The organism is Sphingobacterium sp. GVS05A (assembly GCF_019969845.1).
In the GTDB taxonomy this organism is placed as follows: Bacteria; Bacteroidota; Bacteroidia; order Sphingobacteriales; family Sphingobacteriaceae; genus Sphingobacterium.
This window is the reverse complement of record NZ_JAHXYR010000013.1, coordinates 57,672-166,923: the sequence shown is the minus strand read 5'-3', so window position 1 is coordinate 166,923 and position 109,252 is coordinate 57,672. Positions and strand designations below refer to the sequence as shown.

The 109,252-nt window shown below is 37.5% G+C and carries 107 protein-coding genes and 2 pseudogenes (1 of these 109 running past the window's edge); 45 read left to right on the top strand and 64 right to left on the bottom strand.

The window, feature by feature from the left end; all coding sequences use genetic code 11:
• Positions 1-452: 452 nt before the first annotated feature.
• Together LC454_RS26170 and LC454_RS26165 are read right to left on the bottom strand one after the other, a co-directional pair.
• Positions 453-866 (bottom strand): immunity 70 family protein, encoded by a 414-nt coding sequence (locus LC454_RS26170; protein WP_223585372.1) that lies wholly within the window; start codon positions 864-866, stop codon positions 453-455.
• 262 nt (positions 867-1,128) lie between these two features.
• Positions 1,129-1,731, bottom strand: a complete 603-nt coding sequence (locus tag LC454_RS26165) for a DNA alkylation repair protein (protein ID WP_223585371.1) — start codon at positions 1,729-1,731, stop codon at positions 1,129-1,131.
• Between the two features lie 429 nt (positions 1,732-2,160).
• Between LC454_RS26165 and LC454_RS26160 the strand changes: the two genes are divergently transcribed.
• Both LC454_RS26160 and LC454_RS26155 read left to right on the top strand, forming a co-directional pair.
• Positions 2,161-3,132 (top strand): aldo/keto reductase, encoded by a 972-nt coding sequence (locus tag LC454_RS26160; RefSeq protein ID WP_223585370.1) that lies wholly within the window; start codon positions 2,161-2,163, stop codon positions 3,130-3,132.
• A complete protein-coding gene (locus LC454_RS26155) occupies positions 3,133-3,942 on the top strand; it encodes a helix-turn-helix domain-containing protein (protein WP_223585369.1) in 810 nt (269 codons plus the stop codon).
• Positions 3,943-3,996: 54 nt separating this feature from the next.
• Here the strand turns inward: LC454_RS26155 and LC454_RS26150 are convergent, their stop codons facing one another.
• The 3 genes from LC454_RS26150 to LC454_RS26140 form a co-directional block, all read right to left on the bottom strand.
• Entirely contained in the window at positions 3,997-4,347 is a 351-nt protein-coding gene (locus LC454_RS26150; protein ID WP_223585368.1) for a YtxH domain-containing protein, read from the bottom strand.
• A 248-nt stretch (positions 4,348-4,595) separates the two neighbouring features.
• Positions 4,596-4,913 (bottom strand): DUF6766 family protein, encoded by a 318-nt coding sequence (locus LC454_RS26145; RefSeq protein ID WP_223585367.1) that lies wholly within the window; start codon positions 4,911-4,913, stop codon positions 4,596-4,598.
• The gene (locus LC454_RS26140; protein ID WP_223585366.1) at positions 4,903-5,400 is read right to left on the bottom strand and encodes a CinA family protein; all 498 of its coding nucleotides are present in this window, start codon (positions 5,398-5,400) and stop codon (positions 4,903-4,905) included. The genes LC454_RS26145 and LC454_RS26140 overlap by 11 nt, the downstream gene beginning before the upstream one ends.
• A gap of 224 nt (positions 5,401-5,624) precedes the next feature.
• Between LC454_RS26140 and LC454_RS26135 the strand changes: the two are divergent.
• Positions 5,625-5,789: pseudogene (locus LC454_RS26135) on the top strand (DUF892 family protein); the annotation flags it as partial.
• Between the two features lie 347 nt (positions 5,790-6,136).
• On the opposite strand, the gene LC454_RS26130 reads toward LC454_RS26135, so the two are convergent.
• Positions 6,137-6,883: an SDR family oxidoreductase gene (locus LC454_RS26130; protein ID WP_223585365.1), complete on the bottom strand. Its 747-nt coding sequence runs from the start codon at positions 6,881-6,883 to the stop codon at positions 6,137-6,139.
• Between the two features lie 104 nt (positions 6,884-6,987).
• On the opposite strand from LC454_RS26130, the gene LC454_RS26125 reads away from it, so the two are divergent.
• Positions 6,988-7,332: a winged helix-turn-helix transcriptional regulator gene (locus LC454_RS26125; protein ID WP_223585364.1), complete on the top strand. Its 345-nt coding sequence runs from the start codon at positions 6,988-6,990 to the stop codon at positions 7,330-7,332.
• Here LC454_RS26125 and LC454_RS26120 read toward each other — a convergent pair.
• A complete protein-coding gene (locus LC454_RS26120) occupies positions 7,277-7,483 on the bottom strand; it encodes a winged helix-turn-helix transcriptional regulator (RefSeq protein WP_223585363.1) in 207 nt (68 codons plus the stop codon). The two genes, LC454_RS26125 and LC454_RS26120, sit on opposite strands and share 56 nt — an antisense overlap.
• A 127-nt stretch (positions 7,484-7,610) precedes the next feature.
• Between LC454_RS26120 and LC454_RS26115 the strand changes: the two genes are divergently transcribed.
• Both LC454_RS26115 and LC454_RS26110 read left to right on the top strand, forming a co-directional pair.
• Positions 7,611-8,402 carry an SDR family oxidoreductase gene (locus LC454_RS26115; RefSeq protein WP_223585362.1) on the top strand — a complete coding sequence of 264 codons (792 nt, stop codon included), beginning with the start codon at positions 7,611-7,613 and terminating at the stop codon, positions 8,400-8,402.
• A 24-nt stretch (positions 8,403-8,426) separates the two neighbouring features.
• Complete coding sequence (locus tag LC454_RS26110) at positions 8,427-8,747, top strand: nuclear transport factor 2 family protein (protein ID WP_223585361.1); 321 nt, start codon at positions 8,427-8,429, stop codon at positions 8,745-8,747.
• A 54-nt stretch (positions 8,748-8,801) separates the two neighbouring features.
• Here the strand turns inward: LC454_RS26110 and LC454_RS26105 are convergent, their stop codons facing one another.
• From LC454_RS26105 to LC454_RS26095, 3 genes are all read right to left on the bottom strand, one after another.
• Positions 8,802-10,271 (bottom strand): WG repeat-containing protein, encoded by a 1,470-nt coding sequence (locus LC454_RS26105; protein ID WP_223585360.1) that lies wholly within the window; start codon positions 10,269-10,271, stop codon positions 8,802-8,804.
• A gap of 293 nt (positions 10,272-10,564) precedes the next feature.
• The gene (locus tag LC454_RS26100; RefSeq protein WP_223585359.1) at positions 10,565-11,179 is read right to left on the bottom strand and encodes a hypothetical protein; all 615 of its coding nucleotides are present in this window, start codon (positions 11,177-11,179) and stop codon (positions 10,565-10,567) included.
• Between the two features lie 107 nt (positions 11,180-11,286).
• The gene (locus tag LC454_RS26095; RefSeq protein ID WP_223585358.1) at positions 11,287-11,706 is read right to left on the bottom strand and encodes a hypothetical protein; all 420 of its coding nucleotides are present in this window, start codon (positions 11,704-11,706) and stop codon (positions 11,287-11,289) included.
• Positions 11,707-12,430: 724 nt separating this feature from the next.
• On the opposite strand from LC454_RS26095, the gene rsgA reads away from it, so the two are divergent.
• Positions 12,431-13,483 carry a ribosome small subunit-dependent GTPase A gene (gene rsgA / locus LC454_RS26090; protein WP_223585357.1) on the top strand — a complete coding sequence of 351 codons (1,053 nt, stop codon included), beginning with the start codon at positions 12,431-12,433 and terminating at the stop codon, positions 13,481-13,483.
• A gap of 331 nt (positions 13,484-13,814) precedes the next feature.
• Here the strand turns inward: rsgA and LC454_RS26085 are convergent, their stop codons facing one another.
• Positions 13,815-14,186 carry a winged helix-turn-helix transcriptional regulator gene (locus LC454_RS26085; protein ID WP_223585356.1) on the bottom strand — a complete coding sequence of 124 codons (372 nt, stop codon included), beginning with the start codon at positions 14,184-14,186 and terminating at the stop codon, positions 13,815-13,817.
• Positions 14,187-14,281: 95 nt separating this feature from the next.
• On the opposite strand from LC454_RS26085, the gene LC454_RS26080 reads away from it, so the two are divergent.
• A complete protein-coding gene (locus tag LC454_RS26080; protein ID WP_223585355.1) occupies positions 14,282-15,106 on the top strand; it encodes an alpha/beta hydrolase in 825 nt (274 codons plus the stop codon).
• Between the two features lie 246 nt (positions 15,107-15,352).
• On the opposite strand, the gene LC454_RS26075 is transcribed toward LC454_RS26080, so the two are convergent.
• The 8 genes and pseudogenes from LC454_RS26075 to LC454_RS26040 all read right to left on the bottom strand — a co-directional run bounded on the left by LC454_RS26075 (position 15,353) and on the right by LC454_RS26040 (position 21,910).
• The gene (locus LC454_RS26075; RefSeq protein ID WP_223585354.1) at positions 15,353-15,793 is read right to left on the bottom strand and encodes a putative quinol monooxygenase; all 441 of its coding nucleotides are present in this window, start codon (positions 15,791-15,793) and stop codon (positions 15,353-15,355) included.
• Positions 15,794-15,811: 18 nt separating this feature from the next.
• A complete protein-coding gene (locus tag LC454_RS26070; RefSeq protein WP_223585353.1) occupies positions 15,812-16,378 on the bottom strand; it encodes a sugar O-acetyltransferase in 567 nt (188 codons plus the stop codon).
• Between the two features lie 94 nt (positions 16,379-16,472).
• Positions 16,473-17,474 (bottom strand): NADP-dependent oxidoreductase, encoded by a 1,002-nt coding sequence (locus tag LC454_RS26065; RefSeq protein ID WP_223585352.1) that lies wholly within the window; start codon positions 17,472-17,474, stop codon positions 16,473-16,475.
• 112 nt (positions 17,475-17,586) lie between these two features.
• Positions 17,587-18,315, bottom strand: a complete 729-nt coding sequence (locus LC454_RS26060; protein ID WP_223585351.1) for an SDR family NAD(P)-dependent oxidoreductase — start codon at positions 18,313-18,315, stop codon at positions 17,587-17,589.
• A gap of 46 nt (positions 18,316-18,361) precedes the next feature.
• Positions 18,362-18,586 (bottom strand): annotated as a pseudogene (locus LC454_RS26055) (alkene reductase); the annotation flags it as partial.
• Positions 18,587-18,683: 97 nt separating this feature from the next.
• Complete coding sequence (locus LC454_RS26050) at positions 18,684-19,274, bottom strand: TetR/AcrR family transcriptional regulator (protein WP_223585350.1); 591 nt, start codon at positions 19,272-19,274, stop codon at positions 18,684-18,686.
• A 235-nt stretch (positions 19,275-19,509) separates the two neighbouring features.
• Positions 19,510-20,712 (bottom strand): FAD-dependent monooxygenase, encoded by a 1,203-nt coding sequence (locus LC454_RS26045; RefSeq protein ID WP_223585349.1) that lies wholly within the window; start codon positions 20,710-20,712, stop codon positions 19,510-19,512.
• A gap of 394 nt (positions 20,713-21,106) precedes the next feature.
• Positions 21,107-21,910 (bottom strand): hypothetical protein, encoded by an 804-nt coding sequence (locus tag LC454_RS26040; protein WP_223585348.1) that lies wholly within the window; start codon positions 21,908-21,910, stop codon positions 21,107-21,109.
• A 665-nt stretch (positions 21,911-22,575) separates the two neighbouring features.
• Between LC454_RS26040 and LC454_RS26035 the strand changes: the two genes are divergently transcribed.
• The 5 genes from LC454_RS26035 to LC454_RS26015 are packed head-to-tail and all read left to right on the top strand — an operon-like array spanning position 22,576 to position 27,026.
• On the top strand, positions 22,576-22,827 hold the full coding sequence (locus tag LC454_RS26035; protein ID WP_223585347.1) for a hypothetical protein: 252 nt from the start codon (positions 22,576-22,578) through the stop codon (positions 22,825-22,827).
• 60 nt (positions 22,828-22,887) lie between these two features.
• Positions 22,888-23,664, top strand: coding sequence for a sulfatase-like hydrolase/transferase (locus tag LC454_RS26030; RefSeq protein ID WP_223585346.1), 777 nt, complete (start codon positions 22,888-22,890; stop codon positions 23,662-23,664).
• Positions 23,665-23,673: 9 nt separating this feature from the next.
• The gene (locus LC454_RS26025; protein WP_223585345.1) at positions 23,674-25,266 is read left to right on the top strand and encodes a LamG-like jellyroll fold domain-containing protein; all 1,593 of its coding nucleotides are present in this window, start codon (positions 23,674-23,676) and stop codon (positions 25,264-25,266) included.
• Positions 25,267-25,269: 3 nt separating this feature from the next.
• Positions 25,270-26,241 (top strand): metallophosphoesterase family protein, encoded by a 972-nt coding sequence (locus LC454_RS26020; protein WP_223585344.1) that lies wholly within the window; start codon positions 25,270-25,272, stop codon positions 26,239-26,241.
• A gap of 32 nt (positions 26,242-26,273) precedes the next feature.
• Positions 26,274-27,026 (top strand): DUF2490 domain-containing protein, encoded by a 753-nt coding sequence (locus LC454_RS26015; protein WP_223585343.1) that lies wholly within the window; start codon positions 26,274-26,276, stop codon positions 27,024-27,026.
• Positions 27,027-27,256: 230 nt separating this feature from the next.
• Here the strand turns inward: LC454_RS26015 and LC454_RS26010 are convergent, their stop codons facing one another.
• Positions 27,257-27,628: a response regulator gene (locus LC454_RS26010; protein ID WP_223585342.1), complete on the bottom strand. Its 372-nt coding sequence runs from the start codon at positions 27,626-27,628 to the stop codon at positions 27,257-27,259.
• Positions 27,629-27,783: 155 nt separating this feature from the next.
• Positions 27,784-28,368 carry a ferritin-like domain-containing protein gene (locus LC454_RS26005; RefSeq protein WP_223585341.1) on the bottom strand — a complete coding sequence of 195 codons (585 nt, stop codon included), beginning with the start codon at positions 28,366-28,368 and terminating at the stop codon, positions 27,784-27,786.
• A gap of 388 nt (positions 28,369-28,756) precedes the next feature.
• On the opposite strand from LC454_RS26005, the gene LC454_RS26000 reads away from it, so the two are divergent.
• Entirely contained in the window at positions 28,757-29,932 is a 1,176-nt protein-coding gene (locus tag LC454_RS26000) for a GAF domain-containing sensor histidine kinase (protein ID WP_223585340.1), read from the top strand.
• A 255-nt stretch (positions 29,933-30,187) separates the two neighbouring features.
• Here the strand turns inward: LC454_RS26000 and LC454_RS25995 are convergent, their stop codons facing one another.
• The 3 genes from LC454_RS25995 to LC454_RS25985 form a co-directional block, all read right to left on the bottom strand.
• Positions 30,188-31,054, bottom strand: a complete 867-nt coding sequence (locus tag LC454_RS25995; RefSeq protein WP_223585339.1) for a hypothetical protein — start codon at positions 31,052-31,054, stop codon at positions 30,188-30,190.
• 548 nt (positions 31,055-31,602) lie between these two features.
• Complete coding sequence (locus tag LC454_RS25990; RefSeq protein WP_223585338.1) at positions 31,603-33,000, bottom strand: L,D-transpeptidase family protein; 1,398 nt, start codon at positions 32,998-33,000, stop codon at positions 31,603-31,605.
• Between the two features lie 225 nt (positions 33,001-33,225).
• Entirely contained in the window at positions 33,226-34,443 is a 1,218-nt protein-coding gene (locus LC454_RS25985; protein WP_223585337.1) for an enolase C-terminal domain-like protein, read from the bottom strand.
• 654 nt (positions 34,444-35,097) lie between these two features.
• Here LC454_RS25985 and LC454_RS25980 point away from each other — a divergent pair.
• Both LC454_RS25980 and LC454_RS25975 read left to right on the top strand, forming a co-directional pair.
• Positions 35,098-36,279, top strand: a complete 1,182-nt coding sequence (locus tag LC454_RS25980; RefSeq protein ID WP_223585336.1) for a glycosyltransferase — start codon at positions 35,098-35,100, stop codon at positions 36,277-36,279.
• A 162-nt stretch (positions 36,280-36,441) separates the two neighbouring features.
• Positions 36,442-36,594, top strand: coding sequence for a lmo0937 family membrane protein (locus tag LC454_RS25975; RefSeq protein WP_223585335.1), 153 nt, complete (start codon positions 36,442-36,444; stop codon positions 36,592-36,594).
• A gap of 303 nt (positions 36,595-36,897) precedes the next feature.
• Here LC454_RS25975 and LC454_RS25970 read toward each other — a convergent pair whose 3' ends face one another.
• The 4 genes from LC454_RS25970 to LC454_RS25955 form a co-directional block, all read right to left on the bottom strand.
• Complete coding sequence (locus tag LC454_RS25970) at positions 36,898-37,536, bottom strand: pentapeptide repeat-containing protein (protein WP_223585334.1); 639 nt, start codon at positions 37,534-37,536, stop codon at positions 36,898-36,900.
• Between the two features lie 550 nt (positions 37,537-38,086).
• Complete coding sequence (locus LC454_RS25965; protein WP_223585333.1) at positions 38,087-38,632, bottom strand: hypothetical protein; 546 nt, start codon at positions 38,630-38,632, stop codon at positions 38,087-38,089.
• Positions 38,633-38,728: 96 nt separating this feature from the next.
• Entirely contained in the window at positions 38,729-39,358 is a 630-nt protein-coding gene (locus tag LC454_RS25960; RefSeq protein WP_223585332.1) for an FMN-dependent NADH-azoreductase, read from the bottom strand.
• Positions 39,359-39,517: 159 nt separating this feature from the next.
• The gene (locus tag LC454_RS25955; RefSeq protein WP_223585331.1) at positions 39,518-41,884 is read right to left on the bottom strand and encodes an outer membrane beta-barrel protein; all 2,367 of its coding nucleotides are present in this window, start codon (positions 41,882-41,884) and stop codon (positions 39,518-39,520) included.
• A 203-nt stretch (positions 41,885-42,087) separates the two neighbouring features.
• Between LC454_RS25955 and LC454_RS25950 the strand changes: the two genes are divergently transcribed.
• From LC454_RS25950 to LC454_RS25925, 6 genes are all read left to right on the top strand, one after another.
• Positions 42,088-43,191: a sensor histidine kinase gene (locus LC454_RS25950; protein WP_223585330.1), complete on the top strand. Its 1,104-nt coding sequence runs from the start codon at positions 42,088-42,090 to the stop codon at positions 43,189-43,191.
• A 46-nt stretch (positions 43,192-43,237) separates the two neighbouring features.
• Positions 43,238-43,876 carry a LytR/AlgR family response regulator transcription factor gene (locus LC454_RS25945; protein WP_262903148.1) on the top strand — a complete coding sequence of 213 codons (639 nt, stop codon included), beginning with the start codon at positions 43,238-43,240 and terminating at the stop codon, positions 43,874-43,876.
• A 182-nt stretch (positions 43,877-44,058) separates the two neighbouring features.
• Positions 44,059-44,655 carry a Crp/Fnr family transcriptional regulator gene (locus tag LC454_RS25940; protein WP_223585329.1) on the top strand — a complete coding sequence of 199 codons (597 nt, stop codon included), beginning with the start codon at positions 44,059-44,061 and terminating at the stop codon, positions 44,653-44,655.
• A 346-nt stretch (positions 44,656-45,001) separates the two neighbouring features.
• Positions 45,002-45,598, top strand: a complete 597-nt coding sequence (locus LC454_RS25935; protein ID WP_223585328.1) for a hypothetical protein — start codon at positions 45,002-45,004, stop codon at positions 45,596-45,598.
• Positions 45,586-46,044 carry an antibiotic biosynthesis monooxygenase family protein gene (locus tag LC454_RS25930; RefSeq protein ID WP_223585327.1) on the top strand — a complete coding sequence of 153 codons (459 nt, stop codon included), beginning with the start codon at positions 45,586-45,588 and terminating at the stop codon, positions 46,042-46,044. Before LC454_RS25935 ends, LC454_RS25930 begins: the two co-directional genes overlap by 13 nt.
• Positions 46,045-46,116: 72 nt before the next feature.
• Positions 46,117-46,905, top strand: a complete 789-nt coding sequence (locus tag LC454_RS25925; protein WP_223585326.1) for a PhzF family phenazine biosynthesis protein — start codon at positions 46,117-46,119, stop codon at positions 46,903-46,905.
• Between the two features lie 430 nt (positions 46,906-47,335).
• Here the strand turns inward: LC454_RS25925 and LC454_RS25920 are convergent, their stop codons facing one another.
• Entirely contained in the window at positions 47,336-48,199 is an 864-nt protein-coding gene (locus LC454_RS25920) for an SDR family oxidoreductase (protein WP_223585325.1), read from the bottom strand.
• 93 nt (positions 48,200-48,292) lie between these two features.
• Positions 48,293-50,407 carry a catalase gene (locus LC454_RS25915; protein WP_223585324.1) on the bottom strand — a complete coding sequence of 705 codons (2,115 nt, stop codon included), beginning with the start codon at positions 50,405-50,407 and terminating at the stop codon, positions 48,293-48,295.
• A gap of 354 nt (positions 50,408-50,761) precedes the next feature.
• Here LC454_RS25915 and LC454_RS25910 point away from each other — a divergent pair, with 354 nt between their 5' ends.
• Positions 50,762-51,118 (top strand): response regulator, encoded by a 357-nt coding sequence (locus LC454_RS25910; RefSeq protein ID WP_223585323.1) that lies wholly within the window; start codon positions 50,762-50,764, stop codon positions 51,116-51,118.
• Positions 51,119-51,289: 171 nt separating this feature from the next.
• On the opposite strand, the gene ligD is transcribed toward LC454_RS25910, so the two are convergent.
• The 3 genes from ligD to LC454_RS25895 form a co-directional block, all read right to left on the bottom strand.
• The gene (gene ligD / locus LC454_RS25905; protein WP_223585322.1) at positions 51,290-53,164 is read right to left on the bottom strand and encodes a DNA ligase D; all 1,875 of its coding nucleotides are present in this window, start codon (positions 53,162-53,164) and stop codon (positions 51,290-51,292) included.
• A gap of 65 nt (positions 53,165-53,229) precedes the next feature.
• On the bottom strand, positions 53,230-53,844 hold the full coding sequence (locus LC454_RS25900; protein ID WP_223585321.1) for a DNA polymerase ligase N-terminal domain-containing protein: 615 nt from the start codon (positions 53,842-53,844) through the stop codon (positions 53,230-53,232).
• Between the two features lie 45 nt (positions 53,845-53,889).
• Complete coding sequence (locus tag LC454_RS25895) at positions 53,890-54,669, bottom strand: Ku protein (protein WP_223585320.1); 780 nt, start codon at positions 54,667-54,669, stop codon at positions 53,890-53,892.
• A gap of 504 nt (positions 54,670-55,173) precedes the next feature.
• Here LC454_RS25895 and LC454_RS25890 point away from each other — a divergent pair.
• Both LC454_RS25890 and LC454_RS25885 read left to right on the top strand, forming a co-directional pair.
• Positions 55,174-55,710 carry a hypothetical protein gene (locus LC454_RS25890; RefSeq protein ID WP_223585319.1) on the top strand — a complete coding sequence of 179 codons (537 nt, stop codon included), beginning with the start codon at positions 55,174-55,176 and terminating at the stop codon, positions 55,708-55,710.
• Between the two features lie 202 nt (positions 55,711-55,912).
• The gene (locus LC454_RS25885; protein WP_410528673.1) at positions 55,913-56,119 is read left to right on the top strand and encodes an NIF family HAD-type phosphatase; all 207 of its coding nucleotides are present in this window, start codon (positions 55,913-55,915) and stop codon (positions 56,117-56,119) included.
• Between the two features lie 35 nt (positions 56,120-56,154).
• Here the strand turns inward: LC454_RS25885 and LC454_RS25880 are convergent, their stop codons facing one another.
• From LC454_RS25880 to LC454_RS25870, 3 genes are all read right to left on the bottom strand, one after another.
• Positions 56,155-57,093, bottom strand: a complete 939-nt coding sequence (locus LC454_RS25880) for an SPFH domain-containing protein (RefSeq protein WP_223585317.1) — start codon at positions 57,091-57,093, stop codon at positions 56,155-56,157.
• Positions 57,094-57,245: 152 nt separating this feature from the next.
• Positions 57,246-57,887 (bottom strand): hypothetical protein, encoded by a 642-nt coding sequence (locus LC454_RS25875; protein WP_223585316.1) that lies wholly within the window; start codon positions 57,885-57,887, stop codon positions 57,246-57,248.
• A 97-nt stretch (positions 57,888-57,984) separates the two neighbouring features.
• Positions 57,985-58,623 (bottom strand): tetratricopeptide repeat protein, encoded by a 639-nt coding sequence (locus tag LC454_RS25870; RefSeq protein WP_223585315.1) that lies wholly within the window; start codon positions 58,621-58,623, stop codon positions 57,985-57,987.
• A gap of 307 nt (positions 58,624-58,930) precedes the next feature.
• Between LC454_RS25870 and LC454_RS25865 the strand changes: the two genes are divergently transcribed.
• The 3 genes from LC454_RS25865 (at position 58,931) to LC454_RS25855 (ending at position 61,043) form a co-directional block, all read left to right on the top strand.
• A complete protein-coding gene (locus LC454_RS25865; RefSeq protein ID WP_223585314.1) occupies positions 58,931-59,389 on the top strand; it encodes a transposase in 459 nt (152 codons plus the stop codon).
• Between the two features lie 153 nt (positions 59,390-59,542).
• Entirely contained in the window at positions 59,543-60,367 is an 825-nt protein-coding gene (locus LC454_RS25860) for a helix-turn-helix domain-containing protein (protein ID WP_223585313.1), read from the top strand.
• Between the two features lie 76 nt (positions 60,368-60,443).
• Entirely contained in the window at positions 60,444-61,043 is a 600-nt protein-coding gene (locus tag LC454_RS25855; RefSeq protein ID WP_223585312.1) for an NAD(P)H-dependent oxidoreductase, read from the top strand.
• A 500-nt stretch (positions 61,044-61,543) separates the two neighbouring features.
• On the opposite strand, the gene LC454_RS25850 is transcribed toward LC454_RS25855, so the two are convergent.
• From LC454_RS25850 to LC454_RS26675, 6 genes are all read right to left on the bottom strand, one after another.
• Complete coding sequence (locus LC454_RS25850; protein WP_223585311.1) at positions 61,544-62,035, bottom strand: GNAT family N-acetyltransferase; 492 nt, start codon at positions 62,033-62,035, stop codon at positions 61,544-61,546.
• Between the two features lie 98 nt (positions 62,036-62,133).
• A complete protein-coding gene (locus LC454_RS25845) occupies positions 62,134-63,123 on the bottom strand; it encodes a hypothetical protein (protein ID WP_223585310.1) in 990 nt (329 codons plus the stop codon).
• 282 nt (positions 63,124-63,405) lie between these two features.
• The gene (locus LC454_RS25840) at positions 63,406-64,077 is read right to left on the bottom strand and encodes a hypothetical protein (RefSeq protein ID WP_223585309.1); all 672 of its coding nucleotides are present in this window, start codon (positions 64,075-64,077) and stop codon (positions 63,406-63,408) included.
• A gap of 383 nt (positions 64,078-64,460) precedes the next feature.
• Complete coding sequence (locus LC454_RS25835) at positions 64,461-64,730, bottom strand: serine hydrolase (protein ID WP_223585308.1); 270 nt, start codon at positions 64,728-64,730, stop codon at positions 64,461-64,463.
• A 175-nt stretch (positions 64,731-64,905) separates the two neighbouring features.
• Positions 64,906-65,355, bottom strand: coding sequence for a hypothetical protein (locus LC454_RS25830; RefSeq protein ID WP_223585307.1), 450 nt, complete (start codon positions 65,353-65,355; stop codon positions 64,906-64,908).
• 301 nt (positions 65,356-65,656) lie between these two features.
• Positions 65,657-66,283, bottom strand: coding sequence for a Pr6Pr family membrane protein (locus LC454_RS26675; RefSeq protein WP_223585375.1), 627 nt, complete (start codon positions 66,281-66,283; stop codon positions 65,657-65,659).
• Positions 66,284-66,651: 368 nt separating this feature from the next.
• Here LC454_RS26675 and LC454_RS25820 point away from each other — a divergent pair, with 368 nt between their 5' ends.
• The 3 genes from LC454_RS25820 to LC454_RS25810 are packed head-to-tail and all read left to right on the top strand — an operon-like array spanning position 66,652 to position 68,134.
• Positions 66,652-67,185: an RNA polymerase sigma factor gene (locus LC454_RS25820; protein ID WP_223585306.1), complete on the top strand. Its 534-nt coding sequence runs from the start codon at positions 66,652-66,654 to the stop codon at positions 67,183-67,185.
• The gene (locus tag LC454_RS25815) at positions 67,166-67,438 is read left to right on the top strand and encodes a hypothetical protein (RefSeq protein ID WP_223585305.1); all 273 of its coding nucleotides are present in this window, start codon (positions 67,166-67,168) and stop codon (positions 67,436-67,438) included. The genes LC454_RS25820 and LC454_RS25815 overlap by 20 nt, the downstream gene beginning before the upstream one ends.
• A gap of 12 nt (positions 67,439-67,450) precedes the next feature.
• Complete coding sequence (locus LC454_RS25810; protein WP_262903147.1) at positions 67,451-68,134, top strand: ATP-dependent Clp protease proteolytic subunit; 684 nt, start codon at positions 67,451-67,453, stop codon at positions 68,132-68,134.
• A 993-nt stretch (positions 68,135-69,127) separates the two neighbouring features.
• Here the strand turns inward: LC454_RS25810 and LC454_RS25805 are convergent.
• Together LC454_RS25805 and LC454_RS25800 are read right to left on the bottom strand one after the other, a co-directional pair.
• On the bottom strand, positions 69,128-69,499 hold the full coding sequence (locus LC454_RS25805) for a DUF4240 domain-containing protein (protein WP_223585304.1): 372 nt from the start codon (positions 69,497-69,499) through the stop codon (positions 69,128-69,130).
• 96 nt (positions 69,500-69,595) lie between these two features.
• Positions 69,596-70,447, bottom strand: coding sequence for an AraC family transcriptional regulator (locus tag LC454_RS25800; RefSeq protein ID WP_223585303.1), 852 nt, complete (start codon positions 70,445-70,447; stop codon positions 69,596-69,598).
• An 85-nt stretch (positions 70,448-70,532) separates the two neighbouring features.
• On the opposite strand from LC454_RS25800, the gene LC454_RS25795 reads away from it, so the two are divergent.
• From LC454_RS25795 to LC454_RS25785, 3 genes are all read left to right on the top strand, one after another.
• The gene (locus tag LC454_RS25795; RefSeq protein ID WP_223585302.1) at positions 70,533-71,714 is read left to right on the top strand and encodes an MFS transporter; all 1,182 of its coding nucleotides are present in this window, start codon (positions 70,533-70,535) and stop codon (positions 71,712-71,714) included.
• Between the two features lie 207 nt (positions 71,715-71,921).
• Positions 71,922-72,509, top strand: a complete 588-nt coding sequence (locus LC454_RS25790) for a Crp/Fnr family transcriptional regulator (RefSeq protein WP_223585301.1) — start codon at positions 71,922-71,924, stop codon at positions 72,507-72,509.
• Between the two features lie 157 nt (positions 72,510-72,666).
• Positions 72,667-73,116, top strand: a complete 450-nt coding sequence (locus tag LC454_RS25785; RefSeq protein ID WP_223585300.1) for a GNAT family N-acetyltransferase — start codon at positions 72,667-72,669, stop codon at positions 73,114-73,116.
• A 90-nt stretch (positions 73,117-73,206) separates the two neighbouring features.
• Here the strand turns inward: LC454_RS25785 and LC454_RS25780 are convergent, their stop codons facing one another.
• Positions 73,207-73,392, bottom strand: coding sequence for a hypothetical protein (locus LC454_RS25780; protein WP_223585299.1), 186 nt, complete (start codon positions 73,390-73,392; stop codon positions 73,207-73,209).
• Positions 73,393-73,792: 400 nt separating this feature from the next.
• Here LC454_RS25780 and LC454_RS25775 point away from each other — a divergent pair, with 400 nt between their 5' ends.
• Positions 73,793-74,590, top strand: a complete 798-nt coding sequence (locus LC454_RS25775) for a hypothetical protein (RefSeq protein ID WP_223585298.1) — start codon at positions 73,793-73,795, stop codon at positions 74,588-74,590.
• A gap of 44 nt (positions 74,591-74,634) precedes the next feature.
• On the opposite strand, the gene LC454_RS25770 is transcribed toward LC454_RS25775, so the two are convergent.
• From LC454_RS25770 to LC454_RS25760, 3 genes are all read right to left on the bottom strand, one after another.
• Positions 74,635-74,868 (bottom strand): hypothetical protein, encoded by a 234-nt coding sequence (locus LC454_RS25770; protein WP_223585297.1) that lies wholly within the window; start codon positions 74,866-74,868, stop codon positions 74,635-74,637.
• A gap of 282 nt (positions 74,869-75,150) precedes the next feature.
• Positions 75,151-75,381: a hypothetical protein gene (locus LC454_RS25765; protein ID WP_223585296.1), complete on the bottom strand. Its 231-nt coding sequence runs from the start codon at positions 75,379-75,381 to the stop codon at positions 75,151-75,153.
• A gap of 287 nt (positions 75,382-75,668) precedes the next feature.
• A complete protein-coding gene (locus LC454_RS25760) occupies positions 75,669-77,387 on the bottom strand; it encodes a hypothetical protein (RefSeq protein WP_223585295.1) in 1,719 nt (572 codons plus the stop codon).
• A 640-nt stretch (positions 77,388-78,027) separates the two neighbouring features.
• Here LC454_RS25760 and LC454_RS25755 point away from each other — a divergent pair.
• The 4 genes from LC454_RS25755 to LC454_RS25740 all read left to right on the top strand — a co-directional run bounded on the left by LC454_RS25755 (position 78,028) and on the right by LC454_RS25740 (position 80,829).
• Positions 78,028-78,240, top strand: a complete 213-nt coding sequence (locus tag LC454_RS25755; RefSeq protein WP_223585294.1) for a hypothetical protein — start codon at positions 78,028-78,030, stop codon at positions 78,238-78,240.
• A gap of 2 nt (positions 78,241-78,242) precedes the next feature.
• Positions 78,243-78,788, top strand: a complete 546-nt coding sequence (locus LC454_RS25750; protein WP_223585293.1) for a hypothetical protein — start codon at positions 78,243-78,245, stop codon at positions 78,786-78,788.
• A gap of 72 nt (positions 78,789-78,860) precedes the next feature.
• Positions 78,861-79,520 (top strand): FadR/GntR family transcriptional regulator, encoded by a 660-nt coding sequence (locus LC454_RS25745; RefSeq protein ID WP_223585292.1) that lies wholly within the window; start codon positions 78,861-78,863, stop codon positions 79,518-79,520.
• Positions 79,521-79,608: 88 nt separating this feature from the next.
• The gene (locus tag LC454_RS25740) at positions 79,609-80,829 is read left to right on the top strand and encodes an MFS transporter (protein WP_223585291.1); all 1,221 of its coding nucleotides are present in this window, start codon (positions 79,609-79,611) and stop codon (positions 80,827-80,829) included.
• 49 nt (positions 80,830-80,878) lie between these two features.
• On the opposite strand, the gene LC454_RS25735 is transcribed toward LC454_RS25740, so the two are convergent.
• Together LC454_RS25735 and LC454_RS25730 are read right to left on the bottom strand one after the other, a co-directional pair.
• A complete protein-coding gene (locus LC454_RS25735) occupies positions 80,879-82,756 on the bottom strand; it encodes a RagB/SusD family nutrient uptake outer membrane protein (RefSeq protein ID WP_223585290.1) in 1,878 nt (625 codons plus the stop codon).
• Positions 82,757-82,876: 120 nt separating this feature from the next.
• The gene (locus LC454_RS25730) at positions 82,877-86,092 is read right to left on the bottom strand and encodes a SusC/RagA family TonB-linked outer membrane protein (RefSeq protein ID WP_223585289.1); all 3,216 of its coding nucleotides are present in this window, start codon (positions 86,090-86,092) and stop codon (positions 82,877-82,879) included.
• A gap of 525 nt (positions 86,093-86,617) precedes the next feature.
• On the opposite strand from LC454_RS25730, the gene LC454_RS25725 reads away from it, so the two are divergent.
• On the top strand, positions 86,618-87,157 hold the full coding sequence (locus tag LC454_RS25725; RefSeq protein ID WP_223585288.1) for a GNAT family N-acetyltransferase: 540 nt from the start codon (positions 86,618-86,620) through the stop codon (positions 87,155-87,157).
• A 40-nt stretch (positions 87,158-87,197) separates the two neighbouring features.
• Here LC454_RS25725 and LC454_RS25720 read toward each other — a convergent pair whose 3' ends face one another.
• The 6 genes from LC454_RS25720 to LC454_RS25695 all read right to left on the bottom strand — a co-directional run bounded on the left by LC454_RS25720 (position 87,198) and on the right by LC454_RS25695 (position 94,316).
• Positions 87,198-88,145 carry a polysaccharide deacetylase family protein gene (locus tag LC454_RS25720; protein WP_223585287.1) on the bottom strand — a complete coding sequence of 316 codons (948 nt, stop codon included), beginning with the start codon at positions 88,143-88,145 and terminating at the stop codon, positions 87,198-87,200.
• Positions 88,146-88,342: 197 nt separating this feature from the next.
• Complete coding sequence (locus LC454_RS25715; protein ID WP_223585286.1) at positions 88,343-89,092, bottom strand: succinate dehydrogenase/fumarate reductase iron-sulfur subunit; 750 nt, start codon at positions 89,090-89,092, stop codon at positions 88,343-88,345.
• 11 nt (positions 89,093-89,103) lie between these two features.
• Entirely contained in the window at positions 89,104-91,020 is a 1,917-nt protein-coding gene (locus LC454_RS25710) for a fumarate reductase/succinate dehydrogenase flavoprotein subunit (protein ID WP_223585285.1), read from the bottom strand.
• Between the two features lie 10 nt (positions 91,021-91,030).
• Complete coding sequence (locus LC454_RS25705) at positions 91,031-91,687, bottom strand: succinate dehydrogenase cytochrome b subunit (protein WP_077435783.1); 657 nt, start codon at positions 91,685-91,687, stop codon at positions 91,031-91,033.
• Positions 91,688-91,698: 11 nt separating this feature from the next.
• Positions 91,699-93,129: an anion permease gene (locus LC454_RS25700; protein WP_077433988.1), complete on the bottom strand. Its 1,431-nt coding sequence runs from the start codon at positions 93,127-93,129 to the stop codon at positions 91,699-91,701.
• A 20-nt stretch (positions 93,130-93,149) separates the two neighbouring features.
• Positions 93,150-94,316, bottom strand: coding sequence for a porin (locus LC454_RS25695; RefSeq protein ID WP_223585284.1), 1,167 nt, complete (start codon positions 94,314-94,316; stop codon positions 93,150-93,152).
• A gap of 317 nt (positions 94,317-94,633) precedes the next feature.
• Between LC454_RS25695 and LC454_RS25690 the strand changes: the two genes are divergently transcribed.
• The 5 genes from LC454_RS25690 (at position 94,634) to LC454_RS25670 (ending at position 98,885) form a co-directional block, all read left to right on the top strand.
• Complete coding sequence (locus LC454_RS25690; protein ID WP_223585283.1) at positions 94,634-96,022, top strand: family 10 glycosylhydrolase; 1,389 nt, start codon at positions 94,634-94,636, stop codon at positions 96,020-96,022.
• Between the two features lie 48 nt (positions 96,023-96,070).
• On the top strand, positions 96,071-97,102 hold the full coding sequence (gene glsA / locus LC454_RS25685) for a glutaminase A (RefSeq protein ID WP_223585282.1): 1,032 nt from the start codon (positions 96,071-96,073) through the stop codon (positions 97,100-97,102).
• Positions 97,103-97,224: 122 nt separating this feature from the next.
• Complete coding sequence (locus LC454_RS25680) at positions 97,225-97,590, top strand: VOC family protein (protein WP_223585281.1); 366 nt, start codon at positions 97,225-97,227, stop codon at positions 97,588-97,590.
• 128 nt (positions 97,591-97,718) lie between these two features.
• The gene (locus LC454_RS25675; protein ID WP_223585280.1) at positions 97,719-98,159 is read left to right on the top strand and encodes a carboxymuconolactone decarboxylase family protein; all 441 of its coding nucleotides are present in this window, start codon (positions 97,719-97,721) and stop codon (positions 98,157-98,159) included.
• A gap of 213 nt (positions 98,160-98,372) precedes the next feature.
• Positions 98,373-98,885 (top strand): SRPBCC family protein, encoded by a 513-nt coding sequence (locus LC454_RS25670; protein ID WP_223585279.1) that lies wholly within the window; start codon positions 98,373-98,375, stop codon positions 98,883-98,885.
• A 79-nt stretch (positions 98,886-98,964) separates the two neighbouring features.
• Here LC454_RS25670 and LC454_RS25665 read toward each other — a convergent pair whose 3' ends face one another.
• From LC454_RS25665 to LC454_RS25630, 8 genes are all read right to left on the bottom strand, one after another.
• Positions 98,965-99,651: a Bax inhibitor-1 family protein gene (locus tag LC454_RS25665; RefSeq protein ID WP_223585278.1), complete on the bottom strand. Its 687-nt coding sequence runs from the start codon at positions 99,649-99,651 to the stop codon at positions 98,965-98,967.
• 151 nt (positions 99,652-99,802) lie between these two features.
• Positions 99,803-101,242: a TolC family protein gene (locus LC454_RS25660; RefSeq protein ID WP_223585277.1), complete on the bottom strand. Its 1,440-nt coding sequence runs from the start codon at positions 101,240-101,242 to the stop codon at positions 99,803-99,805.
• Positions 101,235-104,399, bottom strand: coding sequence for an efflux RND transporter permease subunit (locus LC454_RS25655; RefSeq protein ID WP_223585276.1), 3,165 nt, complete (start codon positions 104,397-104,399; stop codon positions 101,235-101,237). The genes LC454_RS25660 and LC454_RS25655 overlap by 8 nt, the downstream gene beginning before the upstream one ends.
• Before the next feature lie 22 nt (positions 104,400-104,421).
• Entirely contained in the window at positions 104,422-105,504 is a 1,083-nt protein-coding gene (locus LC454_RS25650; protein ID WP_120257838.1) for an efflux RND transporter periplasmic adaptor subunit, read from the bottom strand.
• Between the two features lie 174 nt (positions 105,505-105,678).
• Positions 105,679-106,080, bottom strand: a complete 402-nt coding sequence (locus LC454_RS25645) for a hypothetical protein (RefSeq protein WP_223585275.1) — start codon at positions 106,078-106,080, stop codon at positions 105,679-105,681.
• Positions 106,081-106,164: 84 nt separating this feature from the next.
• A complete protein-coding gene (locus LC454_RS25640) occupies positions 106,165-107,379 on the bottom strand; it encodes a DUF763 domain-containing protein (protein WP_223585274.1) in 1,215 nt (404 codons plus the stop codon).
• A 263-nt stretch (positions 107,380-107,642) separates the two neighbouring features.
• A complete protein-coding gene (locus LC454_RS25635; RefSeq protein WP_223585273.1) occupies positions 107,643-108,293 on the bottom strand; it encodes a hypothetical protein in 651 nt (216 codons plus the stop codon).
• 94 nt (positions 108,294-108,387) lie between these two features.
• A protein-coding gene (locus tag LC454_RS25630; protein ID WP_223585272.1) for an FAD-binding and (Fe-S)-binding domain-containing protein crosses the window boundary here: on the bottom strand, positions 108,388-109,252 show its 3' portion. It continues 2,057 nt past the right edge of the window; the window shows 865 of its 2,922 coding nt (coding positions 2,058-2,922); the start codon falls outside the window, past its right edge — the gene reads right to left on this strand; the stop codon is at positions 108,388-108,390.

The window sequence follows — 109,252 nt, the reverse complement described above, 5'->3', positions numbered from 1 at the left end:
ATGGACGATGCCAATGCATAACTGGGGCTTGACCATATCCCAACTTTATATTAGATTTGGGGATAGACTCAAACTCGAAAGAGGTTTTTAAGTTTTAATCCTATGACACAGTTGGTGTTACACTCCCCTTTAAATACATTTTATTATTCTTTTTAAGAATCCTATGAACAGTTGCAGTCGAGATTGAGGACTCCTATAAGTACCTCATTTTTCATCGCTGTTGATTTATATAATAATGTGGTAAAACGGTAGATTTACTATCATTTTAACATAAATTTATTGAAAGGATCTGTATGAATCACACACCTTAGGAACTTGTCCAAATTAGTTTGAAGACATACAAGTTCATTTGGTAATAAGTTTTTTATTCTAACAAGATGTTCAGATAGAATTTCGATTTTATTATCAATACTTCCGTATTCTTCAAAAAATTTTTCAAACATTTTTATACTTTAAATACTTGTAATACAGATACTCTTTTTAATTTGTTTTGCATCATTAAATGCCCTGATAAACAAATTAAAAATATCTTCGCCATCCGAGGTATAAAAATAATTAGATAAACTTGTAATTCTATCTGCAATTTTCTCTCCCCATGGTGGTTGCAATTCTAAATTATCAATATCCCAAATAATACAGTTAGGAGCATATTCTTTTAATGCCTCTTTAATTTCCGCTAATTCTTTTTCTGCATCTAGAATTTTATCCGAGGATAACTCACCGTTATATAATTCTTTCATTATAAACGGATACTTCTTCCCCCAATTATTATCTTCCAAATTGTAAGCAATCGTAGAAAAGAAAGAATGTAAAATGCTTCCTGTTCCTATTTTATAAAACATAGGGCCTGTTTTTAATCCTACCATTTTTATTTTATATTTATTTGTTCAAATTTACGGTTCAGATTTTAATGTTTTAAAGAAACTCTCAGCGACAGCATTGTCCCAGCAATTTCCCTTTATACTCATACTTCTTGTTACGATTTTATAGGAATCTAACGTGTCACTAAATTCCAGTTCGGCAATATCCGAAATTGAAAACTTGTTCAAATAAATATCTTTATACAATGCAAAATAAGCCACATACAGAGTGAAATCTATCAGTGAGTATCAGATATATTGCTAATTTTTAGCCTTTAAGAACATGCTTATAGGTGAATGCAATCAGTTTATCATTTAAATTCCATTGTGCCGTTTCGTTGGAAATCAGTTCATCATGTCGCTTGCGAATATCTCTTAATGCATTACCGACAGATTTACGCAGGTATTCACTTTCGCTGGCCTTATGCAAACTGATAAGTTGTATGGCCACTTTGGGGTGGGTTTTAAAATAAGGGCGGCTGGTCCAAATCCTCAGGCCTTCTGTCACAGCCCTGCAAACATTGGGATGTTTGTCACTAAGCCACTCTTGTATTACCAGTAAGGACTGCTCGTAGCCATTGTCTTTACAGAACTGATCAAATGCTTTCGCTACTATTTCCTGTACCCGCCAGCTTTGGTCGGACCGGGCGACCTCTTTAAGCTCGTTCAATACCTGGATGTCTTTCGCAGCAATAAATCCCAGAATGAATATCGCGCAACACCTTAGCTGGTAATGCTCACTTTTCAGCAGGCGAATCGCTATCGACTTTGCATCCTCCAAACTTTCCTGTCCGATGATCTCCAGCGCTTCCTCTTCAAAAGGTTTGAACCCATGCTCAATCTTCGTAAGTTTCTTTTCAAGTGAATCCATGATAACAATTTACTTCCACAAGTTACAAATAATTAATAAGTACCTGAGCCAACATATGAAGTTTAAACATTGGGAAGTAAAATATCACCCTAATCAACTAGTCACAAATAATTTGATAAGGATAAGTTTCACTTTTAACATCTAATTTTCTGACCATAAGCGTTCAGTACAGAAATACACAGCGACAAGATCGTGATGGCCGGAAGTTGGAGCTCATCATGAACGACTTGCAAAAGTAGGGACTAGAATATGGAATAGCAGAAAATTGACAAGAGCCTCTAATTTATATTAATACGCAAAGGTACAGATTCCATGCTAACCGTTCTATTCATATATAGATGAACCATACAGACAAGTAAATTGAACCGTAGAAGAAAGCAATATGGCTATTAAATAAAGACCTTTGACTTATAACATTAAATCAATCAAATGTCAGAAATTACTAAAATTCAATTGGGTCAAAATGGACCTACAGTTTCAAAGATTGGTCTGGGATGTATGCGGATGTCATCCATATGGGGCGGCCCTACACCTAATGAAACCGAAAGCATTGCAACGATCCATCAGGCTTTGGACAGCGGGATCAACTTCCTGAATACCGGAGATTTTTATGGTGCTGGCCACAACGAAATGCTTATCGGGAAAGCCATTAAAGGAAGACGGGCTGATGCTTTCATCAGTGTCAAATTCGGTGCTATTTTTCATAACGGCCAATGGATCGGTTTGGATCTCCGTCCTGTAGCGATCAAGAACTTTGTCAACTATTCGTTGACCCGTTTGGGCATTGAAACCATCGACCTATATCAGCCCAGCAGAATGGATGGCAGCGTGCCGATAGAAGACATCATCGGAACGATAGCGGGCCTGGTGGAGGAAGGTAAAGTACGTCATATCGGTGTATCGGAAATCACCGCCGATCAGCTCCGTAAAGCCAATAGCGTTTATCCCATCAGTGCACTTGAAATCGGTTATTCTTTGGCTGACCGTCAGATCGAAAAGGAGCTGTTGCCCGCAGCTAACGAATTAGGAATTGGTGTCGTGGCATTTGCCAATACGGCTGAAGGCCTGTTAACCGGTGATCTGCAAGCTCCTATTCCTATGGATGACCATCGAAATCACTTTTCCCGTTTTCAGGGTGATAACCTGATCCATAATCTTGAAAAAGTTGAGGTATTAAAAGAAATTGCCCAGCATAAAAATGTCACGCCTACACAGCTTGCGATTGCATGGGTGAAAGAACAGGGGGATAATATCATGCCTTTGGTGAGTATGAGCCGCAGATCAAGGCTACCTGAAAATATCGCTGCGATGGAAATTGTGTTTACCCCACAGGAGATGAATATTTTAAACACTACCTTTGCAATAGGTGCCATCAAAGGCGGTACTTACTTACAAAGATAAATGGAAAGCCCAGCAGAAATTCTTCCCGGCGTTATATTCTACTCCTATCTTTCTTCGGAACGAAAAGAGAAAGCCTGTGTCTGGAACCACCATACCCTGGTATTGCAGGTCTCGGGTCAGATGGTCCTCGAAACTTCAGCGCAGAATGTAAACATATCTGCCGGAGGAGTGTTGTTAATTCACAAGAATCAGTTGGGGACGTTAACTAAAACTCCCGGACCAAGTGGCCATTATGAGACGATCGTCATATCATTGCAAGAAGATCTGATGCGTCAGATCGCGCTGGAGGAAAGACTGGAAGCTCACGGCAAATACACGGGAGCTCCAAACCTATGCCTCCCCAATAATGCGTTTCTAACTGGATATTTCCAGTCGATCATTCCCTATGCCCGAAGCTCTGGTGATCAAATGACTGATGAAATGGGACTTTTAAAGGTAAAAGAGGGAATCAAGTTGATACTGATAGCGGTTCCAGAGCTGCTTAACTTTTTGTTTGATTTTTCGGAGCCTTATAAAATGGACCTGGAAAAATTTATGTTGAGCAATTTTCATTTCAATGTCCCTATCGAGAAGTTTGCACAACTCACCGGGAGAAGCCTTTCAGGGTATAAAAGAGATTTTCAGAAGACCTTTGGCATGCCGCCACGAAAGTGGTTACAGGATAAAAGGCTAAATGAAGCATGGCATTTAATTGAAAGAAAAAACAAAAAACCATCAGCTATCTATCTTGATCTTGGCTTCGAGAGTCTGTCCCATTTTTCTAATGCTTTTAAGAAGAAATTTGGTAAAGCGCCGACTGTAGGTGGATAACGATGTGTTGTCCATTCCCCTTTTTCTAAGCTATAATAAATTGGAAATTAACTGCTACTTTTTAAGATCATTTAGTTTTGACCCGGCCTCCTCTTTAACATCTTCCGCTTTGAATGTAACCTGACCTTTCAGTTTATCATAACCATCTGAGACCGTATCGGCAAAATGACCTGCCGTCTCTTTAATCCTAGAAGTAAGATTGTCATACTGCTCCTTTACAGCATCAGATAGCTCTCCATAATTATTCTGTGCCTGATCTTTTAAATCGTCTGACTTTTTCTTAATTTTCTTTCTGGTTTCCTTTCCACTGCCCGGAGCAAATAATAGCCCTACAAGCGCTCCAATAGCAGCACCTGCCAACATTCCCAGAACTAAGCCCGTTTTGTTATCTTTTTCGTTGCACATTGTATATTTATTTTAAGTGGTTTGTAATTAATTGTATACAAACAAAAAATACAATTAACATACCAGTTTAACCACTATGCTAAATAAAAACAAAGATCAGGTAATAATCCGAAACGTTAACCGTACTTAGACCTATCAAATCATTTATTCTTTGCGTTCCAAAATAAGATGGATTTAGAATATTCACCTATTTTACTTCCTATCCGAATGGTCTAAATGGGCAGTATTCTTCCATAGCTAAGCTCGGTTTATTTACCTGTCTCAGCATTTGCCGCATCAACGGGTTTTGATTCTGGGGATCCTTTCTGACGAAGGAAGATTGTAAGGATTACAATAGAAGCGACCGAAAGGAATTCACTCTCGAAGTTCTCAAAAGTTGCGGAGAAAAAATGACCACTTCGCAAATAAGCAGAAAATATGATTTGTTGCCCCCCTAGATCTTTCAGCTCTTCATTGTGTTCTTTCCATCCAAAAATAGCTTGTGCTCCCAACGCTAAAATAAACAGGCAGATAAAAACAATAGAGAGGCTATTCCGATAAAAAAAACTTTGCTTTTTATAATTCATGGCTGTCCTTAAAAGATTTGATAATAGTTTTAACAATGTCTTCAATCGTGTGGTACACAATTTCGCGGGCTGATCCGCTAAATACCTCCCTACGTTCAATAGTTCTTTCCCCGATCAATACACAATAAAACATAGTACCGACAGGCTTTCCGGGGCCTTCGCTTCCACCCGAAGTTGTCAGCCCGGTAACAGAGACAACAACATCGGCACCCATCATCTTTTTCAGCCGAATTGCCATCTCTTTAGTGACTTCGGCAGATTCCGGTGTGTATGTCTCGATGAGTGTTGTAGGCACCCCTAAAATTTTTTCTTTTATGTGGGCATCATAACAGACAAGGCCTCCCCGTAAAATCTCTCCCGAATGTTCGCTTTGCGAAAATTCGAACGCTAAGATTCCTGCTGTGGCACTTTCCGCAAAAGCGACCGTTAATTTAGCAGCGGCAATAAGATTGCCGCACTCTTCAATTAATTCTTTTAAATCCGCCATGTTTCCTGTTTATAAATACTGTTTCCTTGTGCACTACATATTAACATAACACTAAACTGAACAACAGCAAAGTCTGAAAGGTTTCACTGATATTGATACAAAGACCAGGGATAGACTTGAAGGAGAATGTCTCTTATTTTTTTTGACAAGTATTAAATTTCTTTTATTGAACCAAAATGGAATTGGCTTGGTTATCTATAAAGTAACTCTTAAAAATTTTTATTATGGCAACTACAAAATCTGTAACGGCAAAAAATGCCGCGAAGAAACCTTCCGGCAATACCGGAAAAATGAAAGACAGTGAATTCCACGAATTTTTTGTCGATGAACTAAAAGACATTTATTGGGCAGAGAAACATCTAGTGAAAGCTTTACCCAAAATGCAGAAAGGCCGATAACGAACATTTTATCATTGCTCGTTTTAAATGCCGCCCCTAATAGCCTACGTGTCGTTAATATAAAAAAGTTTCAGCAAGAAATCCAAATGAATTCTCACTTTTTGATCTTGTATTCCATATTTTATAGTCATGCTTTTTTTGAATCTTAAATGTAAACAATTTGTTCCACAACAATATTATTCCAGAACTTAAGTAAGTTTTTCCTCATGTTCCAGATGACCTTTGCTGAGCTGGATTTCTTAAAAGATCGATACTTTCGATAGTTGGTGTATATCAATAGAAAGTGCTGGAATTTTTTCAAGCTTCCAGCACTCACATTCCAAAAAATAAAGCCCCAATTATAAAACCATTCCACCGTCCATAAGGATTTCCGTTCCGGTCATGAAACTTGCCACATTGTTATCCGACAGGTAAATAACAGCTTTGGCGACATCTTCCGCAGTTCCCATTTTTTGTAAAGGGATTCCGCTGATTAACCATTTATCAAGACCTTCCAATGTTTTTTCATCCAATCCTGCTTTGGTCATAATCTCCGTTTTTGTTGGCCCCGGGCTTACTAAATTTACTCTGATTTTTCTTGGTGCTAATTCTGCAGCAGCGGTCTTCGCAATGGAATTCAATGCTGCTTTGCTTGCCTGGTAAATCGAACTATTTGGTTTAGAGGTGGTCGCAACGTTGGATGAAAGGAACACCACTGAAGCACCATCGTTCAATAGGGGAATAAATTTGCTCAAGGTAAAATAAGCTCCTCTGAAATTAATACCCATTACATTGTCAAAATTTTCGGCACTCATATTTTCGATCGGACCTAAAGTTCCGGTGACTCCTGCATTAATAAACAGGATGTCAACTTTTCCGAATTGCTTTTCAACTTCGGTTTTGAACTGATCAATGTCATCCAATTTTCCCTGATCCGCAACAAAAGAAATAGCTCCTAACTCTTCAGCGGCCTTTTCAATGGCTTCTTTTCGTCTTCCGGTGATAATTACTTGTGCTCCTTCTGCGATTAACTCTTTTGCGGTTGCATATCCTATTCCGCTGTTTCCACCTGTTACGATGGCTAATTTGTTATTGAACTTTTTCATTTCTTTGATTTTTTTCACAAAGTTATAGGGGAAATGGTATACTTTTGTTATCAGTATAACCGAGTATATCAGTATCATCAATTATATCATTTAACTTTGTATCCATGGAAAGAGATCAAACAGAAGAACTTAGAGCGTTGCAGGACACACTCTATTTCATTGGAGGAAAGTGGAGAATTCCTGTTATTAATTCGCTTTGCAATGGCAACCGACGTTTTCGAGAAATTGAAAGAAGTATCCCCGGGATTACTACAAGAATGCTTTCAAAAGAACTGAAAGATATGGAATTAAATAAGTTGGTTAAACGAACTGTTTATCCCGATACTCCTGTTTTAATTGAATATGAACCCACTGAATATTGCAGGACATTCGGGAATATTATTTCGGAAATGATTATTTGGGGTAGAGAACATCGAAGAATGATTGTGGAGGATAAGGTACCCGTCTAGACACATCAGGTATTTTACGCTGCAATTCGCTGGGTCTTTTATATCCCTGGTCAATAAACCAGAGCAAGCGTATTTTCCATTTCCCATAAAGCACTTCACCTATAAAGTCAAGTACACAGTTCAGGTTCGGAATTATTTTTCTCTCATACATGTTTCAAAAGAAAAGGTATGTTCCGATTTGTACAATAGGGGAAAAATTTATCCCTATGTGAATCGTAATTCCGTACTTGTACAGACTGATTTTATACCCCAAATTTGTCCTATAAACAATTCTTAAAATGGAACAATTTAATTTCAACAATGAGTTATCGGGCAAGATTGTATTGGTAACAGGAGGTACAAAAGGTACTGGAAGAGCAATTGCTGAAAGACTACTTCAGGCCGGAGCAAAAGTGATTATTACCGCAAGAAGCGCGCCTGAAAAAGAAAACAGCAATCTGCATTTCATTTCGGCAGATTTAAGTAAGGCAATAGGAACCCAAAAAGTAATCGACGAAGTATTGTCGACTTATGGAAGATTGGATATCCTAGTGAACAACCTGGGTTCTTCATCAACATCTGCCGGTGGGTTTGCCGTATTATCTGATGAAGATTGGGAATCAACGCTACAAGCAAATTTGCTGGCTCCTGTTCGATTGGACAGAGGATTTTTACCACAAATGATAGAGCGAAAAAGCGGGGTTATTATTCACATTGCTTCCATTCAGGGTAAATTGCCATTGTATAATTCTACCTTGCCTTATGCTGCTGCCAAAGCGGCATTGAGAAACTATAGCAAAAGTTTATCAAATGAAGTTACTCCAAAAGGTGTGCGTGTGCTGACTGTTTCACCGGGATGGATCAATACCACAGCATCGGAAGCCTGGCTGGGCGAGATCGCAAGAAACTCGAACAGTACTGTGGAAAAAGCAAAACAAGGTGTAATGGATGCATTGGGAGGAATCCCTTTCGGGAGACCTGCTGAACCTACAGAAGTAGCTGAACTTGTTGGCTTCCTTGTTTCACCAAGAGCCAGCTATCTAACAGGGACAGAATATGTAATTGACGGTGGAACAGTACCGACCATTTAATAATCCATCTAAATAATAGAAAATATGAATTTACCAAACATTATCTCCGAACTAGTAAAAGCGCAAAATGAATTTAACAGTAAGGCTTATGCAGATTGTTTTACTGAAAATGCGGAAGTATTTGACGAAGGAAAAACCCATAACGGGAAAATTGAAATTGAAAACTGGATTGACAAAGCCAACAAAGAATACGGAGCCTCTATGGTGCCATTAGAGTATAATGAAAGCGAAAACATCCTATCTGCGGAAATCTCAGGAACATTTCCTGGCAGCCCCATTGTTTTGAAATATCATTTTCAGTTAGCCGATGGGCAGCACATTAAATCCTTGAAAATAACCGGTTAAAATTCTAATGGACTAAAATTAATTAAAGCTGAAGTATAAACCTCAGCTTTTTGGCTATAATCTATCTGTTGGCTCAAAATTTGATATTTCGTTGTATTTAGGCTTGACCAATACGTTGCCCTTTAGATTGACAAGCCCTATTTTGAAATGAGGTGACTTTTCGTTACTATCACTGAGAGAGCGAAACCGGATTAAACCAAATTGGTACGACAAGTATTTTCGACCTTTGTTTTGGCTAACATTAAAAGGCATTTGTTTGTTTAAACCGAAAAGTTCCAATGGTTCGCCTTCAGCATTCATTAGGGCAAACAAACCATGTCCCAGGTCGGCAAGCCGTTTATCCTCTTTTTCAAGGGATAAAATCTTCTTTCCTTGGGCATTAATAATTAGGGTTTCACTTGGATTTTTAATGCTAATAGCCAGAAGATGTTTACTGTCTAAAAGTGCGAGCTGTTTCCAATTGTAACCCAGCACAAATTCTCCCTTGGTATTAATCAACGCGTGGTCAAGTTCTCCGTCGTCTTTATTGTCAAATCTGGCTACTACCGCCATACCATCATAAAATTCGGTCGCTTTGGCCAGCCCTAGCTTCACCACCTCTTTCCCGGTTGTATTGACATAACCATAATTGGGATAAAACTCCTTAACAATCTTATCTTCCTTATAAACCATAACCCTCGCTAAACCGTTGTTAAAGCTTGAAATCTCGTTATAAATTGGCGGTGTGATCATTTGGCCCTTGGTATTCATTAGTCCTAGGAGCAACTCTCCTTCTGGCAACCAAAAGCTGAACAAGCCATTTGAAAAAGTATCATCTATATCATATTTGGCATCTGTAACTATTTCTCCTTTCAGATTGATGATCCGGCCAATACTATTTTTATTATACTTTTTGGAAGTATATTTATCCCACACCTGCGCAAACCCGTTTTCAAAGGCTTTTGCATTTACGTATTGAAGCTTAATCACTTCCTCGCCTTTTAAATTGATGTAGCCATACAGGTCATTTTTAGCTACTACTGCTAGTCCTTGTGAAAAATACCCTATCTTATCGTACACAGGCTGTACCACTATTTTTCCGCTGGTGTTGATAAAGCCCCATTTACCATTGATTTCTACGCCCGCAACTCCTTCATTAAAAAAAGTGGTATTCGAAAACTGAACAGGAATAACCAATACACCTGATGTATCGCAATAGCCCCATTTGCCCTTATCTTCTTTTTTTATATCAACGGTTTTGTATTGCTCACCACGCTTGACAGAATCTTTTGGGTTTACATTCGAGGGCGCAACTAACACCACTGGATCGGCATCAGGCACATACTTACCTATATTTACGGGCACAAGGTTATTGCCCCAACAACCAGCATCGTCATAAACAAGAGGAATTACCTCACGCCCCATAGCATCAATAAATCCACATTTTCCATCTAGGCGAACCAAGGCCAGGTGCTTTTTGTCTTTTTGTGCAAATGCAACCGAACAAAATCCGATCAATAGCAATAACAACAATGGAAATTTCATATAAGAAGTAGTTTATAGAAATTAAATCTACTTAATTTATCCGTTCCTTCCAACCCTAGTCAAACTAACAGCTGTCACCCCGTAAATTATAATAAGGAAAAATCTCTTGAAAATCGTAATTTTTAGATAATTTAAGTAACAGAGAAGTAGATGAAATAAAATAATATAACAACCGCACATCGTTGGGCTCGATGATTTTATGATTGGATTCAGTAGACCAATCAATTTCAATTGACATAATTGGATTACTCCATATTGATGCCCGTAGCAAATGGGATATGAACACTCAACTACTAGATTTTGATTCTTCTTGATAGAAAAAGCCGATTATTTTTCTTTAGATCTTCATTGTATTCGTTGTTAATAGTTTTATCATTATTAGTTTCGTGGCCTTTTCTTAGATATCGCTGAATTTCCCGCTCTCCTATAGCGGCTAATTGACCAAATGAATTACGAATAAACATTCCGTTTTCTCTTTTTCTGGGGATGATAATATTGGGTAAGGACGCAAGATAAATATGCCATTTTTCTCCCTCTTTTACAGCGTACAAAACCTGAACATAATCCAGCTCGGCTTGCGGTACTTTATCTTGGTTGAGTAGTAACAGAAAACCTTTATTATTACTACTATTAAAGAAAATTTGGTCTCCAATTTTCCATTCACTGCTCCGTAAAAACTGAACACCTTCCACTCCCTGATCAAGCCACGCGCTTAATGTCTGGTAGGCCGCTATTCTTACTTCCATTTGCAGTTCAGTGTTTATCTTAGAAAATTCCTTAGGTTCATTATTTTTAACTTTATTGTTGCAACTCCATGCTGTACCAAATAGGAATAACACAACCGTGCCAGATAAAATAGTCCGTTTAATCATTTTGATGGAATGTATACTTTTTGGTTTTGCTTTCATACTAATCTACAATTACATTCTCATTTTCTGCCAGTCAATCGATCTGGTGATACAGTTCATCGTTCTGCTCTCCTCACATATGATTCTGTGCCTAAAGACATGAATAGTTACTTCTTCCTTAAAAATTCTATATATTTTTTCGGTTCATTTACAAATGCCCTTCCTTCAGATTTGATCATAGCCAATACAAATTTTTCTCTAGAATTTTCCAGATCTCCACTTTCATACAGCATCTTACCCAAAACAAATTCACGCGCACCATCATCTGCTCTTTCCATATCGCAATTCCCCATAATTTCTGCCCATTTGATGGCTTCTTCATGATTACCTATCAACAGGTATCCCTCCGCTAAACCCTCTGCAATGTGATAACTTTCATCATAGATTTCTCTAGGAATTGGCAATACATTCCAAGCCTTTAAGGAGACTTTCACAAATCCTTCGTAATCTGACTCTCCATAATACCTTTCTGACTCTTCTATTAAATCCTCTAATTTTGCAGCTAGCTTCCGATCTTTTACTTCCATATTGTTATTTCCTTTTATACGTGTAGTACCTTACTAGAATGTTTATAACCAGCTTGGCGTGTTGAGATCTGTCTGATCTTTAATGAGCAAGATAGCAATTTTTCAGGTCCGCAATTTTATAGAATCAAGCAGATATTATCTTTACCCATTGGATATTTATAGTACTTACTTGACGCTTATATTTGGATTTACTGATACAGAATATGAATGCCTCTGATAGTAAGGAGACTGTGTGAATCGAAGGGTAAATAAGGAGCAAGAAATTTCTAATTAATATTAACTATATTGAAGATACTAATTTTCTGTAGACAAACCAAAACGCACTTAACCATATTCTTTTAAAAACGATCAGATTTTATAGGTTGAAAATTAGCGGAAATCTTTTATAAATTCTCCCAAAAACTCCTCCGTTTTTTTAATTAGACAAATCAATTTAGATCATCGCAGTAAAGTAAATAGGATCAAAACAAGCTGTATAAAGAAATATTCAGTAAATAAATGATTAAAGTACTGAATTAGAATTTTTATATCTTTGTATCTTATGCAAAGACAGCTATTTACATATTATAGTTTGATAATTGGAATGATTGCCTAATTCCGGGTGTCTTGTTTCTAAATCATTGGTTTGGTAGCTACGTATTACCAAAGAAGATTGGTATGGAACAAACCATTCGGCTGATAGAGAATTTAGCAATTTTATTTCATCATTTTAAATTATTAAGAAGTGAATAACTTATCATTATATGGTTGGAACGACACGCTGTTCCAACTCAAACAAGCTTCGCAATACAAACATCTTTTTCATGGTCGTGTTGCCACCGTAAACAAAACCAATTATGAGGTCATTGCCCAGAGTGGTCGAGTGTTGTGCGAACTGGCAGGTAATATGCTTTATGGACGGTCATCATTTGAACTTCCGTGTACCGGGGACTGGATTATTTTTCAACCTTTTGAGGATAACAAAGGAATAATCCTTGATGTTTTACCACGCAAGCACACGTTATACCGAAGAAAGAGCGGAACGCAGAACGATAGGCAAGCTATAGCATCCCATGTGGACAAGGCTTTTATTGTACAAAGCCTTGATGCTAATTTCAGCGTTCGCCGAACGGAACGATTTATGGTTCAAATAATAGAAGAAAATATTCTTCCGATATTGATCCTCACTAAATCGGATTTGGAGTTCAATCGCCCTAAAGTAGAGGAATCGCTGAAACATATTGGACGTCAAATGCCAATACTTTTCACAAGTATTCTTTCTCCTGAAACAATACTTTCGGTGCGAAAATTTATCAAGCAGGGAGATTCGATTGTATTTGTGGGGTCATCTGGCGTCGGCAAAAGTTCTTTGATCAACGCACTGTGTGAACTGACAATATTTTCCACGTCCGAGATAAGCAAATCATCAGGTAAAGGAAGACACACCTCGACCCGAAGAGATATGATATTAATGAAGGATAGTGGTGTTTTAATAGATACACCTGGTGTTAGAGAATTTGGTTTAGCATCAGACAATTCTGAAACATTATCTGATATATTCGAACTTACTGATTTTGCAAAATCCTGTCGTTTTGAAAATTGTACACATGTTAATGAACCTGGATGTGCTGTTGTGGAAGCTGTAAACCACAGTCTTTTAGAACTGGAGGTATACAATAGTTATCTCAAACTGCGAAAAGAATCCTGGTATTTTTCTAGTTCTGAGCATGAAAAACGTAAAAGGGATAAATCATTCGCTAAAATTTCAGAAGAGGCTAAGAGAATAAAAAAACGTTAACCATTTACTCAATACAGGTGTTCCTCTAATAATTGAACACCTGTATTAACCATTCTTCTTAAAATCGATTTACTAAAGGTCCCTTTCACTATTTTTATAGCCAAATTATCAGAATGTTCCTTAACATTACACGTCGCCTATTTATAGTATTATTTCTTTTTCTACTGGAGTATTAAGGTTAATTAAATTGCCTGATTCATCATAAAAATTATAAGGTTCAAACTGACAATCTTCCAATTTATAGTACGCGACAAAAAGACAAGCTGAAAAAGCATGAGGATTTTGCTGTGGAAGGTACTCTGCTATGGGGAGCGTAGAGGAAACACTATATTCATAACAACGTAGTTATTTCCTTTCCTTCTGCATATACTTTCCCCCAACCACATAAACTTTCCAATATAGGTATGAGATCCAAACCTTTGCTGGTTAAAATATAAGCCACACCCGGTGGAACAGTACCTTGAATATCTGTTTTTAACAAAATAGAGTGTGTTTCTAATTCTTTTAGCTGCCTAGCTAAAACTTGTTCAGAAATATTGGGTAGCTCCTTCTGAAGTAAATGAAATCTATTGTTCCCTTGACTGATTGAATAAACAATCTGGGATTTCCACCGTCCACTGATCATAGCGATCGCAGAGTTTAGCTCACAGACCTGAAATAGGAATTTCTCATTAATGGCGTTGGTCGAATTGTTCTTACGCATAACTGTTGAATTAAAACCTAACAATTTTGTTAGTCATTGACTGCAGTAAAATATCAGCCGATATTTGTAGTACAAAGTTAAGAAATCCAAACACAATGAAATATTTTATCACAGTGATCGTACTTCTTTACTCTTGGGCTCTTAGAGCTCAAGAACAGTTTGTTATTCAATCAAAATATCTTCAAAAACGGGATACGGTCCTCGTTTTTAAGCCAAAGACTTATAATAAGGATACCAAATATCCATTAGTTTATTTACTGCATGGCTATAGCGAAAATTACAGGCAATGGAGCCATACGGCAGATCTTCAGCAGATGGCGGATCAATATGATTTTATTGTTGTCACTCCTGATGGTTATACATCTTTTTACCTTAATAGTCCATTGAAAAATGAAATGCAATATGATGACTTTTTCTTCAAGGAGCTCAGGCCCACAATACATCAGGCTTACAATATTGACAGAAACAATATCTTTATCAGTGGATTGAGTATGGGGGGATATGGCGCATTAAGGCTCTTTACACTGCATGAGGACTATTTTAATACCGCTGGTTGCAGCAGTGGTGCACTCAAAATAGATTTTAACATTTTTCAAAATGTCAGTCAACATTTTTGGAAAAATAACAGATTGGTAGATGACACGAAAACCCTTCTGGGTGGGACAGAAAACAATTATATAAACTGGAATGCCTACAGCATATTGGAGATCATCCGTAAAAGGCCCAACTTTAAACGGAACTTTATCTTTGATTGTGGCACTGAGGATATTTTATACCCTGCCAGCATGGAATTAAAACAGCTAGTGGATAATATAGGTATTCCAGCGACATTCATCAGTCGGCCCGGTGACCATAATACGGCTTATTGGAACAGTGCTATTGCCTATCATTTCGTTTACTTTAAGCAACATATCAAATAAATTAATTTCTTGCCCGCTGATCTAACGAAGTCCTTGGTCATAATCAGTATTGTCTATCCGGTCGATGAACAAGAATAAACTAAATCAAAAACTTATTTATGAAAGTAGTAGCGTTGCCGAATGATTTGCATCAGCCAAAATTTAAAGACAAAATCGGATCCTTATATTTTATGCGGCAACTTTTCCTATAGCATATGGAATGTGTTTGTATTTCTGCTGGAGAAAATTGTTCATTAATTATCTAATCTACTTTATCTGTTTTCTAAATATATGAGCTGCTGTCTCCATATCCAGAGCTTCCATATCCACAAGGTTTAATGATTTGACCATGTGAAGTGTACCTGTTTTATACTTTTGAAAATGTTCGGTTTTCAAATGGGACTGATAGGCTTGCTGGTCTTTGTACATTTCCAGTATCCTTACCTGTGTTGGTTTGTCCTTTTGGAACATAGGGAAAATGGCAATAACTCCCACTTCAAGTCTTACGGACGCTTCGGCCTCGATTTTGAGTATCTCCTTGTACTTTTCCAAATGTTCGGGATGTATTTCAATTTCTGAAATCCGCACCATTATTTCGCGCTGTTGAGAATGTGCATAGTTGCTCATACAAAAAAACATTACTGATGCCAGTACAGTTTGCAACGACCATCTAAGCCAAGTACTGTGTCTAAAGATATTTTTATCCATATCACTATTTCATTTATCTTAAATTGATTTAATAATTTTTGCAGGTACTCCACCTACTATCGCATTATCGGGAACATCTTTTGATACTACCGCTCCTGCAGCCACTATGGCATTTGCACCGATGCTTACTCCTGGCAAAATGGTTGCATTTGCCCCAATCCAAGCATTTTTTTTGATATGAACATGCCCTGGTACAAGGGACTGCCTATGCTCTGCTGCTATGGGATGACCCTCTGAAAGTAAACTGACTTTGGGGGCAATGAGTACATTATCTTCGATTGTGATGCCTCCTAAATCTAAGAAGGTACAATCAAAATTTATAAATACGTTTTTACCTATTTTGATGTTTTTACCGTAGTTAATATAAAGCGGGGTAAAAATGGTAACGCTCTCATCAATGACACTGTCCGTTATTTGGCTTAACAACCTTCTAATTTCTATGGGATCAGTGGAGCTGTTCATCTGTACGAGATGTACTTTTGTAATGTAAGAAGCCTCACGCATCTTATAGGCCTGTGGGTCATCGGAAGATATGGTTTCTCCATTTCGTAACCGCTGAAAAATGTCTATGACGTTTGATTCCATTGATGTAAGATAGTTTAGTAATAAATTCTACCAATCCAATAATTTTGGTTTCTAATTCGTTCAAGGTCTTCAAAAATAGAAATTATGTTTAAAACTATTTTATTTTTACCACCACTTTTCCTTTTGCCCTTCCCCTGGCAACATGATTTAAAGCTTCATTGGTTTGAGAAAAAGGATAAACTTTTTCTACAACAATTTTGATTATTCCATTATCAATAAGCTTTGTGATTTCTTCAAGCTGTTTCCCATCAGCTCTCATAAATAAGAACTGGTAATCAACTCCTTTTTTCTTGGCTTTTCTTCTAATTCCAGAACTTAAAAGTGATGATATTAATTTAATAATCCAAGATGCCCCAATTTCCTTAGCAAAGGTTGGTGTTGGTGGGCCAGAAATAGAAATCACCTTTCCCCCCCTTTTTACAATATTTAAAGATTTTACCAACGTTTTGTTATCTTGACTGTTTAAAACTAAATCATAATCTTTTAATACACTTTCAAAATCCTGTGTTTTATAATCGATCAAAACATCAGCGCCTAATTTTTCCAGCATATGAAAACTTGCTTTCCCTGCGGTAGTAGCCACTGTAGCTCCTAGATATTTCGCAAGCTGTATAGCTATAATTCCAACACCTCCCGAACCAGCCTGTATAAAAACTTTTTGCCCTTTCTTTAATTTGCCAATTTCTACTAAAGCTTGCCAAGCCGTCAACGCAACCAAGGGAACACCTGCTGCCTCTTCCATTGTAAGGCTTTTTGGCTTTAATGCTAGGTCTCCTTCAGGCACGGCTAGAAATTCAGCAAAAGTACCTATTGCATTGTCGGAAGGACGCGCATAAACCTCATCCCCAATTTTAAACTTTATGACATTGGAACCTATCTCTGAAACAACACCCGCCAGATCATGACCTAAAATAAATGGAGTTTTATAAGGCAAAATCAATTTGAATTCCCCGGATAAAATTTTGGTATCAAGTTGATTAATACCTGTTGAATAAATCTCCACTAAAACCTCGTTTTCCGTTATTATAGGTTTAGGCTCTTGGGCAAGGGTAAGGATTTCTTTCTTACCATATTTTTGGACAATAAATGCTTTCATAACAAGTCTTTTATAGGGTGGATTTATAATGTTCTTTTCTATTAACTAATTGATAGGCTTTATGGGGTCGAACCAATCATTTATTTTTCTTAATGATTGGTTCGATTCATATTTATGCCTGAGCTAATTTTGCCATAGCTTCCCCAATTGCATTTGCGTAAACCTTTGTATCACCAACAGGAATATCAAACAAATTGTTTTCCAGTCCAATAAACAGTTCTTCCGCTACTTCACTGGGCGCAATTCCTGCCGCCCCACCTATTTCAGCGGAAAAATCGGTGTTTACCAATGGAGGATAAACCTCATAGACCTGAAGTTTTTGCTGCTCTTCATAAGTTTGTCTCAGAGCTGTCGTATAGCTATGTAGTGCCGCTTTCGTTGCACCATAGGTTGGAAGAAATTTATGACTTCCATATACAGCAATAGACGAAACATTGACCACCGCTGATTCTTCTTTTTCCAACAAATGTGGAATCATTAATTCTGTAAAGTGAATGATCGCAAAATAGTTCGTATTCATCTCGATCATTGCTTTTTCGTGTGCATTGGTCGTCTCACTGAGTAAATATCCAAAAGCTGCTCCCGCATTATTGATGATGATATTTACATCATGATGATTTGTCTTCAAATCTTCTGCAATTCGTATCCTATCTGTTTCTACTGAGAGATCGCCCTGAATGGCAACGGCATCTTTCAACTCGGTCAACGCCCTTTGAAGACGGTCTTCATTACGTCCGTTTATAATAATTTTATTTCCTGCTTCATTTAATTTTTTGGCAATTGCCAATCCTATTCCTGCGCTTCCGCCACTAATGAATATAGTATTTCCTGTTGTTTTCATTTTGACAAATTTTGTTTGATATTATTATATGTATATAACTGTGTTCTTATTTATTTAAAAATGGATAATCTGTATATCCTTTTTCTCCGGGGGTATAAAAAGTTTCCTGATCTGGTATATTGAGTGCCGAATCTGTTTTAAAACGTTCAACCAAATCTGGGTTAGCAATAAATGGAACGCCAAAAGATACCAGATCCGCATCTCCATCCTCCAAGATCTGTGTGGCCGTTTCTTTATTGAAAGCACGGTTAATGATAATCGTTCCCTGATAAAGCTTTCGGAAATGTTTTGCAACTTGTTATTCATATTTCAATTCGTTGATTTATCATTTAAAATATACTTTTTAGTCTATTTTGTTCTAAAAAAAATTACAGCACATACTGCTCTAATTCTTTTTTAAGATCCTTTATAAGTTCGAGCATTAACTTTCTCGTTCCCATTGTCCTACTTAAAACAATCCCACCTTCGACAGCAGACAACATTTTGAATGCAAACACCTCTGAATTTAGTTTTTCTGAAAATTCTCCATTAGTAATACCTTCTTTTAAAACATTCGAAATACCCGTCTGACTAGCATTCAGAACAGCTGCAACTTTCTTTTTTATGGTTGGAAAATTATCATCCGCTTCTACAGCAGAATTAAAAATAGGACAACCTCCGGAAATGTAGGTGTCAAGCGGATTCTTATAAAAATCGAGGTATAAAAAGATCTTTTCTTTTGCCGTTTTACCTTTGGATACAACGGATGCCACTCTTTCAGACATTTTTTTCAAAGAATAATCTATAACCTGTTCAGATAGATCTTCTTTCCCATTGAAATGCCCGTAAAGACAACCTTTAGTTAAGTTGGTAGCTTCCAAAACATCATCAATACTTACACCGGAAATTCCCTTCTCGTTGTAAAGAGGACTGGCGGTCTCAAGGATAAACTGTTTTGTTTTTTCTGATTTTGTTAACATCTATTCTATGATTTACGCTACAAATATACCAAAAAGTATATTTTAAAAACAAATAAAATATACTAAAAAGTATATTTTGACATTTTAAACATATTATGCCAATTCCGCCAAAAAGGTATTTAACCTGTCTGACCTGGTTTGTTAGAAGAAACGATTTCCCGATGAATGACGGTTATATCTGTTTATTCAGTCAATTGTAGATGGATACACTGAACTCGTTCCGGCTAAGTGTTACCTATTCGTAATCTGGTAGTATAATTTCTTTCTTTCTATCCTTCTTATTGTCTTTTTTATCTCCTGAAAAAACGCGCATCAACCATTTTACAGGTTTACTTCCAACAATGGCTATCAATTGATTTAGGAGTGCAACTCCGACTCTCGACTCCGGATATACTATACGAGGAATACCTGGAGGCAGCTTTTGACACTCTTGAACGTAGGGTTTCATTATTTTTTCGTAGTTGCGGAAAGCCTCTTCATAATCCCTTCCCCTATAAAGCTCTCCAGCAAGAATATAGGCTCCTGCCATGGCAAGGTCTGTACCTTTTCCTGCGATTGGTGTAGCACACCAAGCAGCATCACCTGTAATGACAACCCTTCCCTTAGTCCATTTATCAGTCTTGACTTGACTGACCCTCTCAAAATAAAGATCTTCACTCTCTTTTATCTCATTAACTAATCGTTCAGATTCCCAGCCTGCACCTTGTATACGATCAATTAGCGCTCTTTTCTGATCTGCTTCACTTAGGTCTTTATATGCGTTCTCTTTTGCCAGAAAAGTTACCGAAGCCCTTGTCTTTCCATAATTATCAGGCCTCAACATAAATACAATGCCCTTTGGCGCATTATACCAGCGTGCCCACCGACTGTCCGTATTACTTCTAAGGATAGTAAGATAAGCTGTATATAAACCTAAATAGTTAAAACGAGGACGACTGCCAAAGGCAAGATCACGCGTTGCAGAACCGATACCTTCAGCTATAACTACAATGTCAAAGATACCCTTCCTTCCACTTGCAAAATCGACCTTGACCTCATTTTCACTTTCTTTCAAATCAATGATGTGATCACCAAAAAGATATTCTACACACTTCGCGGTGAGATCGTACAGTATCTTAACCAGATCGCCACGTAGGATCTCAAGTTCCTGAGTCATACTCATTGAACTATCAGATGGAAATTCTGCTATTGTATGATTGTCAGAATTAACGAAACGTAGCCCAATCTCGGTGGTATTATGTGAGCGGATCTCTTCTAAAATACCCATCTTAAGTGCAATTTCTTTTGCTGGTCCTTTCACGTCTATATTCTGTCCGCCCAGTCTCAAGCCTGCCGCACGCTCTATCACGGTAACCTCGAAGCCATACCTATCCAGCCAGTAAGCCAATGTAGTACCGGCGATGCTAGCACCCGAAACCAATATTTTTTTGTCTTTCATAATTATAATTTTCAATCTTTTGATTAGACAAACAACCTAAAGATCAAAGTAGTTCAAAAATACACGCAAATTTTTCACACGGGTTCTATAAAAATCCGAAAAAGCAAGTAAAGCTTTTTTTGTGTAAAAACACACTCAAAAGGCCTCGGTACTTTATACAGATATATGAAAGGCTGAACAAAAAAAATGCTGTAATCGAAACTGTAACAAATACTGAAAGAAATATGAGTAAAAGATAATTAAATGTACTAAATTATATGATTTTTTGGTAAAGTAATTTCCAGTCAATACAAAAGATGGTCATAGTGTAACTCCCATTGCAATGTTTGGTAACTGTAGTCACAATATGAACAAGCAAAATTTTAGAAAACTTCGGTAATTTTCAGCAAAAAAATCAAGAGTAAGCAACCTTCTCCTTTCTAAATCGGATATAACATGTAACCACGTTTAGAAAGATAATAACAGCCGCGATAATAGCGGATAAGAAAACAAGGTTATTGTTTTTTGTATTTGCGACTGCAATAGCCATTAATGCCCAAACTGCTACCAGGCCGAATGCTGGCATATTGCGTCTCCAAATCATAAACAAATGGATTAATAACGCTACTGTAAACATAGAAATCGTCCAAACCGTATCCGATAATCCAAAACCATCCCAACGAATCTTGGTTAAATAGGCAGCAACATTGGCAATTAACGCAACAGAAATCCATCCAGCGTAAATATGGAAAGGCACTTGTAGAAAGATACGGACTCCTATGGAAGTGTTGTTTATGGCATTTAATGTATTATGAATTATCTTTAACAATGCTACAAATAGCAAAATCATCAATAAAATAGTGGTAAATGTGTAGTCATAAAGCCAGGAGATCACCCATAGGCTATTTGCTAGACAGGAAATGAGGAACCACCAACCTACCTTTGAAATTATCTTATCTTTTTCAATTGTTTGCTTGCTAAATGGCCCATAATAAACAACAAACCCAAGAAGGCCTAAATAAATAAGCGCCCAGATCGAAAATGCATAACCTGCTGGTGTAAATAGATTTTGGTATTTGGCGGATATCGTTGCCATTGTTTGTCCATTAAATATCCCTGTATTGGAGAGGTAATTAATGATGATAGTTACTACCAATGCGATCCCGTTAATCATTTGAAATATCTTTTTCATATTGCGCTGTGCTAAATTAAGTTTCATAATTACAAATATTCCTTGTGCTGTCCTGCGGATAATTATTTAGAGTAAAATGATATCTAGAACTAAATTTAAAAAGACAAATTTATAGAATTTTTGACACGTGGCTATTTTATATTTTTAAAACTCAGGACAAAATTATAGACTAATCTGCACTACTAAATCAATGTTTTTTGCTGTTGAAAAAAATACGTATATAGCAAAAGTGCATTAGTTACTGATATAACGATCAATATGATATATAGTGGGGCTTTATCAACACAACAATCAGTTCTTTTAGCTACGGCCTTCCCTACTCTTCTTCTCGACTGGGCGTACGGGTGAGCGTGACTGTTTCCTAAAGTGAATCTAGTCGATGTTGTAATAAAAATTTTATATAAAAATAGTTAAACATATTTAAACATTGTTTAGTATTTGTATATATTTACAAGAATTAATGAAAGCCTTAAAATTAAGACTATCAATGTTGCCGTCCACTTTGAATATATAGTGTTAATGCCGGTCTTTAATCTGGGGCTTTAGTAATGAACCAAATTATTTTTATGAACTCAAAACCTAAATGTTAGTATTTAATCCCTGGATTTTGATTAATTGAAATCTGCCGGACATCTAAGCAAGGCTTAACTTAAAATGAATAAATATCCTCATAAAACCTCAATTTTCAACTCATGAAAAAGTTAAATAGCTTATTATTATTGCTGTGCCTCATACAGGGCGCCTTTGCGCAAAGACGAGCTCATGCTGACAATCTGGTTATCATTTCGGTAGATGGTCTACGCTGGCAAGAGTTATTTAAGGGCGCAGAGAAAGATCTGCTGTTAAATGCGAAATTTAATTCGCAGGATTCCCTCGAAAGAATAGCTAAATATTGGTCTGATGACCTAATCCAAAGAAGAACTAAGCTAATGCCTTTCACATGAAGCATTATCGCTAAACAGGGACAGATTTATGGAAACAGAGATCTGGATAATAAAGTTAATGTGAAGAATCCTTATTGGATATCTTACCCCGGCAGAAGCGAGAATCTTACAGGCTATGCCGATCCTAAAGTAAAATCCAATAATCATCCTAATAATGGGAATAAAAATATTCTGGAATTCATCGACCAGAAAAAGGGATATAAAGGTAAAGTTGTCAGTTTTGCTTCCTGGGATGCTGTAGGTCGGGTCATAAACAGAGAACGGAATGGTTTGCTCGTTAATATTCCCGGTGAAAATATTGCTGGTCATAACCTGAGTGAAGGAGAAAAGCTGAGCAACGAAATCCAGCACTACGAACCCAAAATATGGGGAAGCGGCGAACGTTTGGATGCTACTACGTATGCGCTGGCCAAATCGTATATGAGAGCCAGGCATCCCAAAGTAGTTTATCTCGACCTTGCAGATACGGATGAATATGGGCATAGCGATCAATATGATTTCTATCTTGATGCTACCAGAAATATAGACGCCATGATCAGTAGCCTCTGGAGTTATCTGCAGGAAGATCCCTTCTATAAAGATAACACCGTATTAATGGTCATGCCGGATCACGGAAGAGGTGTAGGAGATCAATGGACAAGCCATGGTGCAAGCATTCCCCATGCAGATGAAACCTGGCTGATTGCTATGGGGCCGCACGTAAAGCCTTTGGGCGAAATAAAGAGCGCCGGACAAATCTATCACGATCAGTTTGCCAAAACAATGGTAAAATTACTGGGCTTTGATTTTACATCTGAAAACCAGATCGGAGAAACCATTGATAGCTTATTAAAATAGAAGTATTTTATGAGACTGATCACAATACTAATTTTAATGTTTTTTGTTCGTCAGGCCAGCGCGCAGCAGCCTACCTATTACCTGAACTTTGACGATCTCAATTTTAAGAAAGACATTCCGCTGCGTGACAGTGCCTATTATAATGTTGATCTGCTACAGTCACACTATGCAAAAGGCTTAAGTGGGCAGGCACTAGATCTTTCCGCAGAGGCAAGTTTGAGAAGACCGGTTCGGTTGGCAGAGAACACCATTCCCAGGTTTGACGAAAAGACATCTTTTTCTATACAGATCTGGGCAAAGACGCTGCCGAATGCCAAAATGGGCTCTCCCCTCATGGGGAATAAAATCGCAGACGATCTGTCGACTTTGGGATGGCAGCTCTATACCCGAGAAAATGGTGCCTGGGCATTGCTGTTGAATGATGGAAAAAAGCGTTACGACTATCGTCCCACTGCGGAAAGACAGCGTATAAATGACGGTAAATGGCATCAAATCGTCTTTACTGTAGATAAAAATAAAGAGGAAGTGTGGCTGTACCTGGACGGGGAAAATATGGCGATCTATAACACGCCCGGTCTTCAAGGTCTTGACAGCAAATATGCCACTGTCATCGGTGGTTCAGATGAGAAATGGGAGTACGGATCAAATGGACAGTGGAATGCATTTAACGGATTTATAGATGAGGTAAAAGTTTGGAACACGGTGATTTCAGCGGGGGAAGTAGAAAAAATGTATCAGGAGTTTTTTCCAAACGCAAAGGTGAAAGGAGAAATAGCTGATCCCTCTCATTTGAATGTATTCTCCTGGAACATCTGGCATGGCGGTCATCGCTATGGTCAGGCAGTAGGATTAGAGCGCGTAATTGAAACCATTAAAGCGACAAATCCAGATATTGTTGGTCTGGTGGAGACATACGGATCGGGAGAAGTGATTGCGGATTCTTTAGGTTACTATTTTTATTTAATTAGTTCCAATCTTTCCATTATGAGCCGTTATCCAATGACAGAAACTGTCAAGGCGTTCCGTCCCAGTAATTTCGGTGGGGTACAATTGGACCTGGGCGCCAGTGGAAAGCTTGTTTATTTTAACACCTGGTTAGACTATCTGCCCGACGTGGACGCAAGTATCCGCCAGCTGAATAAAACTCCAGAACAATTGGTAAAGGATGAAGGGGCAACCAGGCATGCGGAAATAAAAGAAATTCTAAAAAAGATAGACCCATACCTAAAAAATTCAGATAATTTACCGCTGATTATGGGGGGAGATTTTAATATGGGATCACATCTGGACTGGACCGAGGCAACCAAAGGCATACATTACAATCGCGCAGTTGGCTGGCCTGAAAGCAAAGAAATGATTAAAGCCGGCTTTTCGGACAGTTATCGTGAACTACATGTCAACCCCCTATTGGATCCTGGCCTAACTTGGGGAATCAGGGCCGCAACCAATACAGATCTTTACGGCCTAAGAGATCGAATAGATTTTATCTATTACAAAGCAAAGAAACTGAATCCTATGGAATCACGGGTTATTGACTACCACCCTATCATGTTTCCCTCGGATCATGCCGCAATAATGACAAGATTTTACATAAATAAATAGAAAATGGACAGAAAAGAGTTTTTAAAAACTACGGGGCTAGCAAGTGGCACTTTACTTTTTTCAAAGTATCAAGGATTGAGCTCAGCAGCAACAAAAATCAGGATCGGAATGATTACTGATCTGCATCACGATATTATGCATGATGGCATTGAGCGTTTGTCTGCTTTTATTAAAGAGATGAATGAATTGAAACCTGATTTTATTATCCAGGGTGGCGATTTTTGTATGCCCAAGAAAAACAACCGCGCATTGATGGATGTCTGGAATCAATTTAGCGGTCCTAAATATCATGTCATCGGTAATCACGATACCGATGGAGGATTTACGCGCGATCAGGTCGTCGAATTTTGGAATGCTAAGGCAAAATATTATTCATTTGACTCAAATGGATTCCATATTGTTGTGCTCGATGGTAATGAACATAATGAAAGCCCGGATCGTCCCAAGGGATATGCACGCTATATTTCTCCTGTACAACTGGACTGGTTAAGAAAAGATCTGGCGGAAACTTCCTTTCCTACGATAGTGTTTTGCCATCAAGGACTGGACAATGATGCCGGCGGATTGGAAAACGGAACATTGTTACGTTATGCACTGGAGAAGGCAAACGAAAAGTCCGGCAAGAGGAAAGTTATTTTGGTCATCAGCGGGCACCATCATCAAGACTATTATAACCATATCAATGGAATACATTATGTGCAGATTAATAGTGCCTCATACCAATGGCTTGGTGACGATTTTAAAGAAATGCGTTATTCGGCAGAGGTCGATAAAACACACCCAAATATCAAATACACTGTTCCATACAAAGATCCGATATGGGCAATGATCGAAATTGACTCCAAAGGCGTTATCAGGATCAAGGGCAAGAAAACCGTATTCGTAGGGTCGTCTCCTGAACAACTGGGCGTGAACATGGATAATTATGTTTATCCAATTGTACCCTATATCTCAGATAGAAAGCTGAATAGTTAAATCCATCCATATTTACCTATGAAATGGACTAAATGATCAGGTTACTATCCCGCTTTCTGTTGCTCAATGTAATTGTAATGCCAACAGCAATATACAGTCAGACGAGTAGTTATAACCAGTTTTGGAATGATTTTCAATTTGTGACACCTATAAAAGGAAAATGGAGTAATGAAATTAATATTGGGCAGGTATGGACTAGTGTACCAATTGGCGAGGATCCTTTTCACACCAATGCGCAGCTCTATGCAAGAGTGTGGCTTCATTACTCCTTTGCAATGTTTAAAGTATCCTTATTTACGGGATATAATCACAATCCTGAAATTAGGACTGTGGGGCAAGAGGGGCTTCCAGAGATCAGATCTGCAATACAGGGAATTTATTATTTTAAGAAGACTCCAATTACATTATCGGCCCGGTTGCGAATAGAGGATCACCTTGATAAAAGAAGACAAAGAGGTTTTGATGAAAACTTCCGGGTAAGGAGCCAGTTGAAATTGATAAAACCATTGAATGCCCAGGAGATCGCTAAGGGAACAATTTATTTAACCGCTTCCGAGGAGGTTTTTACGCAGACAGGCACCGATATTTTGGAACATCCCCGATTTGGAAGTAACAGGATAACAATTGGATGTGGGTACGCCATTACTAACGATTTTTTGATTGAGATGGATTATTCCAATGATTACTATCCCAGCAAGATTCAGCACCTTTCCTACAATGCAGTACAGGTTAACCTAAGCTGCTACAACTGGCTTAGAAATTTAAAACGTAACTTAACCAAATAACCACAGGTTAAGTTACGTATAAATTAATTATTTAGATTGGGATCAACATTGGCATTTCGCTATGCATAATGCCAAGCCAAATATTTCCTATTTAAATAGCTTTGTCTAAATTTTTCATTTGACACTTCAATTTTCTTATTTAAATCTATTATATACCACTTTCGGAATTAACGATTTTGACTGTATTTGTAATTGTCCCAAAATTTTGTTTAGCTTAAAACCACGCGCCTTTACGATTCATTTTCATAAACAAATCTTCGTATATAGTTTTCCACATCAGTAAGATCAAAAGGTTTCGCTAAAAAACCGTCCGCTCCGCATGCTATTGAAATACTTCGTCCATCGATATGACCTGAAATCATGATTACAGGAAGCTTATTATGTTTAGATGAACTCCTGAGATCTCGCAGTATTAGGTCCCCATTCCGTGCAGCCATATGTATGTCCAAAAAAAGTATATCAGCATGTATACTATCCAACACTTCCATCAGGACTAAACTGTTTGCTACAGTTACGACGATCGTATCTTGATCCTCTAGCACCATAGAAAATACATTCAGTATTTCTTTATCATCATCACACACCACAATTTTCTTTTTCATCTTGATTTTTTTCTATTACTATCGATCAGAGATAACATTTCAGAGATCATCATTTATAAAAAATGGATCTTACAGACGTAAGATCCATCCATTTTTTGTCTTTCAGTCGGAGCTGCACAGAACTTTGCTTGCCTCTCCGTCTCTTTTAATCTCTTTTATTTAGCTTGCATATTGAGGTTAGTATCCGCCAAAGCAGTTAAATCTGTATCACATTTTTTTTCTTCTGCAAGAGTTTCAAGCAGCAAGTCCAATGCCTCATTGTATTTCAATACCTTAGCAAATGCGGCGAGTGTGCCATAAGTGGCAATTTCGTAGTGCTCAACTTTTTGGGCAGCAGCGATAATACCTGCATCTCTAACTGTGCCTTCTTCGGTTTCCTCGATAATGTGTTCGCCCTCTTCGATCAGTCCGGCCATCGCTGCGCATCGCTCTGCTTTGGGCTTTAACTCCAAACTCTCAAAACACTGTTCCAAGCGTTTCACATGATTTTCAGTCTCCAAAAGGTGTTTGGAAATTGCCTTTTTTAGCTTATTGGCGGTAGCGTTTTTTTCCATTTTGGGCAATGCTTTTGTCAATGCCTTTTCTGCCCAATAAATGTCTTTGAGGCCATCTTCAAAAAGCTCTGCCAAATCTTTTGCAGCATCCGATGCTACGCGTTTTTTTGTGTTGTCCGTGGATTGCTTGGTCATCGTTCCATTTTCAGACTTTTCACTTGTGCTACTTTTAGTTATTGTTGCCATGTTTAGTAAGTTTACTGCTCTAGAGCTTTTTGAAATTGAACATCCATCGAATAGCTTTAGTTCTACTAACAGGGCTATCGCCGGTACTTCACGTGTATATTCCGACGAAGACGTATAAACACGTCTCTTATATATTGAAACTAGAGGTCTCTTTAAATTGAAATTTAAATTGTCCGCAATTAGGATTCTCACTTTTTCGCATGTGATAAGAATAGAAAAACTGATTAAATATTGCTTATATTTAAACAAAAGATCCGCTAACACAAGATTCGAACAGGAATTCCAACATTTTATTCTCCATACAATTTGTATTTAGCTAGTTAGCCGTTAAAAATTCATATATCTTTAGTCTTGAAGGTTGATTTCTTTTTTACTGAACACAATAGTTATGAAAGAAAATAATGATTCAATTTCCCATCTGCTTATGCGGATCGAAGATATCCCTGCAGTAAAGAATATATTGAACACAATATGTTTGTATACAGGCATGGATCTAGGGTTGGTGACCTCTCACAATGGCCATCAATGGATAGCCTGTGCTGTACGTGATTCGCTGGGGGTCGGGGTCTCTGTGGGCCAGCAGCTGGAATTACATTATACGTTAGGAGATGAAGCACATGGTAAACACGCGCCTATCATTATTCCGGATATTGACTATTGTGAAAATGAAGATTGGAAAAGAAAATTGCATGCAAAAGGTTTTAAAAGTTATATCGCATTCCCGATAGTCGACAAGGACGGATTGTTCTTTGGAACGCTCTGTACGATTGATCATAAAGCAGTAACTATCGATACTGAGCGGATAGCACCACTATTTGAACTTCTATCTGAACTGATAAGTTTCCATTTGGGTTCAATTGCAAAAATCAAAAATACTGAAGCACTGCTGGGTGAGGAATTGCAATACTCTGAACGCAGGGATACCCTATTATCCGTTTTGGGGCACGACCTGAAAAATCCATTGAGTGCTGTCATTACCTTGTCGCAGTATCTCGCCGACAAACTCGAAAATGCGAAACATAAACAGACGGCCAAGCTTATATACGATTCTTCGTACAGAATGAAAGGTTTAATCGATAACATCCTAGACTTTGCACGCAGTAAGCTAGGCACCGGTATTCATCTGAACAAAAATGTAGTCGAATTAGATCAGGTGATCCTTCAGGCTCTACGTGAGATCCAAACGAGTTCACTCGAAAGAAAGGTACTCACACATCTTGGAGCAAAACTTTCGGTCAAATGTGATCATGAACGTATGGCACAGGTGTTTTCGAATCTTATAGGAAATTCATTTCGCCATGGATCTTCAGAAAATGCAATCGTTATAAACTCTTCCATTGAAGGTGGGAAATTTATCTTCCATATAGAAAATGATGGGGATAAGATACCCGATTCTATATTAAATAACCTATTTAAACCTTTTGTTGGAAGAAAAAATCAGAATGAAGGCGGGTTGGGATTGGGCCTTTATATCTCCAAACAGATAATCACCGCACACAAAGGTGAGATCCATGTCAAATGCTTTGATGAAAAAGTGGTATTTAGCCTTTGGATCCCAATATGATAGATGCTTTGATGATAATCGCACAATTATTTCGGCGAATGTATAAGTCACAATTCAATAACCTCTTCTCATTATATACAACGTTTGACATTTTGAAACTTTACCTTCATCAATTTGCTGATTTAATAATAAAAACCTTGTCCCAAATCGATAGAATTTTGTATTCTTCCACCTCAATGTTGATCAATTATTGTAAAAACAAAGTAATCATCGAAACCATTAAAAACAACCCAATCCCCCTTTTTAGTGGTCGTTTTATTCATAATATTCAATTTTTCTTTTTATTAGAAGCCCACCTTCAAATTCATCTTTAGGGTTTCTTTTAATAGTTTGTTTTTGTTCAATCCAATTTCCATAATTATCATATATATAAGAATAATTTGATAATTCAATTGTAGAACGTTTTTCAGACTTGGTTTTTTCTTCTTCTAAATCACCGTGTGAATTGTATTTATAAGTTTTTGTTTCTTTAAAATACGAAGACTCCAGCGCTATGGGCTTATTTAAATTATCATACTTTATATTAACTACCCCTGATATATTGCCATCAAAATTCTCTGTTTTTTCCTGAATTATATTTTTATGAAGGTCATATATTTTAGTGATGATAGAAGTTAACAGAAATTCTTGTTTTGTTTCATCATATTCATATCGTTTTTCTATTTCTTCATTTACATTATAACAATAATCAGTGTATGCACTCAACTGATTCATCACTAACTTATTGTCATCAAATTGGTTTTCAATCTTTTTTATCAATTGTTTTTTTTCATTGTAGGAAAACAAAAACTCTCGGCATTTTTCAGCTGTAGTTGTACCAATTTCTTCTATTTTGTTGAGTTTTCCTTTTTCATAAACATATCTTTCATTTAAATTGTATCTATTTTTACCCTTATTTTTGTCAAATTCTATTATATATATTTTTGAAACGGAACCATCTGCATTGTATTCTCTATATTCATCGAGACCTTTCTTATCCACTCTGTTAATATACCTTCCATCTATTCCGTGGTAGGTTATTTCTTCTGATTTTATCAGCGGTTTATTTTTTGGTACTCCTTGTCCAAAAGCAACAGTCCACAATAAAAACATTGATGTAAATACTATTACTTTTTTTTTCATTTTATGCTATTTAGTAAATGCCTTATTTTTGTCTTGAGATCGAGTCCCCTAGTGTTTTTCTGTTTTAATTAAATTTCCTTTTTCGCCGTAAAATTTCCAATCCCCAGCTTCCTATCCATCCGAATAGATTTCTATTTTTATCAAAGTGCCTTGTTCATTATAGAATTTCCATTCCCCGTTATATCTTTTGTATTTTTTTTCATTTGTCTTTGTATTGGTTTCAATATCATTATTCAAATCTTGCTATTGAAGAGTAAAAGAAATCCACACAATTTAGCTACCTCGTCCAATGGCAGTGCTTTTTCCAGTTCATATCATGAGCTACTACTACATGATAAATGGCCATATAATTTTATATAAATATACTGTCTGTTTTCTCGATATCTAGGGATGATTTATAATTCGTTAAGCTGCATTTACTATCCGCTATGACACTACATTTATCCGTGACTAATCAGCGAACAAAAGACCAAATAAATCAGGGAGACTATCCGCGTGATTTTTTTCTGTCTCATTTAGGGCTTAGGATTGAAAGATTATTTTATCTATCAAGGTGCAATCGTATTTGGTTTATTTTCATTCAATTTATCTTCTGGAGATTTGTCGAGTTGATATATATCGTTGTATATAGTTGGTTTCCCGTCTCTTATCGACATAGTCAGATAAGTGATGATGATGGGCACAGACTCCTTCAAAACAAAATCCATTTTACGATACGTTTTCACTGCGTCTTCCAACACTGGAATTTTATCCTTTGAACTATCGAATGCCAACAATTTAGCTGCCAATAGTTTAGGATTTTGAACCCTTATGCAGCCATGACTAAGCGCCCTATTATCCCTATTGAAAAACTGCTTTTGCGGAGTATCATGGAGATAGACGCCATGTGAATTCTGAAATCTAAAGACGATTGCCCCCAATGCATTGTGATTACCAGAGGATTGTCGAATACGATATTTTTTTGGATTTTTATTGATTTCTTTTAAAGCGGATGAATTCACAATGATTTTGTCCCCTGCTTCATCATAGATCGAGTAATGGTTATTTCGGAGATAAGCTCTGTCTTTCAGAATTTCGGGCAAAATTTCATTCAGAAATATACTGTGTGGAACCCTCCAATCAGGAGCTGTTGAAAAATAATTTATTTCGCTTTCCAAAATCGGTGTTGCCGTTTTGGGTTTCCCAACAACGACTTTAAATTCCGACACATTACCGTTATAATGGAATTCTAAAGTGTAGGATGGGATGTTTATCAATATATAATCTAAGCTTTGCGTATTGATCCACCTTAGCCGTTCCATATTAATTAGAATTTTTTCCATTTCAACCGGTGGGCTCATTGCATTATTGGTTGCATATGATTGATCCAAATAATTTTGAAAGTCCTGATAAGCTTTAAGCTTTGGCTGAGCCTCTTGTACCAGATTTAGAAAACCTACCTGCCGCCCTGCATCAGATAATATCTCGTCGGCACAAAACCCATTAATTCTAACACTATCAATATAAGACGGATGATATAGTGGATTATATTTACCAAAATGAAGATTATTAATAAAAGAAAGGAGGCCATCTGTCATCAATATATCAAACAATGCTTTCTCTTTTTGCTGTTTTTCAGGAGAGGAACTTCTAAACTGTTTCAGTCTCTCAAGCGAGAGGCTCTCTAGGTGATAATCTGATGGTAATAACCCAAAGCGATTAGGATTTGTGAGCAAGGATAAAGCAATGGAAGCTTGGTCTATCTTTTGTTTGTCATTTAGCCAGAGATATTCATAATTGTTTGTGGCGTAGAGCCGGATGACTGATTTTGGGTAATTCAAGTTAGATAAATTGAGACTATCCTTAAGGAATGACGTGATCTCGTTAGTTACCTTTAGATCCTGTCCATAGATTGCTGTAGTGATAATACTGAAAAAGATCGCTGTAAAATTCAGAAACGCTTTCATAACTTTGAATTTTAATATACTAAAATTACAAATTATTTCCGCATCTCTATGAAAATTAATCATTAAAAAAATAATCGCGTACTAACTACATTAGACTTTAGTGATACAACGACCGACTCTTTTCATTGTAGTCTTCCCCTACTCTCCCTTTCGACTGGGGATACTGGGGATTAAAAATCCGCCTCATAAATAATATGGGGCGGATAAGCTAACTGTGATCATTTATCATATTTTTTTTAGAAGAGGCATTCCAAAACCTGCGGTGGATGGCGGGATCAGTTTGCCATCCTGGATCTTGTACCCGGAAAGATCAACGTCGTCCGACGTGCTCGTTACCCCCTCTATAGTGACCGTATTGGCAAGCCCTCCAGCCAGATGTGCCGTGTAGTAGGACTTAAGCAAGGAGCCCCAAGCATGAGGGGAAGCTTGGGCACCTACTTTCTCCAATTCTGGCATTAATCTTCGCCAGTTTGTGAAGCCTAGGCCCTCGATATCTGTAAGGTGTACGTCCAATAGTTTCTTCTCAAAGAGTTCCTTAAGCAGCGCTGGATTGGGATCTGCTTCACCATCTGCCAATAAAGTTCTTATCCCTGCTGCTTTTATGTAATTTCTCAGTTTTTGATAGTCTGCAACGGTTTCATGGAAGGGTTCTTCTATCCAGAATAAGTTGACCGATGGAATACCTTTTAGATATTGGGTGAATTGATCCACTGTAAAACCATTGTTCCCATCCACTAAAATACCACAGTCGGGGAAGGCTTGGGCCACTGCATTGGTTACATCAATATCTCGCTGGAGCCCTTCTTTGAAAGGCATCCATTTATGTCCCCGCCCGATCTTTAGCTTAAACTGTCTATAGCCAACTCCATAATCATATCGGCACTCCTCTAGAATCCGGTCTATACCAGCAGGCTTTTCAGATGGCTCCAGATCATCGAAATAGATCATTCCACTATAATAGTCTGTGGTATACGGCTTATCGCGGCCAAGTAGTTCATAAACTGGTTTCTCCAAGATTACTCCTGCAAGGTCATGAAGTGCAATATCAAAAGCGATGTGCCTATCATTCAAAATTCCAATATTGGGAGCAAAAAGTTCAGATACTTTTTTACCGAGGAGTTCTTTTTCAATCTGCTCAGCATCTTTTCGGGATCCCCGTAGAGAAGCCCAGCCCATAGCACCTTTGTCTGTTTTGATACCACAGATTTCCACATTGGGGCCATAGCCATGGAGGTCTAGTCTGGCATTTTTCCCCACGAGGCGGGGATATTTCATCTGAACAGTTGAATATTTTATTTCCTGTATCCGGTGGTACGAGAGTTCCTTTTCCCGAATATTACTGTCCAAGATAGCTGTTAATGACATGGCATTTCCTGCACCATGATATAATGTTGCGGATGCAATGCTCCAATTTAATGTATGTAAGAATGTTCTTCTTTTCATCTTTGGTTTGTTTTTGATCTTAATTGATAATCAATGATTTTTCCGATGTCTTTATCGCAGGCTAGTCTTTATTGCCTCATCTAGCTTCGCAAAATGTGATGCGCTAGCAATTAAAGATTGAATTGCCTGTTTTAAATCTTTATTGGTTGTTCGATATTTTCTCAAATATTATGAGGTATAATTTAAAGTTTTAAAGTAGTTGTTGAAAAGTACATTAAAAACAAAGATTTCAGTAGCCTTTCTGTTTCAATTTGCTGTCGAATTTTATCATTATAATCCAAAGTATTAGTAAGTAAGTAAAATACTTAATACATTTTCCTATGTGTTGGGATAATCAATTTGATGGGTTGGCGTAAATTTTCTTTTGCGCGGGAAAAATACTTGGTCAAGCAGTGTTTGTCCGGTAGGAGCTGTATCACTTTACGGAATACGCCTTTGTAAACTACGGATCTGCAATAAATCCTCTCCTTTGGGTATAGCTTTTGATGCATAAAACGAAAAAACATACCACCTTAATTATAAAATGTCATATGGAAAATATAGATCAAAAAGCAAAAAAAATCGGCCTAGAAAAAGGATATTATTTACTACTAATGGCTATTTTGGATATTCCAGTAAATAACGAGAACGACAACACGAAAGAGGACTAAGTGTATGAAAAGAATCGTTATTATAAGTACCTATCCACCCCAGGAATGCGGGTTGGCTACTTTCACGAAAGACCTTAGAAAAGGAATGGCATTGGATCAGACAGTCTCCGTTGAGGTGATTGCTGTCTCCAAATCCGGCTCCGAAGAGTTTGACCCTACAGTTCGCTTTGTTATCGACAAAGAGCGACTTGACAGCTATATCCAGGCTGTACGTATCATCAATGAGGAATACGACTATTGTATTATCCAACACGAATATGGGATATTCGGCGGAGCTGATGGAATATTTATCAATCAGCTGGCCAATCATTTAAATATTCCTTTGGTAACGATATTTCATACTATATTGAAATCGCCGTCCTTACGTCAAAAGGAAATCATGGAATTGCTACTTACCAAATCTCAAGCGGTAGTTTCGCTATCGCCGAAAGGCAGTGAACTATTAAAAGATCTCTTTCCAACGGTCGACGGCCATAAAATCCACGTAATAGCCCACGGTGTACCAAATTTTGATTACAACCAAGGATTAGCTAAATACAGATTGGGCTTACAAGATGATTTTGTGATGATGACTTTTGGTCTAATTGGACGAAGCAAAGGGCTAGAATATGCGATCCGCTCATTAGCTGGACTCAATCTACCGAATTTCAAATATTTAATTGTGGGCAGGACTCATCCGAATGTTTTGGCACATGAAGGTGAATCCTATCGTTTTGAATTACAAAATTTAGTAGCTCAGTTGCAATTGCAGGATAAGATTATTTTTATTGATGAATTCATCAGCGATGAACAGCTAAAAGAATACTTAACAGCCTGTGATATTTATTTATCCCCCTATCAACATGAGCAACAGATTAGTAGTGGCACATTATCTTTTGCGGTAGGAGCTGGTGCCGCGGTAATTTCTACTCCTTATTGGCACGCTGTAGACCTATTGACAGATGACCGGGGCATCCTTACACCTTTTGATGATGTCCAAAGCATGAGTGATCATATCAAATTATTATATAGATCTAAACGTTTGCTTGCATGGCATCGTTTCAAGGCACGTAGTTATGGGGAACAGATTACCTGGAAAATGATCGCGAAAATATATCTTGAATTGCTATCTGAACTGATTAGACCTGTACGATCCTTGGTCCATTATAAAAATTATCATAGGTTTGATTTAAAGCAGGAAGCTTAAAGAATATCTAGCCATTTGCAAGCTTTGTATTGTATGGATGTACGTTTGACCAATTCTCCTTGACATGTGAACAGCAGTCAAGTATGGAAAGTTTGATTGATTTATTTATTATAAAACATTATCCCAACAGATATTGTTCTCATTAAAAAACATATTAATATTATGGGAAATTTATTATACATCATTGCCGTTATTTTAGTTATCATCTGGGCAATTAGTTTTTTCGGGGGGTATGCAACAGGAAATATAATCCACGCGCTGTTAGTAATCGCAATTATTGTGGTGCTATTACGTGTGATTCGCGGTGCGGCCTAAAGAGGGGGCATTTATGGCCGATAACTTCGATTGTCATTGAAAATGATTTTGAGCGCCTCCCAAAGAACAGTGCGTTCCAAAAGCAGAGATTTTCGGTGTCATCATCGATTTCGTATCCAATAAAACCACTTATTAAAAGTGGTTTTATTGTGTAATTTAATTATCCATTCTACACTCAATTTCTTCAAAATATAGTGCTGAATCTTCAAAAAGGACTGAAGCTTCGCAGATGGTTTTTTTAGAAATTTGACGTGCATCACAATATCTCAAAAAATTGCTAAATATTTTGAGTAATTTAAATAATTATAAATCTGTAATTACAATGCGATCAGGAGTTCCCGTACTTAATAATTTAGGGTTCGACGCATCAACCTGATATAAAATTTCATTAAATGCGGTGTCTTTTGGTGGTGTGCAAGTTGATAAATCACAATTTTCAAAACTTACAAAAGTTCCTAATTTAGCATAGTAAAAATCGCAATTATACAAACATGCCTTGGAATCTGAGTTAGAATCGTAGATTCCATTAAATGTAACATCCCTGAATTTGCCCTCAAAAATGCAATTACGAAATTGACTACCATTGAAATTGACGGTTGTAAATTTTGCTTTTATGAATTTGCAATCTATAAACTGTGTAAAATTAAAGCTTCTCCTTTTATATTCACAGTTTTCAAAAATGCAATTTTTATAAACTCCTTTATGACTCCCAATACTTGTGTCTGATAAATTAATGTTTCGAAAAATACAATTTTCAAAATTTGATTCATAAAAAATTCTAGAACCATTTAAAACTGAGGATTCAAATAGACAGTTTTCAAAATTAGTGTTTTCGAATATAGAGCTATTGAAATTCGTTTTCGTGAAATCATAATCCGCAAAGTTTTGATTTGAAAATCTAGTCTTTAACTCTAAAGTTTTATTTATATAATCTGTTTTCATATGCTTAAACCTAAACTTGACTATGTATTTTATTTTGATTTTACCGGTTATCGAAAACTAACTTCAGCTTAAAGCTATGGTATTTCTTATTATCAATAATGATAATTTTATATTCGGGCGTTATCGCTTACGATTCGCCTTGGAAGAGTCGCTACTCGCAAAGTTTAGATTGGCTCTTTTTTTTATTTCGTGAAAAACGTTGTCCCTGGGTACTATCCTACTTATATTATCTTTAAGGTTGTTAGTTCGCTACACTCTACTATCGTTCTCATTTCACTAATTAAACTCACATTTTCTATTTCATTTTGTCTTTACTGAAAAGAATACTTTAAACTTAGCAATAAAATTCTCAACTCCGAACCGCCATAACCATGTACTGAAAGTCGAGCTATATGAATGAGAATACAAAATATCCTATTTAGGATCTTGACTGAAGAAGTACCAGATAAATCCGTTCTGGGAAACGGATTTATCTGGTACTAATGGTTTTGATGCTAACAGCATTGAGACGAAATATGATCTCATTAATGGTGAACTATTAAAGCTGCTTTTAATAAGCGTTTTTCACCGTTAAATTATAGGTGTTTGGTGCCCCTGGGATTCCACTTCCAGGTAGCGGCGTTTTCACTAGCGTAACAGGAGTCGTAATATTAACATGATATTTGCCGTTTGCATCTATCGTAACATCCGCCGTTCCACCTGAGGTAGCAGTTGCTGCGTAATTAACTGCACCGCTTGTGACTGCAGTTCCCACGGTGCAAAGCAGCGACATATAACGTACATTAGGATTGGCCGACATTACACTACTGCTCGTCAATGTATATTTTCCTGCCCCCAAAGAAGAACGAAAAATAATTGTTAATGCACTGCCCGAATAGGCACCATGATTACCCCCGTCCCCGGATGTTGTAACCGTCATACCTGCCAAGCCACCGGTATTACTTTGAGAGGAAGCACCTCTATTATAGGAATAGGCTCCCAATTTCCAATTAGATTCCGATGCAGGTGGCTCGGGCGCTGGGTCATCATCTTTTCCTCCACAGGAAAATAGTATTGTGGAGCTGGCCAGTAAAATGTAAATAAGTGATTTTTTCATTTTCTTTTATATTAGTTATTAATGGTCAAAATAGACGCTAATTTGATTGTATATTTTTATATGTATAATTGCCTGACTACAGGTGATTGGATTATTTTATAAATAGGTGGAATCATGAATTTGGCTTTTCAAAGCTGAATGATCAAAATTTTGATAAACTCGTTTTCTTTGCTTTTCCAATTTCACAATTGCCTGTTCTGGATTTATCGTGCCGTCCACGGGAAAATAACTGATATCTACTATTCCGAGTTGGTTTAAGATACGTGTGATCTGTATTTCAATAAGATTCATCTTTTCTGTTACAGGCTGACTCATACCCATAGCGGAAATGATATATGCTTTTTTATTGAAGAGTAAGCCTCTTATTCCATTACTGTCGCTTGTAAAGGTTTTTTCTGTCCGAACAATGAGGTCAAAATAGGCCTTTAAAGATGATGGAATGCCATAATTATACATCGGACAGGTAATAAGCAGCTCATCATTGCTATTAAGCTCTTCAATCAATTGATCCGAAAAAGCAAGAATTTCGGAAGATTTAGAACTATCAAAAAAACCATCTACAGTATCCTGAGTAAGATGGGGAATCATTTGCAAATTTGTATCCCTTTCGATGATCTTTCCATTTGGGTGTTTTATCTTCCATAATTCAGTAAAATAATCACCTATTGCCCGGGAATAGGAACCCGTTATCCGAAGGCTGCTATCAATGCGAAGTAATGTTTTCATGTGTGGTTTTTCTTTAAAGACATATATAATTGTTCTCAAATGTGACGTCTCAACTGACTTTTTTTATTTCTACGTATCTAGTAATACAATATATCTCCTGAATTTGCCCTGGTTGATCGTTGGTCGTCCATCAGTTATTAGCTGTTGATAGTGTTAACTCTAAGTTGGGAGACGGTCTTTCTGATCCTTTTTTCTGTTGAAACGATAGGTCGCTGTGGCATTGACTACCCTTCCAATGCCATAATTTTTTGACTCCAGACGATAAGTCTTTCCATTGAGTGTCTGCTTTTCAATAAGGGAATTGAATACATTGTTGAAAGCCATGCTAACACTCAGCTTCTCCTTAAATATATCCTTGTTAATAGCAATGTTAAATTTGTACACGGGACTAGTAAGGGATTGAACATCTGTAAATTTGCTCGTATAGGTAAATATAGACTCTATAACGAGATTTGCGGGCAATCTGAGCCGGGAATTTAACTGCGCAGTCCACCTATTGCCTTTTACAAAATATCGCTCGCCGCTAAATTCGCCTTGTTGGTTAAAACCGTAATAGTTAAAATTTAGGGCCATTCGCCAACTTGGCAACGGATTATATAGACTATTCAATTCTAATCCGTACCGTCTCTCATAATCCATGTTGACGGGTGAACGAAGAAAGTGGTCCACGGCAGTCTCCTTCACCAAATATTGAAAAAAGCTATTCGTATGTTTATAATAAATGGTAGGATTGATCGTAAATTGTGAAAGCTTCTGTATGAGCATAAATTCTATTGCATTTGTATAAGCCGGATTTAGATCGGCGTTACCAACCGTAAGATTTCGTAGGTCAGAAAGGCCTCCAAAGGGATTTAATTGCTGAAATCCCGGGCGGTCAATCCTTCGGCTAATGCCAAGTTGCAAATTGGAATTTCCCCGAAGTTTATAGCCCAAATGGATGGTAGGGAAAACGTCAATATAGCGCTTATCCTTATTAAAGTCTCCTTTTCTATCTGCTATTTCAATCAATGATAGCTCTGTTCTTAAACCGAGTTGATAACTCCAGCGCTTAATAGTATTGCTCCATTGAAAATAGACTGCAAGAAGACGTTCATTATAACTAAGCTTGTTATCGTATTCTTCCAACAATACCCCGTTTGTTTTTGCCCAATAATCACTTCTAATTGCACGGAGATCGACCCGGCCACCTGCTTCGAGTTTGCCCCTGCTACCAATAGTGTTAATATAATCACTCTGGATATAGATATCATTACTACTTTCTATGTTTTGAGTGACTATATTTTCTATCGAACCTGATTTCGGATAAACAGATGATTGCCGAATATCTTGATTTTCATCGTCATGCCAAAAATCATAACGCAGGCTGGTCGTCCAGTTTTTATCTTTTTTCTCAAATGTCTTGACATAATTAATCTCCAGCTGATTATATTTTTTAGGCTCACTATACTGCTCAAAGCGTTGGAGCGTACTATCTAACTTGAACGCTGAATTGAAATAATCATATCGGTTGTCTACCTTATTATCAACGAGCAGTGTACTATGATAAAAACTGGCTGTCACCGTATTTAGAGTATCAACATAATAGTCCCCGCCAATGTAAAAATTGTGGCCTCTACCTCCCCATTCCGTACCGGTTTCCTGATTCGCAAAGCGCTGTATACCTCCGTCTAAGGATATTCGTTTCAATTCGCTTTTGACTATTAAATCCCGGTAACGGAATCCAACATCGCCAAAAAGATTAACCTTAGTAGTTTTATAACTCAAATTAAGATTTCCATTATGATTTGTAGGGATACCCCATGTAGACTGAAGACTTCCGTTCAGCCCGGTTAACATATTTTTTTTCAATACTATATTGATTATTCCCGCAGTTCCTTGTGCTTCATATTTCGCGGATGGATTATTAACAATCTCAATTTTCTCAATAGAACTGGCTGGTAGCTGTTCTAAACCATTATTGGCAGAAATAACCGAAGGCCTTCCATTAATCAGTATTCGTACTCCTGGTTCCCCGCGGAGACTAATGTTTCCCTTGTTGTCGACATTGACAGATGGTACATTGTTTAATACGTCATTAGCTGTACCTCCTTTAGCTAAAAGATCTGATCCCACATAAAAAACTTTCTTATCCAGCTCAATAGATAGACCTGGTTTCATTCCTGTAACCTCAGCGCCGTCCAATAACTTGGGAACGGACTCCAACATCAAAACACCGAGGTCTTTATTGCTGTCTATTTGTTGCCCACGAAGCAAGAATGCTTGAAATGAAATAAAACTTATCATGATATCGTAATAGCCCTTTGCAACGTTAACTTTAAATTCTCCATTCGTTGAGCTAATCGCTGTCGTTAGCCCTTGTGCTCCGGATATAGCTCTTAAAGTAATGCTGGCACCATCCAATGGTAATTGCGTTTGCCGATTGTGCACACTACCTTTAACAACGACTTTCTGAATTTTCTGCCCTAGACCGCGATCAGTAAAAAGACTTACCAGGAAAATAATTAATATCGCTTCTATTGTCTTCATAACATTAAATTTGCTACGAAAATGCAGGATTCTCAGTTAGGAAAAATGTATTGCCGATAGATAAGTCAAATAAAACAGATTAAAACACGCTATTGAAGGCAAATGGATTCTGTCGACAGAATAACGCTATTTATAGGACTATTTGCGGTATCCGTCGTTTATTGATACCTTTCTTTTATAGAAATGCTATCTTTGATAGTAACATGTCAATTACAGAAAAAACCATTCGCTATAGTACCATTTACCGGCTTTCTAGCCACATATTATTCTGGTTGGTAGTTTTCATCGTTCCTCAATATCAAACGGATATTAGCATCCGTGATATGCTCATCCAAAACTCATTTTACGTCTCTTTTTACATGATGGCTTCTTATTTTGTAGCTTATTTCATCATACCAAAGTTTCAAAAAGGAGAAAATTATTTGGTCGTTATTCTTTATTTTATAATAGGTGGCTATCTACTGAGTGCTCTTTCAAGATTCATGGTTGTCTATGTACTTGAACCCTTGATACGTAAGCCTCCATATAGCCAAGAGTCACTATTGGAAATTGCTACCGATCTCAGAAAACTCATCACGGATTATTTTCTTCAAAACTTTTCATTGGCATGGATTTTTGGCTTTATCAAACTATCCAAAGACCAATATCTAACAAGACAACGCACTTTACAATTAGAGAAGGAAAAGGCTGAAGCTGAATTAAATGTTCTAAAAGCACAATTAAATCCACATTTTCTATTTAATACCTTAAATAATATCTATAGTCTTTCGTTGACCAATTCGCCAATCACTTCTTCTTCAATCGCGGGATTGGCGGAAATCTTAGATCATATACTATATCGTTGCAACAGCAATTTTGTTCCGATATCTACAGAGATTAATCTGCTGGAGAACTACATTGCATTGGAAAAAATTAGATATGACAAGCGTCTAAAGGTATATTTCAATCATGTCATCGATCAAGATGTGCAGATCATCCCGCTCATCCTATTATCAATCATAGAGAATGCATTCAAACACGGTGCTGGAGAAGATATAGGCGAGCCGCGCATCGATATTGACCTAACAGTGCAGACAGGCGATCTACATTTTAAAGTGGAGAATACATTCGTTGGTCAAAAAGAACATGTATATACGGAAAAAATAGGTATGAGCAATTTACGCAAACAATTAACGTTGGTCTATCCAAAAAATCACGAACTTACAACCTACATTTCAGAAGGTAGATTTGTAACTTTACTCACCATATCCAATTTAACTATTGATGATGCTCGATTCAAAAATAAAAGTACGGTGTCTTTTAGTTGATGATGAACCATTGGCAATTCAGTTACTCCAAACTCATTTAAAAAGAATGGAGATATTTGAAGTGGCAGCAACTTCTACTAACGCGCTAAAAGCCCTGGAAATCATAAGGCATGAGCCAATTGACCTGATCTTTTTGGATATTAAGATGCCACAGATAAATGGAATAGATTTTTTGAAAACACTGAAGCATCCCCCGGCTGTTATTATTACAACTGCTTTTAGAGAATATGCCATAGAGGGATATGATCTGGATGTCGTAGATTATCTATTAAAACCGATTACTTTTGAACGTTTTTTTAAAGCAATAGACCGTTATCTTAGAAACCGAAAAATCCAGTCCCAGAACATAATACCCGCGGCAAAAGACCAAGCGATCACAATCAGGTCAGGTGGAAAATTTCATAGACTGGAGATTGCTGATATTCTTTATATTGAAAGCAACAAAGATTATATTACTATCCATAGTAGCCAACGAATTGTGACAACGAAATATAAGATCACCGTAATTGAACAAGAATTAAAGCAATTCAATTTTCTTCGCATTCACCGATCTTTCCTCATTAATACAAATAAAATTACAGCTTTTACCACGAATGATATCGAAATTGGAAAACAAGTGATTCCGATTGGCACCAATTACAAAGAACTTGTTCAACAAGCATTAAAATATCTTTGTTTAAAATGATTTGTTAAAAATAGCGAGGCCCATAGGTGTTGGGAATGTGGAGAGCCAACAACAAATTTTCTTGCTCAAAGCCCGGAAAGATACCGGATTATTTACCCAAGAAGAAAAAACAATTTCAACTATTTAAAAGATACGTTATATTTATTTGAAAGTAATATCATCACATAACCCCGCCACAACAAATGACGGAAACAGAAAAATATCTCGCAGACTTTAAAGAAGCTGTGCTGAACGTGTATCCTATTTCGGATGAGGCATTTAATTTGTTGGCTGAAACTGTGCACATTCAGCATTTTAAAAAAAATGAAGTTTTATTAAGGGAAGGCCGTGTCACCAATGACATTTTCTTTGTTTGTAAAGGTGCATTAAACTCTTATTTTATAGATGAAAAAGGAGCTATCTGGAATAAATGGATTTATTTGGAAAGGGATTTTGCGAGCACCAGATTTTCGGCAATCATAAAAACAGCCAACGAATTTACACTGCAAGCTATTGAAAACACTACAGTGATAGGTATGCCCTATCATCAAACAAGAGCAGCTATTAATCAAAATGATGAATTAAAGAACCTGTACATTGCCTATCTGGAAAAAAAATGGATAGTCATTAATGAAGAAAGAGAAATTTCTTTACTTACCGAAAGTGCCACTGCAAGGTATCTAAAATTGCTGCAGGCGCATCCGGGAATAGATACTAGAATTCCACTACAATACATTGCTTCGCACCTGAGCATTACCCCAACACAGTTGAGCAGAATACGGAAGGAACTGACCAAATAAAAAAATCATTGCGCTCAACCTATGTAGAGTGTGGGCTTAAGATCACGCTTTAATTTTGCTATGAATAAAATAGGTCAGGCAAAATTGGAATGTCAATTTCTCATTTTTGATTCGTTAATAGTATGTATTAAGTGTTTTGACCTACATACCGGAGATGGAAATAAAAGATAAAAAAATCCTTGCACTCAACCTATGTAAAGAGTATCCTCAAAACCACACTTTATTTTTGCTTTTTATTAAGCAATAAAAAACAGATTATAAGGTATTAATCTGGGGTAGAACACAAAGTAATACCAATTAAATAACTGAATATAAGCAAGTAAAAACTAAAAACTGATATTAAATTATGCAAACAATTTCTAAAACACTAAGAATATTTTTAACCGCACTTATTCTTTCCAATATCGTCTTGATGGCTTTTTTAGCCTACTTTTTTTTAAATAACGAGCGCAGCTTAACCGCAGAAAGAATAGATATCAAGGACAGATCTGGAAAAAATCGTGTCGTTATTGCAAACACGGATAACATTCCGCAGCCCATTATCAAAGGGAAGACGTACAAAAGGGCTTACTCTCCCGCAGGTCTGATTTTCTTTGATAAAAACGGCGACGAAAGAGGTGGGTTGGCAATTACTGATAATGAAGAGACTAATCTGAATGCACTTGCATTTGATTATCAGAATGCCGATGCCATCGGTATCTTGGCTCAAGATAATAAACATGATAATTATTTCAGAGCTGGTCTATTGATTAACGATAAAGATCTATCCGGTAAGCCTGGACATAATATCAACCGTATCAACCTGTTAACGGAAAACGGGAATGCATCTTTGGTAATGAAAGATAATAATGAAGTACCGAGAATTATTCTAAAGGTTGACAGTCTAGGCAAGCCCTCTATCGAAATGTTTGACAATAATGGAAAAGTGAAATGGAAACAATAAGCTATGGTGGTATGAAAAACATTAAAAGCATAGTCCTTATCATACCAATCCTTATGGCGTTAAAAACTTTGGGTCAAAATAAAAACCAACAAAAAATGGAACAAGTTCAAATAGAAGAAAGATCGATAACCGAAAAGTGTGCTGTCATTGATAAAATTACTATCCCAGCTAAAGCCATTGAAGCATACACCGAAAAGGCAGCATATATCCGTAATATCATTCGACACCAGCCAGGATTTATAAAATATGAGATCTTTCAATCCAAAAGCAACAGCGGGGAACTTAAAGTTATAACCATTGCTACCTGGAAAAACGGGAAGTATTTAGACAATGCACGATTGGTCATAAAAGAAATAATGAAACAAGCAGGAATAAATATGCCTAATTTTTTAGAAGAAAACAGCATAACGATGGAAAGGGATATTTTTATACCAATTGAGGAATAAGGTATGTTTCACCTTGATGGCTCGATTTTTGGGAAAATGATTTAACTTTGTATTCCAGCTGAATTATCAATCATGAAGTTAGAATTATATCAAATAGATTCATTTACGGAGAAAATCTTCCATGGGAATCCTGCCTGTGTTGTACCTTTAAAAAACTGGTTACCTGATGAAATACTCTTAAAAATAGCCCGTGAAAATGCTGTTGCCGAGACAGCTTTTTTTATCGATAAAGGAGATCACATTCACCTAAGATGGTTTACACCTGAGATTGAAATGGATTTATGTGGGCATGCCACTCTTGCAACAGCGCATTGCTTGGTTTCACATTTGAATTATCAACATAGTAAAATTGTTTTTGAGACTCAAGTGGGCAAATTAACAGTTGATGTCAAAGATGGGGTTTATTATATGAATTTCCCTTCCAGACTACCAGCCCCCTCTACCCTGCCAGATATCATTTCCAGATCCCTTAATATCCAACCTAATGAGGTTTTAAAGTCAAGAGATTATATTCTGGTATATGAATCTGAGAAAGACATAAGAAATATTACAATTGAAAGGTCCATTTTTGATCTGATCAATCTTGATCCCGGAGGAGTGGTCGTGACAGCAATAGGCACCGACAGTGATTTTGTCTCCAGATATTTTACACCACAAGCTTCAATCCTTGAAGATCCCGTTACTGGCTCAGCTTATTGTTCGCTGATTCCATTTTGGGCATCACGATTAGGAAAAGATAAGCTTTTTTCCCGACAGTTATCAGAAAGAGGGGGCCAGCTCTATTGTGAAAATAAAAATGAAAGAGTAATTGTGGCGGGTAAAGCAAGTACGTATTCGCAAGGACAGATCTGGATAGATTAGATTATTTTTCTAACATTCAAATCCTCCTGTTTGAGCCAATAAATATGACGGGAAAGATCAATCATGTCGATTAGGTAAGTTCTCTTACCGCACAGGAGCTAAAATGATATTTTTCGCATATCATGTTATCCGCTTAAAAAGGCATTGTCACCACTCGAGCTTTATATTTGCCTTTCTCAATCGTAAAAAAAATACATATCCTCCAGCAACATCACTATTTTGTGATGTGATATATAAAATGTCATTCAAATCATTATAATAACATGCTGCAAACTCATTGCTGACATTAAATTGGTTCTCGATTTCTCTTTCTGGAATTTGGGTACTCCTCCCCTTTATCGTGGCGTTGATGGATATGTAATGGCTTGTAGGGATTCCGCCATCTGTTCCCCAGAGTTTCTGTCCCTTAAATTTGTGCGTTATTCAATGACTAACCATTTACGATTTCGCCACCATTGGGATGTAAAACTTGACCGCTCATAAAATGTGAATCTTCGCTAGCTAGAAATAGAAAGCTTGGCGCAATTTCATTTGGCATTCCTGCCCTTTTCATTGGAGAGTCACTTCCGAATTCGGAATTCTTTTTAGGGTCAAAGGATGATGCTATTAATGGAGTCCATACCGGACCTGGGGCAACAGCATTGACCCTAATTCCTTTAGCTATAAAATTTGCTGACAAACTTCGAGTGAAAGAAATTATTGCACCTTTTGTTGCAGAATAATCTATCAACTTTGGACTGCCTCGATAAGCAGTCACCGAGGATGTATTAATTATGCTTGCCCCCCTCTTAAGATAGGGTATGGCATACTTTGTAATCCAGAAATAGGAAAAGAAATTATTCTGAAAAGTTTTTAGTAGCTGTTCGGTGGTAATTTTTTCAAGGGATTCTGTTTCCCAATGAAGGCCTGCATTATTAACGATAATATCAACTTTCTTATGAGTTTTTATCGTAATTTCAATTACTTTTTTACAGTGATTTTCTTTTCCCAAATCACCTTTAATCAGCGTACATTTTCTAGAGAAGGATTCAACCTCTTTTTGAGTTTCTTTTGCATCTTTTGTTTCACTAAGATAGGCTACAACAATATCAGCTCCCTCTTTCGCAAATAACAAAGCTACAGCTTTCCCTATACCGCTATCTCCTCCTGTAATCAACGCTACCTTATTTTTTAATTTTCCTTCTTTAGGATACTTTAATGGAGAAGTATCAGGAACTGGTGTCATATTTATTTCTAATCCCGGTCGCTTTTGCTTTTGCAAAGGTCGAATCTTTTTACTCGCTACTTTTTTCATGCTACTTCTTTTAAATGACGACAAACAATATGCGATTTCCATAATGGGTAAGAAAAAAATAGTCCTTCTTCCGAAGGGCTATTTGTTTTTACTTTAGGAAGGTACTTTTCTTGATTTTTCTCTTTCCCATACACGATGGCCTTTCATAGTCGCTATAAAATCCACTGTTAGATTATCCTTGCTTTCGAAAATAACACCTTTGTCTTTTTTAATAAATGATCTTTCAGCTAACTCTTCAGCACCTTGTGCAAATGCCAAAGTCTTACAGTGTCGGTAACCTTCATTGATAAAATGGAGGTAATCGGCATTTTGCGCAAGAGTTTTTACCGATTCACCTGCTGGTGTGAAGAATGCATCGTAACAAACTGACGCTTCAGTAAGATATGAATGCTGGATATCTTCTTCTGTTCCTTCCTTGAACCGGATCTTTCCGACATGAGATGCGATCAGCACGGCTTGCGCCCCTTCGCTCTCGAGTGCTGTTTTCATTTTATCTATAGAAGATTTACTAGCTCCATTATCAACAAGGAAAGCAACCTTTCTGGTCTTGATTGTACCCTCGCCGTCTCTTACTTTCATGCTCAAAGCAGCAGACTTTTCAACTTCTGGTTTGACGGGTTTGAGTGGATATTTGGGATGGTTTTGCCGTGCAAATTTGAGGGTTAATGGATCAAGTTCGTCTGGCGGGGTAAGCCCAAGGTTTGTACCAACACTTTGTGCTAATTTTTGGTCTATCTGATTCAAAATAGCCAATTCTCGCTTTCGTATATTGACATCGTTCACTTTCGAAAGCTCAAAACTCAGGGCATTGACTATGTGGTCCTGTTCTTCTGGACTCTGTGAATTAAAAAATAGTTTTGCTTGTGTAAAGTGGTCGGCAAAGGAATCTGAGCGAGCCCTAACTTTTGAACCATCAATAGGTTGTTTGTGGGATTCAAATCCTACCCCATCATTAAGCATTGCATGATAAGGGCAACCCACAGCCTTACTGTTAGGAAAATAACTCACAGTACCTTTGGGAATCTCTGCCCGGGCAAAACCATCTTTCTGGTTATTATGTTTACCTGTCACTGGACGATTGATAGGAAGTTCATGGAAATTTGGCCCACCTAGTCGATAATTTTGGGTATCCATGTACGAAAATATCCGTCCTTGCAAAAGCGGATCATCTGAAACATCTATACCTGGCACCAACCTGCCAGGGTCGAAAGCGGCTTGTTCGGTCTCTGCAAAAAAATTCTCTGGGTTGCGATTTAGTGTCATCGTTCCTATAATCTGAACTGGCACAAGTTCCTCAGGAATAATCTTGGTCGCATCAAGAATGTCAAATGAGTATTTCAATTCATCCGCTTCAGGAATCAATTGAACGCCAAGATCCCATTGCGGAAAATCTCCTTTGTCAATAGCTTCATAGAGATCTCTTCGATGAAAATCGGCATCGAATCCCGAAATCTTTTGGGCTTCGTTCCATGCAACTGAATGTATACCTAATCTTGGTTTCCAATGAAATTTAACGAATGTGCCTTTTCCTTGGGCATTTACAAATTTAAAAGTATGAACCCCAAAACCTTCCATCATCCTTAAACTTCGGGGTATAGCTCGATCTGACATAGTCCACATGATCATGTGTGCAGATTCGGGCATCAGCGAGATAAAATCCCAAAAGGTGTCATGCGCAGAGGCCGCCTGCGGCATTTCGTTGTTCGGTTCTGGTTTTACAGCGTGGACGAGATCTGGAAAGTTCATCGCATCCTGAATAAAAAAAACTGGAATATTATTCCCCACTAGATCGTAATTACCTTCTTCGGTATAGAATTTAACAGAGAAACCTCTTACATCTCTAGCAAGGTCAGTAGAGCCTTTGAAGCCCGCTACGGTCGAAAATCTTGTAAAAAGAGGCGTTACTGTTCCTTTTTTTAAAAATGCGGCGGTTGTATATTGGGATAAATCAGCAGTGGCTTCGAAAATACCATGGGCTCCTGATCCACGTGCATGAACGACACGTTCTGGTATACGTTCACGGTCAAAATGCATCAGCTTATCAAAATAAATATGATCCTGCTGCAATGATGGTCCCCTCTCCCCGGCCTTTAAGGTATTGTTGTTGTCAGAAATAGGCACACCATCGTTAGTGGTCATAATCTGTTGAGAATTATCCACTAAACGCTGATCAATCTCAGCCGTTTTTAGATTCTTTTCTTTTTTCATATCCAATTCTGTTCTTGTTTATACTAGTATGGGAAAAAATATATTATCAATTCGTGCAAAAAAATATATGAGAAATAATGCTTCTATATGAGTGTAAGAATGAAATAACAACAATATATCTTACAGCAAATCAAAATGCGATAAATCAAATATTTGACTAATTGTACGTGGTGAAAAAATATTTGTGCAGCAATTGCATATTTAAAACAAATGCTATGTTAGAAACGTTTGAATTTTGCGAAAAAAGGTGAATAAAGGCATAATTATGAATGGATGCTAGTTTCTTTTTCATACAAATTTCTTTTAAAATTTTAACCTTTCATTTTCATATATTTGTCTCGAAATTAGAGCACAATGAAAAAGAAAATTGTACTTATTCAGGATGATAAAGACATTCTGAATGTAATGGATGAAATTTTGGAAGACGAGGGTTTCGATACTGTTGCGTCATTGACAACTGAGCCAATTGACAGAATTGATGATATCGATCCTGACCTTATTATAGTTGATGACAATATCAAGGGAAATAAAAAAGGATCGAAAGTGATTGAAGAATTAAAAAATGATCCTGAAACCGAAGAATTATCTGCTGTATTAACCTCCACATCCAATGATCTTCCTAGAACTGCTAAGGAATGTAAAGCTGATGACTTTATTGAAAAGCCTTTTGATATCGATCATATGATCGAGGTCGTAAAAAAGAATGCCTAAAATTATACAGAACCACGGCTCCCTTACGCGCGGGCATATAGAGGTCTAAAAAGAGTATATCAGCCTTTTATACTATCCACTACCGCTGTGATGGCCAAGCATAGCTGCACATCGCTCAGCTTTGGGTTGTAGTATTATAAAAAACTCGAGATTTGGAATTATCAATGAAATCTACAAATATGATTGATTTTCAAATTTGGATAGTGCTTTTAAAAGGTCTATGCCTTTTCCTAATACAGGTTTGAACAAGTCTCCTTTGTCTTTTAAACGTTCGTCCATATTAAAGATATTAAAATCAGTAGGATGAAGACCTTTTTTCACCTCAGTCCATTCTAAAGGAGCAGAAACTGGTGCTCCGGGTTTTGGGCGTATACTGTACACACTTGCCAAGGTCTGCGCTCTTCTATTCTGTAGATAATCCAAATAGATTTTCTTTTTGTCCCTTTTTTGAAGGCTTCTTTCTAATGTGGTAAGCTCAGGAAGCTTCTCCTGAACCAATTGCATGAGAATATGTCCAAAATCCTTTACCTGGTCATAGGTATATTTGCCTCCCATAGGTATATAGACATGAATACCGGAGCTTCCTGAAGTTTTTGGATATCCTACAATACCTACTCTATCCAACACTTCTTTCACAGCTAGAGCCGTTTCTATGACGTCCTCAAATGTATTTTTTTCGGAGGGGTCAAGATCGAGTACCAGATAATCGGGAAATTCAGCTTTTTGTACACGACTGGTCCACACATTAAACTCAATACACCCTAAATTGTTGAGATATGCTAATGTTTCTTTATCATTACAAATAATATAATCGAGATGTTTGTCATTACTTTCAGAAAATACTTTCGTTAATGTCACCCAATTAGGTGTATGTTCATCCGCATCTTTCTGATAGAAACTTAATCCTCCAATGCCATTCGGAAAACGATTGAGTGACTGGGGACGGTTTCTAAGATGGGGAAGAATAAACTTAGAAATACGCTGATAATAATCAACAATATCTCCCTTGGTAACTCCATCTTCGGGAAAATATAACTTATTTTGATTGGTAAGGGTGACCTGCTGCTTGCCAATCTTCTTCACTTGATCTTTTTCAGGGGCTTTCCTCGTTATTTTAGATTCCATTTTAGTTTTTTTATCAGGTACGTCTGTCGTAAATTTTACCTCTAGTGGATCAATGTCTTCTCTTAATCTTAAAAAAACAGGATGCCGGTAAATATGATCTTTTGTAAGCTCGGTAAACTTGATCTCAGCGACCAGCTCAGGTCTAAGCCAGGTTGCTCTGGCATTGGTCTTGGGCGTTACTTTAAATGCCGATTCTTTCACCCTCAGTTGTTGCATTTTCTGGTATAACTCTCGGAGGAGTTTATCCGTAAATCCTGTTCCGGTATGTCCACAGAAAACCAACTCATCCTCCAAATACTTTCCTAAAATAAGTGATCCAAATTGCTTTCTAGCCCCCTTAGGTTCCGTAAATCCGCAGATCACCGCTTCGTCGCTTTTATGAATTTTTATTTTCAGCCACTCCGAACTTCTAGTATTTTCTTTATATGTACTGTACAGTTTTTTAGCAATAATACCCTCCAACCCCATATCTTCAGCAGCTTGAAAAAAATCTTTTCCCTTTTCAAGAATATGGTCGTGATACTGGATAATTTCGTTTTGTACTAAGGCTTCTTTTAATAATTCTTTCCGTTGCAAATAAGAAAGATTTTCAGTCGAATGTCCGTTCAACCATAACAGATCGAAAACCTGATAGATTAGCACCAAATCTACGTTTTGTTCCCCAATCCCCTGCAACCATTGGAAATTGGGCTTTCCTTTGTCATCATAGGCAACGATTTCACCATCGAGTACCATCTCATGTTTTTGAATTTTGAGTGAATCAGCAATTTTTTTAAAGGATATTGAAAAATCTAGTCCGTTTCTGGAATATAGCTGAATAACTTTATTTCGCAGATCTGCTATAGCCCTGTATCCATCCCATTTTATTTCAAAAGCCCAGTCTTTGTCATCGAAAGGTATCTCGCTTGTTTTACATAACATGGGTCTGATGAAACCGGGTAATTTCTTTTCCTGGGAAAGTGACTGCGCATAATTTTTATAATGCTTCAGGCTTTCGGCAGTTTCATTTTTTTTTTGCTGGTCTTCTTCTGAAGATAAGCTGTGACTTTAGAGTTTTTTGAAATATGCTCTTCGGCATCATAACCTTCGGAAACGGAATATTTGTCTTTATGCTTAATGAGCAGCCATGCATTCTGTTCTGCGGCGTTTTTTATTTTTACCAGCGCGAACTCACCTTTCAGCTTCTTACCATGTAAAATAACTTTTAAAGATTGTTTATGCAGTTCAGCACGCATGATCAAATCGTCAGTTTTTCCTGCTATTTTTTCTAATGGTTCATAAGTTCCTTCGTCCCAAATTTCAACTTCTCCGGCTCCGTAATTTCCTTGGGGAATACTTCCTTCAAATCTTCTATATTCATAGGGATGGTCTTCCACCATCATTGCCAATCTTTTGTCCGATGGATTAAGGGAAGGACCTTTTGGAACGGCCCAACTTTTAAGAACTCCTTCCATTTCCAACCGGAAATCGTAATGCAGACGTGTTGCGGCATGACGTTGAACCACAAATTTTAATTTTGTGGTACTTTCGTTCTGTTTGCCTTCCGGTTCGGAAGTTGCCTTAAAATCTCTCTTTTTATGATATTCTTCTAATGGCATCATGAATAAATTAGAGTTTCGATAAGGATTAATGACCAGTCTTTTAATCTACCCTACTTTTCTTTTTCCAGCCTCGAGACTTGCTTTCAGCATTGCCATAAGATCCGTCGCTTTTCCCACGGGTTCTTTGGTTTCCTTAGGCTTTACGTTTTTACCTTTTGCTTTCTGTTTTATAATTCTCAGCAGGTCCTCATTGTAGGTGTCTCTGTACTTTGAAGGATCAAAAGCCTCGGCTAATGATTTAATTAAGGTTTCAGCCATTTTCAGTTCTTCGGGTTTTGGCGCTTTTCCTGATGGTATTTTCAACTCACTATAATTTCTCATTTCTTCAGGATAGCGCATTCTGTTCACCATCAGAACTTCATTTTCGTAGGGGCGAATCATACACAGAATTTCCCTGTCTCTTAGAATGAATGAACCTATTCCCGCCATTTTGGTTTTGTGTAGCGCTTCCAACAATAATCTATAGGCCGCTTCGCCATTTTTTTGAGGTTCCAGAAAATAAGGTGTTTCGAAAAGTGCGGGATCCACTTCATCTTCTTTTACAAACTGAATAATACGCAATATTTTAGATTTTTCAGGACTTACAGCCTCAAAATCGACATCCTCCAGTACAATATATTTGTCTTCTATTTTGTAGCCTTTTACTATATTTTCCCAGGCTACTTCTTTATTGGTATTTTCATTTACCCTTTTGTACTTGATATTGCTGAAATCTTTTTTGTCCAACATATCCAAATCCAAAGTACTCGATTCACTAGCCGAGTACAGCTTGATTGGTATATTCACCAATCCAAAACCTATTGCTCCATTCCAGATTGCTCTCATATGCTCTGTTTTTTAAGCTACGCAATTCCTCGTTAAATTGATTTAAACATTATTTTGTTTTTTGTCAGCACTTCTTGTCTATCAATTGACACCCTATTCCATTTACCATTTGATAACTATATAGTGAACAACACCTTACAAGGAAAAGTTTTATAGAGATAGATTTTTATATACATATCTTGCAGTGCTAATTGAACAATAAAACTAAAAAATTAGTAAATTGGGTTTAATGTAATAAAGACTTCATTTCAAGTAGGAATCTTTCATTATCAAAATCCTTTACAAATTTGGAGAACTTGTCTAAGGTTGATAGAGACTCCATTCTAGTTGCGGACCAACAAGTCAGACTTAGAATATGGTGGGCAAAAAACTATATAAAAGAAATGATGAAAAATTTGAGGTTTATAAAAAAAAGTATCTATTAAAATGAAAACCTATCGATTTCGCTTTAATAATAGTCGTAAAACCTCAGCCATTCTGATTTGGTTTATTACAACATTACTGATGATTACTTTAACATGCATCATTTTACTCATACCTTCGGAACCATATTTTCCAACCTGGCTACTGTTGATCTTCCTTCCATTAACGTTAATTGCTATTTATAAGCTGTTTAGGACAGCGTCCGAAAGACAGTCGACAGACAGCGTTACACTAAATAAGGATGGGTTTAATAGTGCCTGTTTCGGTTCAGTCTTATTTTCCAATATAAGCGCTATCAATATTCCGGTACGAAGTATATCCTTGCTCGGAGGGGAAAAGTACGATTATTACAAACAAACCGAGGTAGATACGCCCAATCTTGTAATTTCAATTACAACTGACGATAGCAAAATATTCCGTTGGGTTTTGGGCGAATGGGGCAGTTTTTACAACTCAAAGGAAGACTTTTCAGTTTTTTTTGACTTTCTCACAGCATTAACCGATCAACTGTATCAATATTACCATGCTAACGAACCAACGAACAGTTATTTAAAAATTATCGATGAAAATGGCTTTTGGGAAAGATCGGGTAAATTAAAATTGGTCAAGAAAAACTAAATAATATCCACTATGTTTCCTATATTCTGTAGATCATGAATTCGCAAAAGTATATGCGTTATACGTACGGCTAACCAAAGACGAAAATGCTTTAAGTTTATTGAATAATGGCCTAGAGAAATTTAATGAGGGTACGTCAGCGCGTATAATACGTGATCATGTTTCAGAAATCTTTTTTAATTACTGCCCCAATTGTGGGAAATTGGCAAGAACACTTATAATAGATGATACCACTGAAAAATCAATGTTGAATTATGCCAATGCGATACAAATAGCCGAATTTACAGGAAATCCCAATGATAATGAGTTATTATTAGCTACCTATCTTGAAAAATTGAAAAAAGAAGAGAATATTCGCCAAATTGATAAAAGAATTTGGCGAGATGAACTTAAGTCTACCAATCAATAATGATAATGAAAGAACGGATACAGCTCTTTTAAGTTCTATTCCTGATGACCTCTATTTTTGGGAAGTTCAGGTGATTGATCTTTATTGTATTCGTCTATTTTTTGTGTTGCTGCCATGGAGACAACCAAATCATTTAGCATGGAGCTTGCAGCCGTCGGCGAGTTCGGAAGTAAAACCAAATTGCTTCTACTATTGGCTCCAATGGCATTCAGCGTGTCATAATGTTGAGTAACCACAATTAAAGCTGAAGCTTCCTGAGCGTTGATATTAGCCGCATTGAGCATTTTCACAGATTCTTCCAGTCCTCTTGCAATCTCCCTTCTCTGGTCTGCAATACCTTGTCCTTGAAGCTTTTTAGATTCTGCTTCAGCTTTTGCAACAGCAACAATTCGGATTCTTTGGGCTTCGGATTCATATTCTGCAGCAGTCTTTTCACGTTCGGCAGCGTTGATTCTGTTCATGGCGTGTTTTACCTGTTCATCAGGATCGATATCTGTCACTAAAGCTTTGATAATATCGTAGCCATAACTTTGCATCGCTTCCTGCAATTCACTTTTTACGGCAATGGCGATATCATCTTTTCTTACAAAAACGTCATCTAATTTTGTTTTTGGAACTTCAGCACGCACAACATCAAAAACATAAGACGTAATCTGATTCTCAGGATTTTCTAGACGATAATAAGCGTCTCTTACATTCTCTCTGATCACCTGATACTGAACAGAAACTTTCATCTTTACGAAAACATTATCCAATGTTTTGGTGTCGATGATAACATCCAATTGCTTTATTCTAAGATTCAGACGTCTGGAGATTTGATCAAAAAACGGAATTTTTAAATGCAAACCAGCGTGGCTTACTTTTAAAAATTTACCTAACCTTTCTACCACAGCTGCAGATTCTTGTTTTACTGTATAAAAGGAAGCAAATAAGGTAATAAGTCCGAAAAAGATTAGAATTCCTAAATATATCATATTCTTAAATTTATTATTGGTAATACACGAATTTACGTCTTTATATTGTCATTCTAGTAGCAATTCTTTTTATTTTATCTTTGTTACTTTTTTGCAATTTTGTTCAGATTGACTGTACATGATCTCCAATTGTAATATTCAATCGACAATAATTAATATCTGTCTTTATCAGAAAACTTAAAATCCTGTATTTTGGGTAAAGGTCGTATTAAAACTCTTTTTTTTCTTACTTTCGGCGCTTCGGCTGAACCTAATTTTTCATCGGATTCGATTCGAATCCCTGTAATCAGGTTAAATTTTGTTTCTGTGAATATGGTGTTTTCGTCAATATAGCCCTTAGTTGTGTCGCTTGTGAGCTTATCAACATAAATCAATTCAAAATTGCCCTTGTTATATTTGAAGTGGTAAGTAATATTTCCTCCCTTAATTTCGCTCCACATTTTTAAAACTCCTTTTTCTATAAAGAAATTCGGAATTTGAAAGCCATTAAATTTGCCATGGTTTTCAGTAGGAAATTGCGGTTCGATGATTTTATCGGACGATACCACCAAAGTTAACTTTCCATTAGGCTGAGACAGGAAAACTTGTAACCTCAACGGCCTTGTTTCATCAACAGTATCCATTTTCACAGTTATTTTGTCCATTTTACCATCGTGATTCAAGTCTCCCTTTTCTTCTCTAACCTGATACGTATAATTGTTTTTATTTTTAACACTTTGAGAGAATACACCCATTGGGACTGCAATTAAAATGAATATAAGGTAAGGGTAAAAATTTTTATTAATTCTATTCATCTTGTTTGTTTTTGGCCTGCTTTTCGAGTTCGCCCTATATCCCGTAAATGCATTTTCATTAAATTTTCCCGATGTGCCAAGCATTTTTTGTGTTTAATCAGTACGCCCCTTCAAGCTCTTTATAATCTGCTTCTCTACCCTGTTGGCGGTAGAGTTCTAAGAGTTTGTTGTAAGAGTTAATTCCTCCTGATTTATGGTTGTATACGGCAGATTTCCAATATTTTTCGGCGTTTTTTAGATCACCAAGCTCATAATAAGCTTCACCCAATATAGCCTTAACATAGACATTGTCCTTATTTTTTAGCAACACTTGGACTGCCTCGTCATATTGTTTCAATTTTACATAGGCACTCCCTAGCGCGTAAACCTGTGTAGTGTCCCCGGCTTCCACTATTGGTTTAAGATAGGTTATCACATCGTTGTAAGATCCATCTCTTAGGCTGAAATTAGCAAGAGTTTCTGTTGCTTTTTTATCCCCCTTCTCCGATGCCAATATGTAATATTTTCTAGCTTTTTCGGGCTGGTGGGTATTACTGTACAATAATGCTAGTTTGCTAATTGCTTCTACACTACCCTCTTCGATGGCAAGTTGATAATGTTTGATTGCTTCCTCGGTTTTTCCATCATTATTGAGGCGATCAGCTTTGTCTTCATTAGAACTATTACATGAGGCAAATGCAATTAGTATTGCAATAGAAATTAAGTTCCATATTCCAAAAATTGTATGCTTATTCATAGCTGTAAATAATATATTGAATTAAAAATAAGGATAAAGGATTTAAATATGTAAAGTTTATTTTTTGTTTACAGAATATTGGATTGCTATATGAATGAAATAAATTGGAATAGAGAGTAGCGAATAGACCTGTACGAGACTGTAACATAAACTGTGTCAACGGAATAATTCAATAAGATTATTTATATTCAATTATTCACACGACATGGTCATCAAAGAAAAGACCTCATTCGATTTTTCATTAGGGTTTGCTTTTTAACGGAACTCAAGAGGGCTTCGCCATTTTGAACGCTTCAAGGCAGAAGCTATGCAAGGTCTTTACGAGGGTAAAATTTTGTCTCCCAATGATGGCGTTCTAGCGCCTTTAATGAAGCATCTGTTGGAATCGATGATGGCTAGCGAACTGGAGAACCACCTGAATGAAGAGAAAGCTTCGAGCAATAGCAACCGTCGAAATGGCAAGACCAAAAAGACAGCCCGAGGTCTCAATGCTGGCACTTTTGAATTGGGAACAGGCCGGGACAGATCCGGAACCTTCGAACCTAAAGTAGTAGCTAAGAGACAATTAATCATCAATAAACAGCTTGAGGGACACGTGTTGAGCATGTATGCCAGAGGAATGAGCACACGTGCGATAAGCGAGTTTATCCGCGAAATGTATGCCATGGAGATCTCTGCGACTGAAATATCACGTATTACCGAAAGTGTTCTCCCAGCAGTAAATGTATTGTTCGGATTTACACATAAGTTTATTAAAACATCATAATTTTCGTCAAGACACCTTACTAAATTAACATTTTTCAAATAGTTTCTCACCGTAAAAAATAATGTTTTAGTGTTGTACACCAGAACAATTGTAATAAAGAAATAATCTTATTACGAGCTTATTAAAGTTTTTCTTAAATTGTAAGCTGTAGAAATGAAATCCAGTAAACTAACATATTATGATTACAGAATTCCCTCTCCACAAGAGTTTGAAACAGTATTCTCTCATTTTTATTTTGCGGAAAATAGGACCGGAATAACAATAACCAAAACCCTTTTGCCATCTTTCCAAACCATCATGGTTTTTAATTTCGGAGCGTCTGCATTTTTGATTTCCAAGCAAAACACGAAAATCAAGGTTGGAAAATGTATTGTTTTGGGACCAATTAAGTCCGCATTTGAATATGGTATCCCCCCAAACTCCAGCATATTGGTTCTCAATTTCAAAGATGATTCATTCTATCGTTTTTTTGGCAAAGCATTTTTATCTAATTATTTGCCTATTCATCCCGATGAAGCAATGGAAGAAAATTGTTTTACTAGTCTATGGGCACAATTGAATAGTATAGATTGTGTACAGGAAAAGGTGGCACATATTCTCAATTTCTGCCGGCCTTATCTCAACCTTCAAAATGCAACTTCTAATCTATTAGCTAATTTCAAATCGGATACAATAAATCCAATCAAGTCTATTGCAGAAAAAGCGCGGCAAAGTGAAAGAAACATTCAATTGATTCATAAAAAGCACTTTGGTTTCAGCGCCAAGGAGATCATCCGTTATCATCGTTTCTTTAAAGCGATTGAATTGATTCAACAGATAGATTTTTCCAAAGAAAAGGTAAACTGGTTTGAAATTATCGATAAATGCGGCTATTATGATCAAAGCCAGCTTATTCACGACTTTAAACATTTTATTAATCTTTCGCCTAAGAACTACCTAAAGTTCCAGCAGGATATCTGTCAAGCTACCAGCAAATAGCTATTTTCGTTTTCATACAATTTTCCTGATTTGCCCTATTTTAAATTTGTACTGTTCAATCAAATATAGTAACGCTATGAAACATCTTATTATTTATGCCCATCCAAATCAGGAAAGTTTGAATGGTCAATTTAAACAAGCTATTGAAAAAATTCTAGTACAGCAAAAACAGGATGTAATCGTCAGAGATCTTTACACACTCGGATTTGATCCTGTGCTGTCTCTGGAAGATATGACAGGACAGCGAAAAGGCATTGTCAATGAATTTATTAAAAATGAGCAGGAATATATTAAGTGGGCAGATATAGTCACCTTTATCTACCCAATCTGGTGGACCGGTATGCCTGCAATTATGAAAGGATACATTGACAGGGTATTTAGTTATGGATTTGCCTATCGTTATGATCAGGGTATACAAAAAGGACTATTAACTGGAAAACAAGCGATAATTCTCAATACACATGGAAAATCTAATGAAGAGTATAGCACTATCGGTATGGATAAGGCATTACTACTGACATCCGATAAAGGTATCTACACCTACTGTGGATTTCAGGTCACAGAGCATTTCTTTTTTGATAAGGCCGATCGTGCCACCCCTGAGGTTATTGAAATATGGCTTTCTAAAATCAGAGATCTATATACTATAATGAACCCTCAGCTTTCTAATTATTAGAGCCAATTGTATGAGGAAAGCAATCTATATCGTTGGGACAGTAATAGTTGGATTGAACTTTTCAATATTTACAAAACAATTGTCAACATCTATCTTAAAGCTTTGGACTTATAAACTTGGGTATAAAAGGCAGGATATTGAAATTCTGCCTTACTTTCTTCTACTTCATAGTCTGGAACATTATTACTAATGAATGCAACAACCTATATTTCAATGGGTGGAGCTTTATCAATAAGTAAATCTGTTTTAAAGTTTTGATATCTAATAGATTCTTTTGATAAAAACAGTAAATCCTTTTCCATAAAACCTTTATAGAAAGTACTATTTTTGGTAATATTTTATTATATAATCTTTCGCATCTTAATTCAGTCAATAGAATGTTCAGAGCAAAGCCCATGAAAATTACAACCAATTTTATCCTCTTCCTCCTTCTCAGCCCCTGTATTTAAAGGATATGTGCCAAGTTTTCCCGCGATCTTGCCCTGAAACGGAGTGTTGTGCTATAAAATTGCTTTTTCATAGCAATTGAACAAGCCTTTACGAAAAGTGACAGTTCCAACAAATTTATATCCCTTTTTTATATATACAGCATTTGCCTGACTATTCAGCGAAAAAGCATCGAAACGGATTGATTTATATTGATTTTCTAAAGCATATTGCTCTACATAACGAATCATCTGGCTTGAGATCCCCTTTCCTTGAGCAGAGGGTTTTACGTAGAGACGATGAATAACAATAAATGGAACTGATGTCTCCCAGTTCAAATCATTATATTCTTCATCATAGCGTTCGTTAAGTGCCATATAAGCCAACACTTCACCCTTTTCTACGTAAACAAAACCTTCTCCTCTCTCGATATCCACTGTAAGCGTGTCTTTATTTGGATATTCCTGATCCCACTGGTTAACCCCTTGATCGTGCATATGTGTTTTAACTTCGTCAAGAATCTTAACGGCTTGGATCAAATCTGTTGAATTAGCTTTTACAATCATTTTTTTATAAAATTACTATTTTCTAGTTACACTTATATCCAAAATTTTTCCAAAAAGTAGTTCTATTGGTGCTCTATAATATATGAAAAAGTGGTTTCTTAGAATCGAAATTCTCGTTTTTCTAATATTCCATCGCTATATATTTCGGTATAAATTAATCGCCCTTTTTTCCTGGTATTTAATATAGGTTCTCCTGTTTGTTCATTGTATTTTTGCAGTAATTTATAAAACTTCCATGTTCCAACAGGAGAACCATTTTTATACTCCGCTTCCAAGTAAGTATAAGGATCCGTAAATTCCGAATACCGTTGTAAATCAATATGACCATTTGATTTAAACTCTATCCATTTTCCTTCTTTCTTATGGCTTTTCACCATTCCTTGCTCCTCATCATTTTTGTAGAAGCCATCATTATCATAGTATCTAGAAAATTTTCCAGACGGAAGAATCTGGTATTTTCGTAAAGGTCTTAATATTAAGGGGTCTTCGCTAAATTTATAATCTTGTATGGAAATTATATAATTTTCAGTGATGTTAAATAAGCTATAGTGTGCAAATCCCATTTCCCCCTCATGATGAAGATATATTCTCTTCATATCAATAGGCTTACTGTCCTTCGTTGAAATTAAGTACACTTTTTCAATAAACGGTTCAGCATAACGGACGGTATTATATACAGCCACAAAGTACAATGAATACACTCCATAACTCAGAAAATTAGATGCAATTTTAATCCTATCATATTCCTCATTTACATCCTCACTAAATGGCAGAAAAACATCATATTCTTCGGGAAGTGATATCAGATCTTTTTTGATTACTTTTTCAAAGTTTAACGCATGGAGTTCTTTCAATTTATTTTCATTCTGTATGGTAGACAGAATGGCGTCAATGCTCCCTTGTTTCGAAATATCTGAATATCCAAATGGTAAAGTTATACGGTCAGTTTTATTTCTATTAAAGAACAATGATCCCTTATCGGTCGAACATACTCCTGTGTCTATTGCCTTATTTTCTATCTGAGCATTACTGTAGCTAGAAAAAAGAAAAAATAAAGTAGTAAAACAAATGATATTAATTTTATACATATATAGCTAATATAGAAAGGGAACCATGAAATGGTAATTTTCTTCGAAAGAAGACTGACTTCGGACGGTACCCCATACATACAACACAAATATCAATATCTGGTTTCTCAAATTAGTGCAAATACTAATATTCGTCTGCTACAATTTAATATTCGTAAATCTATGGTTATATTTTAATCTGTAGAAAAAGAAAGAAATCCTCCAATGAAATAATCATTAATTTCATTTATCTACAACACTGCATTTCTTTTTGCTAATGAATTAACGAGTAATATTTAGGGTTTATTCCTGGTGGAAGCTGATTCTGGACTTATGTTTTTTTGTCAAGTATCGGGTCAAATAGGTCCGAATATCTTTTGGAAGACCACTCAGCGTAACTTTTAAGCTTTGGACAGGTTTACAGTCCTTTCCTTCTCCACAATAATAGTCTAGATGGAAGATATAGTTCTTGTTTCCATAAATGACAATATAGGATACTTTCATATCATAGCTCTCATATCCTCCACAGTAATAGAAAGGAATGATAGCCGCCTTTCGCCCACCAAGGTTCTGGATATGTATTTCCTCCTTTACGAAGTAGATTAACGACATTTGAGAATAGGGATATGTGTAGAACACCGATGTAGAACCTTTTTTGTTTTTCACACGCGCTTCGATCTGGGTGAGTACTCCATCAAATCTAGACGAATCAGCATTGCAGGGATTCGTGACTTTTACGTGCAATGTGTTTTTTCCATATGCATCTTGATAGACGCGCTTCGTCACGATGGTATCAAAGACCTGCAGTTCCGAACCTCCTCGAACGGTATCTTGCAGATACCTCTTCGAGGTTGCGAAACACTTAGTCGTAAAGAGAAGCAACACCATAAACATGGTGCAGCTAGAAATTGTGGCAATATACCCTCGAGAAATCGCTACAACGGGCATATTATGTATATTTATCGGTTTTGCCATGTGCATAGGTTCATAAAAATGGTATCATTTCGTCTGTATAATCGAGCAAAATCTGTTTCAACATAGGGTCATTTTGCTGTCTTTGAATTCTTGCTTATACACAGTCAATTTTTCGATTATTACAATCAGTATCGGACGCATTTCTGATTTTGCTTTTCAATATCTACATGCATTTTTTTATATTATATCCTTTGAAATTGACAATTCACTAATTAAATATACATTTCAGATCTGAATATACTTATGTCATTTATTATTCGTGTTTAATGGATTTATATTCGCTTAAAAATTCTTTCGTTCTGTGATCCTCCTCTGAAAAATGGTCTTTCAAAACTGTACATTGGCTGCAACTTCTTATACCTTACTGAAATTAGACTATCCCATCACACTTTGGAGCTGGAACCTATGGCAAAAAGAGTATTGGGTGTGACGGGTTTCTTATTGACGATATCACGATAGCCAAATCCTCTACTATAAATGACCTTATTCCCTTTCACCACCGCGACTGCAAAACCAGCTACATGATGATCGCTTAAAACCCGATCTAGTACCGAATCAATAGCAGCAAAGTGATCATTTTTATTTTTTTGTACTTGGGCAAATAGCGAAAGGGAAATCAATGAGCAAAAAATACAGGTAAATAGGGCTTTCATATCGAATTGATTTTTATACTAATCTACTCATTCGCCATCATTCACACAAATATGGTATCTATTCGCAAAATCCAATTATAAATTTATCATCTGATCTACTCTCTTTTATAAATTTCGATGTCATCAATTAATAATAGCTAAGCTTCACCAATACTACCAAAACTGGATTAACGTCCTATTCCTTCACCTTTATGTATCTGTAGTTAGACGTATTATCTGTTCCCGCTAGGAAAACAAATATCCAGCCCCACCTATTCTGCAACCTATCCACACGCAACTGGCTATCTTGATCCAACCAGAGTTGGAATTGGTTATTCTGGATCATTCCATATATTAGCGGGATAGGTATGATGGAGCGCTTATGCTGAGATACAAAATAATTACCTTTTAACTTTCCTTTTAGCACAATGCTTTTCTTTTCGAGACCACTATCCAACCAAGTCGCTTTGATTTGGCTCCTTCCAATTGCCTTGAGTCTTATTTTCGCGTTCTTGAAATCCAACATATCAATCTCATTTTTCAGGATCAGCTGATTCCATAGAGACGAAAATTCGCTCCCCTCATGATCATTTGTTTGATTCTCATAAGTTCCATCGAAGGACTGTAATTCAGAAATTTCATGCATGCTATCTTGTCTTGTCTGCTTCAACGAAGCACATCCACATAGACTTAAAATAATACACAGAAGCACTAATCGTATCGTCACCTTTCTTATGGGCTTTCTTTTGTTGGCTATCACCATTGCACGGTTTATATAACTTTAAATATAACCATCTTTAAGCATATATTATATTTTTAGATAGATCTTACAGACTTAACTCGCTCTATAGATACTACAGAAAATTTTTGTAAGCTAACTCCTCCCTGATGCCAATAAAAATGTATTCGTAGTATATTTCGATTGGATTTAGTCCCATGTACATTTACTACCTATTTTTGGCTATGCGTCTATTTATTCGGATTAAGAGTAATCCTATTAGCAGGAGGACCACAGTTATAATCACGCTATTTGTTAATACGCGATTCACGCCGAGTTCAGAAACATCTACAAAAGGATAAGGGTAAAATCCAGAAAGTGCTCCATGCCACAAAGTATAGAGCAAATAGACAAAGGGATACAATAACCAGCTAAATATAGATCTCCAGTGTATAACACGCTGATCAATCATACTCCACCAAAAGATTAAAACCAAAATGGGAATAATTGAGTGGAGCATTTCATCCACAATCCTAGCTATTCCAGCAGGCTGCCACAGGAAACGAAGTATCAGATTATAGATAAGTCCAACAATCAGAATATACAATGTCACTGCTGTGATTGATGTCGGTTTCGCAAAAAAGAGCCCTATCTTATTCTTTGGAAACAGTACAATACTAGTACAACAAATCGCAACCATGAGATTCGTCAAAATTGTAAAATAACTAAAGAACCTTACGACTAATTCGCTAATCGCAATAGAGGAATTACTGCAACTAATTAAAAATTGAGCACCAATAGCGGTCCAGCTTAATATTGAGATGAAAACAGCAAGGCTTCTTTGAGACAAAATCATGTTCTTCATTTACTACTTAAAAATAGGCAATTTATCAACTAAATTCCAAGAATCATCATAAGTAAATCCAAACGTTACGTCTAGCGACTTCCTTTCTTGATGTTAGTTTTATTTCCTATTAATGGATTTATATTCGCACAAAAATTCGTTAGCTTTATCAACGTACTGCATCATCTGAATTAACAGTCAGTCTGCCTAGAGATGGGTAATCGTTGTCATAAAAGGTGGGAAATATCAGGAAGATAGCAAAATCTAAAAGATCAAGCTACATGTTGACTGTAATAGTCCGAAAAGAAAGGTATTTTTTTTAAAATAAAAGGTGATACTTTGACCACAATTGGTACATTGTTATAAAAGGTAATTATAATATGCACAGTATTAGTAATTCAAATCGAGCCGTGAGGCGACAGGCACTTATAATGGATCTGTATAAAAGTGCATTTCCAGCAGTCGCTAAATATGTCAGTCGTATGGGGGGAAACTTTGATGAAGCCAAGGATGTATTTCAAGACGCCTTGGTAGTATATTATGAAAAGACCACGCGGACTCCAACGGTACTGACGAATGATATTGGGTATCTGTTCGGTACAGCCAAAAACCTCTGGTTGAAACGTTATTATCAAACGAGCCAGAACCTACCCTTAGATCATATTGAAATCCCATTTGCGAACGATGAGTCTCCTTCAAGTAAGCGACTGCTTCGCTTCTTGGAAACTGCAGGACGCAAATGTATGGATTTATTAAAAAGCTTTTACTATGACCAGATGTCACTTCAAGAAATCGCAGATGAATTCGGGTATTCAGGAACCCGCAGTGCTACTGTTCAAAAATACAAATGCTTAGAGAAAGTGAGAGAAACTGTCAAAGAAAAATCCCTGGTTTATGACGACTTCATGGAATGAAACCCAACAGATAGAAACTCATCTCCTAGGGACAAACCATCCTAGTAACGCATTGCTTTTCGAAGCCCATTTGTTGCTGGACGAGGAACTGGCGGAGAAAGTAATTATGCAACAAAAAGCTTACGAAGCCATACAACGATATGGTCGCAAGCAGTTAAAAAGTGAAATTGAAGCGATACACCAAACACTGTTTACACAACCCAAATACATCCGTTTTAGCCAAAAAGTAATGCGGCTATTTAGAAAACCATAAATCTCCAAAATCATGAATATTGACAAAAATGAGTTCCGCAAATTTGCGGCTGGGCACTGCTATGTCCCAAAAGAAAGGGTAGATAACTACATTGCACATATCGAAAGTTCCAGTATCCCCCATGCAATGACACCGTATATTACCGAGGAACGCGAGTTGCGAGTATCACAGATGGATGTTTTCTCCAGGTTAATGATCGACCGTATTATATTTATGGGAGCTCCTGTCGAATCCAATATTGCAAATATCGTACAAGCCCAACTATTGTTCCTTCAGTCCGTTGACCCCAAAAAGGATATTCACATGTATATTAACTCTCCTGGTGGTGAAGTTTATGCTGGACTTGGCATCTACGATACCATGCAATTGATTAGTCCGGATGTTGCCACAATCTGTACCGGCATGGCCCTTTCTTTTGGTGCAATATTACTTTGTGGTGGCGCTAAGGGCAAACGAAGCGCTCTGACGCATGCCCGGGTTATGTTGCATCAACCGTTAGGAGGTGTGCAAGGACAGGCATCTGACATTGAAATTACTGCCAATCAAGTTTTAAAAATAAAAAAAGAACTTTATGATATTATAGCCCAGCATAGCGGCCAAAGCTATCAGAAAGTTCACGATGTTAGTGACAGAGATCATTGGATGGTCGCAGCTGAAGCAAAAGAATTTGGAATAATAGACGAAGTTTTGACCTAATAAACTCAGGTCATTGATAGTATACAATCGTTATTGACAATTCCCAGTCAATAACGATTATTATATTATCTAGCGAAGGTATATAATTAGCTTTTCCACATCTATATTCAAATCAACTATCTATTACTTTTCTAAGCTTCTTTCTGAACACTAGAAATTCAACAACAGTACATAATAAATAGATTATTGAAAAGTATAACAGTATTTTTAATGGAATCAGTGTCACACTGTATTGGTAAATATCAACCAAAACAGTGACAGCCAGAAAAACAACACACAAGAACGGAATTCCTGAAAATGTCAATAAGGACAAAAAATAACTGTTCCTAATTTTTTCAATTTGATTTAGAAAAAACAACAAGGTACTAACGCAGATAGCAACAACATATAGCATTGAAAACCCAAGACTTAGAAACAAATCCATAATACTAAGAAAACTATCAAAAAGAGTTGTACCAGCAGACTCTAATCCACTAATAACAATTCTATAAAGGATAAATAATATAACACATAGTAGAAGATTAAACAGCGAAAACCTAAAGATAATTTTTTTCATATATTTCCAAGTATACATTCAAAATATGAACCTCCGTTAAGTAGTTTCAATTATTTCTATGACTTTTTTCAAAGTGTTGATCACAGATTAACGTTAAATTCAATTTAAAACTACGTTATTTTTCACCACAACTAACCACAATCTTATATTCGATGTAAAGCGTTTAAGATTCGTTTTTATGATATGACTATTCGTTATATATAAATGCACTAAAAGATAATCTACTTGCGAGAAACCCATCGATTTGTTGCTCCGTTCGCTCTTATTTACTAACTTCAGCAATTTTATAGAAAAGTATAGGAGAAATATCAACGGCATCCACAAAGTGGATTAAGAACAGATATATATACAACTATAATTTGAAAAAGGCCTTTATGCTAAGAATTACAACCCAAACCGGTACACACTATTGTTTATCGCTGGATATAAATATGAAATCAAGTATAAATACCTGTAGACTCTCCATATTTTTCTAGGCAAACTTCATCCGCTATCCCATAAAGTATCTGTTCTGTAAAATCACTAACATTATGGGGTATTTTCTCTGGCTTATCTAAAATTTCAAAATAGAAATTTTCACCATTACTCACCACCCAATTTGCAATATCTTCCCTCCCGTCTTCTGACTCTTCCATATAATCAGTGTATGGTTCACACTGTAATTCAATAGAAGCGTCCACAAATTCTTCCTGAAACCTAATTATTTCCTCTTTAGAAAAAGAAATAAGAATCTCTTTCAACTTTTCCCTACTAAGTGCTGCCTTTTCTACAATAGCCCAAAACCATTCGGATGTTTCAATATTTTCCATTTATATATTTTGTGAGTCAATTTTAATCATTTTTTCAAGCTTTCTATCATTCGTTTGCTACCGAATTTCTTGGTACAGATAGTTCCGACGTCTTATTTAAGCTTGCAACTCTGTTTGTCCTTTTGTCTTTCTGAATTCAGTCAAGCTCATTACATGCCTCTTTTTAAAGAATTTATTGAGATGGCTTTCGTCGGAAAAGCCAAATTCGGAAACAATTTCGTTAACCCGCATATCGCTGAAAAGAAGTCTATGCTCAATCAATCTTATTTTATAATTCAATATATAATGCTGGATAGTTTCACCACATTGCTTTTTAAAGTAGCTACCAAGATAGCTTTCAGAGAAACCAAATTTTTGTGCTATCGAAGAAACCTTTAACAGGGCTGGATCATGGATGTTTCCTTGGATATAATTAATGATATCCAATGCCCTCTTGTCTGTATTAGAGGCTACATGCTCTACTCTCATCTTTGAAATATTGCGTGCAGCAATTACAATAATAGCATTAACATAGTGTAGTGTCAGCTCTTCATGGAAGAGGTCTGGATGATTGATATTGTGAAGAAGCGACGATACAATCGAATCAACCAAAATAACATCAGGTTTATTCTGTAAGATGCAGCCCGACAAATAGGAAGCACCATATAATAGGCACTCCATAGAATTAATACTGTTCCATTTGTAATCCTTAACATAACGTTCGCTAAACTTGATAAGCAAAAGTTCCGTTTTCTCGACAATTTCCAAATAGTGCTGATCATTTGGTGTAAGGAGGATCAGACTACCTTCGCTGTATGAGGCTGTATTGTTATTTATCTTAAGGAATCCTTTTCCACAAATCACATATATGATTTGAAAAAAAGAGAACTGATTGTCTTTTAGTGGACAGTTTACCTCCTTATGATGCTCTACTTTGACCAGTTGGTCGATATTCTCGCGTTTCATCATGTAAAAATACCTATTTATCATTAAAATATACTGATTTTTTATAATTTTTCTGTTCAAATTTGCTATACATAAATTTTAGACATCAATGAAAAATTCGATCTACGTCCTGGCCTTGGGCGCTTTTGGCATAATCACCACTGAATTTGGGATAGTTGGCATCCTTCCGACAATTAGTCGGCAATTCCAGGTATCAATAGATACTGCGGGGTGGTTGCTTAGTGCTTTTGCCATAACTGTCGCAGTCTCCTCTCCTTTTATCACTTCATTCACGACCAAAATAAATCGAAAACTCCTTTTGTGTTTGGTCATGAGCATATTCGTTTTCTCAAACTTAATCTCAGCATTTTCGTCAAATTTCTCGATACTCATGGTCGCACGTATACTACCAGCCATTTTACATCCCCTATTCTGGAATATCTCTATTGCCATAGCCTTTAAAAACAGTGGTGCAAAAGGTGTTTCTACAGTGATGTTAGGGCTAAGCTTAGCTACAGTATTAGGTATCCCATTAACGACTTATGCTGTAGATCTCTTCCACAATTGGCAGGCTTCGTTCTTCCTCAGTAGCGCAATCAGTTTGATTGCTTTTATCGGTCTATTACTCTTCGTACCTTCTATCCCAGCAGATAATACGAAATCTGCACAGAATCAGATATCCGTTCTAAAAAGTCCACAATTGTGGCTCAATCTGATTTCTACTATTTGTACTTTAGCAGCAATGTTTTCTAGCTATACTTATCTTACTGCCTATCTTGAGCAAATTACAAAAATGGATGGGGCACAGATCAGTATCATGTTGCTTCTTTTTGGTGGCATGGGAACTTTAGGAAACTGGCTTATGGGATTAGCCCTGAATAGAAATGTGTTATTGACTGCAAGACTATTTTTGGCTTCTTTAATTATAGTACAGGTTTTAGCTTACTACCTAGGTGGAATCTTTACGCCAATGGTCGTTATTGTTTCCCTTTGGGGAATGATTCATACGGGAGGCTTTTTAGTTTCAAATATCAGAACAACACAGTCTGTTCCTCATCATGCCTTAGAATTTGTCAATAGCTTACTTACTTCATCATTCAATATTGGCATATCCTTAGGTGCATTTCTCGGTGGGGTAATAAGCGCGTATTACGGAGTTCATTATGTTTTATGGGTAAGTATTCTGTTGCTCGCTGTAACATTCGCTATGAGTTTTGTCAGTTTTCCAAAAGAAAATACAGAAAGTGAAGAGACAATGCACACAAAACTTGCTCCATCGGTCTGTGAATAAACGCTGAAACCATATCAGCTGCTTTGTGGTGTAACTTAAGCAACCTCCGGCACCGGAAAGGTTGCTTTTGTGTATTCTAACATAATTTAATAAAAGAATTGTTATAGAAGTAAACGACAATAGAAAGCACAATCGATACTTTATAAAACAAACACAAAATTTACACGACGCAATTACTACTGTCTTAAATTTGCTATTTTTATCCCAATGGAAGAATCGTTGAAACAACTCTTTAAGGAAAAAATATACTCATATCATAAAATTTCACAAGTTTCATTTGAGAAGCTTTTAAAAATAGCAACAGTTGTGAACCTCGAAAGAAATCAAGTACTTGTGCAACAGGGTTCCATTGGACGTGAGTTTTGCTTTTTGCACACAGGTTATTTAAGAGCATATATAAGTGATGAAAAGGGACAAATTTATAACAAGAATATTGCTGTTGGGGGTGACTTTGTCGCATCCACAGTTTCCTGCATTCTAAATCGTCCATCAAAATTTACCCTTCAAGCCATAACCCACTGTTCATTATTGAGTCTTTCCTATAAAAAGTTCAGAGAACTGCTTTTCCAAACAGACGACCTAAAATCCTTTTATATTCATTATCTTGAAAAGAATTGGGTCATCGATAAAGAAGAACGAGAAGTATCCATCGTCATGGAGGAAGCTCAAAATAGATATGAGAAATTTTTAAAACGTCATTCTAATATAGAGAACTACGTCCCCTTACGAGACATCGCTTCCCATCTAGGCATTACCCCCACTCAGCTTAGTAGAATTCGTAAGCAGTTAAAATAGTAATTTTCTCAACATATGTAAAGTACTATGCCACCTCAGTCTTATAATTTTGATTTATAAAATAACAAAGAAAAATATTTCACGAATTATATGTTAAGGGATATGATACGAAAGAGTCTGAATTCAGAATTCAATACGATGTACGAGATTATTAACGATGCATCCTACAGCTTACAAGGGTAAGATACCCGAAGATCGATGGAAAGAGCCTTATATGGATGAACACGAGTTGCGGGACCAAATTGCTGATGGGGTTGAATTTTGGTGCTATCACCAAGATAACGCTATACTTGGTGTAATGGGGATTCAACACAAATCAGATGTAACCCTAATCCGCCATGCATATGTGAGGACGACAGCGAGAAACAATGGAATTGGTGGCAAATTGTTAAAACACCTTTCAACACTTACCAATAAACCCATCCTAATTGGCACTTGGGCTAATGCCAATTGGGCAATTGATTTCTATGTAAAAAACGGCTTTCGTCAAGTTAGCCATATAGAAAAAGAAGAATTACTACGGAAATATTGGAATATCCCCTTGCGACAAATTGAGACATCAGTCGTGCTTGTCAGTTTAGATTTTTATAGTAAATTAGCGTTCTGAGGTATCTATCTTAAAAGGATCTTGGCGATTTCATTACCTATTATCACGACGCCTATTTTTGCATTATTACTCAAGACTGCAATTGTTCCGCTATGGGATGCTTGAATAACTCGCCCAACCATTTGAATGTTGCAATACATCGTTATCTCTAATCTTTCCTATGGCGATTCTATATGCAGAGGAAAGATAATTTTTAATCTTTTTGCCATCTGCTGTAGTCGAAGGAAAAGCGGTAGCAAATCTATTCAGCAGATCAATTCCCTCAAACTTTGCCATTACTCATGTACTGGCCCAAAAGCATGAGATCATGAATATTGGTATACCTGACCGTCTCCGGTATGCGTCCATCTCATATCATCAAATTTGCTTGTTTCATCGTAAGATGAAACGTGGCTCCGTCGGTAACAGCTAATTTTTAACTGGGTCCAAAGAGATTACCCCTATTGATCCTCAATAACAGGCGCTACTGTCATAATTTGTCATAAATACGAATCCAGGCTTATCAATTTCCCCATATTTCTTTATAATATTGTTTAATTTTGCTGTATTCCCAAATGCGAGTAGAACGCCCTTCCAATACTTATCAGTTATCAGTCAATAAAATTTATTGTCACTTATTGTATTTATGATTAAATTAATGTTATATTTATGTTAATTCCCAAAGCAACGATAAATTATGGCAAAATCTGCAAAAATTCAATCTCCTAAAAAAGAATTAAAAAATCAAGTAATTACTCATCTACACAGTGCGATCGAGTATTTGCGTGCTCATTTAAGCGAAAAGGAGTTTCGTAACCGGATAGAAAAAACCGCCAAATTATTGACAGAAGGCATTAAAAACAAGGATTTAAAGAAAAAAAGCGTTAAATCAGCAAAAGAAAAACTTGTAAAAAAAGAACTTGTTGTTGATAAGAGTAAGTCTACTCCTATCAAAGAAAATACACCTAAAGCATCAGCTAAAAAAACACTAATTAAAGATGCTCAACCAGTTACTAAAACGACAAACGTAGATAATCAACAACCTAAAGTCGCTCAAGCAGCAGTTAAAAATACACTTAGTTCAACCAAACAACAGCCTAAGGTCACGCCTATAAAAGCAACATCACCGGCTCCTAAAGCAGCCGCAGTTAATTCGTCTACAAAAGGCAGTGCTCCCAAAGTTGTGCAAACAGCAGCCAAAAATACCCCTAGTTCAACCAAACAACAGCCTAAGCCCGCACCAACAAAAACAATATCATCAGCTCCTAAAACAACTGCAGTTAAATCACCGGCCAAAAGAACAACCCCCAAAGTCGCTCAAGCAACAGTCAAAAATACCTCTAGTTCAACCAAACAACAGCAGTCTATGGTCACGCCTACAAAAGCAACATCACCGGCTCCTAAAGCAGCTGCAGTTAAATCACCCGCCAAAAGCAGGGTCAACAAAGTTGTGCAAACAGCAGCCAAAAATACCGAAGATACTAAAGCAACATAATTTACCTCTTATTTGCAGTGATATTCAAATAGGTCAGATCTGTATTACTTCTTAAAATCAAATTTTGGGTGATATAAACCCTTGGTGCGAAGGACTGCTTCATTAAATAGATTTTTCAATTCTGCTGTATTTTTTTCCGATGATTTTACATCCAAAGTTAAAATAACATTCACTTTATTTTCAAGATTTTGAGGCGTAATTTTTGCCTTTGAAAGCAATTGGATTGCATTTTTATCGCTGATAGGATATGTTTCATTTAATGCAAGCAATGTTTCCACCAAACTTTTCGGGATACGGGCAAAGCTTCTCTACAGATTGTATATATCTTTATTTGAAGTGAACCATCAAGATGCCCCAATGTGAATTCTGCTGACGAGAGGGCCGTATTTATCACATTTTCTTTAAATGCTTGAGGATATTTGCTATTATTTAGTGCTTTCAAAAATTCTCGGATACCCAAAAGGATTTGCGGATCGTTTTCCGCTTTCATGTTCTGTGCCATTATTAGAATTTTAATGATTAACGTAACTATTGTTGATCATTGAATTCAATTTATCAATTTATTTTCCTTCAAGTTGCTGGAAAGCAATCTTGGTCATCTCTTTGGAACTAAAAGGATTGTGTCCTGTGATAAAGTGGTCATCTACTTCTACGTTTGAAGTCATTGGGATAAACGCCTTTTTAAGATTCGCTCTGCGCACCTTGATGGCCACTTCAAGATTAAACGGTAATTCTTTCTTTCTACCAGCAATTGTTTCTTCAGTCAAATCATGATCATTCTGAGAATACATATAGGTCTTATCAAAAAATACAAGTTTTGTTCCGTTGATCTTACAGGCATCAATCACGTTCCTTAAAATAAGGGGAAACTGTTACTCCCACAATGCCGAATTAATCGGAAGACCTAATGTAAAATAGGCAATTTCACTTCCTCTCACTGCTTCAACTGCTTCCCCGTGCACGGAAAAATCGGCTGAAAACACCTCGTCGGTATAGACATAATGTTCTGAAAAACAGTAATAATCAGTGTAACTTAATTAGGGAAATTTGTAACAGAATCTCGGCCATTTACAAGTACCTAAGGCATAATCCTAAAAATAGGATAAAGAAGGTGTGACTTTTCATAATAGTTCGAATGTCTGTATATCCAGTCTAACTGTGCTTTTGCGTCAGCAGCAAATTTTGGATTGCTTGCTCTCTCTTTATCAAATGCAAATTTTAGATCTTTATCTTCTTTTAAAAGTTTCGCAGCAGTATCTTCAAAAACATAGGCTGAATAGTATTCTTTTTGCCCTAAAATCGCATCAAAGAAATTCCAGTTGAAATAGGAATCAATCGCTTCTGGTTCCAGTGTTTCTAAAAGAAATTTTACCCCGTCTTGATTCAGCGGGACCAAGAAGTCCCCAGCTATGAACTTAATTTTCTTCAATTCTTTGAATACATGAGTATCATAATGGAGATAATGTCCCTCATAGGGGCCTGAAGTTGTCTTAAAATCTTTGATCTTATATTGTTCTACAGTAATAAAAGAATCCTTTTGTATTGGATTCAATTTGATCTGATTGAGTTTCAGTAAATCAATAATTTTCCATTCGGATTGTGGAATTACATAATACTTTGGTATAGTAATCTCTTTGGTTGGGATATAGGTGTTATATAATTTAACTTGTTTTGAAAATTTTGCATTTCGGTCATACCATAATCTACTTTCTGAGGAAACTTCACTAGGCTTATATTTAGCCTCAAAACCTTTAAAATCGATGTTTTCATATTTTGTAGAATCGAGTTTCCACATAATGGGATATCTTTTCCCTATACGATACTGTGTGAGATTTTCTATTCTTTTTTGTCGGATAGCTTTATGGTTCTCATCAATAAATTTGAGGTTATATAGCATATAATCATATGTTGCCTTTACCCGTTCTTTATAAGGCTTCAACATATGTGTTTCCACGACGGTACCAATTACATTGAATAGACTTGTATAGCCTGTTGCATATCGCGGCGAATCCATAAAAACTGGAAAACCACCATCCGGAACATCATTATGAATATTGACATAAGGGACGGAAATAAAACCGTCATTTTCAAGATCCATAAGTAGTTTTCGTTGCATATGACCATTAAAATAGTCTCCTAACTCCTTTCCCAAACGCTCCTTATTGGTGGAAATATAGGTGAACGTATATTGATAATCTGCTCCATTACTGACATGATTGTCAATAAACACATCCGGTTTTATCCATTGAAAAATCTGCTGAAAACTCCTCGAATTTCTGGTATCTGTTTTTATAAAATCCCTATTTAAATCGTAATTTCTTGCGTTCCCACGAAACCCATACTCCTCTGGTCCGTTTTGATTCGCTCTAGAAAAACCATTTCGGTTTAGCATACCACTTACATTATAGCTAGCTATGGCAGCAATAATTACATTTTTAGGCGTTTTTATTCTTCCTGTCGCCAAATCTCTCATGAGCATCATTGTTGCGTCAATTCCATCTGGCTCACCTGGATGAATCCCATTATTGATAAACAACACTGACTTGTCTTTTCTCGATCCTTCCAAAGTTTGTTCTGAGGGGTTGAAAATCACTACATCAATCGGAGCCTTATTATCGTCCTCACCCCTTGTTTCATAACTAATCGTTGGAAATTGCCTTGACAATCCCCGATAGAATTCACGCATGTCTTCAAAAGTCGTGGATTGATTGCCATTACCTTTTTCGTACGGCGTAAGATTTTGAGAATAGAGTGTATTAAAAATCAGTAGAAGGAATAAAATTGGAAGTTTTTTCATGAGATTAATTTAAAGATCTAATTTAGAAAAAACTTATTAAAATCTATGTTTTATGAGCCTTAGTCGAGAAACTACTGCCAATGATTTTTATCATTATTAACGATCTTCTATCGCTGTGTATTTCATACGTGGAAAACCTAAAAAAGCCAATAAAAGAAAAGTAAATGTAGCGTAGAATAGCAAGTTCATTGCACCATGATAATTGCCGACAACCGTAAGTCCAAAGCATAACATAGTAAAATGCAAAGTAGTAATGCTATTTAAACCATGGTTTTGGCTCACTTATTAAAAACTCACCTTTGAGGATACTTACAAAGAGTAACACAACAACAGGTTGCTCAAATATCCCAATGAGGAAGATCATACTAGTAGTATCACCTGGAAGCTTTGAAATAAAACTACCATGAAACATATCCACATATTTTGGGGGAACAGTTTCCATCTGGAAAAGCGTCTCATCTCCCGATATTCCCACTGTATTAAGACCCAGTTTAGTTTTCTCAACTTAACGACCTTATCTAATAGCTGTTAGAAATGCTCAGGCGGCTTTTAAGCTATTTTATATTAATATAATTTTAGTATTTAACAATATCTGTTTATATTTAACACACAGACCTGACAACAATCAATTATATACTAAATGAAAAAAATAATTCCAGACGAAGAGCTGATCACAATCGGAAGGATGCAAAAGGATCCTTTTATAATGGCAATGGAGGAAAAAATAGCCTGGAAAAAAGACTTAGGACATAATATCCGCCGTCATCTGTTCTCAAAGCAACTACCTCTGATCTATCATAAAAACGGGCAAATGATTGCTGAGTATCAAGATGGGACAATTCAATTTATCTGAATATGGCAACAATCTACGTAATAGCGGGACCACCAAACATTGGAAAAAGCACTTGTGGACCATATTTTATACCCGAAGGCATTAAAATACTTGATGCTGACCTCATTGTACAGCGTTATCGCGAGCTAGGAATAATGAATGGATACAAGCGGTTCGAGAAAATGTTGCAAGATAAGCTTCTAGCTAATCAGGATTTTGCGATAGAAATCAATTTAGGGTTAAAAAAACATTTCGACCTGTTGAGACAAATAAAAGCTTTCCATCCTGATAATAGAATCGAAATATTATTTTTCTATACAGACAATCTCGACATTTGTCTGGCTCGGGCACAAAATCGGAAGAGTAGCCAAATACCTCGCAGTTTAGAAAATATTGAGGATTTATACATTCGGGCACTCCCACTCCTGAAACGCAATTTGGATATTTTCGATACATTAAAAGGAGTAGATGTGCGGGAAAACCACATAGAACCCGAAATTATTTTTCAATATCAATATGCTTCAGCAGACATTGAAGTATCCGAAAAACTCCCACAATGGGCCCGATAATAAAATTGAAGATTTATTTGTGTTGTAGCTGAATTTTATTTTACCTTTGCAATCATCAGATGATATGACTATATGAAAAATGAACACATCGTACGAAGATCCTTGGCTGAAGAAGTCGCTGCCGCAATTGAAGAAAAAATCAAATTGGGTAATTTTCCGGTGGATTCAAAACTCCCTACTGAACCCGAGTTGATGAAACAATTTGCTGTTGGAAGATCTACAATTCGGGAAGCAATAAAGTATTTAAGTCAATCTGGTTATCTAAATGTACAACAAGGTTTGGGAACATTTATCAAAAGTGTGACCGGACACCATGCACTTGATGCAAAAATTGAAAAAGGTAATTTTAACGATATTTTCGAGGTTAGACACGTTCTAGAATTGAAAATCATTGAAAAAGCCGCAATAAATCGTAGCGCAAAAGGATTGAAAGATATGGCTCTTGCGCTTAAAAATAGAGCAAAACATGCCATTAGCGGAGATCTTATCGCTTGTGTAGAAGCAGATATCGCTTTTCATAGCGCAATCGCCGAATCTTGTGGAAATAATATTCTAACAGCGTTATACAATACCTTATCGGTTCACGTGAATAAATTTTTTATGGAAATCTATAAGGATACAACACCCTTCATTGCATCACAAAAGCAACATGAGGAGCTGATGGAAGCTATTAAAGATAAAAACATCCAACAAGCTGTTGCCGTAGCAAATCAAATTATCCAACATAAATAATTTTTAAAAGCTTTTGTAGTAAAAATCACAAAAACCAAACAATAATAAATAACGTCACAAAACATCAGATGACCTGATGTATTAATTTATGAAAACAGAATCTTTAAAAGCAGATGGTTCTTGGAATAGTTCCCAGACGGTCTACCCTATTTTATTTGCAATTAGTATTTCTCATCTATTGAATGATCTTATTCAATCGGTTATTCCAGCTGTTTATCCGCTGTTAAAATCTAATTATGCTCTTAGCTTTACACAAATTGGCATTATCACCCTAGTATTTCAACTGACAGCTTCCATTCTGCAACCTTTTGTTGGACTTTACACAGATAAGAATCCTACGCCAAGATCCTTGGCTATCGGAATGTTGTTTTCCCTCGCCGGTTTGCTTTGTATTGCCTTTGCTTCCAGTTTTATCTATATCTTACTATCAGTAAGCCTGATAGGCATGGGATCTTCTATTTTTCATCCTGAGGCCTCCCGTGTTGCGCACTTAGCTTCTGGTGGCAAAAAAGGATTGGCGCAATCAATTTTTCAGGTTGGCGGAAATGCTGGTGGTGCAATAGGTCCTCTCCTAGCTGCGCTAATTGTTATCCCATTTGGCCAACAATACATCGGCGTTTTTGGTGTATTGGCAATTCTAGCCATTTTAATTCTTACCTATGTCGGAAATTGGTACCAATTACATCTTAAACCAAAAGCTACCGTCAGCACACTTAATGTAACACCGGTAAAATCGAGTTTTTCCAGATCTAAAATCATCTTTGCTCTAGTTATACTGTTGATTCTTATATTTTCAAAGTATTTCTATATGGCATCTATGACCAGCTATTTTACATTTTATCTTATCGATAAGTTTGGCATTACTGTACAAGAATCACAAATTTATCTTTTTGTTTTTCTTGCATCCGTAGCGGTTGGAACAATACTCGGTGGCCCATTAGGCGATCGCTACGGCCGTAAACTCATTATTTGGGTTTCAATACTTGGTGCGGCGCCTTTTACATTACTTTTGCCGCATGTGGGGCTGACATTAACGATGATACTGTCTATTCTGATCGGACTGATTATATCTTCTGCTTTCTCTGCCATATTGGTTTACGCTACAGAATTGATTCCGGGAAAAGTAGGCATGATCGCTGGACTCTTCTTTGGACTTGCCTTTGGGATGGGTGGAATTGGTTCTGCCATTTTGGGATGGCTCGCGGATAGAACTTCCATTGAACACGTCTTTAACATCTGTGCCTATCTTCCATTGATCGGTATTGCGACGGGCTTATTACCCAATATTGAACGTCAGAAAAAGGTCTGATAAAAAAACATCTCTCCGATAATTACCGGAGAGATGTTTCTAAAGATATCTAATATCCCGGATTCTGAATAAGCTGGGTATTTCTATTTATTTCATCACGATGTAAAGAAGTAAAATACATCTTATCATCCCAGTTTCTATTTTCGATTCCTGGATCAATATTACTTACAAAATATTTGTAATTATAATTGCTCGGATCATATTTATACAATGTCACTGTCTTATTGTCTTTTAGCGTTCCTGTGATATTGATGATGTTGGCTTTACGTCCTATCGTTTCTGCAGCGATCATCCAGCGTCTTGCATCAAAAAAGCGATGCTCTTCATAAGCCAATTCAATTCGGCGCTCATTCCGGTAGCGGTTTTTGAGTGCTGCTCCTGTCTCTTCAACTGCAATTGCAGGCATTCCTGCTCTGAATCGAATTCTATTTAGCCAAGTTCTTGCTTCCGCCTCTTCGCCTAATTCGATACAGGCCTCCACATAGTTTAATACAGCCTCAGTATAACGCAACATCGGCCAGGGAATACGTTGTCTTGTATTTTGATCTTCCTGAGCAGGATCAGGATCAACAAACTTCCGCATATAATACCCCGTTCTTGAGCCATTCCAGTCTTCAACAGGACTTTTTCTAGTGTCTAAACCAAAATGCGTGACTTTACTACCTTGCGCATTAACAATTTCATATTGACCGGTTTGGATCTGATTGCTGGGATCCCTTTTTGTCACATCGGCTGTCCTTGGTTTCCAGTCGGAGCCATCGTATAGAATTGTTGCCTTCAATCTCGGATCACGGTTTTGATAAGGAGCCGCAGCCATGGCAGCATTTGACCAATCAAATTTTTGCCCCTTATCCGTCTCATAATCATCAACAAGCAATTGTATAGGTGTATTTCCCGCCCAGTTGTGATAACCATTTGGCCCATTATCACGTCCAACCCATCCACCGCGTTCGTCTTTTTCATTAATGAAAAAACGGCCCAAAATAATATCTTTTGCCCCTGCAGCATCTGCCATTTTACTTCCCCCCCCTAGCGACAAAGCCATATAGTTTGCAGTTCCTTCTGTTGCCGATACGGGCTTGGTCATATCCAGTTTATAGGCAAAGCTGGCCCGATCCAAGACAGCTTTTGCCGCTTCCTTCGCTTTTGTCCAGCGCTCAGTCTGGCTACCACTGGTATACATCAAATATTCCGGTTTTGTATATGCTTTTAAGAGGGCAGATTTAGCACCGGCTTTATTAGCATCATGAAGATCACTCGCGGCATATAACAATACACGTGATTTTAGTGCCAAAGCTGCTGCTTCACTTGCCCGCCCTTTGGCTGGTATTATATCCTTTAAAAGTAGCGCTGCGCTATCCAGATCTTTAACGATCGCATCGACACATTCAGCATAGCTATTTCTAGGCTTCATAAAATCCTTATCATTTAGAGTATAGATCTTATTATCTATGGGTACACCACCATAGAAACGTAAGAGTTGCTGATAATAATATCCACGCAAGAAATACGCCTCTCCTAATATTTTATTTGCTTTTACTTGATCAAATTTTGCCTGTCTCAAATTTGAAATCGCAATATTGCTTGCCCGAATACGTACATACATACGTCCATATTCATAGGTATCCATGATATAACCTTGATCAGCTGGATTGGACCGTGATTCAGTTACTGTATTAATCCCACGATTTGGGTGAGTGAATAGTGCTTCATCTGTCATAGAAGCCATCTCTTGTTCGTAGAAACCGCCCACACCAAAACCATTGTATATTTCAACCACAAAAGCATCTGACAGTCCTGGATCAGACCACACCAGTTCGTTAGGAACTTCACTAAGCGGCTTTGTATTCACAAAATCGTCGTTACAGGACTGAAGTCCAGACGATAATACAAGTATAAATAGTGATATATTTACAATTTTTTTCATTTTCTTATCTGATTTATTTTTCTGAGAATAAATTTCCAAAGGCTATTCGTTGTACCCAAAGCCTATTGGTTCATAAGTACAGACAGCAAGCCTTTCTTTATTTTCATAATTTTATACTACTTAAAACGATAACAACACCCCTGCATTCAGTAATCTCGCCTGTGGATAATATTGTCCCAGTGCGTTTACAGCCTCTGGATCGTACATCTTTAGCTTACTCCAAGTGACTAAATTCATTCCATTCGCATACACACGCAATGAACCAATACCAATTTTATCGCAGATTGTTGATGGAAGGTTGTAACCCAATTCTACATTTTTTAGGCGTAGGTAATCGGTGCTCCGCATCCAATATGTATTATTGTACGAGTAATATTGGTTACTCCGATCCGTTAGTCGAGGGTATTCACTGCTCGGATTAGTTATGCTCCACCGTTTATCGTAGAATTCTTCCAGAAAATTACCAATAGAACCCGATTCATCTGTACCAACACGAATTTCTCCGCCTGTTGCTCCTTGGAACAAAACAGACAAATCAAAATCCTTATAGCTCAAACTGAAATTAAATCCTCCTTGGAATGTTGGGTCACTATTTTTATCTCTTCTTACTTTATCATCCGGTGTGATTTTCCCGTCGCCATTATGGTCTTTGTATTTCATATCACCCGGACGTAAAGTTTTGGTAATGGCACTATAATCAAGTTTATTGGCAGCGATATCATCCATATCTCGAAATACTCCGTCATATACATAATAGATATCTGTTTTGATAGGCTTGCCTGTACTTTGCTGCCAAGCGGGAGCACCTGGGGCTTCATCCCAGAAAATAATTTTGTTCTTCGCATAGCCTCCATTGACTCCGACTGTATATCCAAGTTCACCGACTTTACCCTTATAACCGAGATTAAATTCCCAGCCTTTATTATCCACCTTACCAATATTTTCAGCAGGTAGAGTCATACCGGTACTTTGCGGAACAGAAGCATTTTTTCGCCATAGAATGGAATTCCGACGATTTTTGAAGATATCAAATTCAAAATTTAACTTACCCTGTAAAAATTGGAAATCAAAGCCCAAATTATAATTATTGGCAACCTCCCAGGTAACCATTTCATTTGGTACGCGGCTCTCAAACAATGTCTTGGCTAGCTTGTCATCCACCACATAGGTTCCAAATGAATAGGTAGAAAAATATTGATATTCTTGCAGTTTATCTTCCCAATAAATATTGTCATTACCCATTTGCCCATAAGAGGCACGAATTTTAAAATAGTTGATGACTGGGATATTTTCCTTCCAGAAATTCTCTTCAGATACTACCCAACCAGCCATTGCACCAGGGAAAAATCCAAAACGTTCACTTTCAGGAAACATATAGGAGCCATCATAGCGCCAGAGAAACTCCGCAATATATTTACTTTTATAGTTGTAACCAAAACGGCCAAAATAATTTAACCGTGCTCTTTTCCAAGCTGTTCCGTCATTATTTTTCTCTTGTTCTCCACCTGCAAATAGGTAATCTATACTATTTGAGAGGAAGTAACGCCTAAAGGCACTAAACTTGTCGTTATCCGTCGTCTCTCTGTTCACCCCTGCAATAGCGTTTACTTGATGGTCTCCAAATTTTCGGTCAAAACTTAAAATCCCCCCTAATAGAATATTGAGCTGATCTTCATTACTTTGATTTAGGTTTGGATCCGCTGGGCCGCGTCGGCCAGCTTGCAATAAAGGTGTCTTACCATCCGCCTCGTAAGCACCCGGCCAGGAATACAATGTCCAAGGAGTACCCCAGGTCTTCTGGTTTTTTACGTACTTATCAACAGAAGCATTTAATGTTAGTTTAAGCCCTTCTACCCATGGATTTGTGATATCCACTTGTCCATTTGTTTGGAAGTAATATCGCTTATCCCGATCATATCCGGTGGCATTCGTTGTAATAACGACAGGATTTTCGCCATTCTCAATATCAGGTCCCGGTTTTCCATTTGGCCATATCGCTGGTTGCGTAGGGTTTCCGCGCATCAACATACGAAAAATAGTTCCTGCACTTTTTGTCGGAAAGTTACGGTTTTCCTGTCTCCCTAAGACACCAAACTGCGTTTTGATGTATTGACTTATGTTTGCGTCAAGGTTAATACGTAAATCATATTGTTTGTAACCGGTTGCAGAATTTTTGTAATAAGCATCTTGATTTTGGTAACCCAATGACAATAGATATTTAACATCTTCTGTTCCTCCATTAATCTGGAGATTATGACGTTGTTGAGGAGACCAATCTTTCAATGTAGATTTATACCAGTCTGTATTCGGGTGGCCCCAAGGATCTGAACCATCTTTAAATTTCTGAATATCGTCAGGTTTAAAAGGTGCCCCCAACACTGTTCCATCCTTTTTGGTATAAGATCCTGTGCCATTTATAGCGGTTAATGCTGCTGACCATTCATCCACAGGTAAGTTATAGATTTCAAGCTCATTACGAATTTCCGCAAACTGTGTAGCGTCTGTCAATTTGGGAATTACCGTTGGTTGAGAATACCCTTGATTGAAGGTATAAGAAAACTGTGGCTTACCGGTTTTCCCCCGACGTGTTGTCACGAGGATAACGCCATTCGCTGCCCTTGCACCATAAATTGCTGCTGAAGCATCTTTTAGAACAGAAATGTTTTCAATATCGCGGGGGTTAAGCCGCTCGATTCCCCCTTCACGCGCCGGCACACCGTCAATAACCACTAATGGGCTACTATTCCCCAAGGTATTTGTACCACGGATCTTGATCGTGGATCCATCATTTCCGGGCTCCGCACTACCATTTGTAGCAATAACCCCAGGAATTCTTCCCGTCATTGCATTGGAAATGTTCAATGCCGGTGATTGGGCAAGATCACTCCCCTTAACTGTAGCAACGGCACCGGTTACCGTTTCCTTCCGCTGTTTACCGTAACCAACGACAATAACTTCATCCAAGCTGGATTGAGAATTTAGCAGTGTTATATCTATGGCACGTCGTCCATTGATCACTTCATCCATTGTCTGTTTACCAACCATGCGAAAGTTGACCGTACTATTGGACGGAACTTTGTCCAATTTGTAGCGGCCCTCATTGTCCGTTTTTGTCACCAAATTAGTTCCATTAACCGAAACGGTTACTCCAGAAATTGGCATTCCTGTTTCATCTCGCACGATACCAGTGACACTTAATTCTTGTTGAAAGAGATTTCCGTAAGACGCAAGGCTTACAGCATCTACAGTTTGGGGGCTCAGTGCTACGATAGAACACAGTGATCCAGTCCAAAACGCTCTCTTCCATTGATTTGAGAAATAATGGCAATTAATCATAAAAACTGTTTAATGGTTTAAATTGTATGTTTATTAGTTATTTATTTGCTTCCACAAGATGCTCGGTTTAGGATCTTATCAAAGGCGGTTTATAATTGAATTTCGAATAGATGAAAATACAAAAATAAATAAACAATGCAAGTCTTATTTTAATACTATTTAAAAACACACAAACAAATAACTCATTTACAGGTTATTAAAAGAAAATATATAGATCACCACAGCTTGGTAATACCGGGTAAAATCGATCTGGTTGAAGTTGTACAATAACCAATTTATAATTAAATACACCCCTATTTGGTAGTTTCAACAAAATATCGTCCAAATACATAGACGCCTGATCTTTTACTTAAAAATAGAACAGTTATATTTTGAAAAAACCACATGACAAGTTTTAATTATAATCGCTATAGAATTATATGGAAATACGTATTTTTACAAGAAACATTGTTATTTGTTAATTGCAGATAGTAATAGGAATAATATTGTAGAAATATATCTTTCGAAAAAAAATCTACCTCGATCATGAAGATACACATTAGACAAGAAAGCTCAAGTGATTATCAGGCCGTTTTTGAACTCGTTCAGAAAGCATTTGAGCAGGAAGAATATAGTGATCATCAGGAACAGTTTCTCGTTGAAAAACTACGTCAATCGACTGGATTCATACCCAAACTTGCGCTAGTTGCAGAGATCGATGGTAAACCAGTTGGCTATATTTTAATGACAAGGATTAAAATTGTTAATGAAGAAAATCAAGAGAGCTATTCTTCCCTCGCTTTAGCCCCAATTGCAGTATTACCTGAATTTCAGGGAAAAGGCATCGGAGGTAAACTAATTGCAGAAGCCCATCAAATCGCAAAGCAACTTGATTTCGGATCTATTATCCTACTAGGGCATGCAGATTATTACCCAAGATTTGGCTATGAACAAACGGTCAAATATGGTATTAAAATGCCATTTGAGGTTCCCGATGAAAATTGCATGATTATCGAACTCCACCAGGGAGCATTAGTTGGTGTTAAAGGAATGGTTGTCTATCCAAAAGAGTTTGGAATAACATAAAAAAGGATTGGCTGTAGATGACAGCCAATCCTTTTTTAATTTAATATTTAATGGGGTAATCTTGCATAAGCTCGAATTGATATCCATCGCTTTTAAGTGCATCGATTAATGAAGATAACTGTTGTTGCCCTTTTTTAGTCTGAAACATGTCATCATGCATTAAAAAAACCACATTATTCGGGACCATCGAACTTTTATTGTTCATAAAGTTGCGTATATGGGATAATGTCGCTTCTTGGCTCACTATTGCATTACCTGTAATACTATTCAAACGCCATTCCACATCCCAACCAAAAATACGATAACCATTTTTATGAAGCATATCAGCTGTTGTAGAGCCATTTTTTAAATCTATCTTCCGGATATCATCATACATCCAGATATTTCTACCCGGCAGTCTAACAATTTTATGCTGAAGATTAAGATCCTTTTCATTCTTTTCAAAATCTGCAAAAGCTTTTTCCGGATTATTATAGAATCGTGAATATTGGTTATTTGCATGCGTATAGCTATGATTATAGCAAGCAATTAAAGGATTACTTTCATATTTCTGAAGATCCCGCTTTCTCCCCTTGCTCATGTTGGCATGCTTACCGATTAAGAACACGCTTACCTTTATATTTTTCTCTTTTGCCAAAGAATCTATCGCCGCACTCCCGATCAAAGGTCCATCATCAAATGTCAAATAAATATGCTTTGGATGTGCATCAAAAGCTCTTCGTAACGAATCTTTCAGGTTACGTTTTTGTTGCTTTACAGGGATAGGATGCAAGCTATCAACTGTAAAATGTAGCTGATTTTTTTGAAGAGAATCCCATTTATTCAAAAGAACAGGTACTTTTTCCTTTTGGGTTAACTTTTCGTTTAAAGTATCCCTACTGCCCTCTTTGCCACTACCCAATACCTTGTTGGAGAAATCTTTGCACGACACATTACCTAAGATCACACCACATGTGAACAATGCAACCAATAACCTTCTACACTTCATATCTATCCTAATAACTTAAGTGATTTTTTTACATTTCAAAAATACTACAAAAACCTACTTAAAAAGTATAATATTTTATAAATCCCTATTTTCCGGGATAAACAGCTACAAAAACAACAGAAATATTTGTCTAAACAGTTTAATATCATTAATTATCGCCTAATACATGGCTGTAAAATTTTGAAATGGTAGAAGAGCTATTTCTTCTTAAAGATTAAGGCTCTATTATATTCAAAGTTCATCCTGGCGATATTTAGGACAGATATCCCTTGCGGACATTCAACCTCACATGCTTCGGTATTTGAACAGTGTCCAAAAGATTCCGCATCCATTTGTTTGACCATACTGAGCACACGGTGATTTCTTTCCTCCTTTCCTTGTGGCAGTATGGCCATATGTGTAATCTTTGCTGAAGTAAACAGCGCTGCACTCCCATTTTTACAAGTGGCAACACATGCACCGCATCCGATACAAGCAGCTGAATCAAACGCTTCTTCAGCGAGTTCATGTGAAATGGGAATAACTGTGGCATCCGGTGCCTGACCAGTATTGATAGATACAAAGCCTCCCAGGGAAATAATTCGGTCAAAAGCGGACCTATCCACCTTAAGATCTTTTTTCACCGGAAATGCTGATGAACGGAAGGGTTCTATCACAATAGTATCATTATCGTTGAACGAACGTAGATGCAACTGACACGTGGTCGTATGTTTCAACGGACCATGCGCAGTACCGTTAATCATTACGCCGCATTGGCCACAGATCCCTTCCCTACAATCATGGTCAAATTCAACAGGATCCTCTCCGTTCACAATGAGCTTTTCATTTAAGGTATCCAACATTTCAAGAAAAGACATATGTGGATTAAGCCCCTGTAGATCATAGGCAACCAGTTTTCCTGCTGTTTGATTATCTTTTTGTCGCCAGATTTTAAGATGTAGATTCATAATTGTTCATTTTATTTGTAGCTTCTTACGGTAGGTTGTATTTCTTCGAAAGTCAATGGTTCTTTGATCAATTCTGGTTCTTCCCCTTCTCCTTTCCAGGCCCAGGCAGAGATAAATTGAAATTCAGCATCATTTCTCAGCGCTTCTCCATCTGCTGTTTGGTATTCCTCCCTAAAATGTGCACCACAAGATTCTTCACGGGTCAATGCATCATAGCACATCAATTCACCAATTTCAAAATAGTCTGCTACACGTCCAGCTTTCTCTAATTCCGTATTTAAAGAATTTAGTTGCCCACTAACCATAACATTGCTATAAAATTCCTGCTTAAGCTTCTTGATTTCCGCTATTGCATATTTAAGTCCCTGCTCATTTCTAGCTAGACCGCAATAATCATACAGCAGCTTCCCAAGTGTTTTGTGGAAATAATCGACGGTTTTATTCCCCTTAATCTGTAATAATTCATCAATTTGCTTTCTAACCGCTAACTCCGCCTTTTCAAACTCCACATGATCTGTAGAAATCTTTCCGGTGTGAATTTCATTCGATAAATAATTGGCGATGGTATAAGGCGCAATAAAATAACCGTCCACTGAAGCTTGAAGCAACGAATTTGCCCCTAAGCGATTGGCGCCATGATCGGCAAAATTAGCTTCACCAAGTGCAAATAGCCCAGGCAAAGTTGTCATCAGCTCATAATCAACCCAAAGTCCGCCCATCGAAAAATGGGCCGAAGGTGATATCATCATCGGTTCAGAATACGCATCATAGCCCGTTATTTTATGGTACATATCAAAGAGATTACCATATTTCTCTTCAATTTTTTGCTTCCCCTGTTCCTTGATTGCTTTCGCAAAGTCAAGGTAGACCGCATTTTTTAAAGGACCTATGCCAAAACCAGCATCAATCCGCTCCTTGGCCGCTCTAGAGGATATATCCCGCGGTGCAAGATTCCCGAATGCGGGGTATCGACGTTCAAGATAATAATCTCGATCTTCTTCTGGGATGTCATTGGCTGCTCTGTTTTCATCCTGTTTTAATGGAACCCAAATGCGACCATCATTACGTAAGGATTCTGACATCAACGTCAGCTTGGATTGATAATCGCCTGATTGCGGTAAAGAGGTAGGATGAACCTGAATCCAACTTGGGGATGCCATCAATGCCCCTTTTTTATGTGCTCGCCAAATTGCCGATCCGTTGCAACCCATTGCTAAGGTAGATAGATAATAGATTTTGCCATAGCCACCCGTTGCAAGTATAACAGCGTGTGCTGCATGTCGTTCAATCTCTCCGGTATCTAAATTACGAACAATAATACCACGCACTTTCCCATCGATGACAACAACATCCAACATCTCATGGCGGGAAAAGAGCTGAACAGTTTTTTTACCAACCTGCCGCATCAGGGCCTGATAAGCCCCCAATAGCAGCTGCTGTCCCGTCTGTCCCCTTGCGTAGAATGTTCGGCTCACCTGAACCCCACCAAAAGAACGATTGTTCAGATATCCCCCATATTCACGTCCAAATGGAACACCTTGCGCCACCGCTTGATCTATCAAATTCAAGGAACATTCAGCCATTCGATAGACGTTAGCTTCACGCGCACGAAAATCACCCCCCTTTAAAGTATCCACAAACATACGATAGACACTATCGCCATCATTCTTATAATTTTTAGCAGCATTGACTCCCCCCTGTGCTGCTACAGAGTGGGCTCTTCGGGGACTGTCCTGAAAACAGAATGATTTGACCTGATAGCCCATTTCGCCAAGAGATGCCGCTATTGAACTTCCCGCCAGGCCCGTCCCCACAACAATGACATCTAATTTTTTGCGATTGGCGGGGTTGACAAGCTTTGCAGTTTTTTTATAGCGTGTCCACTTTTGCTCCAAAGGTCCCGCTGGTATTTTTGAGTTTAAAGTCATGTCTTCGCCTTTAGTTAACAGTAAAAAATATATAAATTGGCATTAACGCAAACCCTATGCTGATGACAATGGAATAGGTTGTACCAATTACCTTAAACCAATGGACAAATTTTGGATGATACAGTCCGAGGGTTCTCACCGCACTATGAATCCCATGGATAAGATGATAACATAAAGCCACCATGGACAAAACATAAATAAGCACATACCACCATTGTTGAAACACTGCAATAACCAATACATAGAGATCCTTATTTCCTTTTGCATCCAGTGGTGGAGCTCCAAACTTATATACGTACCAAAAATTCTGAAAGTGGATGACCAAAAATATCAGAATAAGCGTGCCCAGAATTCCCATATTTCGAGAATACCATTTGCTCGCACGTCCACGCTGGTCTGACTGATAATCCCCACCTGTTTTTTTATTCTTAATAGTGATGACCAATCCATCAATAGCATGCAGTACAATACTCAGGTAAAGGACATAAGAAACAATTTTAATCAGGATATTTCCGGAGAGAAAGTGTGAATAGGCATTAAACTGTAAATGTGCCTGCTCCTGTGGTAAAAATAGCTGCAAATTTCCCAGAAAATGGATAAGCAGAAAGAAAGCGAGAAATAACCCCGTTAAGCACATAAGTATTTTCTTTGATAAGGTCGATAGCATAAGCCTTTTATTTAATAATAACCAATAACTTTCATCCATAAACCACCTACACCCATATAGATAATCAGTAGCACGATCCCGATTTCCAGACCCCGCAACCACCAGGACTTAAGATCAACATAACCGCTACCAAAGAATACGGGTGCTGGGCCATGACCATAATGTGTTAACACGCCATATATAGAACCCAGAAACCCAAGCATCATAGCCAATAACATGGGCGGGATACCTAATGATACACCCACTCCCAATAATGCAGCATACATTGCGGCAACGTGAGCTGTGGCGCTCGCAAAGATGTAATGGCTAAAGAAATACACCAAAACAATTACGGGGAATGCGATCTGCCAACTCAGCCCGCCAATCTGTACCTTGATCAAATCACTAAACCAACCTATAAATCCAAGTTCATTCAGCGAACTGGCCATCATGACTAAAACGGCAAACCAAACAATGGTATCCCAAGCCCCCTTCTCTGCTTTTACATCCTCCCAGGTTAGCACTGAAGTCAGCAAAAGCAAAGTCAATCCAATAAATGCAGTTGTAGTTGCATCAATCGACAGCGAACCTCCAAAAATCCAAAGCGCCAGAAGTATAAAAAATGCCAATAACATCAACCACTCATTTCTGGATATGGGTCCCATCTCTTTTAATTTTTCTGCCGCCATTTTGGGTGCATCGCCCGTCTTTTTTAGTTCAGGTGGATACAGTTTATAAAGTACAAGCGGAACAACAAAAAAGGCAACGATGCCCGGAATAAACCCCGCAACGGCCCAAGACATCCACGTAATGTCAATCCCTAGATTAGCAGCAAACTTTTGACACATCGGGTTGCTCGCTGTTCCGGTTAAGAACATGGAGGATGCAATCAAATTCATGTAATAGCTATTCAGTGTCAGATAAGATCCCAGCTTTCGATGCGTCTCCGGTTTGTCTGGAACAGAATCAAAACTGATGGCCATAGATTTCATAATCGGGTAAATGATACCGCCACCTCTGGCCGTATTACTAGGTATCGCAGGTGCCAGACACACGTCAGCCAAACCTAGACCATAGGCCAGTCCAAGTGAACTTTTTCCAAAAACTCGAATAAAAAGAAATGCAATACGATTACCTAAGCCCGTTTTAATAAACCCGCGTGCTATAAAAAACGATATCCCTATAAGCCAAATGACCTTATCCCCAAAGCCAGTCAACGCTTTCGTAATAGATTTACCCGCATCTCCGGGAGCTAAAACCTGTGTCAGCGCCGTAAATCCAATCGCCATCATACACATGGTACCCATTGGCGCCGCCTTCAGAATAATCCCGAGTATGGTCGCAGCAAATATGGCAAACAAATGCCAAGCTTCAGGACTTACGCCCTTAGGAACTGGAATAAACCACAAAATGAGCGCAACAATAAAAGTGATGGCAACATTTTTGATACTAATTTCCTTCATAATAATTGAGGTTTAAAAGATTAGAATCTACTTTGTACTTGTACGATAAATAAGTTTTTATTGTATTCATTGGTATTCTGAGTCTGCTTCTTATAGCGATCGAGTTGAAGACCAAGCTGTATCCGAGCACCATAATTTCTCAAAAACTCCAGACCAAACATTGGCGTAAAAGTTTGTCTTGCATTTGCATTTAACTTATAATTTGGGTCGATATACTCATAACGACAGGAAAGCTCAAATGCACTGAGGTTATAATAGTTGACTTCATACCTTAAATTCGGAAGGAAATAAATACCTCGAACGAGATAGTCACTTAATTTTGAAGTACGCGAACTCTCATCCAACGCATAATATAAGTTATGATTGATAGCCTGTTTTGCTTCCAGTTGCATATCCAAGTTCCAACGTTTCCCGAAATCTATGTTTCCACTCAGATCAACTCCGAGTGCATGTACTTGCTTTTTCATAACCTCACCTACACCGCCATTCAGCCCAAGATTGACCCCATATTTTTTTGAAAGCCCAAATACTAAGCGTGTTGAATATTGCTTTCCATTGTCATTGTCGACGACTTGGTTTTTACCATTTCCATTGACCACGGAAAAAGAATAACTAAATGGCATATCTCCTAAATTGACCTCCCCTGTTGCTGCCATTCCAATCTGAAAACTCGCCCAACCCAATTTGCCAAATTCAAGATATTGATTTGACCAATCCAACGATTTAATAATATCTATTGGATAAGTTTCCTCAATGCCAAACCAAGGTCGAAACTGACCAACTGTAATGGCCAGCTTAGGGCTAAACGTATATTTTAAATATGCATTTTCAAGTACCTTTGTTTTTGGATCACTTTTAAAATCGGCTAAATTGGCAAGGACAGCGACTTCAGTTCGTTTACTGATCTGTGCACGCATCTGCACCCGCATATACTTCACCATAAAATTATTGTCTGTTCCGGAACCATCACTATGGTGAAGCCCGTTCACGTCAACATCTTTAGTTGTGCTCACAAGGTACCGCGCCTGAAAGAGCCCCTTTATCTGCAGTTTGGGATAGGTGATTTCTTCTTTGATTTGCTGTACAGAATCTCTTTTTATCGGCTCAACTGGACCCGGTTCTTGTCCTTTTACAGTCGCGTATAGCAATAAGTATAAAACAGAAATTGGAATGTAAAGTTTCCTCATATCTAAAACAATTATCTATTCGCCAGTAGCCCAGCGTACTTTTCAATGTCAATAATGAATATTATAATTTATTCTTTCTCTAGTAACATCTAAACGGGTGAATAGTTTTAATTTTTTAATAAATTTTGTAACTAAAAGAAAGTTCCCTCCAAAGAGAGGTCAAATTGATTAAATTCCGTGTTTTTGTGTATTTTCACGGTTGGATTTATCCAGATTTCAATTTTTTAATTAGTAAAAATTTCAAGATTGAAACAAATACTAAACATCCAAAGAACATATTGTAGATAAATAGATAAATTTTAGAATCAATAAATCATATGAAAGAACAATTAATCAGAAAATGCTGTATTTGCCTTGTACTAATTATCTATGGGTTTTTCGTCCCTGTTTCAAAAGCAGCGGAGCGGGAGAAGCCGGCAATGTTTTGGACTTGGCTGGATTATAATCCAACTACAAATTTTGATTCCATCTGCCGTGAGATGAATTACCTGGGTATTGACGGGGTCATGCTAAATGCAGCTAGTCCGGATGAATATAGAGTCGCCATTCCTATTGCAAAGAAATATGGAATACAGGTGATCGCCTGGCTATGGACGATGAACCTGGAACATGATCGGGATAAGATCCTAAAAGAACATCCAGACTGGTTTAGTGTCAATAGAAATGGAAAAAGTCTGGCAGATACCACTGCTTATGTCGGCTACTATAAATTCTTATCACCCGTTGTACCAGGAGTGAAAGAGTATATTAAACAAAAAATCCAGTCTTATTGCGAAGTTGAAGGGCTCGATGGTATATCAATAGACTACAACCGCTATGTAGATGTTGTATTACCAACCACTTTGTGGCCAAAGTATAATATCGTACAAGATCGTGAATACCCAGCATGGGATTATGGATATCACCCCATTGCCATAGAGAAATTCAAAAAACAATACGGTTATGATCCCAGCGCACAAAAAGATCCTTCAAAAGATATAAAATGGAGACAGTTTCGTTGTGACCAAATTACTGACATCGCTAATATGATTGCTGAAGTTGTACACAGCCATGGAAAGACTATGGCAGCCTCGCCTTTTCCTACACCAAAAATGGCTTCGAGAATGGTTCGTCAAGATTGGGGTAAATGGAAACTAGACGTTGTATTCCCTATGGTATACAGTAACTTTTACACCGAGGACCCAAGCTTTATAAAAGATTGTACCCTAGAAAATGTCAGAGATAAGGCTGCGAATACCACTTTGTACTGTGGATTGATGGCTAAAAACAATGATGAAATGTTTGTCGATATGGATGAGGCTTTAAATAATGGTGCTCAAGGAATCTCTATTTTCACTATACACAGTCTCCAAGATCCAAAGATTAAAGAGCGCTTCAGAGCCTATACAACAGCAGCTAAATCCAAAAAAGAAAAAAACAATGGAACCTTACCTCGTATTTCAACCAATAAGGTAGAAAACGATCCTTTTAAGAAAGCTGGCATCATGAAATTGATCACCCAAAAAATTCAAGACATGGTAAAAGCAGAAAATCCGGCGGCAAACCCTGTGGTATTATCTAAGTATAAGCAAGTTGATGCGTACGATGTCACAAAAAAATATCTTGTAAAGGATAAGGTCAGTAACAAAAAATTCTATGTGACTTTCTTTTTCTATGGTGACATACTTTCGGGCTGGAATGTTGATCCTGCCCCCACGAACAGCTAAAGTATCGATACTTTCCTATCTTTGGACTTTCATAAATAGATTGAAGACATGAATAGAACTTTTGGTTTGATAACAGCTTTACTTGTCCTAAGCTATACAGGGCGAATAGATGTGTGCCAGGCGCAGCAGACGACAAGCACCGCAACGGTAAAGGATGCAAAAAAGATAGATCAAGCAACATTAAATAGCATTCTTGAAAAGAATAGTCAGCGCTTTAAAATGGGAAAAGTAGCAGATTACATTCCGGAACTGGGCAAAGCAAATGCACAATCCATTGCACTATCTGTTGTAAATAACGATGGTACTCTGGTAAGTGCAGGAGATATACATCAAAAATTTACGATCCAAAGTATATCAAAAATAATTTCGCTGATGATTGCAGTACAGGAGAATGGTGAAAAAGCTGTTTTTGAGAAAATGGGATATTTTGGAACCGACAAACCTTTCAATCACTTTGGCAATTTAGAAACAATGGGTAAACCGCTTAATCCCATGATGAATGCAGGTGCTATATTGACCACAGCTCTTATTAAAGGGAATGCTGACGAACCCTTTGCTAAAATCCTTAAGATGATACGTTTCATTACAAACAATGAACAGATAGATTATAGCCATGCGGTATATAACTCAGAAAGAGAAACTGGTCATAGGAATCGCGGTATGTTCTACATTATGCGAAATAATGGGTTAATTGATGGTGAAGGGGAAGAAAAGCTCAATAATTACTTTAAACAATGTTCCATCGAAATCACAGTGGAAGATCTTGCCAAAATAGGTTATTTTTTTGCCAATCACTGTATCCGTTATGATGGAAACAAACAATTTCAAGATCCTAATCTGTCACAGCTTATTCAGTCACAAATGCTGATTGCCGGCATGTACGAATTCAGTGGTGAATATGCCCGTACGGTTGGGCTACCGAGTAAATCCGGTGTGGGCGGAGGAATCGCTGTCAGTGTCCCCCGTAATATGGGAATAGGCGCTTTCAGTCCGGCTTTAGACCAACACGGCAACTCACTTGCAGGTTATCATATGATCCTAGATCTGGTGACGGCCAAACATCTGAGCCTATTTGATTAACAGAGCAAATCTCTTAAATTAAATCGTTTGCAAAACCGAATCCCTGTTTTGCTTGTTAATTCCTAAGTCTGCATAGCTATATGCAGGCCTAGGAATAAATTAAAATACCAAAAAATAAACCAATGGTGAAAACAGAAACAATAATCGCTGTAGAAAGTGTTTCTAAAAGCTCAACCTTTTACCAGGATTTGCTAGGTTGTACCAGCGAACATGGTGGCGAGACTTTTGAAATTCTAACAGTTGAAAACAATGTAATTTTATGCCTTCACAAATGGGGTGAACACGCACATCCGACCATGCTCCAACCCAAAAATGCCGGAAATGGTCTAATCCTATTCTTTCGGGTAGATAATCTCCAGGAAGTATTTGAAAATGCGACCAAACTCGATGCCATGTTCGAAAAAGAAATTCACTACAATGAAAATTCATTAAGAAATCAGTTTATCCTCCGGGATCCTGACAATTATTACCTGATTATTTCAGAATAAGAAGTTCGTCCGTAAATATATACGTTGGTTAAATTTAACAGATTTTAATTTGACATGTGCTTTCTTAAACCAGTTTAAGTTTATTATTCAATCTTTCCTGCAACTTTGTAGTATCAAAATATAAAACAATGACAGCACGATTAAATATTGCAAAAGTAGATGCAACAGCTTATAAAGCGATGATGGGTTTAGAAACCTACCTCGCTAATATCTTTCTTACCCCTATCCAGAAAGAGCTTATTAAAATAAGAGCATCCCAAATTAATGGATGTGCTTTTTGCCTTGACATGCACACCAAAGATGCATTAAAGTATGGTGAAACTCCTCAGCGTATATTCTTGCTGAACGCCTGGCGTGAGACCGAATTATTTACTGCCGAAGAACAGGTTTTATTAGAGATGACTGAGGAGATTACCCTAATTCATCAACAGGGCCTGACGGAGGAAACTTATCAAAAAGCGAAGAAATTATTTAACGAAAAACAACTTGCACAGATCATTATCGCTATTATCACAATCAATTCATGGAATAGAATTGGTATAAGCACACATTTGGAATTATTAAAGTAGGTAAACCACGGACATACCCGCTAGGATGCGAATTCAATCGCCCCCGACAGGATGTAAAAGAATCTATAAAAATGGGGTCAGTCTAACGCGAACGGCCCCGTTTTCGTTTAAAATAATTAGTCGATAAAATCTTAAATCTACCATCCCACAAATCACATTAATCAGCTATCTTTAATCCGAAAAAAGTTTATTAAACCAATTAAACTCAGAAAAATGAAAATCGTTAAAAAAATTTTAATTGTTTTGGTTATTCTCATTGCCATTCCCTTAATTGTGGCTCTTTTTGTTCCTAAAGATTTCGATGCAAAAAGTGAGATTACCATTGACAAACCCAAACAGGAGGTTTTTAACTATGTGAAAATGCTTCGAAATCAAGATCACTTTGGGGTTTGGCAACTTTCCGACCCACAAATGAAGAAATCCGAACAGGGCACCGATGGTCAGGTTGGATTTAAATACAGCTGGGATGGCGAGAAAGTTGGAAAAGGTTCACAAACCATTACGCGCATCGTAGATGGAGAGACGATCGAAACATCACTTGATTTTGGATTCGGCGAACCGTCAAAAGGATATTTTACGTTGAAGGAAATATCGCCCAATCAGACAGCGGTAACTTGGGGCATTACCGGCAAATCACCTTATCCTTGGAATCTAATGAGCCTATTTATGAATATGAATAAGGATTTTGATCAGGGGCTCAAAAACTTAAAAGATGTCTTGAAATAGCTTCATACATCATAAAAAAAGGTATTTAAAGCATAATCAAATGATCTTTAAATACCTTCTCTTCAAAAGATGAATCGAATTAACGACGACTCATCAAAATACGTAAAATATACCAAAACAGCAACATGATAGAGGAAAATAGCTGTAATGCCGCTCCTACGTATTGTTCATTGCCATAATTATATTTCAGATTTTGTGTTTGGTACAAAATGCTTCCTGAAGCAATCAACACCATGATGATGGAAAACCAAAGTCCCAATTGAAATCCAAATAATGCGCCCGCGACAATGGCGCCCAATGCCAGGAAGCCACCAATAACAAGGATGTTTTTCAGAAAAGAGAAATCCTTGTTTGACATAAAAGCAACGGCTGTAAGTGCTGTAAACAAGGCCAGCGTCATTATACTTGCCTGGTAAAGCAAGCCCGCACCATCAGTCATCGAAGTAGCAATAAAAATCATTGGCAGGAAAATAATAGCTTCCAATACAATGTAAAATGCCAGTCCAAGATACTGGGTCTGACGGCTCTGCGCTAATGTCCATCGAGAAGACAATGAAGCTCCCAACCAGAAACATCCGAGAAGAAACAACCAAATAAACTTCCCACTGACCATCCATACAATAAAATCATAAGGAACTAATTTTATCAATAGGGTTTCTAAAACGATAAATGCTAAAATAGAAAGGGCAACATGAAGATAAGTTTTTTTGTAAAAAACGCCCCTTTCAGTCTCATCGTTAACAAGTAAATACTCTTGTGATTCCATAAAACAGTTAAATAAGATGTATTAATATACATTAAAAATAAGCATTAATTCGATTTTCACAAGAAATAATTTAAGCAGAGCCTGTCGATTTACATCGCATTGATACTAAAAAAGAGGACCCCGCCTAGCAGGGTCCGTTCAAACAAACAACTTATTTCCAGCCTCCTCCCAAATCTTTGTAAATATTAACAACCGCATTAAGCTGTTGCTTCTTAGTTTCTATCAATTCAAGTTTTGAATCCAATACATCGCGCTGTGTCATCAGCACTTCCATATAATCAGCACGTGCCGACTTAAACAGATCGTCTGATACCGTCACAGAATTATTGAGCACTTCAACTTCCTTGGTTTTGAAATCATAACTCTTGCCAAGGTTTTCGATATTAGACAGCTGAGTAGACACTTCCAAATAGGCATTTAAAATTGCTTTCTCATAGTTATAAACCGCCTGTATCTGCTTCGAATTGGCGGTATTGAATTCCGCTTTCAATCCATTTTTGTTTAATAGCGGAGCTGCCAATTCTCCTATTATGTTGTACAACATCGATTCGGGCATTTTAAACAAATAGGATGGCTTAAAAGCTTGCAGGCCCAGCGCAGCCGATATTTCCAAGGAAGGATAGAATTCCTTCCGCGCAATCTGTACATCCAATTTTGCAGCAGCAAGCTCATATTCAGCCTCACGGATATCAGGTCTATTGCTCAGGAGTTGACTCGGTATCCCCGTTTGTACTTTCGCAGGTACCATATCCACGAAGCTACTTTTATCACGTTTGATTTCCTGAGGAAAACGTCCTAAAAGGAAATTAATTCGGTTTTCAGTTTCCTTAATCTGCTGGCGTGTCTCAAATTCCATTCCTTTGGTTTTTAATACTTCTGCCTGGAATTTTTGAACAGCAAGTTCTGTCACACGCGCCGCCTGCTTTTGTAATTTTATGACCTCCAGCGCATTGTCCTGCAACTCGATATTCTGTTTGATAATCGTTAGCTGGTTATCCAAGGCCAACAATTCATAGTAAGATCGCGCAACCTCAGCGATAAGACTGCTCAGAACAAAGTTTTTACCTTCCACCGTAGCAAGATACCTGTTCAATGCCGCCTGTTCAGAATCTTTTAGTTTTTTCCAGACGTCGATTTCCCAGCTTGCATAGGCACCTATCTTTAGATCACCCAGTGGATCGGGCATTTCCTTCCCTGGTGCGATCTCCGTACTGGCATCCCCAGCTCCCTGGCTTGTATAGCGTCCGACCTTCTCCACACCGCCACCGGCACGTAAACCCACACTCGGTTTCAATGCACCTTTTCGCAGTAAGATATCATTCTTGGCTATAGCCAATTCTTGCAAGGTTACATTCAGCTCCTGATTATTTTTTAATGCCGTATCAATTAAAGCAACTAAATTAGGATCACTAAAAAAATCACGCCACTTCATATTGGCCGAATTCGTTGTGTCCTCTGCAAGTGCTTCAGCAAATTGCTGTGGCACTTGCTTGTTTTCCTGAATCTGAGTCGCTTTAGGAACCTTACAGCCTGTCATTGCTGCGGACAGCAAAACCCCTACTACCCAATATTTATTTGTTTGACTAGCCATTGTTATCGATTTCTTCAGTTAATGGATTTTCATCTTCATGTTTGATAAGCTTACGTTTGGAAGCGATTGTTCCAAAAATAAAGTAGAGCCCCGGGATGACAAGGATACCAAAGACAGTTCCAAACAACATCCCTCCTGCCGCTGCAGTACCAATGGTCCGGTTGCCGATCGCTCCTGGCCCAGAAGCCATTACCAATGGAATCAAACCTGCAATAAACGCAAATGATGTCATTAAGATTGGTCTAAACCTCACCTTGGCTCCTTCCAAAGCTGCTTCGATGATACTAAGTCCCTGCGCATGTCGTTGTGTGGCAAACTCAACAATTAAAACCGCGTTCTTACCCAATAACCCAATGAGCATGACCAAAGCCACCTGTGCATAGATGTTGTTTTCCAGCCCTAAAACTTTGAGCAGGAAAAAGGCTCCAAAAATACCAATTGGCAATGATAACAGAACCGCAAATGGCATGATAAAGCTTTCGTATTGTGCTGAAAGAATAAGATAAACAAAGCCTAAACAGATCAAAAAGATATAGATGGCTTGATTACCACGCCCCACCTGATCTTTGGAGATACCAGCCCAATCAATACCATAGCCCTGTGGTAAGGTTTTCGCAGCGACGGCATTGATCACTTCAATAGCCTCACCGCTACTATATCCAGGAGCGGCAGAACCTGAAATTTCAGAAGCCATGTACATATTGTGACGCGTGATCTCGGAAAGTCCATATACCTTTTCCATATGCATAAAAGCCGAAAAAGGCACCATCTCATCCTTATCGTTTTTCACATATAATTTCAAGATATCCTCAGGAAGAGCCCGATACTGCGGTAATGCCTGTACCATAACCTTATATTGCCGGTCATACTTAATAAAATTGGTTTCGTAGTTACTCCCCACCAACGTAGAAAGGGTATTCAGTGCATTGTCAATAGTCACCCCTTTTAATTGAGCCATATCATTGTCGATATGGAGCATGTACTGCGGAAAACTCGCACTGTAAAATGTAAAAACTGAGGACAACTCCGGTTGTTTATTCAATTCACGGACAAAATCCCTACTTACGGTCTCCATTTTCTTATAGTCACCGGAGCCCGCTTTATCCAAAAGCCGCAACTCAAATCCTCCTGCAGCACCATATCCCGGTACTGCTGGTGGCTGGAAAAACTCGATGGAAGCGCCAGGGATATTCTTCGCTGCATTTTCCAGCTGTTCGATAATTTCCTGCGAGGATTCCTTACGCTCTTCCCAACTTTTTAAATTGATCAGACATGTTCCGGTATTCGCACCAGTTCCCTCAGTCAATATTTCGTAACCGGCCAATGAAGAAACAGATTGTACTCCATCGATGTCCTCCGCCTCCTTCTGCAAAGTTTGAGCGGCCAGATTTGTCCGTTCTAAGGTCGATCCCGGTGGCGTTTGGATAATGGCATAAATCATCCCCTGATCCTCGTTTGGAATAAAGCCTGCTGGCACGGAATTATTTAAAAAGTAAGCGCCAATACAGAATCCGATCAATACCACAAAAGTAAAGAGACGCTTGTCAACGATACCTTTCAGTAAGAAAACATATTTGTTGGACATCTTATCAAACAATCTATTGAACGCATCCAAAAATTTGTCCACGATGGATTTCTTACGAGGTTTTCCATGATTGTTCTTAAGCATAATCGCACACAACGCTGGTGTCAACGTCAATGCAACTACACCGGAAAGGATAATAGATGTCGCCATCGTGATGGAGAACTGGCGGTAAAAAATACCGACAGGCCCTGACATAAACGCAACAGGAATAAATACGGCCGCCATCAGAAATGTAATAGCGATAATGGCACCACTGATTTCATGCATCGCTTTCTTCGTTGCCTTATAGGCTGAAATATGCAGTTCCTCCATCTTGGCGTGTACGGCTTCGATGACGACAATGGCATCATCAACAACGACACCAATCGCCAATACTAAGGCAAACAGTGTGATCAGGTTGATTGTGATACCAAAAAACTGCATAAACAGGAACGATCCCACTAAAGAAACCGGTACGGCAATGGTTGGAATCAAGGTAGACCGCCAGTCCCCAAGGAATAAAAAGACAACAATCGCCACCAGTATAAAGGCTTCAATTAAGGTATGGATAACCTTTTCCATTGAAGCATCCAAAAATTTAGAAACATCATAACTGATTTCGTAATCCAGTCCTTTCGGAAAAGAAGACTTTAGTTCCTTCATTTTATTTTTAACATCCTGAATTACCTGAGAAGCATTGCTACCATAGGATTGTTTCAGGACAATAGCGGCAGAGGGCTTCCCATTCAATGTAGAATAAATATCATACATGGCGGATCCAAATTTAATATCGGCAACATCGCGCAAGCGCAACATTTCACCGTTTGCATTTGTTCGTAATACGATATTACCATAGCCTTCAGTTGTTGTGAAACGCCCCGGATATTTCAGGACATATTCAAAAGACTGTGAAGTAATCCCGGAAGACTCACCGGCCTTGCCCGGAGATGCTTCCAAACTTTGCTCTGACAAAGCTTTCATCACCTCCTCAGCGGATATTTTATAGGCGGTCATGCGATCAGGTTTTAACCAGATCCGCATCGCCAATTCCCGTGTTCCAAGAATATTCGCGACCCCAACACCGTCTACACGTCTCAATTCTGAAACGATATTCATATCGGCGTAGTTATACATAAAGTTTCCATCAAGGTCTTTATCCTTGCTATATAGGTTGATATACATCAACATATTGGATTCTTCCCTTGTAATTTTCACCCCCTCGCGTACAACGATAGGTGGAAGCTTATTAACAACAGAAGCCACGCGGTTCTGCACGTTCAATGAAGCTTGATTTGGATCTGTACCTAGATTGAATACCACCTGTATGCTGGCTTCACCATCGTTACCGGCATCTGAAGCCATATATTTCATTCCCGGCACCCCATTGATGGCGCGCTCAAGTGGAATGATAACAGATTTTATCATGAGTTCCCCATTTGCACCCGGGTATTCTGCTGTAATGTTTACTTTAGGTGGCGATATGGATGGAAATTGAGTTACTGGAAGTTGTACCATCGAAAGAACCCCCAGAAACACAATGATCAGCGATATAACAATCGAAAGTACAGGTCTATTTATAAAACGACTAAACATAGTAAATTAAGAGTATGGAGATTTATTCTGTTTTTAACTTCAAATTAGAAATGGCATCTTTAGGCTGAACGAAACTGTAGTTGATCTTTTCATCCTCTTTCACTTTCTGTATACCGTCCAATAGGAATTTATCATCTTTTTGAAGTCCACTGCTGACCACATAAAGATCAGGAAGAGAATTGCTAATTGTGATATAACGAGCTTTTAACTTGCCCGCTTTATCCACGACATAAACATATTTCCGGTCCTGTAACTCGTAGGTTGCCTTTTGTGGGATAATCAATGCCTGCTTCAATGGAAAATTCATAACGACTTTACCACTTTCACCATGTTTCAATAATCGATTGGGATTTGGAAATCTCGCCCTAAAGGCAATGTTACCAGTTTCGCTGTCAAATTCACTCTCTATGGTTTCAACCACCCCATGTTCTGGAAGCAATTCGTTATTGGCAAGCAATAATCCAACATGGGTATCTCCGCGTTTACTCACGTTTGTCTGATAATTCAGGTACTCTGGTTCCGACACATTGAAGTATACCAGCATTTGGCTATTGTCGGAGAGGCTTGTCAATAACTCGCCCTCATCCACCAAACTTCCTAATTTTAGCGGGATACGGTCAATTGTACCATCAAATGGTGCTCTTATTTCTGTAAAAGAAAGGTGCAGTTTGGCAATTGCGGAAGCCGCCTTGGCTTGCTCCAGTTTTGCTTTCGCCATAGCAAGTTCGTTGGGGGATACGACATTTTTATCGGCTAAGCTCTTGGTGTTCTGCACTTCAATCTCGGCGACATTCACTTCCGCCATAGATTTTCTAAACTCTGCTTCATACATTTTGGGCATAATGCGAAACAGAAGCTGTCCTTTGTGCACAAATTGTCCCTCGTCGACAAAAATCTGCTCCAGGTATCCCTTCTCCTGTGCACGTAATTCGATATTACGAAAAGATTTAATCTGAGAAACAAAATCCTTGCGGATTGTTGTATCGACCTGTACAGGAGAGGTAACATTGAATTTTTCCTTTTCTTCTTTCTCTTCCTTTTTGGAAGTACACCCAATTTGGCATAATACCATAGCCAAATTAACGAGCATAAATACTCTTTTCATTTGTAAGCGTCTAATTAAAAATAAGTTTGATTGTTTGTTGATATGGTAGTTGAAACAACCTAATCCTTAGATTTTTGTAACACAAAAAAACACAGAATCATTAATCTATCAATGAAAGTCTGAATTGTTCGGAATACAACGAAAATAAAGTTGGGCTATTTCGGAGATTGGCTATTAAATTCTCCAGTTTTGTTGAAGAATATACCTTTGGGGGTGTAAATAAGCGACAAAATTGCAAAAAGGAATCTTTTTTGCAAAACGAAATACAAAGATAAAAAGTACAACCGCAAAGAACAATAAAGCGACAAAATTAGAAGCTGCTTCGAGGTCTTTGGTCAACTGAAAATTCTCACTGTTAAACTCTTCGATGACGAGGTTCTCATCATGTACGTTTCCAGCTATTAAAGGATCGATGTGGGCACTTAGAGAATTAATCCTGTCCTCCAGGTTGGCATCATTGTGCTGGTTCATAAAACTGACCGTAGGGCGATCAGATTCGTTAAGCACAGCATGGCTATTACCGCTCCTAATCAATAGGAACCCTATAAAACATAGAATTGTAATAACCACTTTCATTTGAGGGCAAATATACTAGCGTATAAATAAATTCAATAAGGTTTAACACAATTTAACAAAATGATTACAATCCATCAATAATGTTTAGAAAAGTGACAACTGTTGCCCTATGTCACCATCCTTTGGAGCTTTTGCCTGACCAAATACGGTTCGACCATTGTACTTCCAAGAGTCTCTACGTTCTTCTGCTATTACCTGTTGAATATCAAACTGGGGTGTGAAATTATGCTCAGCGTCCAATATGATCTGATGGAGTTTATGTATGGATTTTAATTTATCGCTATTCCCCAGTTTTGACCTTTCGATACCCTTTTGTAAGATTTGAATACTTTGGTCGTAAATATCCAAAGGGACAGGAAAAGGATGGCCATCCTTTCCACCATGGGCAAAAGAAAAGCGCGCGGGATCTTTAAAGCGTGCTGAAGCACCATGGATCACCTCACTGACTAGAGCCAAGGATTGTAATGTACGCGGCCCCATCCCCTTTAACAGCAAAAGCTCCTCAAAATCCTGAGGCTGATTTTCCCGTGTCACATATAACATCGCTCCTAACCTTTTGAGATCAACATCTGCAGCACGTACATCGTGATGTGAAGGCATGACCAATTTTTTAAAGTCCAATAATGCACGGGAAGAATCTTCGTTAACGATAGCCATAATGCCTGTTCTGTTAGGAGCTGCACCAGAAGCTGTCAAGTTCAAAATAAGGCCCTGCGAACGACCTTCAATACCAGCATGAGGTTCGTCAATAAAAGAGCGAACTTTCTCCGAATGCCAATGATAGCGGCGGGCAGTTCCATCATGATTATGCATGCCCTGTTGTACCACAGCCCAATGACCGTCTTTGCTGACAATAAAATTATGGAGGTATAGCTGATAACCATCTTGTATCGCCGTATTATCCACCTTTGCCACCAACTTACTTGTTCGAACCAATTTATTCCCGTCCAAACCGGTTTTATCTGCCAAATAAAGTAGCTCCTGCGGTGTGTCTTTAGAAAATTTACCCTTGCCGCCACATATATAGAGGCCGAAGGCATCCGCACAGGGATTGATCGCGCGTTTTAAAGCTCCCATAACCGATGTTGTAATACCTGATGAATGCCAGTCCATGCCGAGTACGGCGCCAAAGCTTTGGAACCAAAATGGATCTGCCAATCTCCGGAGCACCTCATCTTGCCCATAATCCATCAGGATGACCTCCACAATGGATTTGCCCAGTGAACTCATCCGTTCATACAGCCAAGCCGGTACCTTTCCATAGTGTAACGGCAAATCCGTCGTTCCTGAATGCCTCATAAATAAAACTAAATATATTAGCACAAATGTAACTCTTTTTATTTGCTAAACAAGATTTTCAGAGAATTGGGACTTATCACTTACAACACCAAGATCCTATACATGCCTAAGGAAATCAGTAGCATGTAAAACCAGGAAATCAGACTAATAAAAGAACCAATACTAAAAAAGGCTGTATAATCGTGTGATTATACAGCCTTCTCGCTATTTCAATATATTGCCGGCCAAAGCCGGTTACTTACTATCTATCAATAGTTAAAGATTTACTTTCCAGTCAAAGCCGATATAAATCCAGCACGGAACGATGGATCTTTTTCGGAAAATTCAATCGAGTGTTTATAGGTATCTACATTAAAAAACAATTCCGCAGGTTCCGCCTTTTTATTCTCTAAAAATAGTTTGAAACTATAGGCAGTTTTCTTTGATAGATCAACATTCACTTTATTGGATGAAAATACATTTGGCAGAATAACTTCTTTTGTAAAACCATCAGTAGTTGGTATTTGAAACAATTCACCTAAAGCTTTAACTAAGTTGTCAGATTGCGTTCCTAAGGTAGTTATTTTAATTTTTCCTTTAGTAAAGCCCACATCATCACTTGGCTGACCATCGATAATACCTGCTGGGATAAAATCAACAACTTCAATTTTAGCACCTACTGTATCCTTATTGTAAATTGATTTCGTTGTATAAATGCGACTTGAATCGGTTTTAACTTCGTCGGTAATACGCAGAAAAAAGTTCTTTTTTTCAGGACCTGGAGTGCCATTCGTCAGTTGTTCGATGCGTACCCGCTCAATAGTGTTCGCTGTCGCAGTATCACTTCCATCAGTTTTCTTCTGATTGGAATTTCCACAAGCAGCCATCATCATCGTAGCTGTTGCAAGAAGGGCTATAGATTGAATTTTGTACATGGTGAATTGTTTATTATCAGTAATCATTGAAATATTGTTCCTATAATATTACTACTATTACTGATAACAAACAACTATTCGCAATGTTTTTATTTTATTTCAATAAAGCGTCGTATAAAATTTCAACGGGGTGAAAAGATTTTCTTCCGGTACCATCTTTGATCTGATGACGGCACGAGGTACCCGCAGCAGCAATTAGAGTCGCTGTATCTGTGTTACGTACAGCCGGCAATAAAACTAGTTCGGCCACTTTCATTGAGACATCATAGTGTTCGGCTTCATAACCAAACGAACCTGCCATACCACAGCAGCCCGACGGAATCACTTCAACGGAATAATTGGATGGGAACGCTAAGACTTGCTGGGTAACGCCTACCAGATGAAAAGCTTTCTGATAGCAATGTCCATGCAGTTTGATATTCTTTTCCACAGCTGTAAACTGCTCCTGATGAATACGGCCCGCCTCGATTTCCGCCAATAGAAATTCGTCAATCATAAGTGCATTTTTAGCCACCAACTGTGCATCAGTACGAAGATTTTCATCAACCAGACTTAAATATTCATCTCTAAATGTAATGATGCCAGATGGCTCAATACCCAACAACGGTGTCTCGTCGGTAATCAGACCTTTTAGGAAATTAATGTTTTGATTGGCAATCTTTTTTGCTTCTTTAACAAATCCTTTAGAGAGATATGTCCGTCCGCTTTGTACATGTTTTGGAATAATCACTTCATAGCCCAATGCCGTTAGTAGCTTGTAAGCTGTAATGCCAATCTCAGCATCGTTATATTCTGTAAACTCGTCGGAGAATAGATAGACCCTGCGTTTATTCTGCGGTGTTTTCGTTTGCTTCCTGACCCATTGGCTCAAGGTCGTTCCATTCACCGTAGGAAGAGAGCGTTTTGGTGCAAACCCTACCGTTTTCTTTACCAAACCGGATAAAAAGTCATTCTTCACA

What these genes read in the sequence shown, in the direction of transcription:
- LC454_RS25730 (WP_223585289.1), bottom strand. Translation starts at nt 86,092, where the DNA reads ATGATTAATTGCCATTATTTCTCAAATCAATGGAAGAGAGCGTTTTGG.
- LC454_RS25735 (WP_223585290.1), bottom strand. Translation starts at nt 82,756, where the DNA reads ATGAAAAAAATTGTAAATATATCACTATTTATACTTGTATTATCGTCT.
- LC454_RS25925 (WP_223585326.1), top strand. Translation starts at nt 46,117, where the DNA reads ATGAAGTTAGAATTATATCAAATAGATTCATTTACGGAGAAAATCTTC.
- LC454_RS25700 (WP_077433988.1), bottom strand. Translation starts at nt 93,129, where the DNA reads ATGAAGGAAATTAGTATCAAAAATGTTGCCATCACTTTTATTGTTGCG.
- LC454_RS25790 (WP_223585301.1), top strand. Translation starts at nt 71,922, where the DNA reads ATGGAAGAATCGTTGAAACAACTCTTTAAGGAAAAAATATACTCATAT.
- LC454_RS25800 (WP_223585303.1), bottom strand. Translation starts at nt 70,447, where the DNA reads ATGATGAAACGCGAGAATATCGACCAACTGGTCAAAGTAGAGCATCAT.
- LC454_RS25860 (WP_223585313.1), top strand. Translation starts at nt 59,543, where the DNA reads ATGAAATCCAGTAAACTAACATATTATGATTACAGAATTCCCTCTCCA.
- LC454_RS25980 (WP_223585336.1), top strand. Translation starts at nt 35,098, where the DNA reads ATGAAAAGAATCGTTATTATAAGTACCTATCCACCCCAGGAATGCGGG.
- LC454_RS26100 (WP_223585359.1), bottom strand. Translation starts at nt 11,179, where the DNA reads ATGAAAGCAAAACCAAAAAGTATACATTCCATCAAAATGATTAAACGG.
- LC454_RS25705 (WP_077435783.1), bottom strand. Translation starts at nt 91,687, where the DNA reads ATGCTATCGACCTTATCAAAGAAAATACTTATGTGCTTAACGGGGTTA.
- LC454_RS25680 (WP_223585281.1), top strand. Translation starts at nt 97,225, where the DNA reads ATGGTGAAAACAGAAACAATAATCGCTGTAGAAAGTGTTTCTAAAAGC.
- LC454_RS25695 (WP_223585284.1), bottom strand. Translation starts at nt 94,316, where the DNA reads ATGAGGAAACTTTACATTCCAATTTCTGTTTTATACTTATTGCTATAC.
- LC454_RS25755 (WP_223585294.1), top strand. Translation starts at nt 78,028, where the DNA reads ATGAAAAAAATAATTCCAGACGAAGAGCTGATCACAATCGGAAGGATG.
- LC454_RS25830 (WP_223585307.1), bottom strand. Translation starts at nt 65,355, where the DNA reads ATGCATGAAATTTCTGAATTACAGTCCTTCGATGGAACTTATGAGAAT.
- LC454_RS26020 (WP_223585344.1), top strand. Translation starts at nt 25,270, where the DNA reads ATGGACAGAAAAGAGTTTTTAAAAACTACGGGGCTAGCAAGTGGCACT.
- LC454_RS25655 (WP_223585276.1), bottom strand. Translation starts at nt 104,399, where the DNA reads ATGTTTAGTCGTTTTATAAATAGACCTGTACTTTCGATTGTTATATCG.
- LC454_RS26050 (WP_223585350.1), bottom strand. Translation starts at nt 19,274, where the DNA reads ATGTTAACAAAATCAGAAAAAACAAAACAGTTTATCCTTGAGACCGCC.
- LC454_RS25965 (WP_223585333.1), bottom strand. Translation starts at nt 38,632, where the DNA reads ATGAAAAAATCACTTATTTACATTTTACTGGCCAGCTCCACAATACTA.
- LC454_RS25645 (WP_223585275.1), bottom strand. Translation starts at nt 106,080, where the DNA reads ATGAAAGTGGTTATTACAATTCTATGTTTTATAGGGTTCCTATTGATT.
- LC454_RS25725 (WP_223585288.1), top strand. Translation starts at nt 86,618, where the DNA reads ATGAAGATACACATTAGACAAGAAAGCTCAAGTGATTATCAGGCCGTT.
- LC454_RS26075 (WP_223585354.1), bottom strand. Translation starts at nt 15,793, where the DNA reads ATGGATAAAAATATCTTTAGACACAGTACTTGGCTTAGATGGTCGTTG.
- LC454_RS26130 (WP_223585365.1), bottom strand. Translation starts at nt 6,883, where the DNA reads ATGAAAAAGTTCAATAACAAATTAGCCATCGTAACAGGTGGAAACAGC.
- LC454_RS25810 (WP_262903147.1), top strand. Translation starts at nt 67,451, where the DNA reads ATGAATATTGACAAAAATGAGTTCCGCAAATTTGCGGCTGGGCACTGC.
- LC454_RS25765 (WP_223585296.1), bottom strand. Translation starts at nt 75,381, where the DNA reads ATGTATTCTCAGAATGATCATGATTTGACTGAAGAAACAATTGCTGGT.
- LC454_RS25900 (WP_223585321.1), bottom strand. Translation starts at nt 53,844, where the DNA reads ATGATGCCATTAGAAGAATATCATAAAAAGAGAGATTTTAAGGCAACT.
- LC454_RS25780 (WP_223585299.1), bottom strand. Translation starts at nt 73,392, where the DNA reads ATGGCAAAGTTTGAGGGAATTGATCTGCTGAATAGATTTGCTACCGCT.
- LC454_RS26065 (WP_223585352.1), bottom strand. Translation starts at nt 17,474, where the DNA reads ATGAAAGCATTTATTGTCCAAAAATATGGTAAGAAAGAAATCCTTACC.
- LC454_RS26070 (WP_223585353.1), bottom strand. Translation starts at nt 16,378, where the DNA reads ATGGAATCAAACGTCATAGACATTTTTCAGCGGTTACGAAATGGAGAA.
- LC454_RS25995 (WP_223585339.1), bottom strand. Translation starts at nt 31,054, where the DNA reads ATGAAAAAAAAAGTAATAGTATTTACATCAATGTTTTTATTGTGGACT.
- LC454_RS26125 (WP_223585364.1), top strand. Translation starts at nt 6,988, where the DNA reads ATGGAAAGAGATCAAACAGAAGAACTTAGAGCGTTGCAGGACACACTC.
- LC454_RS25855 (WP_223585312.1), top strand. Translation starts at nt 60,444, where the DNA reads ATGAAACATCTTATTATTTATGCCCATCCAAATCAGGAAAGTTTGAAT.
- LC454_RS25740 (WP_223585291.1), top strand. Translation starts at nt 79,609, where the DNA reads ATGAAAACAGAATCTTTAAAAGCAGATGGTTCTTGGAATAGTTCCCAG.
- LC454_RS26060 (WP_223585351.1), bottom strand. Translation starts at nt 18,315, where the DNA reads ATGAAAACAACAGGAAATACTATATTCATTAGTGGCGGAAGCGCAGGA.
- LC454_RS25650 (WP_120257838.1), bottom strand. Translation starts at nt 105,504, where the DNA reads ATGAAAAGAGTATTTATGCTCGTTAATTTGGCTATGGTATTATGCCAA.
- LC454_RS25635 (WP_223585273.1), bottom strand. Translation starts at nt 108,293, where the DNA reads ATGTACAAAATTCAATCTATAGCCCTTCTTGCAACAGCTACGATGATG.
- LC454_RS25750 (WP_223585293.1), top strand. Translation starts at nt 78,243, where the DNA reads ATGGCAACAATCTACGTAATAGCGGGACCACCAAACATTGGAAAAAGC.
- LC454_RS25775 (WP_223585298.1), top strand. Translation starts at nt 73,793, where the DNA reads ATGGCAAAATCTGCAAAAATTCAATCTCCTAAAAAAGAATTAAAAAAT.
- LC454_RS26080 (WP_223585355.1), top strand. Translation starts at nt 14,282, where the DNA reads ATGAAATATTTTATCACAGTGATCGTACTTCTTTACTCTTGGGCTCTT.
- LC454_RS25920 (WP_223585325.1), bottom strand. Translation starts at nt 48,199, where the DNA reads ATGAAAAAAGTAGCGAGTAAAAAGATTCGACCTTTGCAAAAGCAAAAG.
- LC454_RS25745 (WP_223585292.1), top strand. Translation starts at nt 78,861, where the DNA reads ATGAAAAATGAACACATCGTACGAAGATCCTTGGCTGAAGAAGTCGCT.
- LC454_RS25840 (WP_223585309.1), bottom strand. Translation starts at nt 64,077, where the DNA reads ATGGCAAAACCGATAAATATACATAATATGCCCGTTGTAGCGATTTCT.
- LC454_RS25805 (WP_223585304.1), bottom strand. Translation starts at nt 69,499, where the DNA reads ATGGAAAATATTGAAACATCCGAATGGTTTTGGGCTATTGTAGAAAAG.
- LC454_RS25930 (WP_223585327.1), top strand. Translation starts at nt 45,586, where the DNA reads ATGGAAACAATAAGCTATGGTGGTATGAAAAACATTAAAAGCATAGTC.
- LC454_RS26025 (WP_223585345.1), top strand. Translation starts at nt 23,674, where the DNA reads ATGAGACTGATCACAATACTAATTTTAATGTTTTTTGTTCGTCAGGCC.
- LC454_RS25910 (WP_223585323.1), top strand. Translation starts at nt 50,762, where the DNA reads ATGAAAAAGAAAATTGTACTTATTCAGGATGATAAAGACATTCTGAAT.
- LC454_RS26005 (WP_223585341.1), bottom strand. Translation starts at nt 28,368, where the DNA reads ATGGCAACAATAACTAAAAGTAGCACAAGTGAAAAGTCTGAAAATGGA.
- LC454_RS25945 (WP_262903148.1), top strand. Translation starts at nt 43,238, where the DNA reads ATGGAGATATTTGAAGTGGCAGCAACTTCTACTAACGCGCTAAAAGCC.
- LC454_RS26140 (WP_223585366.1), bottom strand. Translation starts at nt 5,400, where the DNA reads ATGGCGGATTTAAAAGAATTAATTGAAGAGTGCGGCAATCTTATTGCC.
- LC454_RS26105 (WP_223585360.1), bottom strand. Translation starts at nt 10,271, where the DNA reads ATGAAATTTCCATTGTTGTTATTGCTATTGATCGGATTTTGTTCGGTT.
- LC454_RS26015 (WP_223585343.1), top strand. Translation starts at nt 26,274, where the DNA reads ATGATCAGGTTACTATCCCGCTTTCTGTTGCTCAATGTAATTGTAATG.
- LC454_RS26095 (WP_223585358.1), bottom strand. Translation starts at nt 11,706, where the DNA reads ATGGAAGTAAAAGATCGGAAGCTAGCTGCAAAATTAGAGGATTTAATA.
- LC454_RS26170 (WP_223585372.1), bottom strand. Translation starts at nt 866, where the DNA reads ATGGTAGGATTAAAAACAGGCCCTATGTTTTATAAAATAGGAACAGGA.
- LC454_RS26035 (WP_223585347.1), top strand. Translation starts at nt 22,576, where the DNA reads ATGAAAAAGTTAAATAGCTTATTATTATTGCTGTGCCTCATACAGGGC.
- LC454_RS25870 (WP_223585315.1), bottom strand. Translation starts at nt 58,623, where the DNA reads ATGAATAAGCATACAATTTTTGGAATATGGAACTTAATTTCTATTGCA.
- LC454_RS26675 (WP_223585375.1), bottom strand. Translation starts at nt 66,283, where the DNA reads ATGATTTTGTCTCAAAGAAGCCTTGCTGTTTTCATCTCAATATTAAGC.
- LC454_RS25795 (WP_223585302.1), top strand. Translation starts at nt 70,533, where the DNA reads ATGAAAAATTCGATCTACGTCCTGGCCTTGGGCGCTTTTGGCATAATC.
- LC454_RS25785 (WP_223585300.1), top strand. Translation starts at nt 72,667, where the DNA reads ATGCATCCTACAGCTTACAAGGGTAAGATACCCGAAGATCGATGGAAA.
- LC454_RS25820 (WP_223585306.1), top strand. Translation starts at nt 66,652, where the DNA reads ATGCACAGTATTAGTAATTCAAATCGAGCCGTGAGGCGACAGGCACTT.
- LC454_RS25675 (WP_223585280.1), top strand. Translation starts at nt 97,719, where the DNA reads ATGACAGCACGATTAAATATTGCAAAAGTAGATGCAACAGCTTATAAA.
- LC454_RS25935 (WP_223585328.1), top strand. Translation starts at nt 45,002, where the DNA reads ATGCAAACAATTTCTAAAACACTAAGAATATTTTTAACCGCACTTATT.
- LC454_RS26000 (WP_223585340.1), top strand. Translation starts at nt 28,757, where the DNA reads ATGAAAGAAAATAATGATTCAATTTCCCATCTGCTTATGCGGATCGAA.
- LC454_RS25850 (WP_223585311.1), bottom strand. Translation starts at nt 62,035, where the DNA reads ATGATTGTAAAAGCTAATTCAACAGATTTGATCCAAGCCGTTAAGATT.
- LC454_RS25970 (WP_223585334.1), bottom strand. Translation starts at nt 37,536, where the DNA reads ATGAAAACAGATTATATAAATAAAACTTTAGAGTTAAAGACTAGATTT.
- LC454_RS25720 (WP_223585287.1), bottom strand. Translation starts at nt 88,145, where the DNA reads ATGAAGTGTAGAAGGTTATTGGTTGCATTGTTCACATGTGGTGTGATC.
- LC454_RS25865 (WP_223585314.1), top strand. Translation starts at nt 58,931, where the DNA reads ATGCAAGGTCTTTACGAGGGTAAAATTTTGTCTCCCAATGATGGCGTT.
- LC454_RS25715 (WP_223585286.1), bottom strand. Translation starts at nt 89,092, where the DNA reads ATGAATCTACATCTTAAAATCTGGCGACAAAAAGATAATCAAACAGCA.
- glsA (WP_223585282.1), top strand. Translation starts at nt 96,071, where the DNA reads ATGAATAGAACTTTTGGTTTGATAACAGCTTTACTTGTCCTAAGCTAT.
- LC454_RS25665 (WP_223585278.1), bottom strand. Translation starts at nt 99,651, where the DNA reads ATGGAATCACAAGAGTATTTACTTGTTAACGATGAGACTGAAAGGGGC.
- LC454_RS25835 (WP_223585308.1), bottom strand. Translation starts at nt 64,730, where the DNA reads ATGAAAGCCCTATTTACCTGTATTTTTTGCTCATTGATTTCCCTTTCG.
- LC454_RS26040 (WP_223585348.1), bottom strand. Translation starts at nt 21,910, where the DNA reads ATGAAACTTAATTTAGCACAGCGCAATATGAAAAAGATATTTCAAATG.
- LC454_RS25640 (WP_223585274.1), bottom strand. Translation starts at nt 107,379, where the DNA reads ATGAGGCATTCAGGAACGACGGATTTGCCGTTACACTATGGAAAGGTA.
- LC454_RS26165 (WP_223585371.1), bottom strand. Translation starts at nt 1,731, where the DNA reads ATGGATTCACTTGAAAAGAAACTTACGAAGATTGAGCATGGGTTCAAA.
- LC454_RS25875 (WP_223585316.1), bottom strand. Translation starts at nt 57,887, where the DNA reads ATGAATAGAATTAATAAAAATTTTTACCCTTACCTTATATTCATTTTA.
- LC454_RS26155 (WP_223585369.1), top strand. Translation starts at nt 3,133, where the DNA reads ATGGAAAGCCCAGCAGAAATTCTTCCCGGCGTTATATTCTACTCCTAT.
- LC454_RS25890 (WP_223585319.1), top strand. Translation starts at nt 55,174, where the DNA reads ATGATTACTTTAACATGCATCATTTTACTCATACCTTCGGAACCATAT.
- LC454_RS26145 (WP_223585367.1), bottom strand. Translation starts at nt 4,913, where the DNA reads ATGAATTATAAAAAGCAAAGTTTTTTTTATCGGAATAGCCTCTCTATT.
- LC454_RS26115 (WP_223585362.1), top strand. Translation starts at nt 7,611, where the DNA reads ATGGAACAATTTAATTTCAACAATGAGTTATCGGGCAAGATTGTATTG.
- LC454_RS25815 (WP_223585305.1), top strand. Translation starts at nt 67,166, where the DNA reads ATGACGACTTCATGGAATGAAACCCAACAGATAGAAACTCATCTCCTA.
- LC454_RS25670 (WP_223585279.1), top strand. Translation starts at nt 98,373, where the DNA reads ATGAAAATCGTTAAAAAAATTTTAATTGTTTTGGTTATTCTCATTGCC.
- LC454_RS26110 (WP_223585361.1), top strand. Translation starts at nt 8,427, where the DNA reads ATGAATTTACCAAACATTATCTCCGAACTAGTAAAAGCGCAAAATGAA.
- ligD (WP_223585322.1), bottom strand. Translation starts at nt 53,164, where the DNA reads ATGTTATGTAAAACAAGCGAGATACCTTTCGATGACAAAGACTGGGCT.
- LC454_RS25950 (WP_223585330.1), top strand. Translation starts at nt 42,088, where the DNA reads ATGTCAATTACAGAAAAAACCATTCGCTATAGTACCATTTACCGGCTT.
- LC454_RS25985 (WP_223585337.1), bottom strand. Translation starts at nt 34,443, where the DNA reads ATGAAAAGAAGAACATTCTTACATACATTAAATTGGAGCATTGCATCC.
- LC454_RS25955 (WP_223585331.1), bottom strand. Translation starts at nt 41,884, where the DNA reads ATGAAGACAATAGAAGCGATATTAATTATTTTCCTGGTAAGTCTTTTT.
- LC454_RS25940 (WP_223585329.1), top strand. Translation starts at nt 44,059, where the DNA reads ATGACGGAAACAGAAAAATATCTCGCAGACTTTAAAGAAGCTGTGCTG.
- LC454_RS25915 (WP_223585324.1), bottom strand. Translation starts at nt 50,407, where the DNA reads ATGAAAAAAGAAAAGAATCTAAAAACGGCTGAGATTGATCAGCGTTTA.
- LC454_RS25690 (WP_223585283.1), top strand. Translation starts at nt 94,634, where the DNA reads ATGAAAGAACAATTAATCAGAAAATGCTGTATTTGCCTTGTACTAATT.
- LC454_RS25990 (WP_223585338.1), bottom strand. Translation starts at nt 33,000, where the DNA reads ATGAAAGCGTTTCTGAATTTTACAGCGATCTTTTTCAGTATTATCACT.
- LC454_RS26085 (WP_223585356.1), bottom strand. Translation starts at nt 14,186, where the DNA reads ATGCGTAAGAACAATTCGACCAACGCCATTAATGAGAAATTCCTATTT.
- LC454_RS25710 (WP_223585285.1), bottom strand. Translation starts at nt 91,020, where the DNA reads ATGACTTTAAACTCAAAAATACCAGCGGGACCTTTGGAGCAAAAGTGG.
- LC454_RS25895 (WP_223585320.1), bottom strand. Translation starts at nt 54,669, where the DNA reads ATGAGAGCAATCTGGAATGGAGCAATAGGTTTTGGATTGGTGAATATA.
- LC454_RS26120 (WP_223585363.1), bottom strand. Translation starts at nt 7,483, where the DNA reads ATGTATGAGAGAAAAATAATTCCGAACCTGAACTGTGTACTTGACTTT.
- LC454_RS26045 (WP_223585349.1), bottom strand. Translation starts at nt 20,712, where the DNA reads ATGAAAGACAAAAAAATATTGGTTTCGGGTGCTAGCATCGCCGGTACT.
- LC454_RS25760 (WP_223585295.1), bottom strand. Translation starts at nt 77,387, where the DNA reads ATGAAAAAACTTCCAATTTTATTCCTTCTACTGATTTTTAATACACTC.
- LC454_RS26160 (WP_223585370.1), top strand. Translation starts at nt 2,161, where the DNA reads ATGTCAGAAATTACTAAAATTCAATTGGGTCAAAATGGACCTACAGTT.
- LC454_RS25660 (WP_223585277.1), bottom strand. Translation starts at nt 101,242, where the DNA reads ATGGCTAGTCAAACAAATAAATATTGGGTAGTAGGGGTTTTGCTGTCC.
- LC454_RS26150 (WP_223585368.1), bottom strand. Translation starts at nt 4,347, where the DNA reads ATGTGCAACGAAAAAGATAACAAAACGGGCTTAGTTCTGGGAATGTTG.
- LC454_RS26010 (WP_223585342.1), bottom strand. Translation starts at nt 27,628, where the DNA reads ATGAAAAAGAAAATTGTGGTGTGTGATGATGATAAAGAAATACTGAAT.
- LC454_RS25845 (WP_223585310.1), bottom strand. Translation starts at nt 63,123, where the DNA reads ATGTATAAAATTAATATCATTTGTTTTACTACTTTATTTTTTCTTTTT.
- LC454_RS25960 (WP_223585332.1), bottom strand. Translation starts at nt 39,358, where the DNA reads ATGAAAACATTACTTCGCATTGATAGCAGCCTTCGGATAACGGGTTCC.
- LC454_RS25880 (WP_223585317.1), bottom strand. Translation starts at nt 57,093, where the DNA reads ATGATATATTTAGGAATTCTAATCTTTTTCGGACTTATTACCTTATTT.
- LC454_RS25975 (WP_223585335.1), top strand. Translation starts at nt 36,442, where the DNA reads ATGGGAAATTTATTATACATCATTGCCGTTATTTTAGTTATCATCTGG.